This window comes from Janthinobacterium sp. LS2A, from assembly GCF_036543145.1.
GTDB lineage: Bacteria > Pseudomonadota > Gammaproteobacteria > Burkholderiales > Burkholderiaceae_D > Janthinobacterium > Janthinobacterium aestuarii.
The window spans coordinates 1-111,138 of the sequence record NZ_JAZHPB010000011.1 but is presented as its reverse complement, the minus strand read 5'-3'; the positions used below and the strand labels follow the sequence as shown (position 1 = coordinate 111,138).

At 62.2% G+C, this 111,138-nt stretch carries 119 protein-coding genes (1 of these 119 only partly in view); 71 read left to right on the top strand and 48 right to left on the bottom strand.

Annotated elements, in window-relative coordinates; all coding sequences use genetic code 11:
• Positions 1–357, top strand: partial view of a hypothetical protein gene (locus tag V3C40_RS25285; RefSeq protein ID WP_128140005.1) — the 3' portion only. 324 nt of this gene lie to the left of the window's left edge; only the last 357 of its 681 coding nucleotides appear in the window; its start codon lies off the left edge, out of view; it ends in the stop codon at positions 355–357.
• 54 nt (positions 358–411) lie between these two features.
• On the opposite strand, the gene pbpC is transcribed toward V3C40_RS25285, so the two are convergent.
• Positions 412–2,517 (bottom strand): penicillin-binding protein 1C, encoded by a 2,106-nt coding sequence (pbpC, locus tag V3C40_RS25280; protein WP_331778823.1) that lies wholly within the window; start codon positions 2,515–2,517, stop codon positions 412–414.
• Entirely contained in the window at positions 2,514–8,258 is a 5,745-nt protein-coding gene (locus V3C40_RS25275; RefSeq protein WP_331778822.1) for an alpha-2-macroglobulin family protein, read from the bottom strand. Before V3C40_RS25275 ends, pbpC begins: the two co-directional genes overlap by 4 nt.
• Before the next feature lie 471 nt (positions 8,259–8,729).
• Here V3C40_RS25275 and V3C40_RS25270 point away from each other — a divergent pair, with 471 nt between their 5' ends.
• Both V3C40_RS25270 and V3C40_RS25265 read left to right on the top strand, forming a co-directional pair.
• Positions 8,730–9,758 carry an OmpA family protein gene (locus V3C40_RS25270; RefSeq protein ID WP_070304100.1) on the top strand — a complete coding sequence of 343 codons (1,029 nt, stop codon included), beginning with the start codon at positions 8,730–8,732 and terminating at the stop codon, positions 9,756–9,758.
• 71 nt (positions 9,759–9,829) lie between these two features.
• Positions 9,830–10,777 carry a YihY/virulence factor BrkB family protein gene (locus V3C40_RS25265; RefSeq protein WP_034758909.1) on the top strand — a complete coding sequence of 316 codons (948 nt, stop codon included), beginning with the start codon at positions 9,830–9,832 and terminating at the stop codon, positions 10,775–10,777.
• A 61-nt stretch (positions 10,778–10,838) separates the two neighbouring features.
• Here the strand turns inward: V3C40_RS25265 and V3C40_RS25260 are convergent, their stop codons facing one another.
• From V3C40_RS25260 to V3C40_RS25250, 3 genes are all read right to left on the bottom strand, one after another.
• Complete coding sequence (locus tag V3C40_RS25260) at positions 10,839–12,038, bottom strand: AI-2E family transporter (protein ID WP_442907315.1); 1,200 nt, start codon at positions 12,036–12,038, stop codon at positions 10,839–10,841.
• A 72-nt stretch (positions 12,039–12,110) separates the two neighbouring features.
• Complete coding sequence (locus V3C40_RS25255) at positions 12,111–12,422, bottom strand: BON domain-containing protein (protein WP_034758914.1); 312 nt, start codon at positions 12,420–12,422, stop codon at positions 12,111–12,113.
• Positions 12,423–12,504: 82 nt separating this feature from the next.
• Positions 12,505–13,059: a hypothetical protein gene (locus V3C40_RS25250; RefSeq protein ID WP_034758917.1), complete on the bottom strand. Its 555-nt coding sequence runs from the start codon at positions 13,057–13,059 to the stop codon at positions 12,505–12,507.
• A 269-nt stretch (positions 13,060–13,328) separates the two neighbouring features.
• Here V3C40_RS25250 and V3C40_RS25245 point away from each other — a divergent pair, with 269 nt between their 5' ends.
• From V3C40_RS25245 to V3C40_RS25235, 3 genes are read left to right on the top strand one after another with little or no spacing between them, the layout of a single operon-like run.
• Positions 13,329–13,775 (top strand): glycine zipper 2TM domain-containing protein, encoded by a 447-nt coding sequence (locus V3C40_RS25245; protein ID WP_034758920.1) that lies wholly within the window; start codon positions 13,329–13,331, stop codon positions 13,773–13,775.
• 60 nt (positions 13,776–13,835) lie between these two features.
• Positions 13,836–13,988, top strand: coding sequence for a DUF3309 family protein (locus V3C40_RS25240; protein WP_010396415.1), 153 nt, complete (start codon positions 13,836–13,838; stop codon positions 13,986–13,988).
• Positions 13,989–14,032: 44 nt separating this feature from the next.
• Positions 14,033–14,335, top strand: a complete 303-nt coding sequence (locus V3C40_RS25235; RefSeq protein ID WP_331778821.1) for a hypothetical protein — start codon at positions 14,033–14,035, stop codon at positions 14,333–14,335.
• 159 nt (positions 14,336–14,494) lie between these two features.
• On the opposite strand, the gene V3C40_RS25230 is transcribed toward V3C40_RS25235, so the two are convergent.
• The 7 genes from V3C40_RS25230 to V3C40_RS25200 all read right to left on the bottom strand — a co-directional run bounded on the left by V3C40_RS25230 (position 14,495) and on the right by V3C40_RS25200 (position 18,862).
• Positions 14,495–15,649: a patatin-like phospholipase family protein gene (locus tag V3C40_RS25230; RefSeq protein ID WP_139090914.1), complete on the bottom strand. Its 1,155-nt coding sequence runs from the start codon at positions 15,647–15,649 to the stop codon at positions 14,495–14,497.
• A gap of 136 nt (positions 15,650–15,785) precedes the next feature.
• Positions 15,786–16,124, bottom strand: a complete 339-nt coding sequence (locus V3C40_RS25225) for a hypothetical protein (RefSeq protein ID WP_034758933.1) — start codon at positions 16,122–16,124, stop codon at positions 15,786–15,788.
• A gap of 21 nt (positions 16,125–16,145) precedes the next feature.
• Positions 16,146–16,532, bottom strand: a complete 387-nt coding sequence (locus V3C40_RS25220) for a phage holin family protein (RefSeq protein WP_034758936.1) — start codon at positions 16,530–16,532, stop codon at positions 16,146–16,148.
• Between the two features lie 17 nt (positions 16,533–16,549).
• On the bottom strand, positions 16,550–16,852 hold the full coding sequence (locus V3C40_RS25215) for a DUF883 family protein (protein WP_034758939.1): 303 nt from the start codon (positions 16,850–16,852) through the stop codon (positions 16,550–16,552).
• Positions 16,853–16,910: 58 nt separating this feature from the next.
• Complete coding sequence (locus V3C40_RS25210) at positions 16,911–17,447, bottom strand: ferritin-like domain-containing protein (RefSeq protein WP_070304102.1); 537 nt, start codon at positions 17,445–17,447, stop codon at positions 16,911–16,913.
• A gap of 84 nt (positions 17,448–17,531) precedes the next feature.
• Positions 17,532–18,431 (bottom strand): OmpA family protein, encoded by a 900-nt coding sequence (locus V3C40_RS25205; RefSeq protein ID WP_034758945.1) that lies wholly within the window; start codon positions 18,429–18,431, stop codon positions 17,532–17,534.
• A gap of 26 nt (positions 18,432–18,457) precedes the next feature.
• A complete protein-coding gene (locus V3C40_RS25200) occupies positions 18,458–18,862 on the bottom strand; it encodes a DUF4398 domain-containing protein (RefSeq protein ID WP_319993273.1) in 405 nt (134 codons plus the stop codon).
• 256 nt (positions 18,863–19,118) lie between these two features.
• Here V3C40_RS25200 and V3C40_RS25195 point away from each other — a divergent pair, with 256 nt between their 5' ends.
• Complete coding sequence (locus V3C40_RS25195) at positions 19,119–21,155, top strand: AsmA family protein (RefSeq protein ID WP_034758951.1); 2,037 nt, start codon at positions 19,119–19,121, stop codon at positions 21,153–21,155.
• A gap of 169 nt (positions 21,156–21,324) precedes the next feature.
• On the top strand, positions 21,325–21,543 hold the full coding sequence (locus tag V3C40_RS25190) for a glycine zipper 2TM domain-containing protein (protein ID WP_034758955.1): 219 nt from the start codon (positions 21,325–21,327) through the stop codon (positions 21,541–21,543).
• An 85-nt stretch (positions 21,544–21,628) separates the two neighbouring features.
• On the opposite strand, the gene V3C40_RS25185 is transcribed toward V3C40_RS25190, so the two are convergent.
• The gene (locus V3C40_RS25185; RefSeq protein WP_081368341.1) at positions 21,629–22,405 is read right to left on the bottom strand and encodes a Crp/Fnr family transcriptional regulator; all 777 of its coding nucleotides are present in this window, start codon (positions 22,403–22,405) and stop codon (positions 21,629–21,631) included.
• Positions 22,406–22,579: 174 nt separating this feature from the next.
• Here V3C40_RS25185 and V3C40_RS25180 point away from each other — a divergent pair, with 174 nt between their 5' ends.
• The 4 genes from V3C40_RS25180 to V3C40_RS25165 all read left to right on the top strand — a co-directional run bounded on the left by V3C40_RS25180 (position 22,580) and on the right by V3C40_RS25165 (position 24,863).
• Positions 22,580–23,242: a glycine zipper 2TM domain-containing protein gene (locus V3C40_RS25180; RefSeq protein WP_034758961.1), complete on the top strand. Its 663-nt coding sequence runs from the start codon at positions 22,580–22,582 to the stop codon at positions 23,240–23,242.
• 165 nt (positions 23,243–23,407) lie between these two features.
• Positions 23,408–23,674, top strand: coding sequence for a hypothetical protein (locus V3C40_RS25175; protein ID WP_070304104.1), 267 nt, complete (start codon positions 23,408–23,410; stop codon positions 23,672–23,674).
• Positions 23,675–23,869: 195 nt separating this feature from the next.
• A complete protein-coding gene (locus V3C40_RS25170) occupies positions 23,870–24,016 on the top strand; it encodes a lmo0937 family membrane protein (protein ID WP_010396376.1) in 147 nt (48 codons plus the stop codon).
• Positions 24,017–24,227: 211 nt separating this feature from the next.
• On the top strand, positions 24,228–24,863 hold the full coding sequence (locus V3C40_RS25165; RefSeq protein ID WP_070304156.1) for an OmpA family protein: 636 nt from the start codon (positions 24,228–24,230) through the stop codon (positions 24,861–24,863).
• 70 nt (positions 24,864–24,933) lie between these two features.
• On the opposite strand, the gene V3C40_RS25160 is transcribed toward V3C40_RS25165, so the two are convergent.
• Complete coding sequence (locus V3C40_RS25160) at positions 24,934–27,780, bottom strand: M16 family metallopeptidase (RefSeq protein ID WP_331778820.1); 2,847 nt, start codon at positions 27,778–27,780, stop codon at positions 24,934–24,936.
• 294 nt (positions 27,781–28,074) lie between these two features.
• On the opposite strand from V3C40_RS25160, the gene V3C40_RS25155 reads away from it, so the two are divergent.
• The 3 genes from V3C40_RS25155 (at position 28,075) to V3C40_RS25145 (ending at position 30,609) form a co-directional block, all read left to right on the top strand.
• Positions 28,075–28,332, top strand: coding sequence for a hypothetical protein (locus V3C40_RS25155; RefSeq protein ID WP_034758969.1), 258 nt, complete (start codon positions 28,075–28,077; stop codon positions 28,330–28,332).
• 83 nt (positions 28,333–28,415) lie between these two features.
• Positions 28,416–29,963 (top strand): TerC family protein, encoded by a 1,548-nt coding sequence (locus tag V3C40_RS25150; protein WP_331778819.1) that lies wholly within the window; start codon positions 28,416–28,418, stop codon positions 29,961–29,963.
• A gap of 67 nt (positions 29,964–30,030) precedes the next feature.
• Positions 30,031–30,609: a DUF3617 domain-containing protein gene (locus V3C40_RS25145; protein ID WP_331778818.1), complete on the top strand. Its 579-nt coding sequence runs from the start codon at positions 30,031–30,033 to the stop codon at positions 30,607–30,609.
• On the opposite strand, the gene V3C40_RS25140 is transcribed toward V3C40_RS25145, so the two are convergent.
• Positions 30,597–31,706 (bottom strand): porin, encoded by a 1,110-nt coding sequence (locus tag V3C40_RS25140; RefSeq protein ID WP_331778817.1) that lies wholly within the window; start codon positions 31,704–31,706, stop codon positions 30,597–30,599. The genes V3C40_RS25145 and V3C40_RS25140 overlap by 13 nt on opposite strands.
• 320 nt (positions 31,707–32,026) lie before the next feature.
• Here V3C40_RS25140 and V3C40_RS25135 point away from each other — a divergent pair, with 320 nt between their 5' ends.
• The 5 genes from V3C40_RS25135 (at position 32,027) to V3C40_RS25115 (ending at position 37,137) form a co-directional block, all read left to right on the top strand.
• On the top strand, positions 32,027–34,138 hold the full coding sequence (locus V3C40_RS25135) for a site-specific recombinase (RefSeq protein ID WP_331778816.1): 2,112 nt from the start codon (positions 32,027–32,029) through the stop codon (positions 34,136–34,138).
• Positions 34,139–34,149: 11 nt separating this feature from the next.
• A complete protein-coding gene (cls, locus tag V3C40_RS25130) occupies positions 34,150–35,526 on the top strand; it encodes a cardiolipin synthase (protein ID WP_442907314.1) in 1,377 nt (458 codons plus the stop codon).
• A gap of 96 nt (positions 35,527–35,622) precedes the next feature.
• Complete coding sequence (locus V3C40_RS25125) at positions 35,623–35,868, top strand: type II toxin-antitoxin system ParD family antitoxin (protein ID WP_034758982.1); 246 nt, start codon at positions 35,623–35,625, stop codon at positions 35,866–35,868.
• Entirely contained in the window at positions 35,861–36,100 is a 240-nt protein-coding gene (locus tag V3C40_RS25120) for a type II toxin-antitoxin system RelE/ParE family toxin (protein ID WP_331778814.1), read from the top strand. The genes V3C40_RS25125 and V3C40_RS25120 overlap by 8 nt, the downstream gene beginning before the upstream one ends.
• 68 nt (positions 36,101–36,168) lie before the next feature.
• Entirely contained in the window at positions 36,169–37,137 is a 969-nt protein-coding gene (locus tag V3C40_RS25115; RefSeq protein WP_070304159.1) for an IS1595 family transposase, read from the top strand.
• A 112-nt stretch (positions 37,138–37,249) separates the two neighbouring features.
• Here the strand turns inward: V3C40_RS25115 and V3C40_RS25110 are convergent, their stop codons facing one another.
• From V3C40_RS25110 to V3C40_RS25100, 3 genes are read right to left on the bottom strand one after another with little or no spacing between them, the layout of a single operon-like run.
• Positions 37,250–38,068, bottom strand: coding sequence for a metallophosphoesterase family protein (locus V3C40_RS25110; protein WP_070304111.1), 819 nt, complete (start codon positions 38,066–38,068; stop codon positions 37,250–37,252).
• Between the two features lie 4 nt (positions 38,069–38,072).
• Positions 38,073–38,981 (bottom strand): diacylglycerol/lipid kinase family protein, encoded by a 909-nt coding sequence (locus V3C40_RS25105; RefSeq protein ID WP_072456413.1) that lies wholly within the window; start codon positions 38,979–38,981, stop codon positions 38,073–38,075.
• 12 nt (positions 38,982–38,993) lie between these two features.
• Positions 38,994–39,752, bottom strand: a complete 759-nt coding sequence (locus V3C40_RS25100; RefSeq protein WP_331778813.1) for a phosphatase PAP2 family protein — start codon at positions 39,750–39,752, stop codon at positions 38,994–38,996.
• A gap of 141 nt (positions 39,753–39,893) precedes the next feature.
• On the opposite strand from V3C40_RS25100, the gene V3C40_RS25095 reads away from it, so the two are divergent.
• Positions 39,894–40,118, top strand: a complete 225-nt coding sequence (locus V3C40_RS25095; RefSeq protein ID WP_010396348.1) for a hypothetical protein — start codon at positions 39,894–39,896, stop codon at positions 40,116–40,118.
• 107 nt (positions 40,119–40,225) lie between these two features.
• Here V3C40_RS25095 and V3C40_RS25090 read toward each other — a convergent pair whose 3' ends face one another.
• From V3C40_RS25090 to V3C40_RS25075, 4 genes are all read right to left on the bottom strand, one after another.
• Positions 40,226–41,326, bottom strand: coding sequence for an AI-2E family transporter (locus V3C40_RS25090; RefSeq protein ID WP_331778812.1), 1,101 nt, complete (start codon positions 41,324–41,326; stop codon positions 40,226–40,228).
• Positions 41,327–41,415: 89 nt separating this feature from the next.
• The gene (locus V3C40_RS25085; RefSeq protein WP_331778811.1) at positions 41,416–42,606 is read right to left on the bottom strand and encodes a DUF1501 domain-containing protein; all 1,191 of its coding nucleotides are present in this window, start codon (positions 42,604–42,606) and stop codon (positions 41,416–41,418) included.
• Positions 42,607–42,617: 11 nt separating this feature from the next.
• Positions 42,618–44,162, bottom strand: a complete 1,545-nt coding sequence (locus V3C40_RS25080; protein ID WP_331778810.1) for a DUF1800 domain-containing protein — start codon at positions 44,160–44,162, stop codon at positions 42,618–42,620.
• Positions 44,163–44,258: 96 nt separating this feature from the next.
• Positions 44,259–45,164 (bottom strand): LysR family transcriptional regulator, encoded by a 906-nt coding sequence (locus tag V3C40_RS25075; protein WP_331778809.1) that lies wholly within the window; start codon positions 45,162–45,164, stop codon positions 44,259–44,261.
• Between the two features lie 172 nt (positions 45,165–45,336).
• Between V3C40_RS25075 and V3C40_RS25070 the strand changes: the two genes are divergently transcribed.
• Positions 45,337–46,353, top strand: a complete 1,017-nt coding sequence (locus V3C40_RS25070) for a zinc-binding alcohol dehydrogenase family protein (protein ID WP_331778808.1) — start codon at positions 45,337–45,339, stop codon at positions 46,351–46,353.
• On the opposite strand, the gene V3C40_RS25065 is transcribed toward V3C40_RS25070, so the two are convergent.
• The gene (locus tag V3C40_RS25065; RefSeq protein ID WP_442907313.1) at positions 46,354–47,628 is read right to left on the bottom strand and encodes a glycerate kinase type-2 family protein; all 1,275 of its coding nucleotides are present in this window, start codon (positions 47,626–47,628) and stop codon (positions 46,354–46,356) included.
• Between the two features lie 32 nt (positions 47,629–47,660).
• Entirely contained in the window at positions 47,661–48,986 is a 1,326-nt protein-coding gene (locus tag V3C40_RS25060; protein WP_331778876.1) for an MFS transporter, read from the bottom strand.
• Between the two features lie 146 nt (positions 48,987–49,132).
• Between V3C40_RS25060 and V3C40_RS25055 the strand changes: the two genes are divergently transcribed.
• Together V3C40_RS25055 and V3C40_RS25050 are read left to right on the top strand one after the other, a co-directional pair.
• Entirely contained in the window at positions 49,133–50,296 is a 1,164-nt protein-coding gene (locus V3C40_RS25055) for a sugar diacid recognition domain-containing protein (RefSeq protein WP_331778807.1), read from the top strand.
• Between the two features lie 45 nt (positions 50,297–50,341).
• On the top strand, positions 50,342–50,695 hold the full coding sequence (locus tag V3C40_RS25050; RefSeq protein ID WP_070304116.1) for a YnfA family protein: 354 nt from the start codon (positions 50,342–50,344) through the stop codon (positions 50,693–50,695).
• On the opposite strand, the gene V3C40_RS25045 is transcribed toward V3C40_RS25050, so the two are convergent.
• Together V3C40_RS25045 and V3C40_RS25040 are read right to left on the bottom strand one after the other, a co-directional pair.
• Positions 50,696–51,097 carry a tellurite resistance TerB family protein gene (locus V3C40_RS25045; RefSeq protein ID WP_034759008.1) on the bottom strand — a complete coding sequence of 134 codons (402 nt, stop codon included), beginning with the start codon at positions 51,095–51,097 and terminating at the stop codon, positions 50,696–50,698.
• Positions 51,098–51,161: 64 nt separating this feature from the next.
• Positions 51,162–52,124: a TerC family protein gene (locus V3C40_RS25040; RefSeq protein ID WP_072456397.1), complete on the bottom strand. Its 963-nt coding sequence runs from the start codon at positions 52,122–52,124 to the stop codon at positions 51,162–51,164.
• A 159-nt stretch (positions 52,125–52,283) separates the two neighbouring features.
• On the opposite strand from V3C40_RS25040, the gene nhaR reads away from it, so the two are divergent.
• Positions 52,284–53,183 (top strand): transcriptional activator NhaR, encoded by a 900-nt coding sequence (nhaR, locus tag V3C40_RS25035; protein WP_319993257.1) that lies wholly within the window; start codon positions 52,284–52,286, stop codon positions 53,181–53,183.
• 6 nt (positions 53,184–53,189) lie between these two features.
• On the opposite strand, the gene V3C40_RS25030 is transcribed toward nhaR, so the two are convergent.
• On the bottom strand, positions 53,190–54,200 hold the full coding sequence (locus V3C40_RS25030) for a zinc-binding alcohol dehydrogenase family protein (protein ID WP_442907312.1): 1,011 nt from the start codon (positions 54,198–54,200) through the stop codon (positions 53,190–53,192).
• A gap of 98 nt (positions 54,201–54,298) precedes the next feature.
• Here V3C40_RS25030 and V3C40_RS25025 point away from each other — a divergent pair, with 98 nt between their 5' ends.
• Positions 54,299–55,219 carry a LysR family transcriptional regulator gene (locus tag V3C40_RS25025; RefSeq protein ID WP_331778806.1) on the top strand — a complete coding sequence of 307 codons (921 nt, stop codon included), beginning with the start codon at positions 54,299–54,301 and terminating at the stop codon, positions 55,217–55,219.
• 83 nt (positions 55,220–55,302) lie between these two features.
• On the top strand, positions 55,303–56,643 hold the full coding sequence (locus V3C40_RS25020; RefSeq protein WP_070304120.1) for a chloride channel protein: 1,341 nt from the start codon (positions 55,303–55,305) through the stop codon (positions 56,641–56,643).
• Here the strand turns inward: V3C40_RS25020 and V3C40_RS25015 are convergent.
• The 5 genes from V3C40_RS25015 to V3C40_RS24995 all read right to left on the bottom strand — a co-directional run bounded on the left by V3C40_RS25015 (position 56,633) and on the right by V3C40_RS24995 (position 61,803).
• The gene (locus V3C40_RS25015; RefSeq protein WP_257620499.1) at positions 56,633–57,082 is read right to left on the bottom strand and encodes a MarR family winged helix-turn-helix transcriptional regulator; all 450 of its coding nucleotides are present in this window, start codon (positions 57,080–57,082) and stop codon (positions 56,633–56,635) included. The two genes, V3C40_RS25020 and V3C40_RS25015, sit on opposite strands and share 11 nt — an antisense overlap.
• 124 nt (positions 57,083–57,206) lie before the next feature.
• The gene (locus V3C40_RS25010) at positions 57,207–58,319 is read right to left on the bottom strand and encodes a toxin-antitoxin system YwqK family antitoxin (RefSeq protein WP_331778805.1); all 1,113 of its coding nucleotides are present in this window, start codon (positions 58,317–58,319) and stop codon (positions 57,207–57,209) included.
• Positions 58,320–58,466: 147 nt separating this feature from the next.
• Entirely contained in the window at positions 58,467–60,302 is a 1,836-nt protein-coding gene (msbA, locus tag V3C40_RS25005) for a lipid A export permease/ATP-binding protein MsbA (RefSeq protein WP_070304123.1), read from the bottom strand.
• 108 nt (positions 60,303–60,410) lie between these two features.
• Positions 60,411–60,794, bottom strand: a complete 384-nt coding sequence (locus tag V3C40_RS25000) for a hypothetical protein (protein WP_034759028.1) — start codon at positions 60,792–60,794, stop codon at positions 60,411–60,413.
• A gap of 46 nt (positions 60,795–60,840) precedes the next feature.
• On the bottom strand, positions 60,841–61,803 hold the full coding sequence (locus V3C40_RS24995; protein WP_331778804.1) for a Dyp-type peroxidase: 963 nt from the start codon (positions 61,801–61,803) through the stop codon (positions 60,841–60,843).
• Positions 61,804–61,974: 171 nt separating this feature from the next.
• On the opposite strand from V3C40_RS24995, the gene V3C40_RS24990 reads away from it, so the two are divergent.
• Positions 61,975–63,396, top strand: coding sequence for an aminotransferase-like domain-containing protein (locus tag V3C40_RS24990; RefSeq protein WP_331778803.1), 1,422 nt, complete (start codon positions 61,975–61,977; stop codon positions 63,394–63,396).
• Positions 63,397–63,401: 5 nt separating this feature from the next.
• On the opposite strand, the gene moaA is transcribed toward V3C40_RS24990, so the two are convergent.
• Both moaA and V3C40_RS24980 read right to left on the bottom strand, forming a co-directional pair.
• Positions 63,402–64,469: a GTP 3',8-cyclase MoaA gene (gene moaA / locus V3C40_RS24985; protein WP_139143443.1), complete on the bottom strand. Its 1,068-nt coding sequence runs from the start codon at positions 64,467–64,469 to the stop codon at positions 63,402–63,404.
• 103 nt (positions 64,470–64,572) lie between these two features.
• A complete protein-coding gene (locus V3C40_RS24980; RefSeq protein ID WP_070304164.1) occupies positions 64,573–64,854 on the bottom strand; it encodes a helix-turn-helix domain-containing protein in 282 nt (93 codons plus the stop codon).
• A gap of 165 nt (positions 64,855–65,019) precedes the next feature.
• Here V3C40_RS24980 and V3C40_RS24975 point away from each other — a divergent pair, with 165 nt between their 5' ends.
• Genes V3C40_RS24975 through V3C40_RS24950 form a run of 6 tightly spaced genes read left to right on the top strand, consistent with a single transcriptional unit; the run spans position 65,020 to position 72,537 of the window.
• Positions 65,020–67,332 carry an FdhF/YdeP family oxidoreductase gene (locus V3C40_RS24975; protein WP_331778802.1) on the top strand — a complete coding sequence of 771 codons (2,313 nt, stop codon included), beginning with the start codon at positions 65,020–65,022 and terminating at the stop codon, positions 67,330–67,332.
• A 13-nt stretch (positions 67,333–67,345) separates the two neighbouring features.
• Positions 67,346–68,725, top strand: coding sequence for a cytochrome ubiquinol oxidase subunit I (locus V3C40_RS24970; RefSeq protein ID WP_070304128.1), 1,380 nt, complete (start codon positions 67,346–67,348; stop codon positions 68,723–68,725).
• Positions 68,726–68,755: 30 nt separating this feature from the next.
• Positions 68,756–69,736: a cytochrome d ubiquinol oxidase subunit II gene (locus V3C40_RS24965; protein ID WP_070304129.1), complete on the top strand. Its 981-nt coding sequence runs from the start codon at positions 68,756–68,758 to the stop codon at positions 69,734–69,736.
• Between the two features lie 27 nt (positions 69,737–69,763).
• Positions 69,764–70,684: a bestrophin family protein gene (locus V3C40_RS24960; protein WP_034759046.1), complete on the top strand. Its 921-nt coding sequence runs from the start codon at positions 69,764–69,766 to the stop codon at positions 70,682–70,684.
• A 12-nt stretch (positions 70,685–70,696) separates the two neighbouring features.
• A complete protein-coding gene (gene fdhD / locus V3C40_RS24955) occupies positions 70,697–71,530 on the top strand; it encodes a formate dehydrogenase accessory sulfurtransferase FdhD (protein ID WP_034759049.1) in 834 nt (277 codons plus the stop codon).
• 38 nt (positions 71,531–71,568) lie between these two features.
• Positions 71,569–72,537 (top strand): ribonuclease Z, encoded by a 969-nt coding sequence (locus V3C40_RS24950; RefSeq protein WP_331778801.1) that lies wholly within the window; start codon positions 71,569–71,571, stop codon positions 72,535–72,537.
• A gap of 123 nt (positions 72,538–72,660) precedes the next feature.
• On the opposite strand, the gene V3C40_RS24945 is transcribed toward V3C40_RS24950, so the two are convergent.
• The gene (locus tag V3C40_RS24945; RefSeq protein ID WP_072456389.1) at positions 72,661–73,317 is read right to left on the bottom strand and encodes a tetratricopeptide repeat protein; all 657 of its coding nucleotides are present in this window, start codon (positions 73,315–73,317) and stop codon (positions 72,661–72,663) included.
• A 164-nt stretch (positions 73,318–73,481) separates the two neighbouring features.
• Here V3C40_RS24945 and V3C40_RS24940 point away from each other — a divergent pair, with 164 nt between their 5' ends.
• Together V3C40_RS24940 and V3C40_RS24935 are read left to right on the top strand one after the other, a co-directional pair.
• Positions 73,482–74,141, top strand: a complete 660-nt coding sequence (locus tag V3C40_RS24940) for an XAC2610-related protein (protein WP_331778800.1) — start codon at positions 73,482–73,484, stop codon at positions 74,139–74,141.
• Positions 74,142–74,177: 36 nt separating this feature from the next.
• Positions 74,178–74,648: a GNAT family N-acetyltransferase gene (locus V3C40_RS24935; RefSeq protein ID WP_331778799.1), complete on the top strand. Its 471-nt coding sequence runs from the start codon at positions 74,178–74,180 to the stop codon at positions 74,646–74,648.
• Here V3C40_RS24935 and V3C40_RS24930 read toward each other — a convergent pair.
• Positions 74,645–75,262: a TetR/AcrR family transcriptional regulator gene (locus V3C40_RS24930; protein WP_331778798.1), complete on the bottom strand. Its 618-nt coding sequence runs from the start codon at positions 75,260–75,262 to the stop codon at positions 74,645–74,647. The two genes, V3C40_RS24935 and V3C40_RS24930, sit on opposite strands and share 4 nt — an antisense overlap.
• 145 nt (positions 75,263–75,407) lie before the next feature.
• On the opposite strand from V3C40_RS24930, the gene V3C40_RS24925 reads away from it, so the two are divergent.
• Positions 75,408–76,643 carry an MFS transporter gene (locus V3C40_RS24925; protein ID WP_442907311.1) on the top strand — a complete coding sequence of 412 codons (1,236 nt, stop codon included), beginning with the start codon at positions 75,408–75,410 and terminating at the stop codon, positions 76,641–76,643.
• A gap of 9 nt (positions 76,644–76,652) precedes the next feature.
• On the opposite strand, the gene V3C40_RS24920 is transcribed toward V3C40_RS24925, so the two are convergent.
• The 5 genes from V3C40_RS24920 to V3C40_RS24900 all read right to left on the bottom strand — a co-directional run bounded on the left by V3C40_RS24920 (position 76,653) and on the right by V3C40_RS24900 (position 78,461).
• The gene (locus V3C40_RS24920; RefSeq protein ID WP_331778797.1) at positions 76,653–76,790 is read right to left on the bottom strand and encodes a hypothetical protein; all 138 of its coding nucleotides are present in this window, start codon (positions 76,788–76,790) and stop codon (positions 76,653–76,655) included.
• A 3-nt stretch (positions 76,791–76,793) separates the two neighbouring features.
• Complete coding sequence (locus V3C40_RS24915) at positions 76,794–77,147, bottom strand: YbaK/EbsC family protein (protein ID WP_331778796.1); 354 nt, start codon at positions 77,145–77,147, stop codon at positions 76,794–76,796.
• 64 nt (positions 77,148–77,211) lie between these two features.
• Complete coding sequence (locus V3C40_RS24910) at positions 77,212–77,415, bottom strand: DUF3079 domain-containing protein (RefSeq protein ID WP_034759072.1); 204 nt, start codon at positions 77,413–77,415, stop codon at positions 77,212–77,214.
• A gap of 98 nt (positions 77,416–77,513) precedes the next feature.
• Entirely contained in the window at positions 77,514–78,008 is a 495-nt protein-coding gene (locus V3C40_RS24905) for a hypothetical protein (protein WP_217494641.1), read from the bottom strand.
• Positions 78,009–78,461, bottom strand: coding sequence for a GNAT family N-acetyltransferase (locus V3C40_RS24900; RefSeq protein ID WP_254671693.1), 453 nt, complete (start codon positions 78,459–78,461; stop codon positions 78,009–78,011). It abuts the gene before it with no gap.
• A gap of 240 nt (positions 78,462–78,701) precedes the next feature.
• Between V3C40_RS24900 and V3C40_RS24895 the strand changes: the two genes are divergently transcribed.
• Positions 78,702–79,448, top strand: a complete 747-nt coding sequence (locus tag V3C40_RS24895; RefSeq protein ID WP_331778795.1) for a hypothetical protein — start codon at positions 78,702–78,704, stop codon at positions 79,446–79,448.
• Between the two features lie 40 nt (positions 79,449–79,488).
• Complete coding sequence (locus V3C40_RS24890) at positions 79,489–79,878, top strand: hypothetical protein (protein ID WP_331778794.1); 390 nt, start codon at positions 79,489–79,491, stop codon at positions 79,876–79,878.
• A gap of 190 nt (positions 79,879–80,068) precedes the next feature.
• On the opposite strand, the gene V3C40_RS24885 is transcribed toward V3C40_RS24890, so the two are convergent.
• Together V3C40_RS24885 and V3C40_RS24880 are read right to left on the bottom strand one after the other, a co-directional pair.
• Complete coding sequence (locus V3C40_RS24885) at positions 80,069–80,341, bottom strand: DUF4242 domain-containing protein (protein WP_034759082.1); 273 nt, start codon at positions 80,339–80,341, stop codon at positions 80,069–80,071.
• Between the two features lie 221 nt (positions 80,342–80,562).
• Positions 80,563–80,808: a hypothetical protein gene (locus tag V3C40_RS24880; RefSeq protein WP_034759085.1), complete on the bottom strand. Its 246-nt coding sequence runs from the start codon at positions 80,806–80,808 to the stop codon at positions 80,563–80,565.
• Between the two features lie 271 nt (positions 80,809–81,079).
• Between V3C40_RS24880 and V3C40_RS24875 the strand changes: the two genes are divergently transcribed.
• The 3 genes from V3C40_RS24875 to V3C40_RS24865 all read left to right on the top strand — a co-directional run bounded on the left by V3C40_RS24875 (position 81,080) and on the right by V3C40_RS24865 (position 83,933).
• Positions 81,080–82,480, top strand: coding sequence for an aminotransferase-like domain-containing protein (locus tag V3C40_RS24875; RefSeq protein WP_331778793.1), 1,401 nt, complete (start codon positions 81,080–81,082; stop codon positions 82,478–82,480).
• Positions 82,481–82,877: 397 nt separating this feature from the next.
• Positions 82,878–83,087 (top strand): hypothetical protein, encoded by a 210-nt coding sequence (locus V3C40_RS24870; protein ID WP_139143446.1) that lies wholly within the window; start codon positions 82,878–82,880, stop codon positions 83,085–83,087.
• A 321-nt stretch (positions 83,088–83,408) separates the two neighbouring features.
• Positions 83,409–83,933 carry an FxDxF family PEP-CTERM protein gene (locus tag V3C40_RS24865; RefSeq protein WP_070304142.1) on the top strand — a complete coding sequence of 175 codons (525 nt, stop codon included), beginning with the start codon at positions 83,409–83,411 and terminating at the stop codon, positions 83,931–83,933.
• Positions 83,934–84,301: 368 nt separating this feature from the next.
• On the opposite strand, the gene V3C40_RS24860 is transcribed toward V3C40_RS24865, so the two are convergent.
• The gene (locus tag V3C40_RS24860; RefSeq protein ID WP_070304143.1) at positions 84,302–84,580 is read right to left on the bottom strand and encodes a hypothetical protein; all 279 of its coding nucleotides are present in this window, start codon (positions 84,578–84,580) and stop codon (positions 84,302–84,304) included.
• 216 nt (positions 84,581–84,796) lie between these two features.
• Between V3C40_RS24860 and V3C40_RS24855 the strand changes: the two genes are divergently transcribed.
• Positions 84,797–85,078, top strand: a complete 282-nt coding sequence (locus V3C40_RS24855) for a hypothetical protein (RefSeq protein ID WP_070304144.1) — start codon at positions 84,797–84,799, stop codon at positions 85,076–85,078.
• A gap of 68 nt (positions 85,079–85,146) precedes the next feature.
• On the top strand, positions 85,147–85,407 hold the full coding sequence (locus V3C40_RS24850) for a hypothetical protein (protein WP_070304145.1): 261 nt from the start codon (positions 85,147–85,149) through the stop codon (positions 85,405–85,407).
• 71 nt (positions 85,408–85,478) lie between these two features.
• Here the strand turns inward: V3C40_RS24850 and V3C40_RS24845 are convergent, their stop codons facing one another.
• Positions 85,479–85,856: a response regulator gene (locus V3C40_RS24845; protein WP_070304166.1), complete on the bottom strand. Its 378-nt coding sequence runs from the start codon at positions 85,854–85,856 to the stop codon at positions 85,479–85,481.
• A gap of 294 nt (positions 85,857–86,150) precedes the next feature.
• On the opposite strand from V3C40_RS24845, the gene V3C40_RS24840 reads away from it, so the two are divergent.
• Positions 86,151–86,441: a hypothetical protein gene (locus V3C40_RS24840; protein ID WP_139143447.1), complete on the top strand. Its 291-nt coding sequence runs from the start codon at positions 86,151–86,153 to the stop codon at positions 86,439–86,441.
• A 417-nt stretch (positions 86,442–86,858) separates the two neighbouring features.
• On the opposite strand, the gene V3C40_RS24835 is transcribed toward V3C40_RS24840, so the two are convergent.
• Genes V3C40_RS24835 through V3C40_RS24825 form a run of 3 tightly spaced genes read right to left on the bottom strand, consistent with a single transcriptional unit; the run spans position 86,859 to position 89,943 of the window.
• On the bottom strand, positions 86,859–87,074 hold the full coding sequence (locus V3C40_RS24835; protein ID WP_070304146.1) for a hypothetical protein: 216 nt from the start codon (positions 87,072–87,074) through the stop codon (positions 86,859–86,861).
• Positions 87,071–88,135, bottom strand: a complete 1,065-nt coding sequence (locus V3C40_RS24830; RefSeq protein WP_423221824.1) for a phage portal protein — start codon at positions 88,133–88,135, stop codon at positions 87,071–87,073. Before V3C40_RS24830 ends, V3C40_RS24835 begins: the two co-directional genes overlap by 4 nt.
• Positions 88,132–89,943 carry a terminase ATPase subunit family protein gene (locus tag V3C40_RS24825; RefSeq protein WP_331778792.1) on the bottom strand — a complete coding sequence of 604 codons (1,812 nt, stop codon included), beginning with the start codon at positions 89,941–89,943 and terminating at the stop codon, positions 88,132–88,134. The genes V3C40_RS24830 and V3C40_RS24825 overlap by 4 nt, the downstream gene beginning before the upstream one ends.
• A 136-nt stretch (positions 89,944–90,079) precedes the next feature.
• Between V3C40_RS24825 and V3C40_RS24820 the strand changes: the two genes are divergently transcribed.
• The 26 genes from V3C40_RS24820 (at position 90,080) to V3C40_RS24695 (ending at position 111,100) form a co-directional block, all read left to right on the top strand.
• Positions 90,080–90,868 carry a GPO family capsid scaffolding protein gene (locus tag V3C40_RS24820; RefSeq protein WP_331778791.1) on the top strand — a complete coding sequence of 263 codons (789 nt, stop codon included), beginning with the start codon at positions 90,080–90,082 and terminating at the stop codon, positions 90,866–90,868.
• A 48-nt stretch (positions 90,869–90,916) separates the two neighbouring features.
• Positions 90,917–91,936, top strand: coding sequence for a phage major capsid protein, P2 family (locus V3C40_RS24815; RefSeq protein ID WP_331778790.1), 1,020 nt, complete (start codon positions 90,917–90,919; stop codon positions 91,934–91,936).
• Entirely contained in the window at positions 91,936–92,652 is a 717-nt protein-coding gene (gpM, locus tag V3C40_RS24810) for a phage terminase small subunit (RefSeq protein ID WP_070301018.1), read from the top strand. The genes V3C40_RS24815 and gpM overlap by 1 nt, the downstream gene beginning before the upstream one ends.
• 96 nt (positions 92,653–92,748) lie before the next feature.
• Positions 92,749–93,252 (top strand): head completion/stabilization protein, encoded by a 504-nt coding sequence (locus V3C40_RS24805; RefSeq protein ID WP_070301020.1) that lies wholly within the window; start codon positions 92,749–92,751, stop codon positions 93,250–93,252.
• Entirely contained in the window at positions 93,252–93,467 is a 216-nt protein-coding gene (locus V3C40_RS24800) for a tail protein X (RefSeq protein ID WP_070301022.1), read from the top strand. The genes V3C40_RS24805 and V3C40_RS24800 overlap by 1 nt, the downstream gene beginning before the upstream one ends.
• A gap of 64 nt (positions 93,468–93,531) precedes the next feature.
• Complete coding sequence (locus tag V3C40_RS24795; protein WP_070224671.1) at positions 93,532–93,903, top strand: hypothetical protein; 372 nt, start codon at positions 93,532–93,534, stop codon at positions 93,901–93,903.
• Positions 93,903–94,463 carry a glycoside hydrolase family 108 protein gene (locus tag V3C40_RS24790; RefSeq protein ID WP_070301024.1) on the top strand — a complete coding sequence of 187 codons (561 nt, stop codon included), beginning with the start codon at positions 93,903–93,905 and terminating at the stop codon, positions 94,461–94,463. The genes V3C40_RS24795 and V3C40_RS24790 overlap by 1 nt, the downstream gene beginning before the upstream one ends.
• A complete protein-coding gene (locus V3C40_RS24785; protein WP_083292458.1) occupies positions 94,460–94,972 on the top strand; it encodes a lysis system i-spanin subunit Rz in 513 nt (170 codons plus the stop codon). Before V3C40_RS24790 ends, V3C40_RS24785 begins: the two co-directional genes overlap by 4 nt.
• Positions 94,956–95,444 (top strand): phage tail protein, encoded by a 489-nt coding sequence (locus V3C40_RS24780; protein WP_070301026.1) that lies wholly within the window; start codon positions 94,956–94,958, stop codon positions 95,442–95,444. The genes V3C40_RS24785 and V3C40_RS24780 overlap by 17 nt, the downstream gene beginning before the upstream one ends.
• A complete protein-coding gene (locus tag V3C40_RS24775; RefSeq protein ID WP_331778789.1) occupies positions 95,441–95,908 on the top strand; it encodes a phage virion morphogenesis protein in 468 nt (155 codons plus the stop codon). Before V3C40_RS24780 ends, V3C40_RS24775 begins: the two co-directional genes overlap by 4 nt.
• A 310-nt stretch (positions 95,909–96,218) precedes the next feature.
• The gene (locus V3C40_RS24770) at positions 96,219–97,550 is read left to right on the top strand and encodes a sensor histidine kinase (protein ID WP_070300940.1); all 1,332 of its coding nucleotides are present in this window, start codon (positions 96,219–96,221) and stop codon (positions 97,548–97,550) included.
• Positions 97,550–98,302, top strand: a complete 753-nt coding sequence (locus V3C40_RS24765) for a LytR/AlgR family response regulator transcription factor (protein ID WP_070300942.1) — start codon at positions 97,550–97,552, stop codon at positions 98,300–98,302. Before V3C40_RS24770 ends, V3C40_RS24765 begins: the two co-directional genes overlap by 1 nt.
• A gap of 106 nt (positions 98,303–98,408) precedes the next feature.
• Positions 98,409–99,443: a S41 family peptidase gene (locus tag V3C40_RS24760; protein WP_070300944.1), complete on the top strand. Its 1,035-nt coding sequence runs from the start codon at positions 98,409–98,411 to the stop codon at positions 99,441–99,443.
• Positions 99,444–99,540: 97 nt separating this feature from the next.
• Positions 99,541–100,203: a phage baseplate assembly protein V gene (locus V3C40_RS24755; RefSeq protein ID WP_070300946.1), complete on the top strand. Its 663-nt coding sequence runs from the start codon at positions 99,541–99,543 to the stop codon at positions 100,201–100,203.
• Positions 100,200–100,544 carry a GPW/gp25 family protein gene (locus V3C40_RS24750; protein ID WP_070300948.1) on the top strand — a complete coding sequence of 115 codons (345 nt, stop codon included), beginning with the start codon at positions 100,200–100,202 and terminating at the stop codon, positions 100,542–100,544. Before V3C40_RS24755 ends, V3C40_RS24750 begins: the two co-directional genes overlap by 4 nt.
• The gene (locus V3C40_RS24745; RefSeq protein WP_331778788.1) at positions 100,541–101,452 is read left to right on the top strand and encodes a baseplate assembly protein; all 912 of its coding nucleotides are present in this window, start codon (positions 100,541–100,543) and stop codon (positions 101,450–101,452) included. The genes V3C40_RS24750 and V3C40_RS24745 overlap by 4 nt, the downstream gene beginning before the upstream one ends.
• On the top strand, positions 101,445–102,065 hold the full coding sequence (locus V3C40_RS24740; RefSeq protein WP_331778787.1) for a phage tail protein I: 621 nt from the start codon (positions 101,445–101,447) through the stop codon (positions 102,063–102,065). The genes V3C40_RS24745 and V3C40_RS24740 overlap by 8 nt, the downstream gene beginning before the upstream one ends.
• Positions 102,062–103,615 carry a phage tail protein gene (locus tag V3C40_RS24735; protein WP_331778786.1) on the top strand — a complete coding sequence of 518 codons (1,554 nt, stop codon included), beginning with the start codon at positions 102,062–102,064 and terminating at the stop codon, positions 103,613–103,615. Before V3C40_RS24740 ends, V3C40_RS24735 begins: the two co-directional genes overlap by 4 nt.
• Positions 103,616–103,617: 2 nt before the next feature.
• Complete coding sequence (locus V3C40_RS24730; RefSeq protein WP_331778785.1) at positions 103,618–104,082, top strand: hypothetical protein; 465 nt, start codon at positions 103,618–103,620, stop codon at positions 104,080–104,082.
• 43 nt (positions 104,083–104,125) lie between these two features.
• A complete protein-coding gene (locus V3C40_RS24725) occupies positions 104,126–105,301 on the top strand; it encodes a phage tail sheath protein (RefSeq protein WP_331778784.1) in 1,176 nt (391 codons plus the stop codon).
• A 56-nt stretch (positions 105,302–105,357) separates the two neighbouring features.
• Positions 105,358–105,867: a phage major tail tube protein gene (locus V3C40_RS24720; protein WP_070300979.1), complete on the top strand. Its 510-nt coding sequence runs from the start codon at positions 105,358–105,360 to the stop codon at positions 105,865–105,867.
• A 39-nt stretch (positions 105,868–105,906) separates the two neighbouring features.
• Positions 105,907–106,215: a phage tail assembly protein gene (locus tag V3C40_RS24715; RefSeq protein ID WP_070300977.1), complete on the top strand. Its 309-nt coding sequence runs from the start codon at positions 105,907–105,909 to the stop codon at positions 106,213–106,215.
• 8 nt (positions 106,216–106,223) lie between these two features.
• On the top strand, positions 106,224–106,337 hold the full coding sequence (locus V3C40_RS24710; protein WP_071650284.1) for a GpE family phage tail protein: 114 nt from the start codon (positions 106,224–106,226) through the stop codon (positions 106,335–106,337).
• A complete protein-coding gene (locus tag V3C40_RS24705; RefSeq protein WP_070300975.1) occupies positions 106,338–109,208 on the top strand; it encodes a hypothetical protein in 2,871 nt (956 codons plus the stop codon). It abuts the gene before it with no gap.
• Between the two features lie 15 nt (positions 109,209–109,223).
• Complete coding sequence (locus tag V3C40_RS24700; protein WP_070300973.1) at positions 109,224–109,832, top strand: phage tail protein; 609 nt, start codon at positions 109,224–109,226, stop codon at positions 109,830–109,832.
• Positions 109,829–111,100: a phage late control D family protein gene (locus V3C40_RS24695; protein WP_070300971.1), complete on the top strand. Its 1,272-nt coding sequence runs from the start codon at positions 109,829–109,831 to the stop codon at positions 111,098–111,100. The genes V3C40_RS24700 and V3C40_RS24695 overlap by 4 nt, the downstream gene beginning before the upstream one ends.
• The last annotated feature ends 38 nt before the right edge of the window (positions 111,101–111,138 follow it).

Below are 111,138 nucleotides of genomic sequence, written 5' to 3'. Positions count from 1 at the left end.
CCCGCCAACATGCGCCCCGGCCAGGAAGTGCGCGTGCAATTTTCGGACACGCAAACGAGTACCCACTACCCGCTGGCGGGGCTCTCCGACAAGATCACCACCTCGACGCGCACGGACGAGCGCAATTTCTCCATCACCTTCCTGGGCTGGGAACGCCTGGAACTGGGAGGCCGCCGCTTCCCCGACGCCTGCAAGTTCGAACTGCATGACGTGGGCGGAAAAAGCAAAGGCAAAAGTGGCGAATACGTGTGGTACGCGCAGGGTTTCGGCGTAATCATGACGGACAAGCTCGACAAGAATGGCGAGGTGCAACCGGCGTATCGGATTGCGCTGACGAAGATCATCAGCGCACCGTAAATATTTTTTGATTATATTGCGCTAGAAGCTGGCCAAGGACACGGTTCACCCCGCCTAGTTCAGCGACGCCAGCGCATTGCCCCGCACTTGAAACGCCACCTGCGCCACCGTCTTGCCCGCATCATCGACCAGCGCCAGCAGATGCTTGCCCGGCACGGGGTGCCAGCTGATGCTGTCAAGCGCCGCGCCCATATCCTTGCCGTCGAGTACCCAGCGCAAGGCATGGCTGCCCTGGGCCTGGAAGAACACGCGCTGCAGGGCTGGCGGGATGTCGGGGTCGATGGCGAGGATGCTGTCTTCGGCCGGATACACGATGGCAGGAGGCTTCACGGTGTCGCCCAGAACGGCGATGACGGGGCTTTCCGTGCCGGCGATAAACCATTCGCGGCGCGGCGCTTCGAGCGCGGGCTGGTACGCCACCATCTGCTGCAATACGCCGGGCGGCGCTTTCGGGGCATGGCTGGGCACGTTCTTGTGCAGGTAATCCATGACGTCGCGCCACACGGGCGCGGCGCCCGTCACGCCCGATACGTCCCACATGGGCTTGCCGTCGAAGTTGCCCACCCAGACACCCACCGTGTAGCGCGCCGAGTAACCCATGCACCAGTTGTCTCGCATGTCCTTGCTCGTGCCCGTCTTGACGGCGCTCCAGAAATTCGTCCCCAGCTCGTTGCGCAAGCCAAACGTCATGCTGCGCGCGGCGCGGTCGGCCAGGATATCGCCGACGATGAAGGCGGCACCCGGCTCCATCACGCGGCGCCGGTCCTTGCCAGCCTGGCCCGGCTGCAGGCTGGCCGTGCTGTACAGCCCGCCATTGGCCAGCGCGCGGTAGGCGTTGGCCAGTTCCAGCAAGGTCACTTCGGACGAGCCCAGCGCCAGCGACGGGCCGTAGTACTCGGCCGGTTCCGTCAGGCTCGACAGGCCCACTTCCTTGAGGCGGTTGTAAAAACCGTCCTGCCCCGTCAGCAGCACCGTGCGCACGGCGGGAATGTTCAGGGAACTGGCCAGGCTGGTGCGGGCGCTGACGTATCCCTTGAAATTGCGGTCGTAGTTTTGCGGCGCATACATGCCCGACGCCGTGGCGACGTCGAGCGGCGAGTCGTCCATGACGGAGGCGGCCGTCATCAGCCTGCGCTCGATGGCCAGTTCATATAAAAACGGTTTTAATGTGGAACCAGCCTGGCGCATGGCCGCCACGCCATCGACATGGCTGCCGCCCGCATTGCCGACATAAGCGAGAATCTCGCCGCTGCGGTTATCGAGCACGATGATGGCGCCGTCGTTGACATTGCGCTCGCGCAAAGACGCCAGCTGCTGGCGCAGGTTTTCCTGCGCGAAGCGCTGCAAAGGACCATCGAGCGTGCTGGCGACCTGCGCACCGGGCTGCTTCAGCAACTGCTGCGCCACTTGCGGCGCCGGCGCCAGCTCCGCGGCCAGCGCGTTGCGCTGCAAGGCCGTCTGCACGCGCTGGCCGATCAGCTGGCAGCTGCTGTCCATGCGCCACTCTTTCGCCAGCGCGCAAGCGCGCCGCGTGACGGTGGCCGGCGGCGCGTTCGGCGCGCGCACGAGGCTGGCCAAAATGATGGCGTCCGTCTGGTTCAGGCCGGACGGCGCCTTGCCGAACAGGCTGTACGAGGCGGACGCAATGCCCTGCAGCTCGCCGCGGAACGATACCAGATTCAAATACGCTTCAAAAATCTGTGCCTTGCTCCAGCTGTCTTCGATGGCTTGCGCCGCGCGCATCTGGTCCCACTTCTGGCGCAGGCTGCGTCCGCCCGAGGACGCCTGCAAGTCCGCGTCGAGCTGGCCCGCCAGCTGCATGGTGATGGTCGAGGCGCCCCGGGGCTTTTTCGAAAACAGATTGTCCCAGGCGGCCGTGGCCAGCGCGGACACATCCACACCGCCATGCTGCATGAAGCGCTGGTCTTCCGCCAGCAGCACGGCTTGCTGCACAGCCGGTGAAATATCGGCCAGCGGCACCCACGGCAGCCGCCGCACCTTCATGTCCACGCGCAACGATTGCAGCGGCGCGCCGCTACGGTCGAGCAACTGCGCTTCCGAACTGCGGTAGGCGGCCTGCACCTGGGCGGGCGTCAGGACCGCCTCGGCGAAGACCGGGCTGGCCAGCAGGCAGCCTATCAGTAAAACCTTGCCTTTCACTGCCCCACCTTCACATTCGCGTTCGGCGACTCGCCAAACATTTCGGGCGAATACATGGCTTCGATGCGCGTGGCCGGCAGGCTGAAATCGCCAGCATTGTTCAGGCGCACCGTGTATTCCACGCTCCAGTTACCCTTTGGCACAAACGCGTAATACGCGCGGAAGGCGTCGAACGCGCGTTCCTCGAACGTGGGCCAGACCCAGCCCGTGGATTTCTCGCCGGCCGTCATCAGCTGCGAATCACGGCCCAGGCCATTGCCCAGCACGGTGGCGCTGGCGGGGATCGGGTCGTCGACCACGACCCAGCTCATGTCCGCCTGCGCCGACAACTCCAGGCGCACGCGGTAGACGTCGCCGCGCGACCATGCGCCCGCCATCTTCTGTTCCACCGGCGTAACGGTTTTCTTGATCGTGTAGCCGCTGGACACAGGTGCCTTGAGCGGGATGGCCGCCAGGCTTTGCACGGTGGCCCACGGTTTGCCCGTGCCGCTGTGCGCCAGGCCCAGGGTGTCCGTGCCCTTCGGCCACGCTTGCAGCACGGGGCCCACTTTCGCCGCGCCATTCCACACGAGCGCTTGCGTATCGCCGCCCAGCTTGACTGCGCTGGCGCCCGTCACGGGCGTGGATTCGAACTTGGCCGAAAACTTGTTGATGGCCAGGGTGCCCCAGGCGTTGGCTACCGTCGTATCCCAGCGGCCCTTCTTCTGGCGACCCATGCTGCCGCGCACGAGGCGGCCGATGTCGTCTTTCCACGCCGGGTTGTCCATCACGGCCAGCAGCAGGCGGTTGGCGTTGACGTCGCCCGAGATCATCAGCCACCACCAGTTATCCTTGCGCTCGGTGGAGAAGCCCATGGTCGTGCCCTGGAAATTCAGGCGCGAACGCAAAATCTGCTGCGCCTCGGCCAGCAGCGCATCGCGGCGTGCCAGGTTTGGCGTGCGCTGCAGCAACAGGCTCCAGTCGATCACGGCCGAAGTCGGCCACAGGTTCGGGTTGATGCTGATGCTTTCCAGCGCATCGGGCGGCACTTTATTGGAACGCGACAGCGCTTCCAGTGCGGCGAGCTTGCGCACGGCCAGGTCCGTCGTGTCCAGCGCGGAACGGCGCACGATGCGGCCCTGCACGAAGGCCGTCAAGGCTGCTTCCATGCGGTTTTTCGTCTGTTCGGGAATCGCATAGCCCGCTTCTTTCGTTGCCGACAACACGTAGGCCGTCAGGCTGTCGCTGCCTTGTTCCATGATGGGGAAGTATTTCAGCATGCCGTCGCCGTCCAGGTAGGCGGGCAGGCTGGCGGCCAGCTTGTTCCACGCCTCCTGGTCTTGCAGCGCGATGGCCTTCGACGTGTTTTGCTCGAAGCAGGTGTACGGATACGCGGCCATGTACTCGCGCACGCCAGGCAGTTCGCCGCCGAGCTTGGCGACAAAGCTGGTCTGGATACCACCCCGGCCCGGCAAGGCGCCGGCCGGCATTTGCACGGACATATTGATGGGCTTGTCGACTTGCTGCAAGGTGGCCTGGTAGGTGCGCACGGGCGTGGCCTGGCCTACCTTTTGCGTGATTTTCAGTTTATCCGTGTGGTTACCCGCTTTCGCGGCGACCTCCCACACGACCGTTTGCGCGCCGAGCGGCACCGGGTAATCCCAGCCCGTTTCGCGCGCTTCGCCCGCCGCCAGGGTCAAGCTCTGGCGCGGCAAGGCCTTGCCGGCCGCTGTGGCGTTGAGGTCCACGCTCAAGGCTGCGGCCGATGTGTTGCGTACGGTGAAGCCGGCGCGCAACTGATCGCCTTCGCGCACGAGGGTCGGCAAGCCCGACATCAGGATCAAGTCTTGCGAGCTGCGGATGTCCGTGCTGCCCGTGCCGAACAGTTCCTTGCCGGCACTGGCGATGGCGACGATGCGGAACGCCGTCAGCGAATCGTTGAGCGGCACTTGCACCGTGGCTTCGCCCTTGGCGTCGAGCTTGACGGTGCCCTTCCAGAACAGCAGGGTGTCGAACAATTCGCGGCTGGCGCCCTTGCCGCCGCCACCGCCGGCCGGGAAGGCCTTGCGGCCGAAGTGGCGCTTGCCGATCACCTGCATCTGCGCCGTCGCCGTTTCCACCTGCAGGCTGCGCTGCGCCATCATGGTATCGAGCAACTTCCAGCTATCGTTGGGCATCAGTTCCAGCAAGCCCGTATCGACGGCAGCCAGCGCCACTTCGGCGCCGGCCGGCAACGGTTTATCATCGGCGCGGCGCACGCGCACGGACACCTCCGCCTTGTCACGCGTCTTGTACACCTCCTTGTCGGACACCACCATCACGTTCAGTTCATGCGCCTGCCACCCCACGTTCAGCGGTGCAATGCCCATCTTGTAGGCCGGCTTGCCCAGGTCAACCAGCGCCGTCGGCTGCACGCCATCGACCCTGCCCCGCACGACAAACACGGATACATACACATTCGGTGCGTAGTTTGGTTTGACCGGGATATTCACCACCGGTTCCCGGCCATTGAGCTGGCGCACATAGGTATCGAGGATGCCTTCGCGCTCGACCGTGATCAAGGCCGTGCCCGAACGGAACGGCATGCGTACCTGCAAGCTCGCTTCCTGTCCCGGTTCATAGCGTTTCTTTTCGGGCAGCACGTCGATGCGGTCATTGTCGCTGGCGTTGAACCACCAGTCGCCGCTGCCGGCCACCCACGTTTCGCGGTTGGCGACCGCCGCGTTGCCGGACGCATCCTGCGTGCTGGCGCGCAAAATCAGGTTGCCGCTGGCGGGCGCCTTCACGTCGCACATCAACAAACCCTTGCCATCCGTCTTGCCCGAACACGCCGGGCCCAGCTTGACTACTTCGCTGCTGTTTTCATATGCATAGAAGCCGCCGATCAGGCGCCGGCGGTGCGAATAGCTGTTGCGCTGGAAGAAGTCGACGGCGACCGGGGCATTCGCCACGGGCTTGCCATTGGTGCCCAGCACGGCCACCGTGAACTTGAAGGCATCCTTGCTCAGGGCCCAGGCATCGGGCTTGATGCCGATCAGATAGTTTGACGGCCACAGCGGGACGCGCGTGGCAACGGACGCCGTCTCGCCATTCGCATCCTGGAACGCCATTTCCGCCACCAGGTCGCGCGGCGTGGACAGCTGCGGCAGCTGGTCGATGACGATGCGCGCGCCGCCCGCCTTGTCCAGGGTCAAGCTTTGCGTGCGCGCGGCAGCCGCGCCTGCACCGGCATGCCCGCCATTGCCCTCGTCCTGCCACCCGCCCTCATCGTCGTCGTAGCCGGTGCCCTGTTTCACAAGACCTTCCTTCACGTCGCCATTGCTGAAACTGAAATCGGGATAATCGGCAAACGTCACGCTCTTGTCTTGCAGAACCGTGCGCAGCTTGACGGGCGCGTTGGTGGCCGCGCCGCCGGCCAGATACGTGATTTGCGCATCGAGGGCCAGCTGCCTGGCCTGCACGGCGGGCGCTTTCGGCCCTTGCAGCACGGCTTTCATGGTCGGCACGCGGAACGCTTCCACGCGGAAACTGCCGGATGGTCGGCCCGCCATCGTCACGCTGTACTCGCCCTGCTTGGCGTCGGCGGGGATGACCCAGTCGCTTTCCGCCGTGCCGCTGGCGGACCAGCGCAGCGGCAATTGATAGTTCTGGTCGCTGCCCTGGTGCGTGATGACGACGGAGGTGGCGCTGCCGGGACCGTTGTTCTTGTCGACCAGGCTCATGCCATCGCCCGTGTGCTTGCGTATGAAATGCTTCATGTGCACGGTTTCACCGGCGCGCAGCAAGGTGCGGTCAAATACCGTCGCCAGCAAGGTGTTGTCGGCGCGCGTGTCGTCCGTGGGCAAATTGAAACGCCACGCTTCGATGCCGCCCACCCAGTCCGACAGGGTGAACGTCATGTCGCCGCCGCTGCGCGCACTGATAAAGTAGCGGTCGTTGTTCTTGCAGCTGGAATTGGCCAGTTCGCCGGGAATGTGCGCCACACCGTCCGCCCCCGTGGCCCCTTGCCACAGCAGCTTGCCGGCGCAGTCGCGCACGGCCACTTGCGCCTTCGCAACAGGCGCGCCCTTGTCGAGCGACGTCACCCACACGAGCGACGATTGCGCGCCATGCTTGAAGTGGGCCGCCAGATTCGTCACCAGCGCGGCCGTGCGGATGTAGGCCGTCGTCGGTTTGCCCAGCAGCGCTTTGCCAAGGATGGGGCTGGCCAGTTCGACCACGTAAAAGCCCGGCTTTTGCAGCGGAATGCCGATCACTTCAAAGGTTTTCTTGCCATCGGGACGCGGCAGGCTGATAGGACGCGTGCCGGACGCGCCCGCCAAGACGGATTTGCTCATGTTGCCCGCATATTGCGCGTAGGGCTGCCAGTATTCGCCCCCGTCGCCGTTGCCGGCCAGGCGCTGCATCCACTCGATGATGAACTTGTCGTCATTGTCGGGCACGCGCAAGGTGGCGCCAGTGGCTGCTGCGGATGGCTGGGCGACTTCCTTGCCCGTCAGCACGGGTTCGATATTGCGCACCGTCACGGGCAGCAAGCCGTCGCCCTTCGCTTCGATGATGCCGAACGGGGCCGGGAATTTGAGCAGCGGCGGCTGTTCCCCCGTGCGCACCGTCATGGGGAAGCGCGCGCGATTGAGCAAGGCGCGGCCCGCGTCATCCGTCAGCTTCGGCGGCAGGCTCAAGACAAAACTCGCTTGCACGGGGAAGGGGCCGTTGAAGGCGGCGCTGTACAGGAATTCCGCCTTTTCTTCCTCTTTTGAAATCGTCGGTACATACGTCTTGCCGCCGCCCTTCAGGGTCATGGCGCGCACCAGCGATGCTTTCACGGGCGCGGAAAACTGCACGCGCATGGGCAGGAAGGGAATGCATTGCTCCTTCGGGTTGCTGCGCTCGCAGCTGAACTTGGCCGTGAAGTCGGGACGCGTCTTGAACTGCAGGGTTTGCGCTTTCTCGGTGGCGATGCCGCTGGCGCTGGCGATGCCCTCGCCCCACACGAGCGACACCTTGGCATTGGCGGGGAAGCTGCGCTTGCATTGCAGCACGGTGACGGGCAACGGCGGCGCGCCCTTGCTGGCCACGGGCATGCCCGCTTTCCATACGACGCCCCGCTTCTTGAAGTACACGGTCAGGTAGCGGTCGAGAAAGCTCTTACGCAGGGTCAATACCTGCTCCAGTTCCTTGCCTTTGAACAGGCGCACAGGAATCTTTTCATTGATGCCATCGGCGCGGCAATACGCGTTCGCGGCCACGCTGGCCTCGTTCGGCGCGGCGTCGAGGCCCAGCACGAAGATCTGGTTTTCATCGATGTACGGCTGGCCGTCATACGGTACGGCCTCGACGATGGCCGGGCCGCCCGTGGTGAAACGGTAGGACGTCGTCCCCTGCAAGGCCTGGCCCGCCTGGTCCTTCAGCCTCGGCTTCAAGGTGAAGCTGCAGGCCACGCCGGCTGGCAAGTCGCGCTCGAAATCGAAGTTCCAGTTGCGCTCGTCGGCCCAGCGCCCCGCGCCCGCCACGACGCCAGGCTCGGCCTTGCCGCAATCGATGGCGAACGGCGCGGGCAAGCCCATGTCGCCGAACGGCACCATCGGCGTGGCGAACTGGGCCCGTACCTGGCGTACGGCCTTGACCGTGCCGCTCGGTGAAAACACGGATACGCCGCTCTCGGCCCAGGCCGGCGTCGCCGAGCCCAGCGACAGCAGCAGGCACAAGGCCCCCAGTTTGCCAGTCAGCGGGGAAGAAAAAATACGGGGCAGGTCAGGCACGGGTGACTCCTTGATGAAAAGTGGCGGAGCTGGCTGTGGCGCGCAAAAGTTGCTTGGCGGAAGCCTGGAAAAGCAACGGAACGCGGCAGGAATACAACATCAATGTAATATTAGTTATCAAGCTCATCATTGTTGCTAATATACAGTGGCATGCAGGTGACAAGTCGTACGATTGCCTCTTGCCGCGGCGCCAGGAAGTGGCGTGCTTGTAAAAGTTTCACCTAGCAAATTAGTTTTTTTCAACAGCAAAGTCATTGTCGTGAATCTGCAACACCATTGATATACCACAATGCTTTGTGCGCCAGCGCACCGACCACCTGAACCTGCAACCGTATTCTCTAGTCCAACAGCAGTGCATTTATCGCAAGAAAACGCACCTGGAAGTGTGGTCGATCTCTAGCAATAGCACGTGTAGCAAGATGTCGTTTTGATGCCGTAGAGAAAATCTCTTATCAACGTTGGGAGTTACTTGTGAATAATCTAAAAAAAATCGCCGTTGCCGCCGCAGTCCTGTGCTCTGCCCTCGGCGCACAGGCCCAGGAAATCAATCCCTCCTGGTATATTCAACCTAGCATCAACGCACTCAAGCCAGATTCCGACTTCGCCACGGATAAAACCGGCTATGGCGCAGGCTTGCGCTTCGGTAAGCCTGTTTCCCAGGACTGGGATATCCAGCTGGGCACCACGTATGCACGTTCCAAGGATGGCGGTCAGCGCTACCAGCAAAATACGCTGGGCGTAGACGGCTTGTACATGTTCTCGCGCAAAGCCTTCCGTCCCTTCCTGCTGGTCGGTGCCGGTATGCAACGCGACAAGGACACCAGCTTCGCCTTCGGTGAGCGCAGCAAGAGCTCGCCATACGCCAGCGTGGGCCTGGGTTTCCAGTCCAGCATCACCGATCAACTGTCCGTCCAGGCTGACGTGCGCAACGTGCACGGCTTCCTGCGCGGCAACACGTTCGACCCGAGCAGCAAGGCCAACAACTACTACGTGACCGTGGGCCTGAACTACGCGTTCAACAAACCGCCAGCACCGCCGCCACCACCGCCACCGCCGCCAGTGCGTGAAGAAGTCGTCGTGGTCGTGCCGCCGCCACCGCCGCCACCGCCACCAGCACGCTTTGAAAAAGTGACGATGTCGGCAACGGAACTGTTCGCGTTCGACAGCGCCAAGCTGGGTCCGACACAGACCAAGCTCGACGAAATCGCACGCGTGCTGACGGCAGCGCCGGACGTCAACAACGTCGTCATCAGTGGTTATGCCGACCGCATCGGTTCGCCCAAGTACAACCTGAAACTGTCGCAGCAGCGCGCTGATGCAGTCAAGGAATACCTGGTCGCCCACGGTGTCGCCGCCAACCGCCTGACGGCCGAAGGCAAGGGCTCCACGAATCCTGTCGTCACGTGCAACAACAAGAAACGTGCCGACCTGATCAAGTGCCTGGAACCAAACCGCCGCGTTGAAGTGGAGCAAATCACCATCGAACGCCGCGTGCAGTAAGCTGAACAGTGGTACGCCACTTGTGAATTAAAAAAAAGGGGCTCGCGCCCCTTTTTGCATTGAAAGCCACCATGAATTTCTCTACCCGCTATCCCAAACTGGCCAGCCTGGCGCCGTTCAGCAAGCAGATGCGCAGTGTCCTCGTCTGTTCCGTCACTGAATGGCTGGAACACCGCGCCTCGAGCAAGGGCGCCGCCCTCGCCTATTACACCCTGTTTTCCATCGCCCCCATCCTCGTGCTGGTGATCGCCATCGCCGGCTTTTTCTATGGCCCGGCCGCCGCGCGCGGCGAGCTGATGGGGCAATTGCAGGGCTTGCTGGGCACGCAAGGCGCCGAAGCCATCCAGCTGGTGCTGGCCGGCGCGAAGAACCATGAACAGGGCCGCATCGCCACCCTCATCGCCAGCGCCCTGCTGCTGTTTGGCGCCACCAGCGTGTTTGCCGAGCTGAAAGCGAGCCTCGATGAAATCTGGCAAGTGCCGCCCTTGAAGGAAGCGGGCGCCTGGGACATGCTGCGCACGCGCTTGCTGTCGTTCGGCCTGGTGCTGGTGCTGGCCTTCCTGCTGATGGTGTCGCTGGTGGTCAACGCGGCCATGGCCATCCTCGCCAACTTCTGGGAGGGCGTGTGGAAGGACACGGCCGTGCTGTTTACCATCCTGTCGAACCTGATCGGCTTTGCCGTCATCGCCAGCCTGTTTGCCGTCATCTATAAAATGCTGCCGCGCGTGCGCCTGTCCTGGCGCGACGTGCTGATCGGCGCCATCGGCACGGCTTTCATGTTTTCACTAGGGAAATATGCGATTGGCGTGTATATCGGCAACAGCGGCGTGGCCAGCAGCTATGGCGCGGCCGGCTCGCTGGTGGCGCTGCTGCTGTGGGTATATTACTCGGCACAAATCTTCTTCCTGGGCGCCGAATTCACGCGCCAGTTCGCCCTGCAACTGGGCAGCATGAAGGATATGCCGAAGACGGAAGACGGCGACCTGCAAGTGAAGATATTGAAACGCCACCAGTCGTAAGCGATCAGTCTGCATGCAACAACGGCGCCCGCGGGCGCCGTTTTTCTTATCCAGCCTCAACTTACTCGCCCAGCAATTCCGCTACCACTTCCATGCCCTGCACGCGCTCGGCCACGACCTTCACGATGACGATGATGGGTACGCCCAGCAGCAAGCCCCAGACGCCCCACAGCCAGCCCCAGAACAGCAGGCTGATGAAGACGGCCGTGGGGTTCATGCGGGCGATGCGCCCCGTCATCCACGTGGTGACAAAAGTGCCGACCAGGGTAGCGATGGCCATCGACGTGCCCGTCACCAGCAAGACCATTTCCAGCGATTCGAACTGCAAAAAGGCGACGAGCCCCGTGGCGATGGTGATGAGCAAGGGGCCGAAGTACGGCATGATGTGCAGCAAGCCGGCCACGATGGCCCAGGCGCCCGCGTTTTCCAGGCCGATCACGCGCAGGGCGATCCACATCAGGACGGCCAGCAAGCCATTCGTGACGAGCAGCATGAACATATAGTTCTGGATCGAGGTATTGATGTCTTCCAGGATGTGCACGGTGACCTTCTTGCGGCTCAGCGACGGTCCCGTCAGCTTGACGAGCTTGCGCTTGAAGGTGTCGCCCGACAGCAGCAGGAAAAACACGAGGAAGATGACCATCGTGGCCTGGCTGACAAAGCCCACCAGGCCCAGCGAGCCTGCCCAGACCCAGTCCATGATCTTGAAGTTGGGACCTTCGGACGCTGCCGCGGCGCGGCGCGTGTTGCGGCGCGCCTCGGCGCCGGCGGCCACTTGCTCGATTTCATTGGCCACGGCCTGCATCTTCTGGAAAGTGCTGTTCTTGCCGCCCGTATTGGCGGCGATCAGGCGCGACAGTTTATGCGTGGCGGCCGGCAGCTCTTCAACGATGGATTCGAATTCGCCCTGCACGCGCTCGACCACGACGATGGAGCCGAACAGGATCAGGGCCGTGACGGCCGTGGCGCCGATGGCGCGCGGCAGGCGCAGCTTTTCCAGCCAGGCGACGACGGGATTGAGGGTGTAGGCAATGAAAATGCCGAAGATGACGGGAATGAGGAATTTCTGTGCCCACTGCAGCGCATAAATGAAGCTGACGGTGGCGATGATGCCCAGCGCCATGCCACGCGCATTGACATGCAGCGGCAAACGCAAGGATGCGTCCAAGTGCTCCACGGGCGTGCCGGGAGGTGGCCCGGCAGGCTCGGTGGAGGCAGCCGCCACCGGCTCGGGCGGGGTATCTGAAGGCTGGATATGCATGCGATTCCCGCGACGGTCGGTGGTGGGCCGCAGCGCCAGCCGTGGGGCTGGCCGCTGCGGCGGGTCAGGCCATTACTTGACGCGGATGTCGTTTTTCACCGACTTCACGCCCTTGACGCCACGGGCAACTTCACCCGCTTTGGCGGCATCGGCTGGCTGGGCAACGAAGCCGCTCAGCTGAACCACGCCCTTGAAGGTTTCCACGTTGATTTCCGTCGATTTCAGGGTAGGCTCATTGAAGATGCTGGCTTTCACTTTGGTGGTGATCGCGGCGTCGTCGATGTACTCGCCCGTGCCTTCCTTGGTTGGGGTCGAAGCGCAGCCTGCAACGGCGAACAGGGAAGCGACGAAAAGGCCAGTAGCGATAGATTTAGTGAATTTCATGGTTTTTTCCTTAGGAGTGGTCAATCAATGTGCTCACAATGAGCTTCTTATACCAGTGTGGTGACTGCGCGCCGGATGGAGCTCAGTAGCCAAACTGGGTTTTTGCAGCCTTGATACAGTCATCCTTGGCTGCGCCGGCTAATGCATCGCATTTTTCTGTCGCGACCTTGTACTCGGCTTTTCTTTTTGCTTCACGCGCATCGCTGCGCGCTTCGATGACTTTCTTGTCCGCCTTGGCGTCGGCCAGGGCCGCCACCTTGGTGGACTTGGCCAGCTTGACGCAGACATCCTTGTCGTTGCCCGTCACCGCATTGCAGCGCGCCAAGTCGACGTCGTAATTGGCATCGGCAATCTTGATGCGCGCCTTGGTGTAGGCGCGCAGGGTATTCGTGTATTGCGCCTGGGCCACGGCTTCATCGTAGGTACGCACGGCCTTCGCTTCGGCGATGCAGACATCCTTCGGGTTGCCCGTGATTTTTTCGCACTCGGCATGCGCCAGCTTGTAGTTCAGGGCCGCCTGTTCATTGGCCGCCTTGTAGGCTGCTTTTGCTTCCGGCGTAGCGGCCACTGCCTGGCCGCCCCAGGCGGCGCATGCCAGGCTGACGACGATGGCGGTGAAAAGCTTATTCTTGTTCATATTGTATTTCTCCCTGGTGGTACCAAACATGTCTGCTTGGCATGACTACCGTTTTACGTGGATAGTCGCCGCTCTTCTGTACGCTGCCGTACACAAGTAATTTATTTTGAAAGCGAAAGGGATACAGGGAGAAATAACAACGTTTTGGTGGATCGCCACGGTAAAAAATACCATTTTTGGCGGCAAATAACTACGTGCGGCAGCGTACAGACCCGGGACGGGTGCATGACTAAGATGGCACTACACCCTCACCTCGTCAGGAGAATAAAATGAAAACCAACGCCACCTTGGCCGCACTGATGCTCGCCGCCACCGCCGTACTGAGCGGTTGCGCCACCGGCCCTTCCCAGTCACAACAGTATTACCCGGCCAACCAGCCTGAGTCCGCCATGTACGGCACCGTCGATTCCATCCAGATCGTGCAGGGTGGCGGCCAAACCAGCGGCGCCGGCGCCGTGGTCGGCGGCATCGCCGGCGCCCTGCTGGGCAATACCATCGGTTCGGGCAGCGGGCGCACGGCCGCTACCGTGGCGGGCGCCGTCGCCGGCGGCGTCGTGGGCAACCAGGTCGAAGGCCGCAAGCAGCAGGCACAGGCTTATCAGATCAGCGTGCGTCTCGACAACGGCGAATACCGTACCGTGGTGCAAGACAACGCCAATGATTTGCGCCCGGGCAACCGCGTGCGCGTCGTTGACGGCCGCGTCTACCGCTATTAATCCGTTGGCCGGGCTTGCCAGCAAGCCTGCGCCGGACCATGCACCAAACAAGGAGATACCATGGGCACCATCATTCTGATCATCTTGATCCTGGCCCTGGTCGGCGTCCTGCCCACCTGGCCGCATAGCCGCAACTGGGGTTACGGCCCCAGCGGCATCGCCGGCCTGGTCGTAGTGATACTGATCCTGCTATTACTGACAGGCAGGTTGTAAAAAAAGGCGCTACGGCGCCTTTTTTATTTCAAGGAGGAAATATCATGTCTATCCACAACACACTCTTGGCGACTCTGTTCGCCTGCAGTCTGGCGCCGCTGGCACTGGCCCAGACAGCCACGCCGCAGCCGGGCGACCCGCAACGCTGGTACCAGGAAGACAGCACGGCGCAAGCCCAGCTGCGCACCCTGCGCAAGGAAATCGCCGCCGCCCTGGCCGAGGCCAAAAAAGCCTGCCGTACGGAACCGTCCGCCGCGCGCGCCACCTGCCTGAAGGATGCACAAGACACGTACCGGCAAGACATGGCGAATGCGGAAAAACTGCGCGCAGCGGCGCATACGCAGTAATGCAGCAATGCGCCGTACTCTCGCTCTGTAATCTTGCAACGCCTGGCAAAACCGTCGTGAGCGGAAGGGAGAGGTGCCCAAGAAGCGCAACCGTACATCTAGTACGGTGAGCATCGCAGGCCGCCTGTACCCGACGCGCAGCAGTTTTGACAGGCGTCACTAGGCGGCGTCGCGTTCGTAGGGTGGCAGTTCGTGCACCACGAGCGGCGTATCTTCCGTGACAAAAGCCAGCCAGCCGGCCGCCTTGATCGCGCGCAAGCCGTCCTGATAGCCCTGCTCCCAGCGCCATTCGATCGAGCCCTTGGAGAAATTGATATCCTTGGCCGCCATGTGCCAGTCGCGCCCCGCATACGGCAGGCGCACGATGTGCATGGTGCTGTCGCAACCGAGCGCCACCAGTTCTTCCGTCTGCTGGCGGTTGTGCTTGGTGTCGGGCAGACCGGCGTACAGTTCGCGCAATTTGCGCTGCAAGGTGTGCGTGTTCACATAATCGGCGATATGCCGCTTCGAGCGCGAGGCGAAGGTGACATCCTTTTGCCGCGTCTGCACTTCATCGAGGGTGGTCGGTTCCGGCCCTTCCGAGCTCCACAGATCCACCATGAAGACCAGGGTGTCGACGTGGGGTGTGTCGTCGAGCACGGTTTCGAGCGGCGTATTCGAGTACAGGCCGCCATCCCAATATAAATCGCCATCGACGCGCACGCCGGCAAAGCCGGGCGGCAAGGCGCCGCTGGCGCGGATATGGTCTGCCGTCAGGGCTTGCTGCTGGCTGTCGAAACTGGTGAGGCTGCCGCATTTGACGCGCAGGGCGTTGACCGTCAGGCGCATGCCGCCCGGCTCGTTCAGGTAATCGAAGTCGACCAGTTCCTCAAGGGTGCTGGCCAGCTCGCTCGTGTCATAAAAACTGGCCTCTTCCGGCTTGACGGCGATTCCGGCAGGAAACAGGCTGAAGGTGCGCGGCTTGAAGAAGCCAGGCACGCCGCGCAGCACCGTATCGAGCGTGGCCAGCCAGATGTTCGAGCGGCGCTGCTGGTCGGAGACCAGGTTCATGTCGATGCTGTCGCGGTGCGCCACGCGCTGCCAGAACTGTTTCAGGCGCACGAGCCGGTCTTCGTGCTTGTTGCCAGCCAGAATGGCGGCATTGATGGCGCCGATCGAGGTGCCCACCACCCAGTCGGGCGCCAGGCCATGTTCGTGCAGAGCGTGATAGACGCCGGCCTGGTAGGCGCCCAGTGCGCCGCCGCCCTGCAGCACCAGCACGATGCGCAGGCGCGAGGGATTTAACTGATTGATCGGTGTCTTCGAATGCGTCATCAAGATGGCCCCTCTGTCCGCCGCGCGGAATGCGGCGTGAATCATTGTAAGGGATTGCGTGTATGCGCGCCGGACCTTGGGTGCAGGCAAAAAAAACGCCGTCAATGACGGCGTTCCTGTGCAACACGGCTGGCGTTCAGCGCTTGCGGCGCAGCCAGCTGGCGGCAACGGCGGCAACGGCCACGAGGACCAGGGCCGGCTTGACCAGCTTCTTGCGTCCGATAAACGATAGCGCCGTCAGCACGTAGGGCATGGCGCCTTGCAGCCGCATGCCGCCCGGCGCCAGCAGGGACTCGACGCGGTGGCCGGCAAAGCCGACCGCCGTCTCGACCACGCCCTGCAGCATCGACTCGGGACGCAATGCATAGCCCACGTTGGCGCGCGCATGCACGATGCCCACGCGGTACATTTCGCCCTGGGCGATCAGCAGGCGCTTGCGGGCGGCTTGCGCCGCCAGTTTGTCGGTTTCCGACATGAATTCTCCTCGTGAGGCAGCTTACATCAGCATGTCGCGGTCGGCCTTCAATTCCGCCATGGTGGCCGGCATCGACAGCTTTCCTTGACGCAGCATGGCGCGCGCATACATGACCAGCGCGATGGCCAGCAGTACGAACACGACCGTCATGATCGCCAGGATCTTCCAGCCCAGGCTATCCCAGGCGAGGAAAACGATCAGCACGCTGCCGTAAGCGATGGCAAACAAGCCCGCCACCGTCGCCAGCGCGAAAATGACAATCAGCTGCAGCATGTGATTGCGCACTTCCGACAATTCGATGGTGGCCAGTTCCAGCCGCGACAACATCAGTCCGACGGCGTTTTTGGCCAGGCCGGCGACCGAGCCGATCAATCCCGGCCCCTGGTGAGACGAAGCAGACTTGTCCATATCGCTCCTGTATGGGATTACTTGCGGCCCAGGATGAAGCCGACCAGCACGCCGACGCCGGCGGCAACGGCCACCGTGCGCCATGGGTTTTCCTTGACATAGCCGTCTGCCTGGGCAGCCATCTGCTTGGTGGCGACGATGGCCGACGCTTGCGCTTCATGCGCCTTGGCCAGGGCGGCGTCCAGGGTTTTCATGCCCTTGATGCGCACTTCATCGGCTTTTTCGCCAGTCAGGGCGGCAGCGGCGCTGAACAGCGCTTGTGCATCCTTGACCAGGGTTTTGACATCGTTATTAACGGTGGTGATATTATTTTCCAACATGGTTTAGCTCCTTAGCTGTGGATGAATGTAGTTACTATACCTACTTTACTCAAAAACACTATTCCATTAGATCGCGCATATCATCGGCGTGCTCTTCTTCAACAGCCATGATTTTGATCAACAAATGGCGTGTGGTCGGGTCTTTGTCGCCGATTTTCACGATCATCTGGCGATACGACTCGATCGCTACCCGCTCCGCGATCAGATTGGCACGCACCATGCTCTGCACGTCTTCGGAGTCATCATACTCGGCATGGCTACGCGCAAGCAATGTTGCAGGATTAAAATCTGGCTTGCCATTCAATTGCACGATGCGTTCGGCCAGCCAGTCCGCATGTTCCTGCTCCTGCTGCGCATGCTCGAGGAACTCGGCCTTGATGCTGCCATTGTCGCGTCCGCTTACGGTGTAGTAATGGCGTTTATAGCGTGCGATACACACCAGCTCGGTGGCCAGCGCCCCATTCAGCAGGGTAATTAACTCCTCGCGGTCGGCCTGGTAGCCGGCCGTCACGGCGCCATCGTCCAGGTTTTTCGCGGCAGCGCGGATGGCCGCCGTATCGATGCCAGCTGGAATCTCAACAGATGTTGGTGTCATGATGCTTCCTTTCAATACTTGCGTGGGTATCCACCGGCCAGGTTGCGGCCGGTGCTGCCTTTGGCTTACAACGCCCCAAGGCGTTTAACGGCGGGCGGGAATCGCCGTGTTGTCCTCGGACAAGACGATTTCCACCCGGCGATTCAGTTGGCGGTTTGCCGCCGTGTCATTGCCGGCGGCCGGATAGGCGGCGCCATAGCCTTTGGTGGCGATGCGGTCGCGGCTGATGCCTTGCTCCAGCAGCGCATTGCGCACGGATTCGGCGCGGCGTTGCGACAATTCCAGGTTGTGCGCGGAGCCGCCCGTGCTATCCGTGAAGCCTTCGATCAGCACGGTGCGCTGCGGGTTGTTTTTCAGCACATCAGCCAGCTTGCGCGCCGTATTCGCGCCATCGGCCGTCAGATTCGCCTTGTCCGTGCCAAACAGCACGTCGCCCAGGGTGATCACCATGCCGCGTTCGGTTTTCTTGGCGGCCAAGTCGGCCAGCTGCGCCTCGAGTCCGGCGGCGCGGGCTTGCGCATCGCGGGCCGACGCTTCGGCCGCTTGCGCCTGGGCCTTGGCCGCTTCCGCATCGGCCTGCGCCGACTGGGCGCGCGCAGTGGCCTGGTCAGCCTGCTGCGTGCGCGCATCGAGGCGCAATTGATCGCGCTGCTTGCCGGCGTTGGCGATATCGGCTTCCGCAGCTTTCTGCTTGGCGACTTCTTGCGCCGTGGCTATCTTTTGCTTGGCCAGGTAGGCCAGCTTGTCGACTTTTTCGCTATCTTCCTGGCGCGTGGCGGCCGCGTTCGCCGCTTCCAGGGCAGCGCTCGCTTCGCGGAATTCGCGTGGCGCATAGGTCGACACGATCGGGTTCGATTGCGCCGCCATGTAGTCGCCGCGGGTCTGGTCGAGCAGGCTGGTGGTGGTCGGTGCGGAGCTGCAGGCGGCAACAAAGGCGGCCATGGCCAGCAGGCCGGGAATGGTGGTGTAAGTAGCTTTTTTCATGATGGGGTCCTAGTTATTGTTATTAGTTATTGTTTTGGGGCTTGCTGATTGGCGCGGTCGAGCTCTTCGCGCATGACGCGGATGTTCTCGTTGATCTCGTCGGCAGCGCTGGTGGCCTTGGCCGAGTTGGCCTTGCTTTGCGCCAGCTTGGCATCGGCTTGCGCCTGGTCGGCCAGGTCGCGCGCCGTCTTGTAGTCGCGGTCTTTCAGCGCCTGGTTGGCCATGCGCATTTTTTCGCGGGCCGAACGCATTTCATCGGGCGCCAGGTCGGCGGCGCCGGCGCTGGCGGCGTTATCGACGGCGGCGCGCGACACGGCGACGTCGGCCGTGGCTGGCGTTTTCAGGCTGGAACAGCCCGTCATCAGCACAATGGCGGTGGCGCAAGCGGCCAAGGCGGCCAACGGGGACATCTTGAAATCTCGGTTTGTCATTTTTCTTCTCCTGGAGAATGTAAGCAGTAAGGTTCATACGTCGGTGCATCTGGAATCAGGAACGGCGTTTGATGTAGACGTTATAGGCTCCGGCTCCCCGCATATCCGTTCGGTGCCGCACATAGGGTAGGAAATCGACAATACTTGCATGGGCAACGTGCGCTAGCGCACGTGCCCGACAGTAAAACCTGAAACAGCCCCGGCCTTAGGACGATTCCTGTAGCATCGCGACTACTTGTTCAGAAAGAATCCGCTCATGCCGCTCTCCCGCCGTCAGAAAATCGCCCTCGCCAGCACCGCCGTGCTCATCGCCCTGCCCGTCACGGCTTCCATCGTCCTGCTGAACATGGACTGGAACCGTGCCAAGCCCTGGCTCAATGCGCGCGCCAGCGAAGCGCTGGGCCGGCCGTTTGCCATCGAGGGCGACCTGGCGCTGACGTGGCAGCAGCCGACGGCTGGAGGGAAACAAGGCTGGCGCGACTATTTGCCATGGCCGCACCTGCAGGCCAAGGATGTGCGCCTGGGCAACCCGAGCACCATGGCTGGGACGGATGACGAAGCGCAGCTGGCCAGCGTCAGCCAGCTGGCGTTCTCGCTCAATCCGCTGGCCCTGCTGGACAAGAAAATCATCATCCCGCAATTGCGCTTCGACACGCCGCAGGTGCGCTTGCTGCGCAACAAGGACGGCAAGAACAACTGGACCTTCGACAAGCAGGAACAGCCGTCGCCGTGGCAGCTGGAATTGCAAAGCGTGGTCTTCAGCAAGGGCACCGTGACCCTGGATGATGGCGTCAGCAAAACGGCCATGCGCGCCGATGTCGACACCATTGCGGGCGACGCGCGCTACGGCATCGCCTGGACGCTGTCCGGCAAATACCGTGGCGAAACCGTCAAGGGCGGCGGCAAGGCGGGCGGCGTACTGTCGCTGCAGCAGCAAGGCACGCCCTTCCCCATCCAGGCCGACATGCGCGCGGGCGGCAACAGCATGGCCATCGAAGGCACGCTCACGCGTCCGGCGAACCTGGCCGCGCTCGACGTGCGCCTGAAGCTGTCCGGCCCCAGCATGGCGCGCCTGTATCCCTTGACGGGCGTGCTGCTGCCGGAAACGCCGCATTTCAGTACAGAGGGCCATTTGACGGGCACCCTGGCGCCGCGCGGTGGCGAGTGGGTATACGACAAGTTCAGCGGCAAGGTAGGGTCAAGCGACATCAGCGGCAAGCTGGCTTTTTCCGCCAGCACGCCGCGCAAGCGCCTGACGGGCGAAGTCCACTCGCGCCTGCTGCAATTTTCCGACCTGGGTCCGCTGGTGGGCGCCGATTCCAGCGCCAGCAAGAAGGAACGGGGCGTGGCCTCGACGCAGCCGGCTGGCCGCGTGCTGCCGGTGGAAACGTTCAAGACGGAGCGCTGGACCAGCCTGGACGCCGACGTGCGCTACACGGCCGACAAGATCACGCGCGACGCCGAGCTGCCGATCAGCAAGCTCGACACGCATGTGGTGCTGACGGATGGCGTGCTGTCCTTGACACCGCTCAACTTCAACGTGGCGGGCGGCACCCTGACGTCGCAGATCAAGCTCGACGGCAGCGGCAAGGTCATCGCCAACGGCATCGCCGCCGAACTCAAGGCCAGCGCGCGCCATTTGCACATCCAGCAACTGTTCCCCCGCCTGCCCGCCCTGCAGGCCAGCGTGGGCGAAATCAATGGCGACGCTTCGCTGTCGGCCACGGGCAATTCCGTCGCCACCCTGCTGGGCAGTTCAAACGGCGAAGTGCGTGCGCTGATCAACCGGGGCAGCATCAGCAAGCTGCTGCTGGAAGAAATGGGCTTGAATATCGGCAGCGTCGTGCTGGCCAAACTGTCAGGCGACAAGCAGGTCAAGCTGAACTGCATGGCCGCCGATTTCGCCGTCACCAAGGGACTGATGCGCACGCGCCAGTTCATCGTCGACACGGATGACGCCGTCCTGAATATCGATGGCACGGTGAACCTGGCCGATGAACGGCTGGACCTGACCTTGCGGCCGGACAGCAAAGGCTTGCGCGTCTTTTCGCTGCGCTCGCCCCTGTACGTGCATGGCACTTTCAGCAAGCCCGACGTGAGCGTCGACAAGGGCGTGCTGGCCCTGCGCGCCGGTGGCGCCCTGGCGCTGGCCGTGGTGGCGCCCGTGGCGGCGCTGCTGCCGCTGGTCAATGCCGGTCCCGTCGAGGATAGCGAATGCGCGGCACTGCTGGCCCAGGCGCGCGTGAAGCCGGTCGCCCCCAAGCCAGGGAAAGCTGTACGCAAGGTGCGCTGAATGGGGCGTGGGTGCCTTTACAATTGTTACACACCTATGTGCGTTGCCGAACAGACCCTGCCTTGTCGCAATCCTATCCTGTAATCGTGCCTGAAACACACGGCGTCACGAAGTCATCCGGCCCATACCATGCCGGCGCCACGAGGTCCGAATTCATAGGAGAACTATCATGCAAATCATTAAAAAAATCGCCGCTACCACTTCCGTTGCTGCCCTTCTGCTGAGCCTGACGGCTTGCGCCAACATGTCCGGTCAGGATAAAAACACGGCCATCGGCGCCGGCGTCGGCGCCGTTGCCGGTTCCGTGCTGACGGGCGGCAGCGCTGTCGGCGCAGTCGGCGGCGCCGCTGTCGGCGGCGTGATCGGTAACCAGGTCAAGCCGAAGTAATCGATGATGAAAAAAGCGGGGTGGGTGCCCAGGCGCCCGCCCCGCTTTTTTGCGTCTGCGGTATAAGCTTTAAAAAAAACAGGAATCAGACGAAGACGTTGGCCATGCCGATGGTGCCGCTATCCTTGACCAGCTCGTAGCAGCGGCAGGAAACGGCTTCCAGGCCGGCCGAATCGAGGATCTCGATATTGCCGCGGCTGTAAGTGATGAGTTTTTGCTGTTGCAGCGCACTGGCCGCCTTGGTCACGCCGACCCGCCGCACACCGAGGGTATGGGCGAGGAATTCATGCGTGAGGTGAAATTTTTCGGACTGCAGGCGGTCGCGCGTGATCAGCAGCGAACGGGCCAGGCGCGCCTCGAGCACGTGGAAGCGGCTGCACACGGCAATCTGGATGGCTTGTGCCAGCAGGGTGTCCGTGTAGCGGTACAGCAAACGCTGCAGGGACTCAAGCTGGGCGAACTCGGCGCAGAAATCGGCCCGCGCGATGCGGCTGGCCGTGCCGGAACGTTGCACGACTGCACGCACTTGCGCCAGGTCATGACCGAGCGCGACGGAAGCGCCCAGGACGCCTTCGCGGCCGACGGAGCCCACTTCCAGGGTCATGCGGCCTTCCGCCACGGCCAGCAGCGAGATCAGGCAGTCGCCGGGGAAATAGATGTGGGCGATAGGCTGGCCAGGTTCGTACAGCACCTCGCCCACCTCGACGGTGACGGTATCGAACAGCGCCGTCAGGTGCCGCAAATCGTGCTCGGGCAGGCTGGCCAGCAAGCGGTTGCCGGCGTCAGGCGCGCCCATGGGCGACCCCAGGCCGGATCGGCCTGTATCGCGGGACAGGGTCGTGCTGGCGTTCGTTAGTGGCATTGCTTTTCCTTGGTGTCGTTACAACTCGACATAATTTTTACCTAGCCTACGGTGCAGTACCGTCCCTGTATGTACGGTGACGCACGGAAGCGGGGCAAGCGGTACAGCACACTGGCCGCATGCACGGATAACACGCACTACCCATTTCATTATTTTAAAAACAAGGAGCCTTCCATGACCACCACCACCAAATCCCTCCATCCGCTCGTGCTTGCCGCCGCCGTCGCCGTCCTGCTGTTTTGCGGCGTCGGCACGGCGGCCCTGATGGGCTGGCTGCCTTCGTCCCAGGGCGATAGCCAGCCGCTGGCAGCCAGCACCTCGGCCGAGCAGATGGCCAGCCTGCAGGCGAACCAGCCGCCAGCGAACCTGCAGCCTGCCGGCGCGCAGCCGCTGGCCGCCCTGCCGCCACAGCAGCAGCAACCCGTGCGCCAGCCGCAACAGCAGCCACAGCAGCCACAGCAGCCACAGCAACAGTACGCAGCAGCCCCGGCGCCGCAAGTGTGCGGCAATTGCGGCGTGATCGAAGCCATCCATGAAGTCAATACGCGCGCCGAAGGCAGCGGCGTGGGCGCGGCCGGCGGCGCCGTCGTCGGCGGCTTGCTGGGCAACCAGGTAGGCGGCGGTCATGGCAAGCAGCTGGCTACCGTGCTGGGTGCCGTTGGCGGCGCCGTGGCCGGCAACCAGATCGAAGGCAGCGTGCGCGCCACGCGCAGCTACAACATCGTCGTGCGCCTCGATAACGGCAAGACGCGCACCGTGCACCAGAGCGCCGCGCCGAACTGGCGCCAGGGCGACCGCGTGCGCATCGTCAACGGCGGCTTGCGCGCCATGGGCTAAGCGAACCGCGGCGGCGCCGCTGCCGCGATTAGTTGCAAATTCAACACACGCCCGGCCTGTCCGGGCGTTTTCTTTTTGATAATGTTCGTTGGCGTACAGATGAGCTTGCCGTCCCGCGAGATGATGCACTCAAGAAAGTTCAACGGATGTCTTCAAGGAGATGCGATGGAAAACGACAAGACAGGCAGTCGCCGGATCTGGCTCGGCTTTATCGGGGGCGGCGCATTGGCCACCGCGCTGGGCTTCTGCGCGCTGGACCTGGCGCCCGTGCAAGCGAGCGCGCCCGTGTTTGGCGTGATGCTGTTGCTGACGGGCGGCATGGTCAGCTGCCTGGCCGGCGCCATCGGCCTGGCCGGCATGCTGGCCTGGATACCGGGCATGGATGGCGAACAGGAACGGCCGCCGCTGCGCGAGCGGAATCTGGCCAAATAAGCTGGCTAAATCAGGAATAAGTTGGGTAAATAAGGCTTGTGTACGGCACCGTACAGAAAATTTCAGAAACAAAGTAGACAATAAGTCATGGCATCAGCGCTCAGCGACCCAGTCGCCGCGCAATGACAAAAACCGATGACAGCGCACGGCCAAGGCAGCCGCCGTCATCCACACATTACTCTCGGAGGACACATCATGCTGTATACAATCGCCGTCGTACTCATTATTCTTTGGCTGCTGGGCCTGGTAACTTCCTATACCATTGGCGGCTTCATTCACATTCTGCTGGTGGTCGCCGTGATCATGGTGCTGCTGCGTTTGATCAGCGGGCGCGGTTTATAGAGGCCGGCGCACTGGCCAGACAGGGCGGCGCGCGTGCAAACGGCGCCGCCTTTTTGCCGCCTTTTGCATACAGTGTGTGCGCACTGGCACGCCGCGGCATTTTGCAGTAACGTGTGCAGGTAATTCCTGGGTATGTCCCAATAACAAAACAAGGAGAAAATCCATGAAAGAAACATTCAAAAAAGGCCCTGGCGCCAAATCCCTGATCGGCATGCTGGTGATCGCATTGGCCGCCACCGGCTGTGCCGACATGTCCTCGACGCAGCGTGGCACGGCCACGGGCGCCGGCATCGGCGCGGGCCTGGGCGCCTTGATCGGCGGCACCACCGGTGGCGGCAGCAGCGGCCGCACGGCCGGCGGCGCCCTGATCGGTGCCGCAGCTGGCGCCGTGGTCGGCAATATCTGGTCGAACCGCATGGAAAACCAGAAGCGCGCGATGGAACAAGCGACACAGGGTACTGGTGTGCAAGTGTCGCAAACGGCCGATAACCGCCTGAAAATGGAAATCCCGAGCGACATTTCCTTCGATACCAACCGCGCCGACATCAAGGGCAACTTCCGCCCCATCCTCGACCGCTTCGCCGCCACCCTGAATGAAAACCCGAACACGACGGTCAGCATCATCGGCCACACGGACAGCACGGGCAGCGATTCCATCAATGAGCCGCTGTCGGTGGAACGCGCAGCCCACACGCGCGACTACCTGTCGATGCGCGGCGTCTCGCCGACCCGCGTCGTGACGGAAGGCCGCGGCGCCCGCGAGCCGATCGCCTCGAATGCCGATGCATCGGGACGCGCACGCAATCGCCGCGTGGAAATCTATGTAGCCGAGCTTGCCCCACGCTAAGCTGACACGCATCAATAAAAAACCCGCCGGCAAGGTAACTTGCCGGTGGGTTTTTTCCATGTAAAACAGCTTATTTCGACGTCGTTGCCTTGGCGCCGCTTTCACCCTCTTTCGCCACCTTGGCGAAGTCGCCCGCCACCACCACCGAGACGGCCGATGGCTTCAGGTATTCGCGCAGGCCCTGGTTCACTTGCGCCAGGGTCAAGGCCGCCACTTTCGCTTCCAGGTCCTTGTCGTACGCCATCGTGCGGTCCTGCGCCAGGTAGCCAGCCAGTTCGCGCGCCAGGCCCGCGTCCTGCGTGCGGCCCACTTCTTCCGATTGCAGCCAGCCTTTCTTCGCTTCAACCAGTTCGGCTTCCGTGAAGCCGTCGGCCAGCACCTTGGCGATTTCCTCGCGCAGGGCCGCTTCCACCTTGACCGTGTTTTGCGGCGCGCTGATCGCATACGCCATCCAGTAGCCGGCCGGCTCGCGCGACGGAATGCTCACTTGCGAACCGACGCCGTACGACAGGCCTTCCTTCTGGCGGATGCGGTCGGCCAGGCGGCTGCGCAAGGCGCCGCCACCGAGCATGTGATTGGCCATCAGCAAGGCCGGATAGCTGGCGGCATCATCCTTGAGGGGAATCGGCTGGATGGCGAACAGCACGCTGTTGGCCTTGTCCGGCGTTTCCAGCGTGACTTTCTCGCCGCTGACGGGCTTGACGGCGTCAAGAATGCGCACATACGGCTGCTGCGCCTTCCAGCTGCCGTACAGGCTGGCCACTTGCGCCTTCAGCGCGGCTGGATCGAAGTCGCCGACGGCGGCAAAGGTGGCGTTCGAGGCGCCATAGTAGGCGCCATGGAAGGCTTTCACATCGGCAACCTTGATGGCTTTCCATTGCGCCAGTTCCGCCGGCAAGGTGGCCACGTGGCGCACATGGCCTTCCGGCGTGGCGTCGAGCAGGCGGCGGAAGGCGTTCACGGCCAGCGGCTGCGGTTCAGGCAATTCCTGCTCCGCGCGGCCGACGCGCTCGCGCTGCAATTCCAGGAATTCCGTTTCGCTCAGGGCCGGCTTTTGCAGCACTTGCGCCAGCAGGTCCATGGCGGCCGGCAAGTTCTCGCGCTTGCCCGTCAGCATGGCGGTGACGCCCTCGGCGCCGCCCGTGATGGCCACTTGCGTACCCAGCTGGTCGAACTTGTCCTTCACTTCCTGGCGCGACAGTTTATCCGTGCCGCGCGACAGCAGATTGGCCGTGTAGACACCCACTTGCGCCTTGCCGCGCAAGCTCTCTTCGCTGCCGATCTGCAATTTCAACACGACGCTGACGGTATTGCCCTTGGTTTTCTTCGGCAGCAAGGCGCCCTTCAAGCCATTCGGCAAGGTGAAGCGCGTGGTGCGCGATTCGATATTGTCGGGGCTCGGGTCAAACGCTTCGCCCTGCGCCACGACGGCGCGGCCCGTGTAGCCGGCCAGTTGCGGCGCCACGTCGGCGTAAGCCGGCACGACGGTGCGGTCCGGCGTATCGGTAGGGATGAAACGGCCCAAGGTGCGGTTCGAGCTCTTCAGGTATTTCTCGGCCGCCGCCTGCACCTGCGCCGTCGTCAGCTTGTCGAGCTGGTCGCGCTGCAGGAAGAACAGACGCCAGTCGCCGGCCGCCAGCGATTCCGTCAGGGCGATCGTCATGCGCGCCGTGTTCGACGTGATCAGTTCCACCTGCTTGTTCAGCTGCTGTTTCACGCGCGCCACTTCCGCATCCGTGACCGGCTGCGACTTCAAGTCTTCCAGCACTTTCAGCATGGCCGCTTGCGCCGCGTCGAGGTTGCCATCGACAGGCACCAGCGCGCCGAACAGGTTGTAGCCCGGCTCCAGGTTGCTCACGGAGTTGTATTCGATCTTGCTGGCCAGCTTGGTTTCCACCAGCGCCTTGTGCAGGCGGCCGGCCGGTGCATCCGTCAGCACGTGGCCGAGCACCTCGATGGCGACCGCGTCCTGGTTGCCGGACGGCGCCACGTGGTAACCGGCGCCGACGAACTGCGTGCCGCCGCTACGGCGCACCGTCACGGCGCGCTCGCCATCCTGCACCGGTTCGGCCGTGTAGGTCGGTTCGATCACGCGCGTCGGTTTCGGGATCTTGCCGAACAGTTCATTGATCTGCTTCAAGACCTTCGCTTCATCGAAGCGGCCCGCCACCATCAGCACGGCGTTATCGGGCTGATAATATTTATGGTAAAACGCGCGCAGGCGAGGAATGTTCACCTGCTCGATGTCGGAACGGGCGCCGATGGTCGACTTGCCGTAGTTGTGCCAGTCGTAGGCGATGGCCTGGATGCGCTCGCTCGTCACGCCGATCGGGTCGCTCTCGCCCATCTCGAACTCGTTGCGCACGACCGTCATTTCACCCTTCTGTGTCTTCGGATTCCACAGGTCGTTCTGGTCGATGGCCGCGTTGACCATGCGGTCCGCTTCCATGGCCAGCATCTGGCGCAGGTTGTCGTCGTTGGCGGGGAAGGTGGCGTAGTAATTGGTGCGGTCGTACCAGGTCGTGCCGTTGAACTGCGCGCCCGTCGAGTTCAGGATCTCGACCGGGGTTTTCGTGCCCTTCTTGATGCCGAAGTTGGCGCTGGGCTTGAACAGCAAGTGCTCGAGCAAGTGGGCCATGCCCGTTTCGCCATAGTTTTCATGGCGCGAACCGACCAGGTAGACGATGTTGGTGGTCAGGGTCGGCTTGCTGGCATCGGGGAACAGCAGCACGCGCAAGCCATTGGCCAGCCGGTATTCGGTAATGCCTTCGACGGACGTGACCTTGACGGCGGCGGCGCGGTTCGGCGCGGCCTTGCCGGTTTTCTGGGTCGGCGCCGCTTCAACGGGGGTGGCGGCCAGGATGAACGACGGCGACAGGATGCCGGCGGCAAGCAGGAGGGCGGTAATGGGTTTCAAGGCAGAGTCCTGGTAACACTACATGATTGGGCAAGGCGCAACAGCAAGCGCCATGGAATACATACTGAGTGCAAGAATGATCACGGAGCTTGCGCTGCGTCTTCGCCACTACGTGAAATTATTGCCATTTCACAATTTACGTCATGCTTGTCACTTGCGCAAGTCCCTGTCATCAAGCTGTTATCTGCCCGTGTTATACTCCACGGTTCCAGAACTATCTGCCTGTATATGAGACGAGCTCTCGTCCTGCTCTGCCTTTTTGTTTTCATCGCGTTACCCCAGGCGTTCGCCAGCATGGCCTACGCCAGCCCCTCCCCATTCCAGCACCTTGATGTCGCCGGCGTTACCGCCACGCCTGCCGCCGATTGCCACGATGCCGGCCAGCCCGGCGACAGCTGCGACGCCAACGAATGCGACAACGATCCCATCACGCTGTACCCGAGCTCGCGCCAGGCCGTACCGTTTTACGCCATCATTTGGCAAGCGGGACCGGGCGCACTTTCCGAAGCGGACGTGCGGCTGGCCACCCGGCCGCCGCGCGTCCGCCACTGAGACGAACACGGCAGCACCCATCACGCCCGGGGCACCAGCCGCCAGGCAAGCTTGATACTTACTGACTTTACAAGGTTACACACATGGAATGGTTATTTGACCCGACAATCTGGGTCGGCCTGCTGACGCTGGTCGTACTGGAAATCGTACTGGGTATCGACAACCTGATTTTCATCGCCATCCTGGCCGAGAAGCTGCCGCCGCACCAGCGCGACAAAGCCAGGGTGCTGGGTCTGACCCTGGCCCTCGTCATGCGCCTGGGCCTGCTCTCGCTGATTTCCTGGCTGGTCACCCTGACGACGCCATTGTTTTCCATATGGACATTCTCGTTCTCGGGGCGCGACCTGATCCTGCTCCTCGGCGGCATGTTCCTGCTGTTCAAGGCCACCAGCGAGCTGCACGAACGCCTCGAAGGCGTCACGCACGCCCAGACGGGCCCGAAAGTCTACGCCGGCTTCGGCCTCGTGGTGGCGCAGATCGTCGTGCTCGACGCTGTCTTTTCGCTCGACGCCGTCATCACGGCCGTCGGCATGGTGGAAAACCTGTACGTGATGATGGCGGCCGTCGTCATTTCCATCGTCGTCATGATGCTGGCCTCGAAAGTGCTGACGCGCTTCGTCAACGCCCACCCCACCGTCGTCGTGCTGTGCCTGAGCTTCCTGCTGATGATCGGCCTGTCGCTGGTGGCCGAAGGCCTGGGCTTCCACATTCCGAAAGGCTATCTGTACGCGGCCATCGGCTTTTCCATCGTCATCGAGTTCTTCAACCAGCTGGCGCGCCGCAACTTCCTCAAGCTGCAATCGAACGCCCCGCTGCGCGACCGCACGGCGCAAGCCGTGCTGAGCCTGCTGGGCGGACGCAAGGGCCGCGAAACCGTCGAAGAGCACGAAGTCAAGGAATTGCCCGACGTCTCCGCCTTCGGCGTGGAAGAGCGCAACATGGTCAGCGGCGTGCTGACCCTGGCCGAGCGCTCGATCCGCTCCGTGATGACGCCGCGCGGCGACGTGTCGTGGGTCAACCTGAACGACAGCAGCGACAAGATGCTGCAACTGCTGCGCGACACGCCGCACAGCATGATTCCTGTCTGCAATGACGACCTCGACAATGTGGTCGGCATCGCGCGCAGCAAGGACCTGATCGAGGACCTGGTGTCACACGGCAAGATCGACCCGGCCAGCATGCGCGAAGCCGTCGTCGTGCCGGAAGCGGCCGGCGTGCTGAAAGCCATGGAAACCCTGAAGCGCTCGCGCGGCCAGCTGGTGCTGGTGGTCGACGAGTTCGGCACCGTGCAAGGCGTGCTCACGCCGATCGACATCCTCGAAGCCATCGCCGGCGAATTCCCCGACGAGGACGAGCAGCCCGACGTGGAAGTGCTGGGCCCCGGCCACTGGCGCATCGACGGCGCGACGGACTTGCATTACCTGGAGCAAGTGTTCGAGACGGAAACCCTGGTCAGCGAAGACGGCGAATACAACTCGCTGGCCGGCTTCCTGCTGGCGCATTTCGAAAACATGCCGGCCGTGGGCGAAGTGCTGGAACTCGACGATCTGCGTTATGAAATCCTCGAAGCCGACGAGCGCCGCATCGCCAGCGTCGACGTGCGCCGCATCGAGCCTGATCACAGTTTGTAACACAATGGCAAGCGTGCCCCGCTTGCCATGCCGTATGCTGGGGTCTGCCTTTTTTGGAGACGCCAACATGAAACATTCTTTGCTACGCCTGAGTCTGCTGGCTTGCGCCGCCTTGGGCAGCCAGGCCAGCGCCCAGGCCGCCTCGCCCTCCACCACCATCAAGCCGGGCCTGTGGCAAGTCGACAGCAAGATGGCATCGCCCGACGCCGCCACCGACAACGCCATGTCCATGGTGTTGCAGCAGCTGGGCAACCTTCCTCCCGATCAACGCAAGCAGCTGGAAAGCATGGCGGCCAGCCGCGGCATGGCCATGCCCACCGTGGGCGCAGACGGCGCCGTGCGCGTGACGGCGTGCGTAACGCCGGAAATGGCCGCGCGCAAGCAGATTCCCACGGGCCAGCCCGGCGATTGCACCTCGAAGAACAAGGACATCGCGGGTGGCATGCAGGTGTCGTTTACGTGCACGAATCCGAAATCGAGCGGCGAAGGCAAGGTCTTGTTCAGCGGCGAGCAGGCGTTCAACATGCAGCTGGCGGTGACCACCAGCGCGCGCGGCACGCCGGAACAGGTGAATGTGACGAGCAACGGCAAGTGGCTGGGAGCAACGTGCCCTGCGCCATCAAGCGCTGCTGGTCAGAAACCGTGACGGAAGCCCATGTTGAAGGCGGCGTCGCCACGGCCCGCGTCGCTGGCATTGCCCACCGTGTAGCGGGCGCCATTCTTGTTGTGGATCTTCGCGTAGGACGCGTAGAAATCGCTGCGTTTTGACAGCGAATACGTGAGGCCGACGGCCACCTGCTTGGCATCGCGATCAGCCAGGTCGCGGTCATCCTTGCGCACGTACGAGGCCAGCAGCTTGAAGCCGCCCACGGGCACGGACACGCCCAGCAAGGTGTCGCGGCTGTCCGACGACGACATCGACAGGGCCAGCGAGCTGTAGGCATTGTTCGGGTCCCACGGCGAACTGCCATAGCCCTTGTTCACGCCCACGGCGGCAAAGGCGGTGGCCACTTTCAGGTCGATATTGGCCGCGATCAAGGTGTTGCGGGCCGACATGTCGATGGCGGGCAAGGTGCCGGAGGCGAGGATGAAGTTGTTCTTGCGCTGGTGCGACACGCTGACATTCACGGCGCCGGATGAATAGCCGAGGGTGGCGCCATACGCGCGGTTGTTGGCGCTGCTGTACGGCGACTCGCCGAAACTGTAGATGGCGCTGGCGGTCACGCCGCGCAAGGCTGGAGTGACGTATTTGACGGTATTGTCGTAGCGTTTCACGCTGTAGCCGGCCAGATTGCCGGCGCTGCCGGCCATGCCGCCCTTGAACGGGTCGGCCACGTCGGTCAGGGTCAGGTATTGCAGGTTGTACTGGCGCCCCAGAGTCAGTGCGCCCAGGCGGCTGTCGAGGCCCACGTAGGCCTGGCGGCCGAACAAACGGCCCTCTTCCGACTGGCCCGTGTCATTCTGGATGCCCGCTTCCAGGGTAAACACGGCGGAGACGTCATTGCCCAGCGCTTCGCGGCCCTGCACGCCCAGGCGCGAGCCGGACGCGACGCCGCCGGACACCTTGGCGCCGGCGCAATTGGCGGCGCAGCCCCGTTCGGCCACGATGCCCGCGTCGAGCACGCCGTACACGGCAACGTTACTGGATGCGGCACTGCCTGCGCCATCGGCAGCCTGGGCCGTCGCGCCCAGCACGAAAGGCCCCATCCCTATCACAGCAAGCGCAAAATACGAGGTCTTCATGATAAATATCTCGGTAACGTGAGTTGAAACTTCCCGGTATTGATCAGGACATGCGCTGTGTGTCTGATCTCAGTGTTACCTTATCCCCGCTTTTTGTCCAGCCATCCGTGCGTTGTACAACAGAAACTTCAGCTTAGCCCCAGGAAATGCGTCGTACACTGACAACACGCAAGATTGACCATGATTGGTGGCAATTTGCGGCAAAATAGCGTGAATTGCAGGCCCTGCCGTAAAGCAATGTTCGGTGGCGAACGTTGCGCGATCTGACGCAGGCGGTACACTACTGGTTTTACCGACAGCGGCTCGCCCGTTTTTTCTGCATGCTAGCTATCCTCGAACGCATTGACCCCAACTCCAGCAATATCGACTTGCTGGTGGAATTATTCAACTCACTGCGTCCCAAGCGCTCCCACGACAGCGCTACCGCGATTGCCAACGTGCGCACCCTGCGCCAGCTACTCAAAGGTAACCCCGCGCAAGCGCGCGCCCTGCACGAATACGTGCTGCGCGTGCTGGCCGCGCGCCGCCACGCCAGCCTGTACACCGATATCGGCGTGCTGTCGAACAGCGGTTTTTTCACGGAATTGAAACGCCGCATCGCCTACCGCATGCTGCCGCCCGCCCTCGGCGACGAATACCTGAACGACGCGCTCGACCAGGTGCTGTACCTGAAGACCGATTATTTGTGGATCAGCAACGTGCCGGCCACGGACTGGCTGGAACTGTTCGACGTATTGACCAGCGACGATATCGAACTGGCCGTCGGCGATGGCAACATCATGCTGCCAGGCATGCTCGACGCCATCCGCACCCTGTCCTACCGCGTCTGCGCCATGGGGCTGGAACCGGAACTGACGCGTTTCCACAATGAAATCGAAGTGTTCCAGTCGCCGTTCATGGTGCAGAACACGGAAGTGAACGCCTACCTGGACGCCTACACCAGCCTGCTGCACGGCGAGATCGAGCACATCGAGGACGCGCGCCATTTGCTGGTGATGCTGGACCAGTGCGACGCCGTCATCGCCAAGATCCGCAAGAAGGCGCTGTACCAGGGCACCAGCATTCCCCTCACGTATCTATTGGTGGCCTTGGCGCAAAGCATCGAGCGCCTGCGCAAGCTGCTGTTCCTCGTCGACACGAGCGGCGAACTGCCCGCATCGAACAACGTGGACATCGCCGCCATCACGGTCGACGCCACGCAAGACTTGCTGCACCCGCAACCCGTCAGCCGCCGCCGCGCGGGCGCCGTCGGGCTGGCGCTGGAACTGATACGCGCGCATAACCACAAGTACAAGGTCAGCGACCTGTTTTCCGACAATATCAACTTGCTGGCGCGCAATGTGACGGAAAACGCCAGCCGCACGGGCGAGCACTACATCGCGGAAAACCGCCGCGAGATGGGCGCCATGTTCCTCTCATCCGCGGGCGCAGGCATCATCATCGGCTTCATGGCCCTGTTCAAGATACTGATGTCGTATCTGCGCTCGGCGCCGCTGGTCGAAGCCTTCATGTTCAGCATGAATTACTCGATCGGCTTCATGTTCATCCACTTGCTGCACTTCACGGTGGCCACCAAGCAACCGGCTATGACGGCCTCGCGCATCGCCGCGGGCCTGCACAGCAAGGATGGCAGGAATATCGACCTCGACAGCATGGCCGAACTGATCAACAAGGTCTTCCGCACGCAAAACATGGCCGTGCTGGGCAACCTGGCCACCGCGATTCCCACGGCCTGGCTGATCGCGCTCGGCTACAAGGCGATCACGGGGCACAACCTGGTGACGCCCGAGAAGGCGATGCACTTGCAGCACGATATCGACCCCATCGGCAGCCCCGCCATCTTCTACGCCATGATCGCCGGCGTGTGCCTGTTCGTCGCCGGCCTGATTTCCGGCTACTATGACAACCAGGCCCTGTACACGCGCTGGGCGCAGCGCATCGCGCAATTGCGCGGCCTGGGCCGGGTGATCGGCCAGGAGCGCTTGCAACGGCTGGGCCTGTATCTGGAAAACAACCTGGGCGGGCTGATGGGTAACTTCTATTTCGGTATCTTGCTGGGCTCCATCGGCACCCTGGGCTTTTTGATCGGCTTGCCGATCGATATCCGCCACATCACCTTCTCGGCCGCCAACTTCGCCACGGCCCTGGTGGGCCTCGACCACAACATGAGCTGGCAACTGGCCGTCAAGTCGCTGTCGGGCATCTTCGCCATCGGCACGGCCAACCTGCTGGTCAGCTTCGGCCTGGCCCTGTGGGTGGCCCTGCGTTCACGCCAGGTGCGCTTCAAGCACGGCATGCAATTATTGAAGATTCTGGGCAAGCGCTTCCTGCGCTCGCCCATCGTCTTCTTCTTCGGCTCGAAAAACCCGCCACCGCTGGCACTGCTTGACGAGTCGGCAACCCTGTCACTGACGAACAAGGCTCAAAAATGACCGCTCGGCGCATGCAACCCTGTCTCACCGCCCTACTGCTGTGCTGGACCCTGGCTGCATGCGCCTCGCTGCCCAATGTCAAGAATCTCAATACCACCCTGGAGCCGGTGGCCAAGCCCAAAGTCATCACGGGCAAGGGCGCCGTGCTCAACGTCAACAGCCGCGCCGCCCTGCTCAACAAGCGCTGGGCCAAGTCCGGCATGGACTTGAAGACCCAGGCCGCGCTGGAAGAGGCGGCCACGGGCGTGCCTTTAATCAAGGGCAACAAGGTGACCCTGCTGTTTGACGGCCCGCAAACCATGGCCGCCATGTTCCAGGCCATCAGCGACGCGAAGACCAGCATCAACCTGGAAACGTATATCTTCGACCAGGATCCGCTGGGCCTCAAATTTGCCGACATGCTGATCGAAAAGCAGAAAGCGGGCGTGACGGTCAACATCATCTACGACAGCGTGGGCACCATCGGCGTGCCGCAAGCGTTCTTTGACCGCATGCGCGCGGCCGGCATCCACCTGGTGGCCTTCAACCCCGTCAATCCCGCCAAGCTCAAGGGCGACGACTGGAAGATCAACAACCGCGACCACCGCAAGGTACTGATCGTCGACGGCAAGATGGCGTTTACGGGCGGCATCAATATCAGCGATACCTATGCGAAAAGCTCGCTGTTCCGCTCGAAATCGAAACCCACGGACAAGAAGGACGTGGGCTGGCGCGATACCCACGTAAAAGTGGAAGGCCCGGCCGTGGCCGCCTTCCAGTGGCTGTTCATCCGCACCTGGGCCCAGCAAGACCAGGCCGACCTGCCTGACGCCAATTATTTCCCCGTGCTGTCGGAAGTGGGCGACAAGCTGGTGCGAGTGGTGGCCAGCGAGCCCGAGGGCGGCTTTGAAATCTACAAGGCGTATATCCTGGCCATCCAGGAAGCAAAGAAATCGATCCACATCACGTCCGCCTACTTCGTGCCCGACCAGCAGACGGTCGACGCCCTGATCGCGGCGGCCAAGCGGGGCGTGGACGTGACCGTGGTGCTGCCCGGCGTATCCGACAGCGGCCTCGTGTTCCATGCGGGACACGCGCTGTACGACCAGCTGCTGGCCGGCGGCATCCGCATCTTCCACTTGAAACTGGCCGTGCTGCACGCCAAGACAGCCGTCATCGACGGCGCCTGGTCAACGGTAGGCTCGACGAATATCGACATGCGCAGCTTCCTGCACAACAGCGAACTGAACGTGATCGTGCTCGGCGACAGCTTCGGCCGTGAAATGGAAAACGCCTTCCAGGAAGACTTGCGCGACTCGGAAGAAATCACCAAGGCGAAATGGGAAACACGGCCGCTCTCGGACCGCATGAAGGAGTGGGCGGCGCGTTTCATGAATTACTGGCTGTAAGCACCGATGGGACAAGTGGATATTTGCATGGATATGCACTATATTGCACCAATAGTATGACAATCGTCGTGCTGCTCATCTCTGGAGTTGACTACCATGGCTACCGTGCGCAAGACCATTACCTTGACGGATCAGCAAGACGACTGGATCAAGGCGCAGATTGATGCGGGGCGCTATACCAACGACAGCGAATACATCCGCGACCTGATCCGGCGTGAACAGGAACGCAGCGCCGAACTCGATGCGATCCGCGCGGCGCTGATGGAAGGAGAGGCAAGCGGCGAACCCCAGCCTTTCGACGCCAAGGCGTTCAAGCAGAGAATGCTGGCGGCGCATGGCTGAATACCGGCTGACGCCTGCCGCCGAGCATGACCTGGAGGCGATCTGGGCTTATACGGTACAGCGCTGGGGCGTACAGCAGGCCAGTCATTATCTTGACAGCATGACGGCGGCCTTTGATGACCTGGCAGGCGCTCCAGAGACCGCGCCGGCATGCGAGCAGATTCGGCCCGGCTACCGGCGCCGCAAAGTCGGACGGCACATGATTTATTTTGGCTCTGTCATCGGCAAGTAGGGGAATGTCGGAATTTTCCCTTGGCCATGCTGTCTGACTCTGCATATCAATCACACAGGGAGCAGATCATGCGGCCAGCCGAATGGATCACCTTGATTGCGCAGTTTGCTCAGTTGAGTCAGCGTCAGCGGCAAGCAGGCATTGCCCTGCTACGTGGCAGCGTGCCACACGACGCGACCGTCGCGCTGCTGGAAAGTGTCGCGCAGCCGCGATTGGCCTGTCCCGCCTGCCATTCGGACCACTTGCACCGACATGGTCACGCGCACGGTCTGCAGCGCTACCGCTGCGCTCCCTGCGGGCGCACCTTCAATGCGCTCACCGGCACGCCGCTGGCGCGCTTGCGCCATAAATCGTTGTGGCTCGACTATGCCGATTGCCTGCTGGCATCGGATTCCGTGCGCAAGGCAGCGTCACAGCTAGGTGTGCACCGCAACACCACGTTTCGCTGGCGTCACCGGTTTCTATCGCTGGCCAAGACGGACCGGCCGCATGGCCTGCATGGCATCGCCGAGGCAGACGAGTTATATCTGCTGGAATCGGAAAAGGGATCCAGAACTATGACGCGTCCGCCCCGGCGCCGGGGCGGCCATGCCCATAAACGAGGCATATCGAACGAACAGGTCTGCATCCTGGTGGCGCGCGACCGCACGGGACAGACCCTCGATTTCGTCACGGGAAAAGGAGCGCTAACCAAAGCGCAGTTGCACCACTGTTTGTTGCCCATGATCGACAAGGATGTGCTGCTGGTCACCGACGGCCATGCTGCCTATCGGGCTTTTGCCAGGGAAGCGGGGATCAGCCACCAGGCCGTCAACTTGCGCGCCGGCATCCGCGTGCAGGGCGCCGCCCACGTGCAGAACGTCAACGCCTATCACAGCCGTTTGCGACAATGGATGGGGCCGTTTCACGGCGTGGCGACGCGCTACCTGCCGAACTATCTGGGATGGCGCTGGATACTCGACGCCAGGCGCATCCGCTCATCGGAAACATTATTGAAAGCAACTTTGGGCGCATTCCCACATCTAATGGTGACATAGCCTTTATTTTCGCATCACGAACTATGGCATTGCCATCGTGCGTATTCTGCACGACCGCATGGATGCGGCGCGCCATCTTTAGTGAAATCACCATCCGACGCGACGCGACGCCTCACAGCGGCCGCAAGCTGGCCCACACGCCGCCCTGGCGCTCGAACGCTTCCGTGCTGACTTTTTCAAAGTCGGCGCTGTCTTCATTCCAGCTGTAGCGCTCGACCCTGATACAGCTGTTTTCCACGCGCAGCACGTTGAAGGAGTTCGACTCGCCCCTGCCCCGCGTCGAGGTCGCCGTACCCGCCTGCACCATCAGGGCCGCGTAGCCGGCGATCTTGTAGCGCTCGGCTGTGTTGCCCGCCACGCTGGCATGCAAATGACCCGCCAGCAATAAATCCACGCCGCATTCGGAAAACATCTGCAAGGCTTGCGGGGCGCGGTCGACCAGGTCGTCTTCATCGAAGTTTTCCGGCAAGTCGAATGGATGGTGGGTGACGATGATACGCGTCAGGCCGGGCGGCAAACTGCCCAGGCGTTCACGCAGAAAATCGATCTGCTCGTGGCTGATGCGGCCATCCTTGAACGTCAGGGAACGGGCCGTGTTGATGCCCAGCACGGCGATTTCCTCGTCCACATATTCGGGCGACAAATCGTCCGTCACATGGCGCCGGTACTTCACCAGCGGCGTCAGGAAGCGGGAAACGACGTTGTACAGCGGCACATCATGGTTGCCCGGCACCACGATTTGCGGCCCTGGCAAGCTGTCGAGAAATTGCCGCGCCTGCTGGAACTGGGCGCTGCGGGCGCGTTGCGTGAGGTCGCCCGAGACGACGACCACATCCGGTTCCAGGCGTTCGATCAGCGCGCGCAAGGGCGCCAGCAGGTCCGCATCGACCCTGCCAAAATGCAAGTCGGACAAATGCACGATGGTACGCATGGCCTTACTCCCCAGAAAGTGCCGGCGCAGGCACCAGCACGGCCAGCGCGGCCTTGTGGATGCGGTACTGCAGCGGCGTATTCATGATCGTCACTTCCCCATCGGTGGCTACGCGCAGGCGGCGGTGGTGCGTGGCCACCTCCAGGTCGGTAGCCGTCAGCACATCAAAATCCTTGGCTTGCGACAACTTGCCGAACAGCGCGTGCAAGGCCAGCTTCAGCAAGCCCAGGCGGCCAGGACGCTGCGCCACATACAAGCTCAGCTGGCCGCCATCGAGCCGTTCGCGCTCGCCGATATTCAAGCCTTCCATCATGTATTCATTATTACCGATGAAGACGAATGGCGTGCGCCGCGCATGCACGGCATCGTTGAGTGTCAATTGCACGCTGAGGAAAGGATAGCGGCGCAAGGCCGCCACCAGGGCCCAGCTGAAGGCCAGCCACTTGCCCCGCCCCAGCCGGCGCTGCTGCTTTTCGCGGTCGCGCACGATATCGGGATACAGGCCCAGGCTGGAATTATTCAGGAAGATACGGCCATTGACTTCGCCCACGTCGACCTGGTGCGGCACGCCCTGCGCCACGTTGGCAATCGCCGCATCGAGCTCGAGCGGAATATTCAAATCCTTGGCGAAATGGTTCAAGGTACCCAGCGGCAAGACGCCGAACGGCGTGCCGCTGCCGATAACGACAGAGGCCACGGCGTTGATGGTGCCGTCGCCGCCGCCGGCCACGACGATGGGCGCGCCATCGCGCAGGGCCCGTTCGGCCGTGGCGATCATCTCGGTGCCGCTTTGCGCCAGGGTGATGTCGGCGTCGAGGCCCACGGCGGCGAATTTCGCTTCGAGCTGCTGCGCCCAGTCGGGCGCATAGCCGCAACCGGCGCCTCCATTGATGATGACTGCAATTTTGCTCAGGACAGTTTCCCCTTATTTGGTTTGCCGGATATGCCGGCGCCGGCGCAGGGTCGACACGCCGGCGATGCAGATGGCCAGCCAGCCATAGCTTTCCGCCATGGCCGCCAGTACATCGCTCAGGTAATGCGCGCCCAGGTAGATGCGGCTGAAACCCACCAGCGCCGCCATCAGGAAAGCGCCCAGCGCGATGGCGATGCGCTTGCCCCAGGCGCCCGGCGCCGTCTGGCAAATCAGGTAGGCGGCCAGCAAGCCGTACAGGGCTGTCGAGGTGGCAGTATGGCCACTCGGAAAGCTGTAGGTGCTCAGGGCCGTCTGCAGGATGGGCTCGTCAAAACTGGGCCGCGCGCGGACAAAAATGTACTTTAGCAGCAGGTTCAAAAACATGACGCCCGGCATGGTGATGACGAGGGTAAACAGCCAGTAATCGGCGCCCTTGCGGTGCAGATACCAGCCCAGCAAGACGGCCAGAGTAATGGCGCCGATCACGCCATGCATGTGCGTAACGACCAGCAGGCAAGTGGTGATCCACGGCACGGCATGCTGGTTGAACCACTGCGCCACCTGCAAGTCGATTACGGTAATTTGCTGCATGCCCATGACGGCTTCGGCGATCTCGTGGAAGACGACGATGGCCACCAGCATCAGGACCACGCCCACCGTCATATGCAGGCCCAGCTCGCCCTCGGGCGACAGGCGCGCCTCGACGAAGCGGCGCAGTTTCGTGGTCCAGCCCGTGGTCATGCCCATGTCATTTTTCTCTTGCAAACTCATCTCTCTTTCCTGTTCCCGGTGATGATCAAAAAAACCACACCAGTAAAAAAATACTGTTTATTCATACAGTAGCTGTGTATTCATACAGTAGTTATGCTATTCTGATGACTCGTTCAACACATCTCCCTCAAAGGAATTGTCATGGCAACATTGAATAGCGGTTTTGGCTCACGGTTCGGCCTGGAATACGCCCCAAGCTCTTTCCTCGTCCGCATGGGCAAGCGCGAAATCCTCGTCTGCCGCGACTTCCGCAAGCGCTACTACACCGTCAATCCCCTGATCGAGTGCGGTACGGGCATCGAGCCGGGCTATGTTGAAGTGCTGCTGATGCGCCGTTGGTTGCTCATTCTATCCAAGGCACATTAAGAATGACTTTAAAACAAGGTACTCGTACCCTGTTGTAAAGTCAGCTCCGTCCGGCCACGCCGGGAGCGCGCCAGTACCGGCCAGCGGCAACGCTGGCCGACCCCTCATTACTGTGTGCGTTCCGGTGCGGCCGGGCTGGCAGGTGTTTGCACTGGCAGCGTCGTGTCAAACACGTTCGCTTCGTACCAAAGCGTGACGAACAGCACCATCACGACGGGGCCGATGAACAGGCCCACGAGGCCCAGGGTTTCCACGCCGCCCAGAATGCCGAACAGTACGGCCAGGAAAGGCAAGCGGGTGGCGTTGCCGATCATGCCGGGGCGCACGAAATGGTCGGCCACGAATAGCACCACGGTGCCCCACGCGGCTACGCCGATGGCGGCGCCCACACTGCCCTGGAAGACCAGCAAGGCGGCCGCACACAGATAAGCGAGCGGCGCGCCGAACGGGATGATGGCCAGGATGCCCGTGGCAAAGGCCCACAGGGCCGGCGACGGCAAGCCGGCGATGGCGTAGGCGATGCCGATCAGCACGCCTTCGGCCAGGCCCACCAGCACCAGGCCGTTGACGGTCGCGCGGATGGCGGTGGGAATTTTTTGCGCATAGCGGCCCCACCGTTCGGGGCGCAGGAAATGGCTGCCGACGGCCGTGATCTGGCGCGTCAGCGCTTCGCCATCCTTGTAGAAGAAAAACAGGCATAAAAACGCCAGGCCAAAATCGACCAGGCGGTGGAACACGTCCGCGCCCAGCACCTTGAGCATGTCGCGCGCGGAATGAAAGCCGCCCACGGCGCTGCCCGCAAAGAAGTGGCCGAGGCCGTGGGGCTGGCTCAAGGTCGCTTGCCACCAGTCGCCGATGGCGCTGCCGGCCAGCGGAATATGCGCCACCCAGTCCGGCACGGGCAAGCCGTCCGTATTCGCATGCACGACGAAATTGGCCAGCACGGGCACTTCGCGCGTCGCCTGCGCCACGCCGAACAGCACGGGAATGATGAAGATGCAGGCGAACGCCAGGGTCAGCACGGCCGCCGCCACGATGGGGCGCTGCCCCAGGGCCGCGCGCGCGCGCAGGTACAGGGGCCAGGTCGCCACGCACAGGATGCCGGCCCACACGAGCGGCAAAAAGAAACGCTGCATGACGAACGCCGTCACGGCGATCAAGGCCAGGGAAAAGCCTGCGCTGACAATATCGCGCTGGGTATCGTTCATGCCACTCCATTCGTGCCCGGCGCCATGGAGCGCCAGTATTGGCTACGCGCCGGTTGCGCAGGCGTAGCGTAACACGGCGGCATTCCGCTTTAGACGAGGCCCAGTTCCGCAGGCTTGACGCCGGCAAACACGTGGTCAAGCTGCGCGGGGGTCAAGCCGAAGGTGCGGCGCAGCAAGCCGCCCAGCACGGCACGGTATTCATTGAGCACGGGCATGTCGCGGTTCTGGAACAGCGTCGCCTGCGAAATCGCCACCTGTTCGCCCGCCACCTGCTTGCCTTTGATGCCGCCGCCCAACACCCAGAACACGCTGCCGTGGCCATGGTCCGTGCCGCGGTTGCCGTTTTCGCGGAAGGTGCGGCCAAATTCGCTGACCACGACGACGACGGTATTGCGCCACTCGCTGCCCATTTCCTGCGAGAACGCGGCCAGGCCACGCCCCAGCTCATCGAATCGCCCCGCCAGGTAGCCGTTCGCGCCGCCCTGCCCCACGTGCGTATCCCAGCCGCCCACGTCGACGAAGCCCAGGTTGTATTTGTCCTTCATCAAGCGGGCGATACGCTGCGCCTCCAGTTCAAATCCCTTGGTACTGATGGCGTTGCGGTTGGCCGCCTGCATCTCGCCCGTCAATTCCTTCGTCACATCGTCGCGCACGGCAAAGCCCGCACTGACCGGTTGCTGCAGGGGCGTGCCCCGGTACATAGCGGCGATGACCTGGCTTTGACGCGCATCAATGCCCGACTTGCCCACCGAGCGCAGCGCCATGTTCGGTACCTGTACGCCGCCTTGAAAGATCAGCGGCAGCTGGTCCGTGAAGGAAATGGCGTGATTGCCTTGCTGCTTATTGAGGCTTTGCGCCAGCCGGTTCAAAAAGCCCGAGCGGAAATCGCGGCGCCCGCCCAGTTCCTGTCCCAGCTCGATGCTGTCCTGCGTCTCGAAGTGGCTGCGCGTCAAATCCGTCGTGCCCGCAAACGGAATGAAGGCCGCCTCGCCACCCATAAACATGGGATAGATGGTTTCGCGCAAGGCCGGATGCAGGGCCCAGTCGGTCGTCAAGGCCAGCGCGCCGTTTTCCTCGCCCGGTTTCGCGATGGCGATATTCGGCCGCGAGGCATAGTAAAAATCGCTGCCGATGGGCACCAGCAGATTGTTTGCGTCATAGCCGCCGCGCAAAAAGACGAACAATAGCTTCGCATTTGTGGCGGGCGCGGCCAGCAAGCTGCCCGCATGCGACAACAACGGCGCGGCGGCCAGGGCTTTCAACAAGTCACGACGGTTCATGACAATTCCTTTCAGCGGTGCATCATTTCGGGCGACGAGAGCAGGAAGGTATTCCACTCCTGCGGCGAAGCGGCCTGCTCCAGGGCCTGCCGCGTGGCCGGGCTCAAGGTCGGCTGCAGCGACTGGTAATACAGGGCGCTGGCCAGTTGGGGAAACGCCACCTTTTCCTGCGGCTGCGGGCCATCCGTCTTGAACAGGCCGGCGCTGCCCGAGCCGATGGTGCGGGCGATATCGAAGCGCGTCGTCATCTGGCCTGGGCTGGCCCAGGAAGCGTCCGTCAGAGGATAACCGTCCGGCGTCTGGCGCCCGTACAGGGGCTGGCCCATGCGCGAGAGCCAGCTCAGCATCGGGCCCGCATTCAGGATGGGCTTGTCGTCATAGCTGAGGCGCACGGCCGACACCACGTAATGCATGGGGTCCTTGAATTTCTTCCCCAGCGACTGCTTGAATTCGGGACTGTTGAACATGGTTTGCAGCACGTCGGCGATCATGCCGTCGCTCTGCTGGAAGGTGGCCGCCATGCGCGCCACCAGAGGCGCGGGCGGATTGTCGCCGACGAAATACTGGGCCAGCTTGCCGCTGATGAAATGGGCGGTGGCGGGACTGCGGCTCAAACGATCCAGCGCTTCATCGAGCTCGGCCAGACCCCGGCCCTTCACCGTTTGCCCGAGGAATTGCTTGTCGCCGTAATCGTGGCGGTTCGGATTGAATTCAAACAAGCCCCGGCGCACGTATTGCGACTGCAGCGCCGGTTTCACCTTCGGCGTATCCGGCCCCAGGTTCACGCCCACGCCGGTCAAGATGCGCGCCAGTTCCTGCACGTCCGTCTGGCTATAGCCGCCGTTCACGCCCAGGGTGTGCAGTTCCATCAGCTCGCGCGCATAGTTTTCATTGATGCGCTTGGCGGCATTGGCTTCATTGTCCAGATAGCGCAGCATGGCCGGATGGTGGACGGTCGCGCCCAGCAAGTCGCGGAATTTTCCCAGCGCGTGCGGCGCGATGGCGTTCGCCTCGTAATCGCCGACCATGGCGCGCAAGTTGTGCTTGCCCTGGTGTACGCTGAAATGGTTGAGCCAGAACCAGCTCAGCTGCTGCTGCAGCTGATTCGGCGAATACACGTCAAGCAATAGCGAACGCGTGGCCGCTTCGCGCGCCAGACGGTTGAGTTCTTGCTGGTAATCCTTTTGCGCCTGCTGCTTGGCCATGTCGTCCATGACGGCAGCCGACTCCTTGCGCTTTTGCTCCACGGACATGACGAGCTGATCGAGGGGCACCTGGCTGATCGTCATGGCGTCGATCTGGGCCTGCACGGCGGATGGCAGGCTGGCTTTACCCGGGTGCAATTGCGCCTGCAGATAACGCTGCCAGCCTTGCGCCTGCATCTGGCGCGCGCTGCCGGCGTTCACGCCCCAGCTGACCCTTTCCAGCAGGGCAATGTCTTGCGCGGAACTGGTCTGCGCGCGATGATCGGCCTGGACGGCAGGTCCGGTGGCGGTGCAGCCGGCCAGCAACAGCAGGGAAATCAGGGTTGTCGGCAACAGTCGGTTGGGGGTCATGGCGGTCCTTCAAGCGGTTTCAACCAGAATGCCTGAGGGTACGCCCAGGTTGACCTGCGCATGATTGCCATTTGCAACGAGTTGTAATCAATAATGTTATTTGTGCAATTCCGCGCACTTGTCGCGCAGGAAATCGCGCAGCTGCAGCACCAGCGGCGTCACCTGCGCCCGGTGCATGCACAGCAGTTGCAAGGGCGCGGCCTCGCCCGCCACCTCGGGCAGCAGCACGTGCAGGCGGCCGGCGGCCACGTCGCCGGACACGTCGAGCCGCGACTTGTAGGCGATGCCCAGGCCTGCCACGGCCCAGCGGCGCACCAGGTCGGCATCGTCGGCGCTGCGGTTGCCGCTCACGGCTATCGTCACCTGCTCGCGCTGCGGCAGGCGGTAAAAGGTCCAGCGGTCGTGCAAGCCGTCTTCCAGCGCGAAGCGCAGGCAATTGCGCTGCGACAAGTCTTCCAGCACCAGCAGGGGTCCATGTTCGCGCAGGTAGGCGGGCGACGCCACCAGCACCCGGTTGTTGGCGGGCGCGATGGGCATGGCGACCATGCTCGAATCGTCCTGCTGGCCATAGCGGATGGCCACATCAACTTGCTGGCGCACCATGTCGGCCACCCGGTCGCTGACGCTGAGCTGGTATTGCAGTTTCGGATGGCGCGACTGGAATTCATCGAGCCAGCCCAGCATCAGATTGCGGCCCAGGTCCGAGGGCATGGCAATTTTCAAGGTTCCGCCGAAACTGTCCTTGCCGGCCAGCAGCGCATCGTGGCCGGCGCGCAGCAGGCGCAAGGCTTCGCGCGCGTGTTCCAGGTATTGCGTGCCTTCCACCGTCAGGCTCAGCGAACGGGTCGTGCGGGCCAGCAGGCGCAAGCCAAGCTCCCCTTCCAGGCGCTTGACGGCGGCGCTGGCCAGCGCGGGCGAAATGCCGATCTCGCGCGCGGCCGCCGACAAACTGCCGCGGTCGGCCGTGCGCACAAACACCTGCAAGTCATCGAGTCGCAGCAATTTTCAGCATTCCTTTGAAAGTGTTTCGGTACGCGCCCCCTGTTTCCAGGGCGAGAAAATGGCCATGATACGTCAAGCCCCTATGGCCACGCCAACAATGGTGTCGGATTACGGTCCTTCGGACCTATTCCGACCTACGCCTACTCCATCACTGTTTTACCAAAGGAAGCACATGAAAACCATCGCCTACCACCACAGCCTGCCCATCACGGATGCCGACGCCCTGCTCGACATCGAGCTGCCCGTGCCCGCCGCCACGGGGCGCGACCTGCTCGTCGCCGTCAAGGCCATTTCCGTCAACCCCGTCGATACCAAGGTGCGCAAGAACCGCGCGCCGAAAGACGGCCAGCCGGAAGTACTGGGCTGGGATGCGGCCGGCGTCGTCACCGCCGTCGGCCCCGACGTGAGCCTGTTCCAAGTCGGAGATAAAGTCTGGTATGCGGGCGCCATCAACCGTCCCGGCAGCAACAGCGAATTCCAGCTGGTCGACGAGCGCATCGTCGGCCACATGCCGGCCAGCCTCGATTTCGCCCCGGCCGCAGCCCTGCCCTTGACCGCCATTACGGCCTGGGAACTGCTATTCGACCGCCTGCAGATCAGCCGCGACAAGAATCTCACCGGCAAGTCGCTGCTGGTGATCGGCGCGGCCGGCGGCGTCGGTTCCGTGCTCGTGCAACTGGCGCGGCAACTGACGGGCGTCACCATCATCGGCACGGCCTCGCGCGCGGAAACGGCGGACTGGGTCAAGGAACTGGGCGCCCACCACGTGATCGATCACAGCTTGCCGCTGGCGCAGGAAATCACGCGCCTGGGTTTGCCGCCCGTCGATTATGTGATCAGCCTGAACCAGACCGACAAGCATTTCGAGCAAATCGTCGAACTGATCGCGCCGCAGGGCAAGTTCGCCCTGATCGACGACCCCGAGCACATCGACGTGCGCAAGTTCAAGGGCAAGAGCGTGTCGCTGCACTGGGAACTGATGTTTACCCGTTCGCTGTTCCAGACGCCAGATATGATCAAGCAGCACGAATTGCTCGAGGAACTGGCGCAGCTGGTCGATGCTGGTATCATCAAGACCACCCTGGCCGAACGCTTCGGCACGATCAACGCGGCAAACCTGAAACGCGCGCACGCCCTGCTGGAAAGTAATACGGCGAAGGGCAAGATCGTGCTGGAAGGTTTTAATTAATCAGGTAATCAAAATGGCCCGGAAATCATTGACGTTGGTCAAGGTCGGGCCAGTGATCACGCTATCTCCCAGCGCCTGGAAGAAGCCGTGTCCATCGTTGTTGTCCAGGCTGTCGTGCGGTTTGATGCCTTGCGCCCAGGCCCGTTGCAGGGTGTCGGGCGCCAGGACCGCGCCGGCGATGTCTTCCTGGCCGTCGACGCCATCCGTGTCGCCGGCCAGCGCGTGGATGCCCTCGTGCCCGTCCAGCGCGATGCCCAGCGCCAGCAGGAATTCCACGTTGCGCCCGCCGCGCCCGTTGCCGCGCACGGTGACCGTCGTTTCTCCGCCCGACAGCAGCACGCACGGGGCGGGAAACGGCTGGCCCCGCGAGGCCGTTTGCAGCGCGATGCCGGCCATCACCTTGCCCACGTCGCGCGCCTCGCCTTCCAGGCTGTCGCCCAGGATATACGGCGTGATGCCGGCCGCGCGCGCCACGTCGGCCGCCGCTTCCAGGGCCATCTGCGGCGTGGCGATCAGGGTCGTGCGCGTGCGCGCCAGCCGTGGGTCATCGGGTTTCACGGATTCGCCGCGCCCGCTTTCCAGGGTCTTTCGTATGCTGTCCGGCAAGTCCATGCCATAGCGGCGCACGATGGCCAGCGCATCGTCGCACGTCGTGGCGTCGCCCACCGTGGGGCCGGATGCGATGTCACCGAGCTTGTCGCCAGGCACGTCGGAAATGGCCAGGGTCACCACTTGCGCCGGATGGCAGGCGGCCGCCAGGCGCCCGCCCTTGATGGCGGACAAATGGCGGCGCACGCAATTCATTTCGCCGATGGTGGCGCCCGACGCCAGCAACGCGCGGTTCAGCGCCTGCTTGTCTTCCAGGCTGATGCCGTCAAGTGGCAAGGCCAGCAGCGACGAGCCACCGCCCGAAATCAGACACAGCACGGTATCGTCAGCGTGCAAATTGCCGACCAGCTCGAGCATGCGCCGCGCCGCGTCCATGCCGGCCGCATCGGGCACGGGATGCGACGCTTCGACGATCTCGATGCGTTCGCATGGCACGGCATAGCCATAGCGCGTGACGACGAGGCCCGACAGCGGCCCCGGCCAGTGCCGCTCCACGGCTTGCGCCATGGCGGCCGACGCCTTGCCGGCGCCGATGACGATCAGCCGGCCCTTGGGCGCGGGCGGCAGATGGGGCGGTATGCAGTGCGATGGCTGGGCTGCGGCGATGGCGGCCTGAAACATGGCTTGCAGCAAGGCGCGCGGTGGCGGTGGCAGGGTCGTCATCATGGTCAATTCCTCCGGTTCGATCAGCGGTTCACTTAGCGATTAACGATGCGCGCGGGAACGCGCAGCACCAGTATGGCGCCCAGCAGCATCACTGCGGAAAGAATATACAGGGCCACGTCGGTGCCGCCCGTCGCATCCTTGATCCAGCCGACGAGGAAGGGGCTGACGAAACCGGCCACCTGGCCCAGCGAATTGATCAGCGCCAGGCCGCCGGCCGCCGCGGCGCTACCGAGAAACGCCGTCGGCAAGGGCCAGAACATGGGCAGGCCGGACAGCGCGCCCATGGTCGCCAGCGACAGGCCGATCAGGGCGACGACCACGTTGCCATGCGCCTGTGTCGCCAGCAGCAAGCCGCACAGCGCCATCAGCAAAGGGCCGCTCAAATGCCAGCGGCGTTCCTTGTGCTTGTCGGCCGAACGGCCTACCCAGATCATGAAGATGCTGGCGCACAGGTAGGGAATGGCGCTGACCCAGCCCACGGCCACGGGGCTGGCGAAACCGAGCGACTTGACGATGCTGGGCAGCCAGAAGTTGATCGCGTACACGCCCATCTGGATGCAGAAATACACGAGGCCCAGCATCCACACATGCTTGTTGCGCAGCACGCTGGCGAAGGTGTCGGCCGTATTCGCGCCGTTGCGGCGCTGGCGTTCGTCCTCGTCAAGGTCGGCGCGCAGCAGCTGCTTTTCTTCGGTATTGAGCCACTTCGCCTGGGCGATGCCGTCGTTCAGCAGCACGTACACGAGAAAGCCCAGCAGCACGGTGGGTATGCCCTGCAGCAGGAACATCCATTGCCAGCCGGCCAGGCCGCCGTGGCCCGCGAACGATTGCATCATCCAGCCCGACAAGGGGCTGCCCAGCAAGCCGGAAATGGGGATGGCCGACATGAACAGGCCCATGATGCGGCCCCGGCGCGACGCGGGATACCAGTTCGTAAAGTACAGCACGATGCCGGGGAAGAAGCCCGCCTCGAACACGCCCGTGATGAAGCGCAGCGAATAGAACGCGGCCGGCGTGGTGACGAACATCAGGCAGGCCGAGGCGATGCCCCAGGCGATCATCAGGGTACCGATGACCTTGCGCGCGCCCAGCCGGTGCAGCAGCAGATTGCTGGGCACGCCACTGGCCACGTAGCCGATGAAGAAAATGCCGGCGCCCAGGCCGTACACGCTTTCGCTCCATTGCAGCGCATCGAGCATTTGCAGCTTGGCAAAGCCGACATTCACGCGGTCCAGGTAATTGAACAGGTAGCAGATGAAGATGAAGGGGATCAGATGCAAGGTGACCTTGCGGTAGGCGCCTTCGCGCACGTGGTCCTGCGCGGACGCGCCGGCGGACAGGCTGGCGCCTGGATGGATGGTCATGGGTGTCTCCTGACTATTTTTTTATGGGATACGGCCAGCCCATCGTACAATCGCCGGCAGAAACAGTCATCGTGCGGATGCATGAAGAAATATGGTGTTTGATACGATGATTCCATGCAAATGCACAAGACGGACCACCCATGCCGAATATTGACCTTCCCCTGGCGCAAGACATCGTCCGGCGCACCATGCACATCATTCCCTTCAGCGTGAACGTCATCGATGCGCGCGGCGTGATCCTGGCCAGCGGCGATCCGCAGCGCGTGGGCGACCTGCATCCGGGTGCGCAACTGGCGCTGGCCCGGCGCGCCAGCGTGGAAATCGGCGCGGCCGACATGGCCAGGCTGCCGGGCACGCGGGCCGGCATCAACCTGCCCCTGACCGTGCGCGGCGAGATTTGCGGCGTGCTGGGCCTGACGGGCGAGCCAGATGCCGTGCGCCAGTTCGGCGAACTGGTGCGGGCCATGGCGGAAATGATGCTGGAGCAGGCGCGGCTGGTCAGCGAGTTGCAGCATGAAAAGCGCTACCGCGAGGAATTCGTGTCCCAGCTCGTCTACCGCACGGGCATTTCGGACGCCAGCATGCAGGCGTGGGCGGCGCGCCTGGCGGTCGATTTGCGCGTGCCGCGCGCCATGTTCGTGCTGGAAATACCGGATGCGGGCGAAGGCCCGGGCGAGCGGCTCGACCAGGTGCTGACGCAGCTGCAGCAAGTGCAGTCCGACCTGTCGGCCCGCTGGCCTTCCCTGCTGATGGCCGTCGTCTCGCCGGGCGAACTGGTGCTGCTCGACGCCTTTCCCGCCAGCGGCCCGCAGCAGGCGCGCGCGGCGCAAGCCAGGGAGCGCCTGCTCGAACTGCACCAGGTGGCACAGCAGGCGCTCACGCCACCGGCCACCCTGGCCATGGGCGTGGCCTTGCCGGGCCTCGATGGCGCCACGGCTTCGTATGAATCGGCGAAGCAGACGGCGCGCGTGGGCCGCACCCGCGATGGCGGGCACACTACTTTTTCCTATCTGGAACTGAGCCTGCCCGTGCTGCTGTCCGGCCTGCAAGCGGGTTGGCAGGCCGAGCAATTGCGCCAGACCCTGGCCCGTCTGCAGGCGCACGACCGCAAGTCGGGCACCCTGATGCGCACCCTGGCCGCCTGGTTCCGCCACCACAGCCACCCGATGGCCACGGCCAGGGCCCTGCACATCCACCGCAACACGCTCGATTACCGGCTGCAGAAGATCGCCGAACTGACGGGGCTGGACCTGGACGACACGGATGACCGCCTGCTGCTGTATGTCGCCCTGCAACTGAATTGACAGATGCCCGTCTACAATGTCGGCTGACCGCATAACAGGAATAGCATGAACGACACCATCGAATGGACCAGTCTTGCCCGCACTTTCGGGTTGTTTACCGTCACGGCCGTGGCCGAACTGCTGGGCTGCTACCTGCCCATGCTATGGCTGAGCAACAAGGGCAGCGCCTGGCTGCTGGTGCCGGCCGCCCTCAGCCTGCTGGTCTTCGTGTGGCTTCTGACCTTGCATCCGGCCGCCAGCGGGCGCGTGTATGCCACGTATGGCGCCATCTACATCGCCACGGCGCTGGGCTGGCTGTGGCTGGTGGACGGCGTCACGCCCGCCTGGACCGACATCGCCGGCGTGGGCCTGGCCCTGGCCGGCGCCGCCGTCATTGCCATGGGGCACAAGGCGCAGTAATTACGCCGCATGCCGGCGGAAGTTCGTTTCCGCCGACCACGCCGCGCTGGCGCGGGCCAGCAAGACGGCTTCGCCATCGGCCAGCCAGTCGTCCGCATCGGCGATCTTCCACATGGCTTGCAGCAGCTGGCGGCGCAAGTCCGGCTCGGTGATTTCATCAAGCAGGCTGTCGATCACGCCATTGGCCAGTTGCACGGCGCCATGCACGGTCGACGTCAGCATGTCGTCGCACAGGTCTTGCAGCAATTGCTGGAAGGCGGCCGGCTCAAGGTCGATATGCTCAAGGATCTTGCTGCGATGCATCGCTTGCAGCTCGGCGCTGGCCAGGTTGCCATCGACCACCATCATCAGGGCCAGGATACGTCCCGCTGCCTGGGGACTGTTCATTGCATAGGTACGCATAGTTCACTTTCCATTGTCAGTTTAAAAAGCGCGCCCCGCCATTGCAGGGCGCGCGGTACGGCATTTACTTCTTGTCGCTGCGGGTGATGAACACGCTGGCCACGCAGCTCGACACGATCAGGACCGCCACCACCAGCAACGACGCTTCCACCGGCACGTGGTACCACGGCATGATCAGCATCTTGGCGCCGATGAACACCAGCACCATCGCCAGGCCATACTTGAGCATGTGGAAGCGGTCAGCCACGTCCACCAGCAGGAAGTACAGGGCACGCAATCCCATGATGGCGAACAGGTTCGACGTGAAGACGATGAACGGGTCCGTCGTGATGGCGAAAATCGCCGGGATCGAGTCCACCGCGAAGACCAGGTCCGTCACCTCGATCAGGATCAGCACGAGGAACAGCGGCGTGACATAGCGCAAGCCACCCTTTGCCACGAAGAAACGCTCGCCGTGGTCGCCGTCGGCCACCCGCAAGTGGCGGCGGGCAAAGCGCAGCACGGGGTTGTTCGCCACGTCCGGTTCCGCATCGGCAGCCACCAGCATGCGCATACCGGTCACCAGCAGGAAGGCGCCGAACAGGTACAGCACCCAGCTGAACTCGCTCACTACCCACGCACCGGCCATGATCATCACGGCGCGCATGACGATCGCGCCCAGCACGCCATAGATCAACACGCGGCGCTGGTACTGGATCGGCACCTGGAAGGCGCTGAAGATCAGCAGGAAGACGAACACGTTATCGACCGACAGGGCTTTCTCGATCAGGTAGCCGGAGAAAAACTCCAGCGCCTTCTGGTTGGCGATCTCAGGACCGGCCGTGCCGTTCAGATACCACCACAGCCCGCCGTTGAACAGCAGGGCCAGGCTGACCCACACGAGCGACCACGTCGCCGCTTCCTTGACGCTGACCTTGTGTGCCTTGTTGCCGCCAAAGACGAACAAGTCCAGCGCCAGCATCACCAGGACAAAGGCGATGAAGCCGGCCCACATGGGTGCCGTCGCAATACTTTCCAGGCCGTTCATCGGCGGCCTCCGCAACTGTCTGTTTGTATCCAGAAGTCCATGACACTCTCCTTGCATGAATTGAGCAGCCATCATAGTCCGAATATAAACATCGAACAAATCGAATATAATTTAAGAATACATCGAAAAACTCGATGCATTAATCCCCCGGGAAAAACCATGTCGACACTCAACTTCAAGCACTTGCGCTATTTCTGGATGGTGGCCAAGACGGGCAGCATCGCGCGCGCGGCCGAGCAGCTACACCTGACGCCGCAATCGATTTCCGGCCAGCTCAGCGAGTTTGCCGACACCCTGGGCGTGGAACTGTTCCGCCGCAGCGGGCGCCAGCTGGAATTGACGGACACGGGCCGGCGCATCCTCAGCCATGCCGAAAGCATTTTCAACACGGGCGATGAATTGCTGGAAATCGTGCGCGACCAGTCGCGTACGACAACGACGACCTTCCGCGTGGGCTGCGCCGATTCCGTGTCGAAACTGATCGCCTGCCGCCTCGTGGAACCGGCGCTGGGACTGGCCGAGCCGCTGCGCATCATTTGCCGCGAAGGCCGGCTGGCCAGCCTGCTGGCGGACCTGGCCGTGCACCGGCTCGACCTGATCATGGCGGACCGTCCCATGCCGGCCCACTTGAGCGTGCGCGGCTTTAACCATTTACTGGGCGAAAGCGGCATGACCCTGTTCGGCACGCCAGCCCTGGCCGCCACGCTGAACGGCGGCTTCCCGCAATGCCTGGACGGCGCGCCGCTGCTGCTGCCCGGCGAAGACTTCGCCATCTACGGGCGCTTGCTGCAGTGGCTCGGCGACAATAATCTGCACCCGCGCATCGTCGGCGAGTTCGACGACAGCGCCATGATGAAGGCCTTCGGCCAGTCCGGCGCCGGCCTGTTCTTCGCCCCTACCGTCATCGCGCCCCAGGTGTGCGAGCAATACGCCGTGGTGGCGCTGGGCCGGGTCGATAGCCTCGTCGAGCAGGTGTATGCGATCACCACGGAACGGCGCTTGCGCCACCCGGCCACCATCGCCATCAGCCAGAGCGCGCGGCGCGAGCTGTTCGTGTAAACCCGTTCAGCCGCTGACGGCGATCTTGCCCGGCTGCCCGCCCCGCTCCAGCAGCGCATGCGCGCGCCGCAAGGTGGCCGCGTTCATCGGCGACAAGCGCTGCCGCAGCGTATGGCGCAGCACGCCCTCGTCCAGCAGCCGCGCCACGCGGTTCAGGATGCGGTGCTGCTCGATCATGTCTTCGGTGGCAAACAAAGGCCGCGTAAACACCATTTCCCAGTGCAAGGAGATGCTCTTGCCCTTCAGCGACGCCGCATCGAAAACATCGTGGTCGTCGATGACGGCCAGCTTGCCGTGCGGCGCGATGAGCTCCACCAGTTGCGCGATATGTTGCGCCGTGTGCGACAGCGCCGCGATATGGCGCACGGGCGCCACGTTCAATGCCGCCACCTGCGCCGACAACGGTTGTGTATGGTCGATCACGTGGTGCGCGCCCATGGCGCGGCACCAGTCGCCGCTGTCGCCGCGCGAGGCCGTGGCAATCACCGTAAAACCCGTCAGCTGGCGCGCCAGCTGGATCAGCAGCGAGCCGACGCCGCCCGCGCCGCCCAGCACCAACAGGCTGCCCCGCTCCTGCCTGTCGCCAGGCGCGATGGCAAAACGCTCGAACAGCAGCTGCCACGCCGTCAGCGCCGCCAGCGGCACGCTGGCCGCCTGCGCAAAGTCCAGGGTCGCCGGCATACGCCCCGCGATGCGCTCATCGACCAGGTGATATTCGGCATTCGCGCCCGCGCGGTCGAACGAACCCGCGTAATACACGGCTTGCCCCGGCGCGAACAGGGTCACTTCGCTGCCCACCGCATGCACGACGCCGGCCGCATCCCAGCCCAGAGTCGTGACGGCATCGGGTACCGTCACCAGCCCCGCGCGCACTTTGGTATCGAGCGGATTGACGCCGACGGCGCGCACCTGCACCAGCACGTCGCGCGGGCCGGGCACGGGCATCGGGCCTTCCATGTCGAACAGGCCGCCTTGTTCGTCCACACTGCTTCCTTTCTTGAAACCAATCATCTTCATTGCTTGCTCCAGCAGGTCAAAACCCCATGGTAAGCAGCCACGCGAGAAAGAGAAATATGCTTCAATGCGTTTCACACCTGACCAAACTGTCATGAATCATGCAAGACATCGATAATCTCTCCGGCGTGGCTCTGTTCGTGCAACTGGCGCAGGCGGGCAGCTTTGTCGCCGCCGCGCGCCAGGCCGGCATTTCGCCATCGGCCGTCAGCAAGAGCCTGGCCCGGCTCGAGCAGCGGCTGGGCACGCGCCTGTTCCAGCGCAGCACGCGTCAGCTGAGCCTGACGGCGGAAGGCAAGCTGTTCCTCGCGCGCAGCGAACGCATCCTGGCGGAAATGCAGGCGGCGCAGGAGGAACTGGCGGGCACGCTGGCGCCGCGCGGCCGCCTGCGCCTGGGCTTGCCGGAACTGGGCAGCGTTTTCCTGCCCGCGCTGGCTGATTTTTCCCAACGACACCCAGCCATCGCCCTCGACCTGGACTTTTCGGACGCGCTGGCCGATGTCGTCGGCGATGGTTTCGACGCCGTCATCCGCATCGGCGCACCGCGCGATTCGCGCCTGGCCGCCCGCAAGCTGGGCCAGTTCCGCTCCTGCCTCGTGGCCTCGCCCGCCTACTTGGCGCGCCACGGCACGCCCAGCCATCCCCTTGAACTGCAACAACATGCCTGCCTGCACTACCGCTTCCGCCACAGCGGCAAGGTCGAACAGTGGCAGCTGCGCCAGCAAGCCGAGGCGCCGGCGCCGGATTTGCCACTGTCCATGGTCTGCAACAACGTCGAAGCGCGGCTGCACTTCGCCCGGCAAGGCCTGGGCATCGCCTGGCTGCCCGACTTTTATGTGCGCTCCGCCATCGACGACGGCAGCCTCATCGAAGTGCTGAGGGACTACGCAATCACCGGGCATCCGGCCCACAGTTGCTGGCTGCTGTGGCCATCCGGGCCGCACCTGGCGCCGAAAGTACGGGCGCTCGTCGATTTCCTGGCCGAAACAGACATACTGTTGTCAGCCGCCCACGGAAGATGAGGCTCAAATACATTTGAGCAAATACATCTATATAATGGCAAGTCTCCCCGACGCCCTGCGCGCCCCTTCCTGGACTTGCCGCAATGAAGCACTTGCACGATATTCCCTCTGCCTTCAAGCATGAATTTGCCAACCCGCGCCTGTGGTGGTCGCGCGCCGTCGTCGTCGGCATGGCCGCCATCGCGGGGCTCGTCGTCGTCGGCTTTACGTGGCTGGCGGAGGAAGCGCTGGACCTGTTTCTCTTTTTTAACGGCAAGGCCTGGTGGTTCGCCCTGCTGTGGACGCCGGCCTGCGCCGCCCTGCTCGTCTGGCTGACGCGCCGCTACGCGATGGGCGCGGCTGGTTCCGGCATCCCGCAAGTGATGGCGACGCTGGACCCGGCCGTGGCGCCCGAGCAGCGCTCGCTGTTCGTGTCGCTGAAACTCAGCGCCGCGAAAATCGTCCTGACGGCGGGCGGCTTGCTGGGCGGATTGTCGCTGGGGCGCGAAGGACCGTCCGTGCAGATCGCCGCCGGCGTGATGCTGGCCGCGCGCCGCTGGCTGCCCCGTCACTCGCAGGTGAGCGCCCATTCCCTGCTGGTGGCCGGCGGCGCGGCCGGCATCGCGGCTGCCTTCAACACGCCGCTGGCCGGCGTCATGTTTGCCATCGAAGAATTGTCACGCTCGCCCGAGCAGCGCAACAGCGGCCTCATCGTCGCAGGTATCGTGCTGGCCGGCATGATGGCCGTGTCCATCCACGGCAACGCCACCCACTTCGGCATCATCCACCCGGGACCCATCGGCCTGGCGCTGGCCTTGCCGGGTTTACTCGTCACTCTGGTCGCGGGCGTGGCGGGCGGCCTGTTTGCGCGGCTGCTGCTGGCGTCCGCCCGGGGCAATCCGCTGGGAAAATTGTCTGCGTGGAGAAAAGGCCGGCCCGTGCTGTTCGCCGCCGTCTGCGGTGTGCTGGTGGCGGCCATCGGCATCGCCAGCCATGGCGCCACGTTCGGCAGCGGCACCGTGGCCACGCGCGCCATGCTGGAAGGCTCGTCCGACGTAGCGCCCGCCTTTGTTGCTTTCAAATACGTGGCGACGTGGCTGACCGTGTGGTCGGGCGTGCCGGCAGGCATTTTCGCGCCCTCCTTGGCCATCGGCGCCGGCATCGGCCACGATATCGCCGTGCTGCTGCACTACCCGCATGCGCCGGCCCTGATTGCGCTGGGCATGGTGGGCTTCCTGGCCGCCGCCACGCAGGCGCCGCTGACGGCGTTTATCATTGTCATGGAAATGGTCGACGGCCACGGCATGGTGCTGAGCCTGATGGCCTGCGCCGTCGTGGCCAGCACGGTCTCGCGCGTGCTGAGCGAACCGTTGTACGGGGCGCTGGCGCAGCTGCAGTTGCAGCGGCTGCCGCTACAGCCGACGGGCCGGGAAACTACATCGTAAACGGAAACGGCTGCATGCCCGCCTGCGTATCATCGGGGGCGACGACGGCCAGCAAGGCACTCAAACCCTGGTTCAGGTGGGCCAGGCTGGCAGCGTCCAGCTGGGCCAGGGCGCTGGGCAGCAAGCCGCGCGCCGGCTGCGGTGCGCCGGCGATCACGGCCTGCCCTTCCGCCGTCAGGGTCAGGGTCACCACGCGCTGGTCGGGCTGGTCGCGCGCCTTGCGCACATAGGATTTTTTCACCAGTGCCTCGACCAGGTTGCTGGCCGTCGTCTGGTGGATCGACATCTTGCCGGCCAGCTCGCCCATGCGCAGGCCCGGCCGCTCCAGCAATTCCTGCATCACCCACAATTGCGCGCCCGACACACCGCATTGCTTCTCGATCTGCGCCGAATGCCGCTGCGCCGCGCGCATGACGACGCGCATGTTTTGCAAGGCCATGCCCTGCGCCCTGGCTATCGCCGATACTTCCGCTTCCGCCACCATTGCCTCCAGTTATCCCGCCGGCTTCGCGCCTGCTGGCGGGCCGGAATCCGTACATGATACCTGCAATGGCGGCGCGGAACTAACTGCCTGTCACTGGCTGGCCATCCTGCCATGCCTGTTCCAGCACCAGCTTGCCGGCCTTGTCCCAGTGGCGCTCGATGCCGTGCTTCTTGCCGTGCTCGTACGGCACGATCTGCCGCAGGCTGCCGTCGCTGTACCAGGTTTGCAGCAAGCCGTGGCGCTGACCTTTGACGAACGGGGTCACGCTGGCGCGCACGCCGTTGGCATGCCATTCCGTTGTATCGCCGTGGTCACGCCCCTGCGCGTCTTTCTGCCAGGCAAACACGGGCCGGCCATTCGGGCCCCACGTTTGCAAGCTGAGCACGGCGCCTTTCTGGTACAGCGTCTTGTTCGACATGACGCCATTGCCATGGCTTTCAAACGACCAGTCGTCGGGCTGGCCGTGCACCCAGACAGTCTTGGCCAGCACCTTGCCGTCCTCGGCATACGTGACAAACTCGCCCTCGCGCTGGCCATCGACATACCGCCCCTTCCGGAACATCTTGCCATCGGCATAAAACGATTCCTGCACACCATCCATCTTGCCATTGCGTTGATACGAGCGGCTGCTGACGGCCCCGTTCGCGCCATACGACACGTGCTCGCCATCGGCCATCTCGTCGCCGTGATACAAGATGCGGCTCATCAGCTGGCCATTCTCGTGATACGTTTCCGAGATGCTGTCGCGCCCATTCGGCAGCGCCGTCACCTTCTGCTTGACCTGGCCGTTTTCAAAGTACACGCAGCCGCCGAGCAGCTCCTCGCCATGGTCATTGAAATAGGTTTCGCGCAGCAGCTGGCCATTCTCGTAGTAGTACTTGCGAAAGCGCACGAACTTCACCTGGCTCAAGTCCAGGTCGGTGGCATAGGTTTCAAAGGCCAGCACGCCCGGCGTGTCGGGAAATTCGAGCCGCACATGCCAGGCGCCCAGCGCCTCGTCGCGCACGGGCGGCGTACGCAGCGCATAGGTGGCGCGGCGCTGGTTGCTTGGCATAAAATTTTCATCCAGATACATAGTCTGGTCTTCCTCCTGTAGGGTTGGCGTTGGCGCTGCCTGCTGCTGCGCCGCCAGCGGCAAGGCTGCGCACAGCGCGGCGGCCAGCAGCCAGCGCATCGTTTGTCGATTTTTCATGTTGTTCCATTGTTCATGTTGCTTTGCGGCCACCATCATAAAGGCAAGCACCGTGCGCCATGGGCACGATTGCCGCCCCATGAAAAAAGGCCGGGACGGACCTGCTGGTCCGGCTCCGGCCCGGCGGATGCGCTGGCGCGCCACACCTCAGCCCACGCTGTCCTTGACGGGCGACAACTGGCTCGCATGCAGGCGCGCATACGCGCCGCCCTGCTGCAGCAAATCCCCATGGCTGCCCGATTCCACCAAGCGCCCGCCCTGCATGACGACGATGCGGTCGGCGCTTTCGATGGTCGACAAACGGTGCGCGATGACGATGGTGGTGCGGTTGCGCATCAGCACTTCCAGCGCGGCCTGCACCGAGCGCTCCGACTCCGTATCGAGCGCGCTGGTCGCTTCGTCCAGAAGCAAAATCGGCGCGTCCTTGTACAGGGCGCGCGCGATCGCCAGGCGCTGGCGTTGTCCGCCCGACAGGCGTGAACCGTTCTGCCCCGCCTGGGTGGAGTAGCCTTGCGGCAGTTGCATGATGAAGTCATGCGCATAGGCGGCGCGCGCCGACGCTTCGATGCGGGCCTGGTCCGGGGCCGGGTCGCCGTAGGCGATGTTCGCCGCCATCGTGTCGTTGAACAAAATCACATCCTGGCTGACGAGGGCGAACTGGCGCCGCAGGGCCAGCAAGGCGTAGTCGCGCACGTCGACGCCGTCGAGCAGGATCTGGCCGCCGCTGACGTCGTAGAAGCGCGGCAGCAGGCCCAGCAAGGTCGTCTTGCCGCCGCCGGAACCGCCCACCAGGGCCACCGTCTCGCCGGCGCGGATGTCGAGCGTGATATCGCTCAAGGCCGTGGGCGCATCGGGATCGTCGCTGTTGTAGCGGAACTGCACGTTCTGCAAGGACAAATTGCCCTGCACGGCCGCCGGGGCCACTGTGCCCGGGTCCGGTTCCAGCGGCGTATCGATCAGGCCGAAAACGGACTCGGCCGCCGCCAAACCCCGTTGCAGCGGCTCATTGATCTTCGTCAAATTCTTGATCGGCGACTGCATGGCCATCAAGGCGCCCATGAAGGCAACGAAGGCCCCTGGCGTGATGGCGCCGCTTTGCGCGCGCAGCATGGCGAAATAGATCACGGACGACAGGGTAATACCGACGAGCATCATGATGAAGCCGGAATTCATTGCCGACGTGGCCGCGTGCTTGACGGCCAGCTGGCGGTTGCGCTTGACGACGTCGACGAAGCGCGCCTGTTCGTAATCCTGGCCGCCGAAGATTTTCACGACGCGCTGGCCGGCGATGCTTTCGTCGAGCACGGACGTCAGCTCGCCCACGGCTTGCTGCGAACTCTTGCTTAAATGGCGCATGCGGCGTCCCGCCAGGGTCACGACGATGGCCACGATGGGCATCGACGCCATGCAGAACAGGGCCAGTTTCACGTCGATGCTGAACAGCAGGATCAAATAGCCGACGGTGGCGACGGAATCGCGCACCATCACGTTGAGCACGTTCAAGCCCGCCTGCGACACCTGACTGGCGTCGAAGGCCACGCGCGACTGCGTCAAACTGGTGGTGGTGGTGTCGAAGAAGCGGCTGGGAAGGCGCATGATGGTGGCGAACATTTTTTCGCGCAAATCGGCCTGCACCCGGCTCGATAGCCAGACGGAACCGTAATCGCCGGCAAAGCTCGACACCATGCGCAGCACGGCCAGGCCCAGGATGGTGGCGGGAATCACCCACAAGTCCACCTGCCCCGCCTGTGCCGGCAAGAAACGGTCGACCCAGCCCTGCAGCATGCCCATCACGCCGGACGCGGGCGCGACCTGCGTGCTGGCCGTCGTACGCATGGCGTCGACGACGTTTTGCAACTGGCGGATTAACAACACATCGGTGGCGGACGCCACGCCCACGGCCAGCAAGGTGGCGGCAACGATGGCGCCATAGCGGCGAAACTGGCCGGCCAGGCGGAAAAACAGGAGGCGACTTTGCTGCATGCAGGTGAGAAAAGTGAGGGTAAAGCGTGATTCTAACCGCTGCCAGACTTACCTAGAGGAAAGTCGCACCTTGCCGGTGCAGAACCGGCAAGGGAACAACACGGACGATCAGCTCTTCGCCACTTTCCACGCGGCCGCGCCGGCCTTGCAGACCTTCAGCTTGAGCGTCTGTTCCTGGCCCTTGGCGCTCAAGGCTACCTGCACCTTGCGGCACGTTTGCGCATCCGTTTTTTCCGTGTCGCTGGCCGTGATTTCGGCGGCGATGCGCACGGAATTGCGCAAGCCTTCATTACTCCATTGCACGGTTTCGCCATCCTTCTTGTCATTGAGCACGTCGGTGACGGCCTTGACGAAGACGGGCTTGTCGTTCTTGTTCAGGTAAGCCATCGGCGTATCGGCCAGGAAACCCAGGCCGACGGCGGAGGCGGAAGCGCTGAAGACGACGCTGCCGAAGATCAGGGCGGACAGCAAGGTGGCGGGACGAATACGCATGAAAAACTCCTAGTAAAAGTAAAAATCGGAACCGCCGGGGCGGCCCTTAGCCGGGATCCGCCGGCGAAATACCCACGGCCAGCAAGGCATCGATGCTGGGCACGAAATAGATCGCCGACGACAGCGCCGTGGAAAAATCCAGCAGCCTGTCCGTCTTGGTGACGCCATCATAGCCTACACCGTACATTTGCCGCAGCATGCCCATGGTCACCGTGATGTCCTTGCAAAAACCGACAAACATGACACCCGCCTCGCTGGCATTGGCGTAATTGGCATTGCGGCGCACGATATCGACTTCCTCGCCATCGCGGATGAACTGATTGCGGCCCACGTGGGAATCGACGGGCAGCGGCGACAATTCATGGCTGCCTGCCTTGGTGCGGCCCCACACCTGCTCCGCCGCGTGCACGGGCAAGGCGCGCAGGCGTTCCACGTCCATGCGCCATTTCTGCAGCAGCACGGTCGAGCCGCCCGCACCCGCCTCGCCGTCCGGAATGATGGCCACGCCGTTGGCACGAAACGGATTCGGATTGGCGACGCCGTCGGCAAAGCCGTCGAAGGTCACGTTATTGTGATACGGAAAACACACCTGCTCACTGGCCAGCTCTGCAAACGGACTCAGCAAAGTGAGCGCCGTGCGCATGCTGTCGTACAGGTTGGCCGCGTTCGACTGCGTGATCCAGACCCAGAAATCGTGCTGGGTGGCTGGCGCCGTCTTGCCGTTGGCGCCCACCAGGTCGTGCGCGAACGACGCCATATTGTCCGGCACGCAGCCGGGGCAAGCGGCGCGCCACAGCTCGGGCTTGAATCCCAGCACCACATTGGCCGTGCCGCCCGTCAACTGATGGTGGCGGTTCAGGGTGGGATCGAGGATACCCGTGACTTCGGATTCCCACAGCTTGCCCAGCAGCTTGAACAACTGCCGCATATCGACGCCGGCCTTTACCTTGAACTGCAAATGCACTTCGTCGCGCGCGACGACCGACAACATGCTTTGTGGAATTGCCATAACCAATGTTCCTCTTTTTGTTTTCTATGTGGATCTTAAACCAGAAGTGCCGGATGGCAGTTTCATTTAGGCAACATGCTTTAGGCACATGCGATAACTGTAACTATAGGTAGTCATGAATTGGACGATAATGCAATGACGTAGAGCAAGAATAAGAATGGATACCATTGCATGAAATTGTATGAAAAGCTTGTCAGCGACATCGAGCAACTGGTGGACAAGGGCGTGCTCCTGCCAGGCGAACGCATTCCCTCGGTGCGCCAGACCAGCCAGCAGCACAAGCTGAGCATCACCACGGTGCTGCGCGCCTACGTCAAGCTGGAAAGCATGGGCGTGATCGAAAGCCGGCCCCAGTCCGGCTACTTCGTGCGCCCGCGCGCCGGCGATGTGCAGACCGCCGACCTGTGCATGCAGGCCTCCCAGCCCAGTCCCGTTCCGGCGGAAGTGCACGTCAGCCGCCTGGTGCTGTCGACCTTGCGCTCGATCGGCTTGCACGATGCCATCCCGCTGGGCTCGCCCTACCCCGACCCGTCGCTGTTTCCCTGGGAACGCATCAACCAGTATGCGGGTGCCGTGGCGCGCCGCAACCGCGTGTGGAACATGACGGACGACCTGCCGCCGGGCAACCCGCAGCTGATCCGCGAAATCGCCCGCCGCTACATGGAGAACGGCCTGGCCATCGATCCCGATGAAATCATCGTCACCGTGGGCGCCACGGAAGCGATCAACCTGTGCCTGCAAGCCGTGGCCAAGCCGGGCGATACCATCGCCGTCGAGTCGCCCACCTTCTATGCCATGCTGATGGCCGTCGAACGGCTGGGCATGAAGGTGGTGGAAGTGTCCACCGATCCGTACGACGGCATCAGCATCGAAGCGCTGGCCGACATCATGGCCCGGCAACCGATCGCCGCCGTCATGGTGATGCCGAACTTCCAGAATCCGCTGGGCTTCCAGATGTCCGACCAGCGCAAGCGCGCCCTGGTCCAGCTGCTGGAGCAGCACGACGTGCCCGCCATCGAAAACGGCGTCTACAACGAACTGTATTACGGCGACGCCCACCCGTCCTCGCTCAAGTCGTACGACCGCAAGGGCATGGTGCTGCACTGTTCCTCGTTTTCCAAGAGCCTCAGTTCCGCGCAGCGCGTGGGCTGGGCCCTGGCTGGGCGCTACCGGGGCAAGGTCGAGGAACTCAAATTCCTCAACACCCTGGCCACATCGTCGTTTCCGCAGCTGGCCATCGCCGAATACCTGCAAAACGATGGCTACGAACAGCATCTGCGCCGCACCCGCAAGGCCTATGCCCAGCAAGCGCGCATCATGGCTGCCGCCGTGCAGCGCTTCTTTCCTGCTGGCACGAAAATCTCGCACCCGCAGGGCGGCTACGTGCTGTGGGTGGAATTGCCCGGCGGCATAGACTCCATGCAGCTGTACCGGCGCGCGCTGGAATGCAAGATCACGGTGGGTCCGGGGCGCATGTTTTCCGTCAGCCAGGCCTACAAGCATTGCATCCGCCTCAACTACAGCTATCCGTGGAGTGTGGGCGTCGAGCAAGCCATTATCCTGCTCGGCAAACTGATCACCGAATTCCTGTAGATCACTCACCCGCCCACCAGCGACATGCGCACGGTGGGATACTGCTTGCGCCCGCCAAGCTGGGCCAGTGCACCGCGCACTTCCGAATAGCGGTCGCCACGCCGCTGCCAGTGCTGGCGCAGCAGGGTTTCCAGTTCTTGCCCGGAGTCAAGCCGGGGCCGCAGGTCGAGGCCGTCCTGGGCGAACAAACAAGTAAACAGCTTGCCGTCCGACGACACGCGCACCCTGCTGCAGTTGCCGCAGAACGGCTGCGACACGCTGGAAATAAAACCCACTTCGCCGCCGCCATCGAGGTAACGGTAGCGGCTGGCCGTCTCGTGCAGGACAGGCTTGCCTTCGCCCAGCGACACGAGGGGGAATTCGGCGGCGATCAGCGCGCGCGCCGCGTCAGACGTGACGACGTGCGTGCGCGACCAGGCGCCGATGCCGCCCACGTCCATGAATTCGATCAGGCGTAGGATCACGCCCGTGTGGCGGAAGCGGCGCGCCAGCGGCACGATCTGGCTGTCGTTGACGCCTTTCTGCACGACCATGTTGACCTTCACGGGGCTCAATCCCACGGCTTGCGCTACCTCGATCCCGTGCAGCACTTTCTCGACAGGAAAGTCGACGCCATTCATGCGCTGGAAAATACCGTTGTCCAGACTGTCGAGACTGACGGTGACCCGGTCCAGGCCAGCATCCTTCAGCGAACGCGCCTTGGCCGCCAGCAAGCTGCCATTCGTCGTCAGGGCGATGCTCACGGCGCGCCCGTCCGGCGTGGTGAGCCGCGCCAGCGACTCGATCAGTTGCTCCAGGTTCTTGCGCAGCAGCGGCTCGCCGCCCGTGATGCGGATTTTATTCACGCCGAGGCGCACGAAGGCGCGCGCCATCGTTTCGATCTGCGCGAAGGACAGGCGCTCGCTGGAGGGAAGAAACGGATAATCGCTCGGGTACAGCTCGGCCGGCATGCAATAGGTGCAGCGGAAATTGCACTGGTCGATGACGGAAATGCGCAAGTCCGTCAGGGGGCGGCCCAGCATGTCCACGCACGGCTCACTATGGTCTGGCTGCGGATACCTGATGGTGTTCATTGTGCTTCCCCTTGATGTGCGTTCGTCTGGAAGTAGCATAGGACGAAAGCAGGCACTCAAGGAGGTACAGTCCGGCGCCAGGCGATAGAGTACAGATTCGGCTTTACTCTCCTGGTGGCGCGAACATGCTGGCGCACAGCTCGGCGCCCGCCGTACTCAGCGAAGCGCTGCCGCCGCCACCCTCCGCCGTGGCAACGGTCACCAGTCCCGCGCTGGACAGCGCATTGAGCTGGCGCAGCAAAGTGCTCATCTGTACTCCTGCCCGCTTGGCCAGCTTGGCCAGCGACCACGGTTTTTCCGACGCCTCCTGCCGCGCTTGCCACAGCAGCGCCAGCAGGGCTATCAGTGCCGCGTCGACTCCCACTTCCTTGTCTTCCTTGTGCATGTTTTTCTCCTTGTCCACATCATAAATCACGGCCGGCGCCGGCGCGACCGGCATCGTCGTCTTGCCATCTGTACTCTGTTTTTTTAGCCGGAACTGTGCGCCTATGGGGCTGTCCGCCGCCCCTACCATGTGATTGTCCCATCGCATATCACCAGGAGAGTCATCATGAGCAAGCCAAAGTCCGACGCGCGCATCGCGCCCTACACCCATGCCGCGGCCGGTTGGGGTGCCCTCAAGTACGTGGCCATCAATCTGTTCAAGGAAAAAGTCAGCGCGGGCAATTACCGCTCGCTGTTCGAGCAAAACCAGCCCGATGGTTTCGACTGTCCCGGCTGCGCCTGGCCCGACCGCGAACACGCGTCGACGTTTGAATTCTGCGAAAACGGCGTCAAGGCCGTGGCCGCCGAATCGACGAGCAAGCGCGTGCGCCCCGAGTTTTTCCAGGAGCACACGGTCACCGAACTGATGGGGCAGTCAGACTATGATCTGGAGCAACATGGCCGTTTGACGGACCCCATGGTGTACGACGCCGCCAGCGACAAATACCAGGCCATTTCCTGGGACGACGCGTTCGCCCTCGTGGCGCACCACCTGCACGCGCTGGACGACCCGAACCAGGCCGCCTTCTACACATCGGGGCGCGCCAGCAACGAAGCGGCCTTCCTGTACCAGCTGTTCGTGCGCGCCTACGGCACCAACAATTTTCCTGATTGCTCCAACCTGTGCCACGAAGCGACGAGCCGTGGCTTGCCGGAAACGGTGGGCATCGGCAAGGGCACGGTGCTGCTCGACGACTTCGAGCATGCGGACACCCTGCTGCTGTTCGGCCAGAATCCGGCCACCAACCATCCGCGCATGCTGGGCGAACTGCGCGAAGCATCGCGCCGTGGCGCCACCATTGTTTCCATCAACCCATTGCACGAACGGGGCCTGGAGCGCTTCACGAGTCCGCAGCATCCGCTGGAAATGCTGACGGGCGGCAGCACGAACATCTGCTCGCTGTTCATCTGCCCGACCCTGGGTGGCGACTTCGCGCTGATCAAGGCCATGGCCAAGCGCGTCGTCGAGCTCGATGACGAGGCCATCGCCCACGGCCAGGAGCGCGTGCTCGACTGCGCCTTCATCGCTGAACACACGACGGGCCTCGACGCGTTCGCGGCCGACCTGCGCGCGGAAAGCTGGGATTTGCTGCTGGCCGAATCGGGCGTGGCGCGCGACAAGATCGAAGAGCTCACGCAGATCTATGTGAAAGGCAAGGCCGTCATCGCCACCTGGGGCATGGGCGTGACGCAGCACAAGAACTCGCTGGCCACCGTGCAAATCCTGTCGAACTTGATGATGATGCGCGGCAATATCGGCAAGCGCGGCGCGGGCCTGTGTCCCGTGCGCGGCCACTCGAACGTGCAGGGCGACCGCACCATGGGCATCGAGGAACAGCCGACCAAGGAATTCCTCGACCGCCTGGGCCTCGTCTTCAACTTCGAGCCGCCGCGCCACCACGGCTACGACGCCGTCGGCACCATCGCGGCCATGCTGGAAAAGAAAGTCAAAGTATTTGTGGCGCTCGGCGGCAACTTCTCGATGGCCACGCCGGACACGCCGCGCACGTGGGGCGCGCTGCGCTCGTGCGACCTGACCGTGCACATCGCCACCAAGCTCAACCGCAGCCACCTCGTGCATGGCAAGGATGCGCTGATCCTGCCCACCCTGGGCCGCACGGAGATCGACGTGCAGCAGGGCGTGGCGCAAGGCGTGACGGTGGAAGACTCGATGAGCATGGTGCACATCTCGTTCGGCATGAACCAGCCCGCCTCGCCCAATCTGCGTTCGGAAATCGCCATCGTGGCCGGCATGGCGCAAGCGACCGTGGGCAGCGAAAAGATCGACTGGCTGCGCTATGCCGGCAACTATGCGCTGCTGCGCGACTCCATCGAGCAAGTATTCGATGACTTTTTCGACTACAACTTGCGCATAGCCAAGCCGGGCGGTTTCCACCTGAAAATCGCCTCGCGCGAACGGGTATGGAAGACGGACAGCGGCAAGGCGCAATTCATCGTCAACGCCGTGGAACTGGACACGCCGATCCACCGTGCGCGCCAGCAATATGGCGAGCGCCTGATGGTGCTGATGACCACGCGTTCGCACGACCAGTACAACACGACGATCTACGCCATGGACGATCGCTACCGCGGCGTGTTCGGCCAGCGCCGCGTGGTCTTCATCAACAAGGACGACCTGGCCATGCTGGGCTTTGCGGCCGGCGACTGGGTCGACCTGATCGGCGTGTGGCATGACGGCATCGAACGCCGCGCCGACCGCTTCCTGCTGGTCGAGTACGACATCCCGCGCGGCTGCATCGGCGCCTACTACCCGGAAACCAATCCGCTGGTGCCGCTCGACAGCGTGGGCGAAGGTTCGCGCACGCCGACCTTCAAATCCATCCCCGTGCTGCTGTCGCCTTCGGCCGCCCTCAGCTGATCAGGAGAACGCCATGTTCGGTTTCGATACCCTGGACCTGTCGCGCGCGCAATTTGCGATGACGGCCATCTTCCACATCCTGTGGCCCATATTGACGATCAGCCTGTCGCTGTTCCTGTTCGTTGTCGAGGCGCTGTGGCTGCGCACCAGCGACCCCGTCTACTATCGCCACGCGCGCTTCTGGAGCAAGCTGCTGGTGCTGAACTTTGCCGTCGGCGTCGTCAGCGGCATTCCCCTGGAATTCCAGTTCGGCACCAACTGGGCGCCGTTCTCGCACCACTCGGGCCAGTTCATCGGCAACATCCTCGGCTTCGAGGGCGCCATGGCCTTTATGCTGGAAGCGGGCTTCATCGGCGTCATGATGTTCGGCTGGGGCCGCGTACCGAAAGGCGTGCACCTGTTTGCCACCGGCATGGTGGCGCTCGGCTCCAGCATTTCCTCGTTCTGGATCATGGTCGCCAATTCCTGGATGCAGACGCCGGCCGGCGTGCGCGTGGTCGACGGCAAGATCATCGTCACCGATTACGTGGCCGCCATCTTCAATCCCGACATGGCCTGGGCCGTGGGCCACATGTGGGTGGCCGCCGTGGAAACGGGCTTGTTCGTCATCGCCGGTATTTCCGCCTGGTATATGTTCAAGCGCCGCGAACCGGCCTTCTTCGCCCGCTCGTTCAAGCTGGCGCTGATGCTGCTGCTCATCATCGCGCCGTTGCAGGTCTGGCTCGGCGATTCGAGCGGCGTCGATGTTTTCAAGACCCAGCCCGCCAAGGGTGCGGCCATCGAAGGCCACTGGCACACGAACCGCGATGGTGAAGGCGCGGCCTGGTCCTTGCTGGCCTGGCCCAACCAGCTTGAACAAAAGAATGACTGGTCGATCGAAGTGCCCGGCATGCTCAGCGTGATCGCCACGCATAGCGCCACGGGCAAGATCACGGGCCTGGCCGACATCGCCCGCGAAGACCAGCCGCCCATGCTGCCGCTGCTGTACTACGCGTTTCGCGCCATGGCCGGCATCGGCATGTGGTTCGTGCTGCTGTCGTTCTGGACCTTCGTGGTCTGGCGCAAGGCGGGCGGACGGGTGGAAGAGTTCGTACGCAACCGAAAGCTGCTGCTGGCCTGGGTGCTGACAATACCGCTGCCCTACATCGCCGTCGAGTGCGGCTGGATCGTGCGCGAAGTGGGACGCCAGCCGTGGGTCGTGTACGGCCTGCTGCGCACGCGCGACGCCGTCTCCGACGTGGCGGCCCATGCCGTGGCCGGCAGCATGCTGATGTTCTTCGTGTTTTACATCGTGCTGTTCGTCACTTTCTTTGTGTTTGCCAAGAAATGGCTGCAACAAGGCCCGGACGTGGCACTGCCGCTGCCGGACGCTGCCCATGCCGTGGGCTACTGAAATGCGCCGCTACCAATCAAGGAGTTTGTAATGGATATCAATTCGCATGCCATGCTGGGCAATGCCTGGTTCGGCCTGATCGGCCTGATGCTGATCTTTTACGTGGTCACGGACGGTTTCGACCTGGGCGTGGGTATCCTCAGCCTGTTCACCCGCCGCGAGCAGGAACGCAACCTGATCTTCCAGTCTATCGAGCACGTGTGGGACGCCAACGAGACCTGGCTGGTCGTAGTGGGCGGCGCCCTGTTCGGCGCCTTCCCCAGCGCCTACGCCACCTTGCTGGAACAGCTGTACATTCCCATCATGCTGCTGATCGCCAGCCTGATCATGCGCGGTGCCTCGATCGAGTTCCGCCATGCGGCCGGCAACAAGCGCCTGTGGGACGTGATCTTCGGCGTGGGCAGCCTGCTGGCCGCCGTGGCGCAAGGCGTGGTGCTGGGCGAGGTCATCACGGGCTTGCAGCCGGGCTGGCTGAGCGGCATCTTCACGGCCTGCACGGCGCTGGGCGTGGTGGCCGGCTATTGCCTGCTGGGCAGCACTTACCTGATCAAGAAGACGGGCGGCCAGCTGGAAGCGGCGGCGCGCCGCTATGCGACGGCCAGCGTGCTGGCGACTGTCGCGGCCGCCATCGTGCTGTCGGCCGGCACCATGGTCTTCAGTGCCATCGGCCACGACCGCTGGGCGCAGCCGGGCGTATTCGGCGTGCTGCTGGCCCTGGCCGCCATCGCCGCCAGCGCTTTTATTTACATCCTGTGGGCCGTGCACGTGAACGGCGTGCGCGGCCCGTTCCGCGGCGCCATCGTGCTGTTCCTGGCCTCGTTCGCGGGCCTGGCCATCAGCTTTTTCCCCGACCTCGTACCGGGCAAGCTGAGCATCGCGGCGGCCGCCTCGGATGAGCCGACCCTGATCTTCATGCTCATCGGCATGGGTGCCATGCTGCCGATCATGATCGGCTACAACCTGTTCCAATACTACGTCTTCGAGGGCAAAGTCGTGCCCCGGAAACATTAACCGGCATCACGGCATGCGTCTTCCATCATGATTATCCGCCCCACCACCAACTGGTTTCGCATGCTGTTCGTATGGGATGGCTCGGTGCTGCAAGCCATCATCCCGCAATTGCTGCTGATGCTGGTCGTCAGTTCGCTGGCCTTGCTGACGGATGGCCGTATCTTCGGCGTCAAGATTCCGCTCGATACGGCGCCATTTCCCATGGTCGGCATCAGCCTGGCGATCTTTCTCGGCTTTCGCAACAACGCCAGCTATGCGCGCTTTGTCGAGGCGCGGCATATCTGGGGGCAATTGCTGATCGCCGCACGGGCCCTGGCTTCGCAGGCGATCACGTATCTGCCGCAGGAAACGAGCGGCCTGGACCGCGAGTTGCTGCTGCGCCGCCTGACCGCCTTCGTCTACGCGCTCAAGCACCAGCTGCGCCAGACAGATCCGCAGCAAGACCTGGCGCGCTACCTGCCGGCCGAGGAAGTGCAGCGCTTGCAAGGTATCCACTTCAAACCCGTCGCCGTGCTGCATGCGGTACGGGCCATGCTGTACGACGCCGTGCGGCGCCAGCCGGGCCAGACGCAGCTGCTGTGGATGCTCGACACGCAGCTCAACGACCTGGCCGCCACCGTGGCCGGCTGCGAGCGCATCAAGAACACGCCGATTCCATATCCGTATGGCGTGCTGGTGCACCGCACCGTCTACATGTACTGTTTTTTACTGCCGCTGGGCCTGGTGGACGCCATCGGCGTGGCCACGCCCCTCATTTCCGTCTTTGTTGCCTACACCCTGTTTGCGCTGGAAGCCATCGCGCAACAGATCGCCGAACCGTTCGGCCTGGCGCCCAACTGCCTGGCCCTGAACGCCATGACGCGGGAAACAGAACGCTCGCTGCTGGAATTGAACGGCGACCCGCTGCCGCCATCGATCCAGCCCTGCCCGCGCTATCAAATCAATTAACGGGAGAACAGCATGGACTTTGATACCACTACCACCGAACGCGACGGTTTCCTGGAAGTTCCCATGGTGCGCCACCAGGCCGGTGTGGCCACGGCGGGCCACGACATGGTGGCCGAGGAGTATCCCGTAGCCCTCGTCTACAACGGCATCGCCCACGCGGTGATGATGGCTACGCCGCGCGACCTCGAGGAATTCGCCGTCGGCTTTACCTTGACGGAGGGCATCGTCGGCAGCGTACGCGACATCTACGACCTCGACGTGTGCTGCGGCGAGGACAGCGCGGAAGTGCGGCTGACCATTGCCCAGCCGGATTTGATGCGGCTCAAGGGCCGCCGCCGCGCGATGTCCGGGCGCACCGGTTGCGGCGTGTGCGGCATCGAAAGCCTGGCCCTGCTGGACCTGGTGCCGGAAAAGATCACGCGTCCCCTACCGCCGCTGGTCGCCAGCAGCGCCATCCTCGGCCGCGCCGCGCGCGAACTGCTGCCCTACCAGGAGCTGATGCACAAGACGGGCGGCGTGCATGCCGCCGCCTGGTGCACGGCCGAGGGCGCCATCGTGAAAGTGTTCGAGGATGTGGGCCGGCATAACGGCCTGGATAAACTGATCGGCTACCTGGCCCTGCACCGCATCGCCATGCACGACGGCTTCGTCTTCCTGTCGAGCCGCGCCAGCTATGAACTGGTGCGCAAGTCGGCGCGCATGCATATCGGGCTCGTCGCCACCATCTCGGCGCCCACCTCGCTGGCCATCCGCATCGCGCGCCAGGCCGGCATGCAACTGGCCAGCTTTTGCCGCCGCGACGGTTTTGTCGATTACACGGCAGACGAGGTGCCACCGGTGGGCTGAACATTGGCAAGCCCGCACGGCTGCCGCATAATGCGGGCATGTTCAAACTGACTTTTCTCGGCACCTCTTCCGGCGTGCCCACGCGCTACCGCAACGTCACGTCGCTGGCCCTGCAAACCACGCACAACCGCGACTGGTGGATGATCGATTGCGGCGAAGCGACGCAGCACCGGCTGCAGCGCATCCCCCTGTCCGTGCACGACCTGGTCGGCATCTGCATCACCCACGTGCATGGCGACCACAGCTACGGTCTGCCGGGCCTGCTGGCCAGCGCCTCGATGACGGGACGCAAGAGGCCCCTGCTGCTGATCGCCCCGGCCGCCATCAAGGCCTGGATCGATGCCACCTTGCTGCACACGGAACTGTTTTTGACGTACCCGCTGATCCATATCGACGTGGACAGCGCGCAAGTCGTGCATGAAGCAGCGGGCTTGACCATCGAGCGCCACGCGCTGTCGCACCGGGCGCCAAGCGTTGGCTACCGTTTTGCGCTGGAAACAAGCAGGTGGAAGCTGGACAAGCCGGCCCTGCTGGCGGCCGGCGTACCGCCCGGTCCCGCCTGGGGACTCTTGCAGGCGGGCCAGGATGCGACACTCGACGATGGTACGGTACTAGCGGCCGGCGCTTTCCGCCAGACGGAAACGCAGCGCTCCACAGTGGTGATCGGCGGCGACAACGATACGCCAGCGTTGCTGGCGGATGCCTGTGCCGGTGCGCAACTGCTCGTGCATGAAGCCACTTACACGGAAGCGATGCTGCAAAAGGTGGGACCCGGTCCCACGCACAGTTCCGTGCAGCGCGTGGCGCAGTTCGCCGAAGCGGTGCGCCTGCCGAACCTGATCCTCACCCACTTCAGCGCCCGCTATCACCATGCGGACGGCATGGCCGAGCTGGAAGCGGAAGCCCGGCTGCATTACTCAGGCAAGCTGTTCCTGGCGCGCGATTTCGACAGCTATGAACTCGATGCGGCCGGCGAGCTGATCAAACTGCCGTTAAAACCGAATTAACAACGTCTGACAAAACCGTAGCGAGCGGAAGGAAGTTGTGGTCGAGAAGCGCAACTGTACGAAGGTACAGTGAGCATCGCAGACCGAAAATTACGACGCGCAGTAGGTTTTGTCAGGTGTTATTTAGTGGGGATTGACGCCATATTGGGCCGCATATTCGGCCGCCAGTGCGCGCGCCGCTTGCTGCTGTGAGGGCGTAAGGATTTCCAGCAACTGGTCGCGGTTCTTGATCGATTGCGTACTGCCCGCCTCGGCCGGCATGGCGATCCACGCGTACGCCTGCACGTAATCGAGTTCCACGCCCTGCCCTTGCGCGTACAGCAAGCCGTATTCATTCTGCGCCGACAGGGAACCGGCTTCGGCCGCCTGCTTGTACCAGAACGCCGCCTCGGCATAGTCTTGCGGTACGCCATCGCCCTTGCGGTAAGCCTGCGCCAGGTTGAATTGCGACTGGCCATCACCCGCCTCGGCCGCCTGGCGTCCGTAAGCCAGCGATTGCGCGATGTCTTGCGCGACGCCATCACCGCTTGCATACATCAGGGCCAGGTTGGCCAGCGACGGCGGAAAACCCGCCTGCGCGGCGGCCGTGAACAATTCCACCGCTCTCGGCAAATTTTGCTCGACGCCATGGCCCTGGTAATACAGGCTGGCCAGTAAATGCTGGCCGGCCGGGTCGCCAGTGCGCGCCGCCGCGTCGAATTGCCTGAACGCCTCGGCGTGGTTATCGTCGTTATAAGCGAGGATGCCCGCTTCATTCAAAGATTCGGGAGAAGATGTCATCAGAATTCCTTATTCGGGGATTTTTTGGCATTGTACAAGCACTGTTCCGTGCAGAATGCACGATAGGGAATGGTGTGGCGCGTTGCCCAAATCATGCGTTATGATCATTCTCCGCATGATGTAATCTAGCCATTGCGCCCAATTGCCTGCCCAAGAATATCGCCATGAAACTGATTGCTCTGCTTTTATCCCTGATTTCCACCTCGGCTTATTGCGGCACCTTGCACCTGGACAAAGCCGCGACAGGCAAAGTACGGCAAGCCACGGATATCCGCTATGCGAACCACGATGAAAAACAGACCTACCGGCTGAAAATCGGCAAGCAGTGGATCCATGGCAGTTGCAGCAGCAGCGGCACGGGCAATTTGCACGCGCTGCTGCTGGACATGAATTTCGACGGCCAGGCCGACCTGTGGGTCACCGGCTACACGAATAGCCAGGGGCGCATCCGCTGTTCCGATGTGTGGCTGTGGGATGCGCCGGCGAAGCAATACCGTTTCAACAAACCACTATCAGCCATTCCTAATCTGGATATCAGCACGGCCGATCGAGCAATCCAAGGCGGCATCCCCAATTGCGGCTGCGCGGCACAATGTTTTTACGAAGACAGCTATAAGTGGCGGGCTGACAAATTAATCGCCACCGCCCGGCGCGAACAGGATTGCGAACGCTACCGTGAATATCGCTTGAATGAAAAAAACGACTTGATCCTCGTCAAGGATGAAATCATCGATAGCGGTAATCCTGGCCAGCAAGCCATCGAAAAGAGAAATGTAGTTGACTGGCAGCGCCATGCGCACATCATGCGCAAATCCTGGGAGTGATATTTACCCCCAATCCGACACCATCGAACAACACATATGACGACACATCCAGCATCGATTACTTTTCATGCCGCCAAAGAGGAAGACACGCCGGCCTTCATCGAATTGCGCGGCAAGACGCGGCAAAATGCCATCCCAAAAGAACGTCTGGCGGAAGTCGGTATCACGGCCGATTCCTGGGCGGAAATGATGCGTTCGGGCAGCCTGCCTGGCCAGGTCTGCCATCACGACGGCCAACTGGTCGGCTACTGCTTTGGCGAGCGCGACACGGGCGAAATCATCGTCCTGGCCCTGCTGCCGGAATTCGAAGGTTTAGGCATCGGCAAGACCTTGCTGGAACTGGTAATGGCGGAACTGCGGGCCCAAGGCCATCAGCGGCTGTTCCTCGGCTGCTCCAGCGACCCCGCCTCGCGCTCCTACGGCTTTTACCGCTACCTGGGCTGGACGGCGACGGGCGAGACGGACAAGTATGGCGACGATGTGCTGGAGTTTCGCTTTACGGCCTAGGCGGTCAAGCGGTTGGCATCCCACACGCGCATCAACTGCGTGATGGCAACGTCAAACACGGCGTAGCCAACGCCATCGCGGGCCTGAATCGACACGCCCGATAAAAAGCTGTCGAAGACGGATGCCAGCGCCGTTGCATCCGTATCTGCGGGCAATTCGCCGCTGGCCATGCCCCGCTCCACGCAGCGCACAAAGCCGGCGCGCGTGCGGGCGCGCGAAGCCGTCAGCGGTGCAGCCACGGCCGCATGCTCGGCCGTCGGCGCGCTCATGCAGCCAAGCGCCACCATGCAGCCGGGCGGATGTCCCGCATCGGACTGCATGCGGGACGACTGGCGCAAGGCCTGCTCGATGGCCGCGCGCGGCGCCAGGCCATCGTCCCACAGGCATTCCGTCACGCGTGCAAACGTGTCCAGATAGCATTGCGCCGCTTCGCGGAACAGCGCTTCCTTCGAACCAAACGCCGCATAAAAGCTGGGCGCGGAAATGCCGCCGCCCAGGCTCGCCTTGAGCTGGCTCAAGGACGTCGACTCATATCCCTTCTGCCAGAATAAATACATGGCCTGTTCGACCGCTGCCTGCCGGTCGAACGTGCGCGGCCGTCCCATTTGCGCCATCGATCGCTCCCTTTTACATACTTACATACTACTCGATACAGAAGTCATTGACAACGCGGCACGCCATCGCCTATATTTATACCGATCGATACATATGTACCACCATAACGGTCGGGGGATTCCTGCGCCCGATTACTTGACAAGGATGTTTGCCGTGAATCACGCTACGCTCACCACCGGAACCAGCCCTGCGCTGACCGACCACCTCCCCGTTGCCGGCCTGCTGGCCCTGGCCATGACGGGTTTTATCTGCATCGTCACGGAAACCTTGCCTGCCGGCTTGCTGCCGCAAATCAGCGCGGGCCTCGGCATCAGTGCCGCGCTGGCCGGGCAAATGGTCACAGCCTACGCGCTCGGCTCCCTGCTGGCGGCCATTCCGCTCACCATCGCCACGCGCGGCTGGCGCCGCCGCAACGTGCTGCTGCTGACCATCATCGGCTTTCTCGTGTTCAATACCGTCACGGCCCTGTCGTCTCACTACTGGCTGACTCTGGCGGCCCGCTTCTTTGCCGGCATGGCGGCCGGGCTGGCGTGGAGCTTGCTCGCCGGCTATGCGCGCCGCATGGTGGCGCCGCACCAGCAAGGCCGCGCACTGGCGCTGGCCATGGTGGGCGCGCCCGTCGCCCTATCCCTGGGCGTACCGCTGGGCACCTTGCTCGGTTCGCTCGTCGGCTGGCGCGCCGCGTTCTGGATCATTTCCGCCCTGACATTGGCCCTGATCGCCTGGGTACTGGCGAAAGTGCCCGACTACCCGGGCCAGTCCGTCCATGAACGCCTGCCCCTGCGCCGCGTCTTCACGACACCGGGCGTACGCCCCGTGCTGGCCGTCGTCATCGCCTGGATGCTGGCCCACAACATTCTCTACACCTACATCGCCCCGTTCGTCGCGCCGGCAGGATTGGCAGAGCGAGTCGACCTGGTCCTGCTCGTCTTCGGCGCCGCCGCCATGGCCGGCATCTGGATCACGGGCAAGCTGGTCGAGCTCCACCTGCGCGCCACCGTGCTGGTCAGCCTGGCCATGTTCGCCACGACGACCCTCGTGCTGGGCTTCGCGTCGCATATCCCCACCGTGATCTATCTGTGCATGGCCGTCTGGGGTCTGAGCTTCGGCGGCGCGGCCACCCTGCTGCAGACAGCGCTGGCAGACACGGCCGGCAGCGGCGCCGACGTGGCCTTGTCGATGAATGTGGTGGCGTGGAATGGAGCGATTGCGGCCGCAGGCGTGGCGGGCGGCGCCCTGCTGGAAACCTGGGGCGCGGGCGCTTTCCCGTGGGCGATGGTGAGCTTGCTAGTGCTGACCTTCCTTGTCGCCTGGTCGGCCCGCGAACACGGTTTCCGGCCGGGACGACGCAGCGGCGGCGCGCCCGTAACCGGCCATTAAAAAGACGCGCTAATCAGCCGCCGGTACGCTCAGAATGCGGGGTACGTGGCCCGTATGCGCAAGGAAATCGACGAAGGCGGCATGCGACAGCGCCACCGTGGCCGTGTTGCGCAGCGGGTGGGCTTGCACTGAATCAGCTTCCCACACGGCCTAGTCCAGCACCAGTTCCACAGCCTGCGCGCTGTCGTGTATCAGCGCAAACAAGCTGACGGACCCAGGCGTGATACCCAGGTGCTGCAGCAGGCGTTCGGGCGAAGCCATGCTCAGCTTGCTCGCCGGCAGCAAACGTCCCAGCGCCGCCAGGTCGATGCGCTTGTCGAAAGGCACGATGACGAGAAAATGCCGGCGCCCTTTCTGGTCGCGCACGAACAGGTTTTTCACCATCAAGCCGGGCATGGCTGGCACGTGAATCAGTGCTTCATTGATGGTATGCACGGCCGGGTGCTCGACGAATGGGCAATCGCCGGCATGGCTTTCCAGCCAGCGGGACAGGGTTTCTTGCATGGTGATTCCTCAGCTCGGATGCGATGAGGAATTGTAGCGGGTCAATGCGTGGCGGGGATTGCCATCACGGCTTATTCTCTTGCTCTTTGTCGGCCTTGTCGGCCGCCGCCAGCCCCCAGTCATTCCAGCCTTCCCCAAACAGTTCGATCGGGTGCTGCGTGCGCTCGGAACCATTGCCACAACGCATGGCGTCCGGCGGGCAATACTTGTCGCAGCCCCAGCAGATGCGTTCGGGGTTCTTGGGGTTCAGGGGAAAGGGCTTGGCCATGGGGGGGACGCAGTCGGTTGAAGTCTCCTTGTTGACTCTAGACCTGGCGCGTGAGGCGGTCAAACGAATTCCAGTGAGGAATTTGTCCGAGGTCAATTCTATGCAGATGGCTCGTGTGGCTGAAAGACACAATACCCTTCCAGCACGATACGCGCCACATTGACACTACCGTCGGCGGCCGGCTGCTCCTTGAGTTCGTCCAGCGCATACACCATCGTCACCATGGCGCCAGGCACGAACAGCTTGGTGTCATGCTTGCGGTGCGTGTAGATGCTCTCGTCGCATGTCGAACCATCCGCCAGGCGCAAGGTAAAACTGTTGACTTGATCGCCACGCCGGCTATCCTGGCCCGCGAAATACGTGCGCTCGATCCTGCCCGTCACCGTTTGCGTCTGGATGCGCCCGGCTTTGATGCTTTCCCACCACTCGTCCGAAGCGAACAGGCCTTGGCTGCCTTTCAGGCCCATGCGGGGCCTGGAACTGTCGAGAGTGAGAGATCGGGTCTTGGCGATACGGGCCGGGTCTTGTGCCAGGGCTTCGGCGAGGGTGTAGACGGGTTTCATCAGGGCGCAGGAATGGCTTGAAGCGCTCACTCAATGTTTGCGCCGAATGACGAAAGCATTGCCGGCAGGCTCAAAACCAAGTGTCGGATAGTAGGACATGGCATCGGGGGCGGACAGCAATATCAAGGACACTTCCTCGCCGATGATGGCCTGGGTGCGTTTGACAAGTTCTTTGCCGATACCGAGGCCCTGGTACTGCTTGTCTACAGCCAGGTCCGAGAGGTAGCAGCAATACGCATGGTCGGTCAGCGAACGGGCCAGCCCCACAAGCTCGCCATCCACCCATGCCGACAGCACCAGGCAAGGCGCGGCAAACATGCGCGCGATTCGCGGGAGGGTGCTGGTGGGCCGCTTGATGCCGGATTGATCGAACACACGAACAACGTCCAGCGGATCAAGGGGAAAGTTATGACGATATTCGATAGTGGTGTTTTTCATTGGTTCACGGGTGTAAGAAGATTGCGCATGGGAGACCTTTGCCATGGGGATAGTATCACCAGCGATGATTGAGGCATATGGACGCTACGGCATCAGTGAACAGCCTGGGGCCCTCTTGGCCTTGCGCCGATGCTTGGCCGCCTGTACTGCGGGCGGAGGCGGCACCGCATCGCCGGAATGTCCATTCAGTTATTAGGGCGCCTCCAATCTGTTAAAATAGTTGCAAATTTTAATGATCAATCATGAGTAACCTGGATTTTCAAACACAAGGAATGTGCTTAGCAAATGAAAGCCATTATATTCTGCACCAGTTTTATTAAAGATGCCCCGTCATGGGAAAGCCGGTATCAACGCTGGCTCGATTACTACGAAGATATTCCAATCAATGCAGTAAAGAAGATAATGATTGATGATGGATCGCCATTTCTTCCACCTGCCGAAATCATCAATACAGTTTCCCATAGCGCTCCGCTGGCGTCGAATGGCGATAAAAATCTCATCATTCGCTTCGATAACAATCTGGGACGGCAAAGCGGGGCAGACTACCCTGGCTGGTGGCGCAGCTTTCTCCACTCGGTCAAGGTGGCAAATGAATTAGGCGTGAATAAGATCATCCATATCGAGTCGGACGCCTATATCATGACGCCGCGCCTGGTGAATTTCATCAATGAAATCGAATCAGGCTGGAACGTCCTGTGGTCCCCGCGCTATCGCTTTCCGGAAACTGCCATTCAAGTTATCTGCAGAGATCAATTTGAAATTTTTGAGAAATTCAAGGAAAACCATCCCGATTATTCATTCCCGGATATTGCGGAAAGGTTGCTTCCTTTCACCACTGTGCACAAGCAGTTCAAAGGCGACCGCTACAGCGATTTCACGAAAAACAGATGGATATTCCGCTCGAAAAAATTCAACAAAATCCCCATTTTTAAACATGTGTTTTTCTGGGAAACCATACCGCCGGATGCGGACTTTGTTACGCAGGGTATTGACCGTCAGGAGTTTGTTTATAGACGCGGTGAAGTGGCTTGATTTTGTGAGGGTGGCGAAGTTGCCGATTTGGATAGTAAATATGTTGCTACCGTTACGATTGAATAAACGCGTGTGCACCGCCCTTGTCGGCGTTCTTGCCGCCGGTACCGCATCGGCATTCGCTGCTACGCTTGACGAGGATCGGACACGCGGTGACATACATGGCTTGTTTGAAATCAGGGATGCAGCAGTAAAATTCATGGCTGCCGAGAATTCCAAAAATGGAACAAGCTGGCAGGTATTGGAGCCGAACCGGAAGATTCTGGTGGCAAAATGTGCGGTAGCTTTACGGGTGAGATGGGCTCCGAAGAGCCATGGCCTGTCTGGAGCGAATGTTGCTGTGAATTGCGACAAGACCGTAAAGCCCACGATACAACATAAATGGGAAGTGTTTGTGCCGGTCGATAAGGGGCCGGTCGCGCGTAAATGATCAGGTGAGGATTGAAGAAACGAACTGATGCGTTGGGTGCTGTGAAAGCTGGCTCAATCGAAATCTGATTAGATAATCGAACGCGCGCCCACAGCGCGCGGAGCTGCCGCGCGGCGGCAACGGCTTGGCCACGTTCAGCATTACCAGAGCGAAGCTCCGCCAAGGACGAGGCTACAGTACTTGGGCGGCACTACTCCGCCGTAGTCGGATCAATGACCGAGATGACCTCCGACACGCGGTTCGCAGGGAAGCCGCCTAGCTGGGCATGTTCGCGAACCAGCTCTTCATTTGCAGCGATGTAAACACAGTAGATTTTATCGCCGGTCACATAACTTTGGAGCCATTGAATTTGGGGTCCCATCTTGTTTAGTACACCGCATGACTTCTGCGAAATGGCTTGAAGCTCTTGCTCTGATAACTTTCCAGCCCCGGGAATATCACGCTCAATAACATACTTTGGCATAGCGCTCTCCTTATGAGGTTTCCGGGCGAGTACGGCACTCGCCGGTGCCATGCGTCACACATGCCGTGACGTCTATTCGTTATACACCACGCTGGCTGGTTAGTATTATTGGAATTGCCACAAAATGCCGATACGCGCCCATGCGGCGCGCGGGGCTAGCCACTAGCCGCATCGGGGAATGGCTGCCGCATCACTCGATATCGGCCGCCTATTCTTTGCCATCATGGGAGGGTCATGTCCAAACCGACCATCCTGACAACGACGAAGGTGACGAGTCCCAGGCCCATAAGCAATAGTACGAAGCCTGCGACCACCTTCCCACTCGCGCGCAGCACAGCGCGATTCTGCTTCGCCTTGTCTTTATCCTTCTTCCCTTGATCGTAATGCCACTTGATGGCGAAGAACATGCCCGTGCCGAGCACGAGAGCCTTGAAGGTAACGAAAACTATAGGGGTCCAATCCAGCATTTTAAGTATTTCCAGTCTATTACTTGACACTATCTATCATGAGGAGCACTGCCTCAAAACGCTGCTTCAGCAGCTTCTGCTCCAACCATCCTCCAGGCATCCTGTTTGACTCTTTCATTATAGCTAGCTATGAAATAACCATGGCATCGAGCGCAGCGATGTGCCGAATCAGATGAGAGAGGAGAAACGTCAGCGACTGCCATGCAAGATTGGTGTTGCTGCACGTTATGATGCATACTACCTTAAAACAATCTCCATACATTAAGACAAAATGTCCCAGTTGAAAACCATACAAGATGAGCATTTGACTACCTGGTTGCCGCGATTACTGACGCACGGGGGGCCACGTTTTTTGCAGATTGCCGACGCCTTGCAGGCGGCGGTGGCAGATGGATCGTTGACACCGGGCGACCGTCTGCCTCCGCAGCGCCACCTGGCAGCACAGCTGGACGTCGATCTGACGACGATCACGCGCGCCTACGACGAAGCCAGGCGACGTAACTTGCTGGAGGGCCGCGGCGCCCGCGGCACGTATGTCGCAGCGCCGAAAGTCGAATTGACCGCTATCCTCGATCTCTCCATGAATACCCCACCACCGCCCGATGGCGTGGCCTTCGACGACATGCTGAAACAAGGTTTGTCGCAAGTATTGATGCGAGCAGACAATGAGTTACTGATGACTTACCACTTGGGCGGAGGAAGTGACTCCGACCGTCAGGCTGGCGCCAAATGGCTGGCACCGATGTTTGGACATCTGGATTCTCGACAGGTTGTCGTGTGTCCCGGTGCGCAAGCGGCGATCGCCGCACTGATCCTTGCGCTGACGGAACCTGGCGATGTCATCCTGGCAGAACCGACGAGTTATCCCGGCTTGCGTGCCGCAGCGACCCAATTCGGCCGGCACGTCATTGCCGTGGAAGCGGACAAGCACGGGATGCTGCCCAAGATGCTTGAGCAAGCATGCAGCCAGCACAAGCCCCGGCTGGTCTACCTCAATCCGACATTACAGAATCCGACCGCCATTACCATGCCGGAACGCCGGCGCAAGGAGCTCGCCAGCATCGCACTGCGCTGCAATGTACGCATCGTCGAAGACGATCCCTACTGGCTGCTTGCCGATGCCCCGCCGCCACCTGTCGCCACGTTTGCCCCGGAACAGGTGCTCTACATCTCCACCCTGTCGAAATGCCTGACGCCCGGCTTGCGTGTCGCCTTCGTGCTGATACGCGACCTGGAGGAACGCGAACGCTTCCTGGTCGCCCTCAGATCATTTGCACTGATGGTCGCTCCTTTGACGGCCGCACTGGCCACGCAGTGGATACTCGACGGTTCGGCTGACGGATTGCTGGCAGGCGTACGCAAGGAGGCGCGCCTGCGCCACCGGATGGCCCGCGATATTCTGGCGGGACGCTACAGCGGCGCTGGAGACGGCCTGCATGTATGGCTCGAGTTGCCGGCATATTGGAATTCCTCACAGCTTGCGCATGCAGCCGCCAGCTACGGCATCGCAGTCACGCCGGCGGAGGCATTCGCCACTGGCAGCGGATCCGTGAATGCCATCCGGATCTCTTTGGGCAGCATCAAGGACCGTGGACGCTTGCAGGCGGGTCTGCAACGACTGTCTCATCTGCTTGCGCGGCGACCCGAGTCATTTAGTGCTGCTGTGGTTTAAGTGTTTGCGGGCCGGTGTCAGTTCTCGGTCAGTTTGAGCTAGTCCGGCTTTCAGACACAGACTAATGCATTGGGCGCTGTGAAAGCTGGCGCAGCCGAAAAGCTGATTGGAACCACGAACGCGCGCCTGCGGCGCGCGGGGCTGCCGCGCAGCGGCAGCAGGTGGAGGATTCGGGGCGGGCTGGGCCGGTAGGCCCAGCCCTTCGAATCTCACACGCAGGGCGCGCAGGCGCCCTGCTCGCTTCCGCCAAGAAATAAAGAAACCGCCTTCGGGCGGTTTTTTATTTCTTGGCGGAAGCGGTGTAATGCGAATATCTAGGTTTTATGCAGCTTTCAAGACACCATACTCCAACCGTACCTACCATACTACCTACGCATAAAGATCGCTACAAGAAGTCTTGTATACCTGCACCAACCATCATCACCGGGGCGACATGCTGCAGCTCAACTACGGCGGCGTGGCCGCCGGCTGCCAGGTCACCGTGCTGATCGATCAATTACAGCGGCTGGCTGACTGGGCATCATCAGGCACCCACTACTTCCGTACCAAGGCGGATGAAGAACCATCAGTAATAATCTCCCCAACCGCCGACTCGGAAAGAGACTGATATACATTAATCAACATTTCGCAATCTAGCATGCAATAAACCGAAACGGCATGCCATTGCATAATTTCTTTCCAAATAGCAATTAGGTACCTATGCAACAGTATTTTCAGTACAAAAAAATATTCTTTTTTTGTGCAATATTAATAATATGTGTTTTTATTTTAGCAATCATTCGAAATTTATGCCCGTATAGTAGAAACGGGCTATCTAAGTGAAAGTAGCGATATAAAAATATAACATTGATAACTGTTAGTATTAGTGATAATTTGTCATCGCAACATGGTTTTTTGAAACATTAATCGCTTTTCAGGGGAGATCAAGATGAAACTAAAGTCACTCATCGCAGTGGCAGTACTGAGCGCTGCTTCCATCGGTAGCGCCAACGCTACCGCCTACACCGTCAACCTCGTTAACACCACCGGCAATCTGTGGACCAGCGGCTTCAGCGCCGTGCCCAGCCCGCTCGGCGACTTCACCGATACCTTCACGTTCACACCGAACGCGACCTTCGGTTCCACCGCGCAAGCCTTCCTGGCCAACCTGTCCGTCACGGGTTCGGACAGTTCCTCCATCCAATTCACCAGCGCCGACCTGAACGGCATTGGACTGACCGGCTTTGGCGGCCCCACCGTCTTTGGCTATGCCCAAGGTGAGATACTCGCACCAACGAGCATCCTGTTCAATGGCCCGCTGGTCTTGACCGTGATGGGGAATACCAAGGGCGGCAGCTATGGCGGCGTCTTCAACCTGAACCTGGCTCCTGTTCCTGAACCGGAAACCTATGGCATGCTCTTGGCTGGCCTGGGCATACTGGGCTTCCTGGCACGGCGTCGGAAACAATCTTGAGTGCTCCTCCAAAAAGACGCTGCGGCGTCTTTTTTGTTCAGATCGACCAAATTGGTTTCCAATTTGCTGGATTTACGTCCAACACCAATACAGAAAATAAAAAAAAGCCCCAAAGTTGGGGACTTTGGAGCTTTAACATAGTATTACGCACGAGCTATTATTACTTTATAGGTCACACGATGGATGATGTCAAGAAAGTCAGATACCGGCTCACGGACTGATGCGTTGGGTCTATGGAAGCTGGATCAGTTGAAAAGCTGATTAGAACCACGACTACCAATCTAGCTACACACGATCATCGGTACATAAAAGTCTTTACGTACCCGTGCCCTCAGCACAACGCGTACAAGAAATAACGTTCGCCTTTGCTATCCGATATCATCGGTGCGGTGAAGTAAATTCATTCGCTGACGCTCCAAGATGACCCTCAACACAACTGTCAGCATGGCGCCGATGTGCGCAGGTGCATTTTCTCTTTGAAATTTGCTACCAATCAAAAGTAATCGGCTTTGAACCTCAACCAAGTCAACACTTGCAACGTTAGCTGCAATCAGGTCACCCAACTCAAGGCCAAGCAAGTTATAAAACTCACGCTCTTGGTCAAACTGTTCCGAATGTCCGTCAGAGACAAGGATATCTGAATTCATTCTTACCTCCTGGAAACCCGGTAAAAAATGCAAATTCAACAACTAAATGACGAGCCGATACTACAATGTTAACGTAAATCGCCGGCATGCTCCGGTCGAGACATAGCCTTATGGCATACAAAGCTATTGATCTATATCAATACTATCGGGTATTTCCGACTTCTTGCAAGCTCGTCAGAACATACTGGGGGCGGTCTTCTTAAGAAGGAAAATCTCATGCAGTTCTCGCATATGCATTGTATGGGTGAGTATGAATACTATTTAACAACAGAACACTGCACGAATGAACTACATCGAGGAGTCATCGTGTTTATGAAAATTGGTGTGCCATGTGCTTTGCTGGATCAATCTGTGACGATCAGCACACCCAGCGCTTTCAGGTCGATTAGAGCTGCTGAAATTGAAGCATCCGCCTACGCGCATGAACTGGTCGTAAGTCAGGCGATTGAGGTTTTTTTCCACTCTGAGACCATGCAACTGACACGTTTGCCGCTGTGACACCAGACTTCATGGAACTTTGCGCAGCAAGAGGGATCTAAGTTCTGACGACTCTGTGAGCTTGCAAAATGTATGAAGTCTACTTATCCGTTGCAGACAAGCACATTTATGAATGGGCCAAGACCAAGACAGGTGACGAAAGCGTCGCAAAGGCCGCGTTTCGAGAACTAGTCGGCTACGAATTTCTCAACCGGCAGCCTTATCAGGTCACAATGTTTTGTAATGACAAGATAATCGCCCAGCACCGTTTTGACAGTCCAGCCGGCAGCTCTTTCGACTGGAGCGGGCAAACGCTGCCCATACATACTGAATGCCCTGAGAACGGCTAATGTAGAAATGTTTAAACCATTTAGTGAGCAAAGAGTCAATTCGTTGATACCAGGCCATACGATTCCGACACTCAGGCGCCGACACTCAACAGGCCGAGTATGTCGCCCAAGTCTGCCGGCTTGACCAAATGATGATCGAAGCCCACGGCCTTAGTCTGCATCCGAGTGGCGTTATCACTCCAGGCAGTGAGGGCAATCATTTTGATGTGCTGGAAGCGAGACGCCTGCCGGAGGGTGGAGGCAACCTCCAAGCCGTTCACGCCAGGCATTCCCAAATCAAGGAAGACCACATCAGGGACAAAGCTATCGGCCGTCTGCAGTGCCTCGGCCCCGCCATATACGGGGACAGCCTCATGACCACACATCACAAGAAATTCCGCGACAAGATCGGCGGCATCACGATTGTCATCAACAATCATGATTCGCAAGGGGGAAAGTTGGTTTGCCATACAGCACCTGCCGTTCATGAAATGCATCCACATGTAGGGACACATATTGAGCCGGCAAGTTCAAGGCGGCTGAAATTTTGAACAGTCAGGGGCGAGGACTGAAGTTAAGATTGCTTGATGGGAATTATACATAACTTTCAGAAAAACATGCATAAAATGAAATAATGTCATTGGTTTCCACTGGATCAAAACGCACATTAGTTGCTGACTATACTGTGCTTTTCAATTTCTAAAAATGCTCTAAAATGTAAATTCGAAATTGAATACCTAACATCTTTCTTGACTGAGGCATCAATGGGAAATGACCAAAAATTGCAACATGGTGACTATGAATACCAGATAGTCACCTACAAGAAAGTGAACGGCATGTATCAAGGTATGGTTCTCCTTACCGCTCATTCAGGAATACAGTATTCCCCTATTATTGAAATCCCAACGCCAAGCGTATTTAAGTCAGAGCGTGCGGCACGGATCGAAGCTTCTGCGTTAGCATGTCAGCTCATAGAAACAGGCGGAGTGGTTGCACTTGTGCCACAAGATGGCAAATCCACTTCCTGGCCGAAGGAGTCTCAAACGACTCTTTAACGTCAGTTTCTAGTATGTTCAGTATCACATAGACATGACTCGTGAGGCTGCTATACAGCCCCATCAGTGCGAAAATTCTTCCTTCCCACGGGGAAGCATACAAGTCAGACGAAAACCTCTCAAAGTGCGTCAAAATGCGTCAAAACGCACGCCCCCTCTTCGCCCCGCCGCGCCAGTCCTCATGCGCCTTCGGCCATGGCGCAAATTTGAGTCAAAAGAGCCCTATATAGCGGGCAGGTGTGGAGGGGGGACAACTGCGCGCGCCGGGCCGAAACGGGCCTTTTTCTTACTCCAAGAGCAACATCAATCGTCGGGACGTGAAAAAGCCGCCTCGTGGGCGGCTTGTACGGTGGCTGGGGCGCTCTGGCGCGGCTGGGCTGTCGCGGCCCCACCCTGTCGGCTATCGCGGCGTGGCGGTCATCCTGGGCGGCCGGCGCGGATCATCGCCGCCTGCTCCTTGTCGTAGTCGTCGCGGCAATCCACATCGCAGAACAGCAGCGCGGGCGCCAGCGGCTCGTCGCAGTAGTGGCAGCAGCCATGCGCCATCAGGCCCGGCCGGCGACGCACGGCGGCCAGGCCGCGCGCAACTTCGGCGAAGATGATCTTGTCCGTGTTGTCGATATGGTCGCTCATTGCGCGCCCTCCCCGCCTGTCGCCAGGTCATACGGGGCAAACCTCACCACTTCCACGCCGGCCCACTCGTTGATCGCTTCGAACTGCGCCTGCAGCGGCACCAGCTCATTGCGCGCGAAGACACGCGCGGCCGGCTCCACGGCGCCGAAGCCGCCGGCATTGTTCGGCAGGATGCCCATGAGCTGCGGCGGCACGCGGTGCGCGGCCAGCTGGTCGTCGCGCGTGACGCTCTTGATGTTGAAAAACTCGTCCTTCGCAGCGACGTCCGATACCGGCAGAATCTGGATGCCGTCCTTCTTGCCGTTCGGCGCGTACATGAACAGATTGCGGAAGTTGCCCGGCCCTTTACTGTCGCGCATGGCCTGGCGCAGGTTGTCCACGTCCTGGGTGTTGGCGGCGGCGTCCGTCATGTAGAACACGAAGCCCGCATGCGAGCCGTTCTTGTAGTACTTACGGCGGAACAAGGTGGCCGCCTCATTGAGCCAGGCCGACTGCAGCGCGCTCAGGTACTGCGGCACGCCGTACAGCTCCTGATTCACGTCCGGCTCCATCAGGTGAAACACGCGGCCCTTGTCGAACTGGTGCACGGCCTGGTAGCCGTTGACGAAAAAATACGTGTCCAGATCGACGCCGCGCCGCATGTACTTGGCCAGGGCGTGCTGGTATGCCAGCGCCTTGCCGCTGCGGCTGGGCCGGTCTTCCAGGTAGGCATTGCCGAACGTCAGGAAGTCGAGCGCCATGCGCTTGAACGCGTCGCGCGACAGGTACTTGCTGGGAATCAGGGTGGACGCTAGCACGTTGGCCTTGAAGTGGATGGCGCTGCTGTGGTGCACGCCCGCGTTGAACGACTTGGCCAGGCCGGCCAGGTTGACGGGCGGCTCATACCAGTGGCCGTTCTTCCAGCATTCGAAGCAATCGAGAATGTCGGCGTGCTCGAGCACGGGCGTCGGGTCGCCGAAGGAAAAAGCCTCGATGCCGGCGGCGGCCGGCGCCGTGGCCGCTGTTGATGGCGCGCCCTCGGCCTGCTGGCCGCGCGCGCGCATGTGTCGTGCTTTGCTCAAGAATAAATCTCCATGAAAGAGTGGTGGTTGTCGGTGGTACCTTCGAATGGCTCGTGATCGAGGGCATGCATGCAGGCCCACGCCAGATCGGCGTGGCCGGTTTCATCGCTGCGGCCGGCGACATACGTCACGTGCCGCCCGCTGGGGGTCAGGGTCTTGTGGATGGCCATGAACGATTGCGCAATGTCCGTCCAGCCGGCGTCAAACTCCAGCCGCCCCTTGCTGATGATGTTTTTGGCTTTCAGCACCATGCGGGTTTTGACTTCGGGCGAGTAATTCAGGGCCGTGACGGCCGGGAAGAAGCCACGCACGATGGGCAGCACGCCAATGCCCATGCCGGTCGTGTCGATGCCGATGTACTCGACGTTGTAGCGCTGGGTCATCTGGCGGATGGCGTCGGCGTGGTCTTCGAAACTCTGCCCGCGCCACTGGTGGCGCTCCAGGATGCGGAACTTGCCGCCGGCCGTCATGGGCGGCGCCAGCACCACGCAGCCGGCGCTGTCGCCGTTCAAGGCCGGGTCGTAGCCGATCCACACGGGCCGGTTGCCGAACGGGCGCAGGCCCAGCAACGGCTTGTAGTCGTCCCACTCCACCCAGGAATCGACCATGCAGCGCTGCAGCTCGGCCAGCGGAAAGACCGAGGCCGAGTCGTCGATAAAGTTGCACATCAGCAGATTGTCGAACTGGTCGGGGCTGTATTCGAAGTTGCGCAGTTCGTCGATGTCGAACAGGTTGCAGCCGCCGCGCTCGGCGTCCAGGATGGTGACGATCTGGCGCCAGATCTTGTCCTCGCCCGTAAAACCCGACGACAGGCGGCCATGGCTCACATCGATATTCACCTGGTCAGCCTTGGCGCGGCGTTTGTTGAACAGCTCACCCGTCCAGAACGGATAGGCCTGGTGCGTGGTCGAGGATGGCGTGGAAAAATAGGTCTTGCGCCACTTCTTGTGGATGGCCATGCCCGAGGCCACCTTGTTCAACTCCTGGAAATTCTGCGTCCAGAAGAATTCATCGAAGTAGAAATTGCCGTGGTAGCCCTGCGCCGTGCGCGCATTGGTGCCCAGGAAATACAGGTGCGCGCCGTTCGGCAGCACGATGGGGTCGCCCGTCAGCTCGATGCCGGCCGCCTCGCGCGCGAATTGCACGATGTATTGCTTGAAGACGTGCGCCTGGCTTTTTGAGGCGGACAGGAAAATTTGATTGCGCCCCGTCTGCATGGCGTCGGCAAGCGCCTCGCGGGCGAAATACCAGGTGGCGCCGATCTGGCGCGATTTCAAAATGGCGCGCGTGCGCTGGTCGCCGTTGCGATACCAGACCTTTTGATAGTCGAAGAGCGAGTCCTGGAAGGCGTCGAGCAGCTGGATTTTCTGTTCTTCGCTGAAGTCGTTGCGCGTCGGCTTCTTCTTCGGCCCGGCATTACGGTTCGCCAGTTTGGGGTTGAGATCGACCTCGTTGCCACCCGGCTGCTCATAGCGGCGCACGCGCGCCATCTGCACGATGGTGCGGGCGAGTAAATCGATTTCCTTGTAATCGCTGCCGCTCTTGACCTCTTTTTCGATCAGTTTCACCAGGCGCAGCTCGGCCGACGCCTCGACGTGCTCGATGGCCTGCGCCTTGTCCCATTCGTCGCGCAGCTTCCAGCTATTGATGGTGCTGCGCTTGAGTCCCAGGTGGCGGGCGATGGACGAAATGCGCCAGCCCTTCCAGTACAGGGCGCGCGCGGCGCGGCGCGGCTCGGATTCGGGCACGGCCAGTTCGGCGATTTTCTCGTCGGCCGTTTGTTCGCTAGTTTTCTCGATTGTCAGCATGCCGCCAGCGTAGGCCGCGCGCGCGCGGAGCGGGGAAAGGCAAAAGTCGCTATGGCCCATAGCAACCCGCACCGCATTGAATCGCGGCGCCAAGACGTTGACCATGGCGTTATCCGATCAACCGAGACACGCCACCATGCCTAAATCCCAATTCTTCCGCGTCGCCACCGAAGGCGCCACCACGGACGGCCGCAACATCGACCGCGCCACCATCGAGCAGCTCGCCGCCACCTACAACCCGAAAACCTACGGCGCGCGCATCTGGCTGGAGCACATTCGCGGCATCCTGCCCGACAGCCAGTTCAAAGCCTACGGCGACGTGATCGCGGTGAAAGCCGAAGAGGTGGACACGGACAACGGCAAGAAACTGGCCCTGTTCGCGCAGATCGAACCCACGCCCGAGCTGGTGGCCATCAACAAGGCGAAACAGAAGCTGTACACAAGCCTGGAAATTCAGCCCGACTTTGCCGACTCGTCGCAGCCCTACCTGGTCGGCCTGGGCGTCACGGACAGCCCTGCCAGCCTGGGCACCGAAGCGCTGAAATTCTCCGCTGGCCGCAAGCAGCAAAGTGCCAACCTGTTTACCTCGGCCGTCGAGGTGACGCTGGAATTTGACGAGCCGCAGGGCACCAAGCTGGCCGACGCCGTCAAGAACCTGCTGTCGCGCTTCTCAAACAAATCCGGCAGCGACGCCGCGCAGTTCGCCGACATCAGCGAAGCCGTGCAGGCGCTGGCCGGCCACGTCGTCACCGCCAACGACAACTACGCCGATGCCGTGACGCGCCTGGAGAAAGCCGAAACAGCCTTGAAAGCCACGCAGGACGAACTGGCCGCCTTCAAGGCGCAGATGGACGAAGCGCCCGGCAACGGCCCGCGCCGCCCTGCCGCCACCGGCAACGACGGCGCCGTGCAGACCGAGTTTTAAGCGCCCACGCCATCACTCACACCCCATTCAACAACGGAGCACCGATATATGAAAAAGCAAACGCGCCAGGTATTTGGCCAATATGAAACCCGCCTGGGCCAACTGAACGACACGGACAACGTGGCCAAGACCTTCAGCGTCACGCCCAGCGTGCAGCAAAAGCTGGAAACGAAGATGCAGGAATCGAGCGAGTTCCTGTCGAAAGTGAACATCATCGGCGTGACCGAGCAGGAAGGCGAAAAGCTGGGCCTGGGCGTGTCCGGCCCGATTGCCGGCCGCACCAACACCAAGGACAAGGAACGCAAGACGCGCGACCTGTCCACCCTGGACGGCACTAAATACCGCTGCGAGCAAACCAATTTCGACACGCATTTGAACTATGCCAAGCTGGACGCCTGGGCCAAATTCCCCGACTTCCAGTCGCGCGTGGCCAATGCCATCCTGACGCGCCAGGCGTTAGATCGCATCGTCATCGGCTTCAATGGCGTAAAGGTCATGGCTGACACCGATCTGGACGCCAATCCGCTGCTGCAGGACGTGAATAAAGGCTGGCTGCAGCACCTGCGCGATCTGGCGCCCGAGCGCGTGCTGGGCCTGGTGGCCGCTGGCATGCCGGGCAAGGTCGTCATCGGTGACGTGGCCGATGCGGATTACGCCAACCTGGACGCAGCCGTGACGGACGCCGTCAACCTGCTGGACCCGTGGTATCAGGAAGACACCAACCTGGTGGCCATCGTCGGGCGCAAGCTGTTGAACGACAAGTATTTTCCATTGGTCAACACCAAACAGGCGCCCACGGAAACCCTGGCGGCTGACATCATCATCAGCCAGAAACGCATCGGCGGCTTGCCGGCCGCGCGCGTGCCCTTCTTCCCCGATAACGCCATCCTGATTACCCGTTTCGACAATCTGTCGATCTACTTCCAGGAAGGCGCGCGCCGCCGCCGCGTCGAGGACGTGCCCAAGCGCGACCGCATCGAGAACTACGAGTCGTCGAATGACGCCTACGTGATCGAAGACCTGGGCCTGGCCGCGCTGGTGGAAAACATCGAGCTGAAAGACAAATAATGGCCAACCAGTCCCCCGCCCTGCGCCACCGCGCGCGCATGCTGGCCGAGCGCACGGCCGGCGCCGCCGCGCCGCAGGGCGTCACCACCGGCACGGCTTACGATTTGATGCTCTACAAGCTGTCCGATGACCGCCGGCGCCTGAAATCCATCCAGTCCGTGGAACGCAAGATCGAGGTCAAGGCCACCTTATTGCCGGATTACGCGCAGTGGATCGACGGCGTGCTGGCCGGCGGCAAGGGTGCGCAGGATGACGTCTTCGCCACCCTGCTGGTGTGGCACATCGACACGGGCGAATACGACCGCGCCCTGGTCATGGCCGCCTACGCCTTGGAACACAAGTTCACCCTGCCCGACACCTACAGCCGCGACATCGCCACCCTGATGCTGGATGAGTTTGCCGAAGGCTACCTGCACGGCAAGCTGGCCGCTGATCCGCAGCACGCGGCGCAGGTGCTGGGCACCGTCGAACAGTTGACGGCCGCCAGCGACGCCCCGGACCAGGCGCGCGCCAAGCTGCACAAGGCCATCGGCCTGGCCCTGATCGCCGTGCTCGATCAGGCCAACGACACGGACATCGCCCCGGCGATGGTGGCGCAAGCGGAAAACGCCATGGCCCAGCTGAAGCGCGCCCGCGCCCTGTCCGAGTCGTGCGGCGTCAAGAAAGATATGGAACGGCTGGAGCGGCGCATCAAGCGCGCGGCCGGTTCCACGTAAAGAGCATCCCCCGCAGCACGGCGGCACGGGGGGATTCTGGCCAAACCTTTGACCTGATGAACCCCGTCCACCGCCCCATTATTGAAAGCGCCCCGTATGTCCTTCATGGCCCTGCCCCCGTCAATCCCGCCTGGCACCGCCACTGCGCCGCCAGCGCCTGCCCCTGGCGTCGTCGAGAACGACGGCTGGTTTCCCGACATCCTGCTCACCGATATGCGCGACGCCATGCGCCTGGATGGCACCGTCACCGACGCGCGCCTGGTGCAAGCCGTGGTCGATGCCATCCTGCAGGTCAACCGAGAGCTGGCCGACTGGCAGGGCAAGCAGGCCGCTGCCGGTATCGCCGCCCTGGTGGACGTGCCAGCCGCGCGCATCAACCGCGAATCGCGCTTGCTGGCGCAGTACCGGCGCGCCGTCTACAGCACGGCGAAAGCCGACCTGATCGAGCGTTACCGCGACTACGACAGCACGGCCACGTCCGTCAGCGACAGGAAAAGCATGGAGTGGCTGGACGAGGCGCCAGGTGCGCAGCGGCGCAATGCGCAATGGGCCATCGCCGATATCGTCGGGCGCACGCACCTGACTGTGGAATTAATCTGATGCAGGTGCGCACGCAGCAGCACGACACGGTAGACGCCCTGGTGTGGCGCTACCTGGGCGACGGCGCTCGATACGTCGAGCACACCCTGGAAATGAACCCCGCGCTGGCGCGCCATGGCGCCGTGCTGCCTGCCGGCCTAGTCGTCACCCTGCCCGAGCCGGCGCCCAGCACGGGCCAGGTGGCTGCAGCCGATCTTGTGCAGCTATGGGATTAACGCAGCAATCCACCTTTTTACCCTCATGAAAAATCTATCTACCCTCTCACCGGAGAATCAAGCAATGTCCGCAGAATCGTTTGGTGGTTTCGCCACCCTGGTCAAACTGTACGGCTTCAAGGCGGCGCTGGGCATGGTCGGCGCGGCCATGCTGTACATCGTGCTGCCGCCGCTGAACGCCGACGGCACCTTCAACAAGGGCGAATTCGTCGCCCGGCTGGCATGCGCGGGCGTGTTCTCGTGCCTGCTGGGCGGCACCGTCTACCAGCTGCTGTGCGCCCAGCTCCCCGCCATCGGCGCCATGGTCAACGCCTCCGCCATCGATCTGATCGTGGGCGCGCCCGGCTGGTGGGTATCGCGCGCCGTGGCCCTGTGGTTCCAGCGCCGCAGCGACAAGGACATCGCCGAGCTGGTCAAAGACGCGAAGGAACACTGATGGCAACCACCGACAACCCGCTGATCGCGCGCGTCATCGACGCCATCCTGCGCGCCGAAGGCGGCTACGTGAACGACCCGGCCGACAAAGGCGGCGAAACCAATTACGGCATCACCGTGGCGGTGGCGCGCGCCAACGGTTACATGGGGCCAGTACGCGATCTACCCATGACCGTGGCGTGCGCCATCTACACAGCCCGCTACATCACGGAACCGAAGTTTGACCAGGTGCTAGCCATCCATGCCGGCATTGGCGCCGAAGTGATCGACACGGGCGTCAACATGGGGCCGCACCGCGCGGCCGAGTTCCTGCAGCGCTGGCTGAACGGTTTCAATGACACGGGCGCGCGCTATCCCGCCCTGTTCGTCGACGGCCGCCTGGGCGCGCAGTCGCTGGGCGCGCTGGGCGCTTTCCTGAAATGGCGCGGCCAGGATGGCGCCGCCGTGCTGCTGTGCGCCTTGAACGGCCTGCAGGCGGCGCGCTACCTGGAAATCACCGAGGCCAACAAGACCCAGCGCCGTTTTCTATACGGCTGGATCAAGGAACGGGTGGCCATGTGACAACGACTACTTGGCGCCCGCTGGCTGCCTGCCTGCTGTGTGGCGCCCTGGTCGGTTGGACCGCGCAGGGCTGGCGCAAGGATGCCAGCATCGCCGCCCTGCAGCGGGCAGCCGCTATCCAAACATCCACCGCCGCCACGCAACTCGCCCAGGCCACCGCCCGCGTGCTCACCCTGGAGCGCGCCGCCGGCACCACCCTGGCGCAGCGCGCCGACCACCTCACCCAGGAGCAAACCCATGCGAAAACCGAGCGTGACCGTTTTAACGATGACCTGCGCAGCGGCGCTGTGCGCCTGTCAATCCCCGTCTCCGGCGGCCAGTGCGCCGCCATTGCAGATTCCACCGATGCCGCAGGCCATCGGCACCAAACGCGCGCCGAACTTAACCCAGCGACTGCGGCAGCTCTTGACGCCATTGCCGGCGACGGCGACGACGCCACCCGCCAACTGAACGCCTGCATCGACGCCTACAACACCGTGCGAGACACCTACCATGTACAAGCCGAATAGCCTGCGCCAGCACCTGGCCGCCGCCATCCCCGACCTGCAGCGCGATCCCGACCGCCTGCTGGTCTTCGCCGACGAGGGCAACGTGGTGGCGTCGGCCACCGCCTCCCTCTCCTTCGAATACCGCTTCAAGCTCAACCTGATCGTCACCGATTACGCGGGCGACGCCGACGCCATCATGGTGGCCCTGATCGCCTGGCTGAAAGTTCACCAGCTCGACCTGATGGCCAACGAAGAAACGCGCAAGCACGGCATTGCCTTCGAGGTCGATTTCAACAACCATGAAACGGTCGACATTTCCATCAAGCTGGACCTGACCGAGCGCGTGGCCGTCAAGGCAGGCGAGGCGGGCCGCCTGGACATCAAGCACCTGGCCGAGATACAGCACATGCCGGCCTATGCGGACGAGTTCTGGAAGCTGTACGACGGCGAGACGCTGCTGGCCGAATGGCGCACGCCCGAGGCGACACCATGAGCGACGACCTGCACGCGCTGGAAGCTTGGGCCGGGGCGCTGCTGGCCAAGCTGCAGCCGGCCCAACGCCGCGCCATCAATCACAAGGTGGCCATCGACCTGCGCCGCAGCCAGGTGCAGCGCATCAAGGCGCAGCAGGGGCCGGACGGCGCGGCGTACCACGCGCGCAAGCGGCGCAAGGAATTCAAGGGGAAGAATGGACGCATCAAGCGGCAAAAGGCGGCGATGTTCGCCAAAATTCGCACCGCCAAGCACCTGAAAATGAAGACGACCGGCGACCAAATCGAAGTCGGCTTCTTTGGCTGGGTGGCGCGCGTGGCGCGGGTGCATCAGTTTGGCCAGCAAGACCGTTTGTCGAAAAAAGGGCCACTGTACAAGTACCGGGAGCGGCCACTGTTAGGAATGAGTGAGGCGAATCGGACGTTGATATGCGAATCGCTATTGCGTCACATAGAAAAAAACTAAGATGCATCGTAAGCGTCGGCCCTGCACCGTCTGGTCGTGGCAAGTAGCGTCTGCCAAAGTAGTTCCCATTACTTTTTGGCGGGAACTACTGTGGACACTGAAATGGAGTCGGTTATTCCTGTTGCACCGCTCCACCCATCTGGGTTCATGCATATGTCCTTCTAAATCGCTAAGCCCGGCAGCGACTCTATCGGCGGCGTCCATCCCGCCAGCGCCGGTTTCCTCCGCGATTTGTAGGCGTTCGTCGCATGGGAGAAAATACGGGCGTCCGTGCCGCTAGAATGGGGGCGAGTTAAACACAAGGAATTTAATGAGTTCTCCCCCATTTTTGCCATTCAACGCGCCTCCCGTATCGGAAGTCAAGCACGACCGCCACCTTGTGCGCCGCTACTTGCTGCAGTCTGCGCTGCGCTTAAACGCCGGTTCACTCTTGTTCCTGTCGCTGGCAATCGCGCTGCTTCCGCTCTGGCTGAACCACACCCCGGCCGCGCCGGGCGAAATGGAGACCCGCAAGCTGACTCCGTACATTGTCAGCGGCGTTGTGGCGGCGGTGATGGTCTGGCTCGCGCTGATGTCTAATGGGATCGCACGCAGCTTTCTAGCGCGGCTGAGCGAAGAGGGCAAGGCGCTGAGTGTCGAGGCGATGGCTTCCATGGTTACGCGTCGTATCCATGCGCCGTTCAATCCCTACACCACCTTTGACCTGTGCACCGAGTCCCTATCGGGGCTGGCGCTCGGCATGGCACTTGGCTACTCCGGTCCGCCTGCGTTTTTTCACGACCCTTTCAAGGGCCGGATCGTGCTGGGTCGCTGGCGCCCGTTGGTGCTGGGGCGCCATGTCGACGTGAGAATATCGTCCGATTTGGGCCCCAGCTGCGACATTGAGTTGCGCTGCCGACCTGGCCTGGCTTGGTTCGCGATCCAGCAGGGTGAGTCGCTAAAGACTGCCGAGATGGTGTCTACCCAACTGCAACAGCACCTCGCGCGCCATGCAAGCGCACTAAATGCGGCTCGGCGTGAGCGCGAGCTGGAACGCACCTCTCTGCAGGCACGTCTTTCAGCCTTGCAGGCCCAGGTAGAGCCGCACTTCCTGTTCAATACCCTGGCAAATCTAAAGTATCTGATCCGCACCGACCAGCGGGCCGCGCAAGAGATGCTCGACCATCTGGTCGGCTACCTGCAAAACGCGATGCCCGATATGCGCTCGGTGTCCTCGACCTTGGGACGAGAAATGGATCTTGTTAGCGACTACCTGGCGGTGATGCGCATCCGCATGGGCACGCGCCTACGCTACGCTGTCGAAGTGGCCGAAGAATTGCGCAGCCTGCCGTTCCCGCCGGCGATGCTGATCTCGCTTGTGGAGAACGCCGTCAAACACGGCTTGGAGCGGGCCAGCCGACCGGGCCTGATTACCATCAGCGTAAGGCACGAAAGCGACAGCACGGACGGGCTGCTGAGCGTGTCTGTTGTCGACGACGGGGTCGGCTTGACCGAACAATCCGGGCAAGGAACGGGATTGGCGAATATTACAGAGCGCTTGCTGCTGCTATATGGACGGAAGGCTAGCCTTTTTGTGGAGCCGGGCGACGGACAAGGCGTATGTGCAGTGTTGACGGTGCCTATTGTCGGGAGCCACGCCTGATGCCAAGCGCTCTGATCGTCGAAGACGAGCCTTTGCTAAGGGCGGAGCTGGTGGACCAGTTGTACGCCTTGTGGCCCGAACTGCAAATCGCCGGCCAGGTCGAAAACGGCATCGACGCGGTGGCAAGCATCGACGTACTGAAACCGGACATCGTATTCCTGGACATACAGATGCCCGGCCTGAACGGCATGGAGGTGGCGCGCCATATTCCCGAGTCGTGCCAGGTAGTGTTCGTTACAGCGTATGCGGACTATGCCTTGGCCGCTTTCGATACCGGCGCGTCCGACTATCTGGTCAAGCCGGTGACGACCTCACGCCTGCTGCAGACGATCCGTCGTTTGAAGTCGCGCACGGCCGCAAGCCCGCCGCCGGCCGTGTGGGAACAGCTTTTTGAACAGGAGAGCGCACCGGTGTACCTCAAGTGGATCAAGGCCTCAAGCGGCAATTCGGTGCGGCTGGTGATGGTGAGCGAAGTGCTGTACTTCCAGTCGAACGAAAAGTACACGCGGGTGGTGACGAACAACGGCGATTCGCTGATTCGGTTGCCTCTCAAGTCCCTGCTCGATCAACTGGACCCGCAGTTGTTCACGCAAATCCACCGCAGTGCCGTCGTCAATCTGCAGGCCATTGACCGGATTGAACGCATTGAATCCGGGGTGCGCAGCGGCCCTGGGCTGGAGGTCATCCTGAAAGGCCGGACCGAGCGCCTGACCGTTAGTGAGGGATTTACCAAGCAGTTCCGCCAGATGTAGCAGGGATGTTAAAGACTCCCTGCCGATTGGCCGCCTTCGTGACGACGGCGGATTTGTTGGTTCAGTTCGAAGTGAATCATTTAATCATATTAAAAAAAGGAAAATAATGATAAATAAATGGATAGTCTCCCTGGCTTTGTTATTGCTGACCGTGACAGGGGCAATCGCAGCGCCCCCCCCGGTGGCGCCGACAGTGGAGGTCAGTCGGGCAGTCCGGTTGGAGGTCATCGATACGCTGATTGCCAAGCTCAATGCCCACTACGTTTTTCCAGACAAAGCCAAACAAGTCGAGGTTGTCTTGCGCCAGCATCAGCGCGAGGGCAAATACGATAGGGTCACGGACGGTCAACAACTCGCCAAACAGCTATTCGATGACATTGATGGCGTTATCCACGACAAGCATATGTTCATCGATGTCAGTGCCCACCCGGTGCCGCCCGATGATGCAATGCCGCCGCCGCCACAGACGCGGGCGGAATGGGAAAAACAAGTGCCGCCTGCCGTGCTTGAAAGGGTTCTTGCATCAAACCTTGGCGTGGAAAAGGTCGATCATCTTAGTCCCAATATCGGCTACCTGGAGATTTCCTCATTCGGGCCGGTTTTCCTCGTATCCGACAAGTTTGCCGCAGCGATGAATAAACTCGCTAACACCGATGGCCTCATCATCGATCTGCGCAACAACGGCGGTGGCGGGGAAGACTCAGTGGCGCTACTGATCAGTTATCTTGTTGACGGGCGCACCCGCCTCAACGACATCTGGGAACGTGCGACCGGTATCACCACGCAGTATTGGACGCAGGATAAGCTCGACGGCAAACGCTATGGGGGCAAGAAGCCGATCCTCATCTTGACAGGCCCCGATACGAAGTCCGCCGCCGAATCATTTGCGTACCAAATGCAGGCGCTGAAACGCGCCAAGGTGATCGGGGAACGCACTTGGGGCGGCGCCAACGCTTCGCGCCCATATCGTCTCAGCGAGCATTTTGCTATCTTTATCCCAAGCAAGCGCCCGATCAGCTCAATTACCCATACAAACTGGGAGGGCACGGGCGTCACTCCGGATGTAGCTGCAAAGGTGAACGATGCCCTCGCGGCGGCTAAAGTTTTGATGCAGCGACAATTTCATGGGGGCGCACTATAACAATGCGTTCTGACTCTGCAATCAACCGAAGTCGCTAAGCCCCTTATCAACCCGGTCCCGCGTGCATCCGCACGCGGACTTCGGCAACATGCATTGCATGAACGCCGACCTGTCCGACCTCCTCCGCTTGCTGCAAAACCTGATCCGCCTGGGCACCATTGCCGAGGTCAAAGGGGCCAAGGCGCGCGTGCGGCTCGGTCCAACACTCACCACCGAATGGCTGAACTGGGCCACACGGCGCGCCGGCAGCACGCGCACCTGGTCGGCGCCGACGGTCGGCGAACAAGTAATCGTCTTTTCCCCAGGCGGCGACCTGACGCGCGGCATCATCATGCCGGCGCTGTACTCGCAGGCATTTGACGCGCCCGAAACCAGCGACACTATCCACGCCACGCATTACCCGGACGGCGCCGTGGTGCAGTACGACCACGCGGCCCACACCCTGACGGCAGTGCTCCCCGGCGGCACCGCTACCATCACCGCCGACAAGGTCACATCGAACGCGCCCAGCACCATCTGCACGGGCGACCTGACCGTCATGAAAAACTTGATCGTCAAGCAGTCCACTACCGTGGAGGGCGCCACCGCCCTGAACGGTGGCGTGAACGCCAAGGCCGGCGCCGCTGGCGGCGTGGCCATGGCCGTGCAAGGGACGATCAAGGCCAGCGAGGACGTGCTAGCCGGCGCCATCAGCCTGGCCAAGCATGCACACAGCGGCGTCAAGGCCGGCGGCGACAAGTCGGGCGGGCCGCAACAATGATGGGCATGCACGCCGCCACCGGGCGCAGCCTGACGGGCCTGGACCACCTGCGCCAGTCCGTGACCGACATTCTCACCACGCCGATGGGTTCGCGCATCCGGCGCCGCCGCTATGGTTCCGAAGTACCCGAGCTGATCGACCAGCCCCTGAACAGCGCCACGCAGTTGCGTATCTATGCCGCCACCGCCTTTGCGCTGCGCCGCTGGGAGCCGCGTTTGCAACTTGCCAGCGTACAGCTCACGCGCGACACGGACGGCGCCATCGCGCTGCTGCTCGATGGCACGGCGAATGGCCAGGGCATCACCCTGTCCGTACCCGTCAAGCAAGGCGGCGTCGTATGAGCACGCCCATCGACCTGACCCAATTGCCGGCACCCAGCGTGGTCGAAGTGCTGGACTTCGAAGCCATCCTGGCCGGCCGAAAGACGCACTTGGTGAGCCTGTTGCCGGAAGCCGAGCGCGCGGCCGTCACGGCTCTCCTGGAGCTGGAATCGGAACCAGCCACCAAGCTGCTGGAAGAAAACGCGTATCAAGAAACCATCCTGCGCAACCGCGTCAACGACGCGGGCAAGGCCGTCATGCTGGCGTTTGCCCTCGATGGCGACCTGGACCAATTAGGCGCCAACGTCAACGTGGCGCGCCTGACCATCAGGTCGGCCAATCCCGACGCCCTGCCTCCCGTAGCGGCCGTCATGGAAGACAACGACGCCTACCGCCTGCGCATCCAGGAAGCGCCGGACGGCCTGTCCGTGGCCGGCCCGAAGGCGTCCTACGAATTCCACGCCCGCAGCAGCGACGGCCGCGTCAAGGACGCAAGCGCCACCAGTCCGGCGCCGGCCAGCGTCACCGTCACCGTGCTGGCCAACAACGACACAGGCATCGCCGACGCCGCGCTGCTGGCCACCGTGGCGCGCGCGCTCAACGCCGAAGATGTGCGCCCCCTGGGCGACCGCTTGACGGTGCAGGCCGCCCAGGTCATTGATTACCAGATCGAGGCCACCTTGTTTATCGGCGTCGGGCCGGAAGTACCGATTCTGCTGGATGCCGCGCGCGCCAACGCCGTGCGCATGTCGCAGCCGCGCCGCCCGCTGGGCCACAGCATCTACCGGTCCGCCTGCAGCGCCGCCGTGCACGTCGAAGGCGTGCGCAAGGTCGTCTTGACCAGTCCGGCGGCGGACATCGAACTGAACGCCACCCAGGCCGCGCGCTGCACGGCCATCAAGCTCAATGTCGTGGTGCTCGATGAATAAGACCGTGCCGACCCTGCCGCCCAACACCACGGCGCTGGAACGCGCCATTGCCGTGGCCTGCGCCGAGCTGGTCAACGTGCCCGTGCCGCTGCGCGACCTGTGGAACGCCGACCGCTGCCCGGTCAACTTGCTGCCGTTCCTGGCCTGGGCCTGTTCCGTGGACCGCTGGGATGATGCCTGGCCCGAATCGACCAAGCGCGGCACGATCAAGGCGTCCTATTTCATCCACAAGCACAAGGGCACGATTGCCGCCGTGCGCCGCGTGGTGGAATCTTTGGGCTACCTGATCCGCATCACCGAATGGTGGCAAACCACGCCACCGGGCGTGCCGGGCACGTTTCGCCTCGATGTCGGCGTGCTGGACTCGGGCATCACGGACGCCATGTTTCAGGAAATGGAACGCCTGATTGCCGACGCCAAGCCCGTCAGCCGTCACATGACGGGCCTGGCCATCTATCTGGAAAGCCGTGGCAACGTCTACGCGGGCGCTTGCGCCTACCACGGCGACAGCATGACCGTGTATCCCTGGATCGCGGAAACCATCGAAGTGCGCGGCACGCTGTTGCAGGCCGGCGCATCCCATACCATCGACACCCTGACCATCTATCCATGAGCACATACTTTGCCATCCTGACCGAAGTGGGCGAGGCCAAGCTGGCCAACGCCATCGCCTTGGGCCAAACCCTGAAACTGAAAAACCTGGCCGTGGGCGACGGCAACGGCAATCTGCCCATGCCCGTACGCACACAAAAGGCGCTGGTGCGCGAGGTGCGCCGCGCCGGCCTGAACCAGCTGACCATCGACCCGGCCAATACCAGCCAGATCATCGTCGAGCAAGTCTTGCCCGAGGACGTGGGCGGCTGGTGGATACGCGAAATCGGCATCTTTGACGAGGCCGGCGACCTGTGTGCCGTGGCCAACTGCCCGCCCAGCTACAAGCCCCTGATGGCCGAGGGTAGCGGGCGCACGCAGGTGGTACGCATCGTGCTGATCGTCGCCAGCACGGCCGCCATCGAGCTGAAAATCGATCCGTCCGTCATCCTGGCCACCCGTAAATATGTCGATGACCAGGACATTACCGTGCGCGCTTACAGCGACGCGCAACTGGCCAAGCACTTGGCCGCTGTTGATCCGCACCCGCTGCTGGCCAAGGTCGCGTACGTCGACCAGCAGGACACCAGCGTACGCACGTATGGCGATCAGCAGCTGGCCAAGCATCAGGCTGCGGCCGATCCGCATCCGCTCCTGGCGAAGGTCGCCTATGTCGATCAGCAGGACACCAGCGCACGCACCTATGGCGATCAGCAACTGGCAAAACACCAGGCTGCAGCTGATCCACATCCGCTCCTGGCCAAGGTCGCCTATGTCGATCAGCAGGACGCCAGCGCGCGCAGCTATGCCGATCAGCAAGACGCCAAGCACTTGGCCGCCCTCGATCCGCACCCGCAATACAGCATGAAGGAAGTGCCGGCGTTGCCGAAAGCTGACGCGTCGAAAAAGCTGGCCAGTGCAGGGTTTGTGCAGCAAGAGCTGGGCAATCTTGCAGGCATCTCGGATTTTCCTGTTTCCCGTACGCTGACCGTCGCTGATTTTGGCAAGGCTTACTACTTCAGCAATGGCTCCGTGATGGCCACCCTGCCTCGTCCCGACAGTTTCGCCAGCGGCCAGATTATTGGGCGCCAGGTCAAGTTTTTTGGTTTCAACAAGATCGCCGGCACCATCGCACCGGCCGCCAATGCCGTGCTGCGCTGCGATGTGGCCAACCTCCCATCGATGATCGTCAAGGCCGGCCAGTCGGTGTCATTGGTGGCCATCACGGCAGATACATGGCAAGCCATCGACTCGACTGCCGAGCTGTGGCGTAACGCCGACTTCACGCCACACTTGGCCAGCACAGGAAGCCAGCCCTTGCCGGGCGGCTTCATTCTGCAATGGATCGCTGCCGCCAATGCCGGCGGCAGCGGCACGGCAGCCGATACGCCTTACGACATGGCTTTTCCCAATGCCGTCGTCGCTGTTTCCGCCATCCATATCGGCAGCGATACGTCCGTCAACATCACCGTCGATGGCGCAGCCCCCAACAAGCTGGCCGGCGTACGCCTGCGCAGCAACTACACCAACGGCGCCAGTGTCATGGCCTATGTCTTAGCGATTGGATACTAACAATGCGTAATTTCTACTCGATGTCCACAGGCGGCTTCTACCCGGAAAGCAAGCGGGCGGTCTATGAAATGGCAGGAACTTGGCCGGAGGATGCCGCTGCCGTTACTGCGGAAGAAGAAGCGGCCCTGCGGGCATCCACGCTGGTGGACGAGTCCTTTGCCGTCTTGTCAGCACGCTACTTCGACAGCGTGCGCACCACGCGCGAGGTCGTGCTCAACCGCCTGGCCGGCATCGGCATGGCAGCGCTGGCAAATGACGACGCTGCCACCGTACAAGCCATCCACCTGGCACGCGCTGACCTTCTCGACATCACAAGCTGCGCCGCCGTGGTCGCCGCGCAGAACATCGCGGCGCTGCAAGCAGCCGTCAGCGCTGAATACGCACGCATCGCGGCCACCTTGCCCGACGAGGGGCGGCGCGCCTTCACCGACGCCGGCATCACGCTGCCCCCTCCCGTCACCCTGTAACGCCTCACCCACGCCCCATTCACCACCTACCAGGAGAACAATTTTGGCCACCGACTACCACCATGGCGTGCGCGTCATCGAAATCAACGAGGGTTCGCGCCCGATCCGCACCGTCTCCACGGCCGTGCTGGGCCTGATCGCCACGGCCGACGATGCCGACCCGGCGGCCTTCCCGCTCGACACGCCCGTGCTCGTCACCAACGTGCTGGCCGCCATGGGCAAGGCCGGCAAGAGCGGCACCCTGTATCGCGCACTGGAAGCCATTGCCGCGCAGACCAAGCCCCTGACGGTCGTGGTGCGCGTGGCCGAAGGCGAAACAGAGGCGGAAACCACCAGCAACGCCGTGGGCGGCACCTCGCCCGATGGCATGTACCTGGGCGCCCAGGCGCTGCTGGCCGCGCAAAGCAAACTCGGCGTGAAGCCGCGCATCCTGGGCGCGCCGGGACTGGATACCCAGGCCGTCACCAATGCCCTGGCCAGCGTCGCACAGCGCCTGCGCGGCTTCGTGTATGCGTCGGCCTATGGCTGCGCCACCGTCACGGCGGCCACCACCTATCGCGGCCAGTTTGGCCAACGCGAAGTCATGCTGATCTGGCCCGATTTCGTGAACTGGGATACCGCCACGGACGCCGAGGCCAGTATGTCCGCCGTCGCCTACGCCATGGGCCTGCGCGCCAAGATCGACGAGGAAACGGGCTGGCACAAGACCCTGTCCAACGTGGTCGTCAACGGCCCGGCCGGCATCACCAAAGACGTGTTTTTCGACCTGCAAGACCCCGCCACCGACGCCGGCGTGCTCAACGCCAAGGAAGTGACCACCCTGATTAACATGGGCGGTTACCGCTTTTGGGGTTCGCGTACCTGCGAGGAACCGGGCGGCTTCTTCTACTTTGAGAGCTACACGCGCACGGCCCAGGTGCTGGCCGACACCATCGCCGAGGCGCATTTCGCCTATGTCGACGTGCCCTTGCACCCGTCGCTGGTGCGCGATCTGCTGGAAAGCATCAACGCCAAGTTCCGCGACTTGAAACTGCAGGGCTACATCATCGACGGCCATGCCTGGTATGACGAGCAGTACAACGACAAGACGGCGCTGAAAGACGGCAAGCTGGCCATCGATTACGACTACACGCCCGTGCCGCCGCTGGAAAACCTGAAATTCCAGCAGCGCATTACCGACCGCTACCTGGCCGACTTCGCCTCGCGCATCGCGGCGTAATCACCATCACCACCCTGCCCGCGCCAGCGCGGGCGCACTGAACTACTGGAGAAATTATGGGCCTGCCCCGCAAACTGAAAAATTTTAACTTGTTCCAGAATGGCGTCTCCTTCATGGGCATGGTGCCCGAAGTCACCTTGCCGAAACTCAGCCGCAAGATGGAAGAGTACCGCGCCGGCGGCATGAGCGGCCCCGTGTCCGTCGACTTCGGCAACGAAGCGCTGTCGCTGGAATGGAGCGGCGGCGGCCTGATCGCCGAAGCCCTGAAACAATACGGCGCGCACTCGCACGGCGCCGTGCAGCTGCGCTTTGCCGGCGCCTACCAGGAAGACGATGACGGCACGGTCGCCGCCGTCGAGGTCGTCGTGCGCGGCCGTTACAAGGAAATCGATATGGGCGGCGCCAAGATGGGCGACGACACCACCCACAAATACACGATGGCTTGCAGCTACTACAAGCTGATGATCGACGGTGCCACCGTCATCGAGCTGGACTTCATGAGCGGCACCGAGAACTTCGGCGGCGGCGACACGAATGCGGCCATCCGCAAGGCCATCGGCCTGTAATCCCCCTTTTACTTACCACCAAACCACAAGGAAACCACAATGAACAACGATACCCAAAACAGCGCCGTCATCGAACTGGACGAGCCGATCAAACGCGGCGACGGCTTCATCACGTCGCTGACCGTGCGCAAACCCAAGGCAGGCGCCCTGCGCGGCATTTCCCTGATCGAGCTGGCCAACCTGAACGTGTCGGCCCTGCAAATCGTGCTGCCGCGTATCACCGAGCCGACCCTGACCGCGCACGACATCGCCAACATGGACCCGGCCGATTTGCTGGCCGTGGGCGCCGAGGTTGCCGGTTTTTTGGCGAGCAAAGCAGATCGCCTTTCGGTATTCCCGGCGAAGTAGAAGACGCCATGGCCGACATTGCCGGCGTCTTCCACTGGACGCCGGCGGCGATGGACGGTTTTACGATTGATGAACTGATGGCCTGGCGCGAACGCGCCAGGCAAAGAAGCGGAGCGGAATAGATGGCTGGTCGGGATCTGAAATTACAGGTGGTATTTGCGGCACTGGACAAGATTACCGGCCCGCTTAAAAAGATCATGGGCGGTGCCAGCGACACGGCCAAGGCACTGAAGGCGACCAGCGACCGTTTGCGCGAGCTGAACGCCCAGCAAAAAAACATCAGCAAATTCCGCGAGCTGCATGGTGGCCTGGACGCCACCCGCAGCAAGCTGGAAGCGGCGCAGCAGAAGGTGGCCAGCCTGGCCACCAAGATGAAGCAGGCTGAAGCGCCCACGCGCGCCATGACGCGCGAGTTTAACGCCGCCGTCAAAGCGGCCGGCGCCTTGAAGACGGCCGGCCAGCAACAGGCGCAGCAACTACAGGTCATGCGCGAGCGCCTGGGCGCCGCTGGCATCGGCACCAAAGACCTGGCCAACCACGAGCGCACCTTGCGCCGCGAGATCGAGGCCACCAACAAAACCATGACACTGCAGCAGCAGAAGCTGGCCAACGCGGCCGCCAAACAGCAGCGCGTCACCAATGCCACCCAGCACGCGGACAAGCTACGCAGCAAGGCGGGCAGCATCGCCATGGCGGGCGCTGGCGCGACGGCGACCGGCGCGGTCATGGCCGTGCCCGTGGCCAAGGGTCTGCACGAGGCGAAGCACTATCAGCTGGAAAAGGCGCGCGTCAATGCGCTGGGTCTGGGACAGGAAACCAGCCAGCAGGCAATCAAGTTTGCCCAAAACATGAAAACCTACGGCACCAGCCAAAACGAAAACTTGGAACTGGTGCGCGACGCGATGTCGATCTTTGGCGATCTGCACCACGCGGAAATGGTCGCGCCCACGTTGGCCAAGATGAAGTTTGCCAACAAGGCGTTCTTTGGCGCAGAGTCGGGCGAAGAGAACGAACGCGTCTTCATGGACTTGCTCAAAGTCATCGAGCAGCGCGGCGGCACGGCGAGTTCGGAGAAATTCCACGACCAGGCCAACATGATGCAAAAGGTCATCACGGCCACGGGCGGGCGCGTCGGGCCGACGGAATGGCTGAACTTCATCAAGACGGGTGGCATCGCCGCCAAGATCATGGACGACAAGCAGTTCTATTACCAGATGGAACCGCTGGTACAGGAAGTTGGCGGCCACCGCGCCGGCACGGCCCTGATGTCCGGCTATTCAAACTTGTACCAAGGGCGCACCACCAAACGCGCCGTCAGCAACATGGAAAGACTCGGGCTGATTAAAGATCGTCGTCAGGTCAAGCATGACAAAGTTGCGCAAAGCGCTACTCTTGGCCCAGGTGCACTGCTGGGCAGTGACATCTTCCGACGCAGCCAATTCGAGTGGCTGGAAACCGTCTTGCTGCCACAACTGGAAAAAAAGGGCATCACGGATGCTAAACAAATTGAAGACACCATCGGCAGTTTGTTTTCGAACCGCACGGCAGGTAATCAGTTTTTGGATATGTTCCGGCAGCGCATCCAGATGCACAAAAATGCCAAGCTCAACGAAGGTGCGTATGACATCGAGCAGATTTATGACTTGGGCAAGCAGCAGGCCGGCGGCGCCGAACTGGAAGCGACGGCCAGGCTGGCCAACCTGAAACTAACCATGGGCGAGAAAATCCTGCCGCTGTATGCGCAGGGACTGGAAATGGCCATCAGTGCCATCACACGCCTGAACGGCTTCATGGAACGCAACCCGACCGTGGCCAAGGTCATGATCACCGCCTTTGCCGTGCTGGCAGGCCTGCTGCTGGTGCTCGGCCCGCTGATGCTGGGCATCGCCGCCCTGATCGGCCCGTATGCCATGCTGCACATCATGTTCGCCAAGATGGGTGTTACGGGCGGCGTGCTCACGCCCATCCTGCGCGGCCTGGGCGGCGCCTTCATGTGGGCGGGCCGCGCCGTGCTGTGGCTGGGCCGCGCGCTGATGCTCAACCCGATTGGCATCGCCATCACGGTCATCGCCGGCGCCGCCTTCCTGATCTATAAATATTGGGAGCCGATCAAGGGTTTCTTCACGGGGATCTGGTCACACGTCAAAACCGCCTTTGCCGGCGGCATTGGCGGCGTCAGCAGCCTGATCGCCAACTGGTCACCGCTCGGCCTGTTTTATCGCGCCTTCGCGGGCGTGCTGGGCTGGTTCGGCATTGCGCTGCCAGCCAAGTTCACCGACTTCGGCGCCAGCATCCTGCAGCGCATCACCGAATCCTGGGCGCCTATTTCCGCCTTCTTTGCCGATATCTGGTCGCGTCTGCGCACCGTCTGCGCTGGCGGCATGGGCAGCATCACGGCTCTGATCATCAACTGGTCGCCCGTCGGCGTGTTCTATCAGGCGTTCGCGGGCGTGTTGAGCTGGTTCGGCATCAAGCTGCCGGCCCAGTTCACGGAGTTCGGCGCCAACATCCTGCGCGGCCTGGTCAACGGCATCACCGGTTCCATGGGCGCCGTCAAGGACGCCATCAGCAATGCCGGGTCCAGCACCATTGCCTGGTTCAAGGAAAAGCTGGGCATCCACAGCCCAAGCCGCGTGTTTGCCCAGCTCGGCGACTACACCATGCAGGGCCTGGCCGTGGGCCTGGACCGCAGCGAGGGCGCGCCGATTGCCAAGGTGTCCACCCTGGCGCAGCGCCTGACGCAATTGGGCGCCGGCATCGCCATCGGCACGGCCACGGCATTACCCGCAAGCGCCTTCGACACCCGTGCCCCGCTGTCCCAGGGCGGGTTCGGCGCCGGCATGACGATTCAAGGCGATAAGATCGAAATCACTTTCAACGTGCAGGCCGGCACCGATCCCCAGGCCATCGCGCGCGCGGTGAGCATGGCGTTAGACCAGCGCGACCGCGAAAAGGCGGCGCGCATCCGCTCGTCCCTGCGCGACCACGATTAAGAAGGAATAACCACCATGATGATGATTTTAGGAATGTTCGTGTTCAGCCTGCCCACCCTGGCCTATCACGAGTTGCAGCGGCAAACAGAATGGAAGCACGCCAGCACGGCCCGCGTGGGCCTGCGCGACGCGCACCAGTACGTGGGGCCGGGCGACGATACCATCACCCTGTCGGGCTGGGTGGCGCCGGAACTGACCGGCTCCCTGTACTCGCTCGATGCGCTGCGCATGATGGCGGATACCGGTAAATCGTGGATTCTGATCCAGGGCACGGGCCGCATTCTCGGCTCCTACCGCATCACCAGCATGACGGAAGGCCGCACCATCCTTGACGGCAGCGGCGGCGCGCGCCGCGTCGAGTTTTCCATTTCTCTCAAGCGCGACGACGACGGCGTGCTGGCCATGGTCGGCCTGGGCGACATCGGCGACCTGAAAAATATGCTCAGCATCGACGGCATGACCAGCAGCATCGCCGGCGCGGCCAAGAATGCCGTGGGCAGCGTCGTGGGCAATGTGGTCGGCGGCATCACCTCGAAATACGGTGGCGTGGTCAGCGAGATGAAAGACAAGATCGGCGGCAGCATCAGCGGCGCCATCGGCAGCGCGGCGGACAAATTCAAATGAGCGAGCATATCCCCACCTTCAAGGTCAGCATCGAGGACAAGGATTTGACGGCCATCGTGTCGCCCCGGCTGATCAATCTGACCTTGACCCTGTGCCGTGGCGACGAGAGCGACCAGCTCGACATTTCCCTGGACGATAGCGACGGCAAGCTGGCCCTGCCGCCGCGCGGCGCGCAGATCGCCCTGGCGCTGGGCTGGCAAGCGTCCGGCCTGGTGGACATGGGCAAGTTCACCGTGGACGAGGTGGAGCACAGCGGCGCGCCCGACACCATCACCCTGCGCGCCAGGTCGGCCAACCTGATCGACACCTTCAAACAGCAGCAGGAACACAGCTTTCACAAGACCACCCTGGGCGCCATCATCGAGGCCATCGCCTTTCGCAACGAGCTGGCGTCGGGCGTGTCGGCGCGCCTGCGCGACACTGCCGTCGAGCACATCGACCAGACCCACGAAAGCGATGCGGCCTTCCTGCGCCGGCTGGGCAGGAAATACGACGCGGTGGCCACCGTCAAGAACGACACCTTGCTCTTCATCCCCATCAACCAGAGCCGCACCGCCAGCGGCAAGGCGCTGCCCGTCATTCCCATCACGCGCGCCCTGGGCGACGGCCACCGCTACCACAGCGCCGAAAGCGACGCCTACACGGGCGTGCGCGCCTTCTGGCACGACGAGCGCTATGCGCGCCGCCGCAGCGTCGTGGCCGGCGTGCCCGGCAACAGCAAGCGCCTGCGCACCACCTTCGCCAACGAAACCGACGCGCGCGCGGCGGCCGTCGCCGAATGGCAGCGCATCCTGCGCGGCCTGGCCACCTTTGAAATGAGCCTGGCCCTGGGCAACCCAGCCGTGTTCCCGCAATCGCCCGTGACCGTGACAGGCTTCAAGCCCGAGATCGACGCCACCGAATGGCTATCAGTCAAGGTCACGCACAGCTTGGGCAGCAACGGTTTTACCACGCAGGTGGAGTTTGAAACGAAAACGGAAGCGGTCGAGGCAGAACGCGAAGAAGAGAAAGACCCGGACGAAGGCGTTACGGGCGTGGTGGCCAAGTGGAAGGACGTGGCGGCGAAGAAGAAAAAGGCGGGCCAGGAACAGGCTGGGGCCACGGGCACGCTAAAGACGCTGGAGCACACTTACAAGAGCAGGCAGGCCGCGAAGCGGGCGGCGCTGCATGCGTGGAAGCATATTGAGGAAGTGCGGGACATCATCCGCGAAAACAGCGAGGAACCCTGGAAGCCTAAGCAAACAGCAGCCGGCGCAGAAGCAGCCTAAACGCGCGCCATTCACATCCACTCAGCGGCTGCTTTCGC

Coding starts and splice junctions, on each gene's coding strand:
- moaA (WP_139143443.1), bottom strand. CDS start 64,469: ATGAACACCATCAGGTATCCGCAGCCAGACCATAGTGAGCCGTGCGTG.
- V3C40_RS24800 (WP_070301022.1), top strand. CDS start 93,252: ATGCAGGTGCGCACGCAGCAGCACGACACGGTAGACGCCCTGGTGTGG.
- V3C40_RS24730 (WP_331778785.1), top strand. CDS start 103,618: ATGCGTAATTTCTACTCGATGTCCACAGGCGGCTTCTACCCGGAAAGC.
- V3C40_RS24780 (WP_070301026.1), top strand. CDS start 94,956: ATGTACAAGCCGAATAGCCTGCGCCAGCACCTGGCCGCCGCCATCCCC.
- V3C40_RS25155 (WP_034758969.1), top strand. CDS start 28,075: ATGGCCTACGCCAGCCCCTCCCCATTCCAGCACCTTGATGTCGCCGGC.
- V3C40_RS24695 (WP_070300971.1), top strand. CDS start 109,829: ATGAGCGAGCATATCCCCACCTTCAAGGTCAGCATCGAGGACAAGGAT.
- V3C40_RS24915 (WP_331778796.1), bottom strand. CDS start 77,147: ATGCAAGAAACCCTGTCCCGCTGGCTGGAAAGCCATGCCGGCGATTGC.
- V3C40_RS24850 (WP_070304145.1), top strand. CDS start 85,147: ATGTATGAAGTCTACTTATCCGTTGCAGACAAGCACATTTATGAATGG.
- V3C40_RS24925 (WP_442907311.1), top strand. CDS start 75,408: ATGTTTGCCGTGAATCACGCTACGCTCACCACCGGAACCAGCCCTGCG.
- V3C40_RS24950 (WP_331778801.1), top strand. CDS start 71,569: ATGTTCAAACTGACTTTTCTCGGCACCTCTTCCGGCGTGCCCACGCGC.
- V3C40_RS24755 (WP_070300946.1), top strand. CDS start 99,541: ATGAACGCCGACCTGTCCGACCTCCTCCGCTTGCTGCAAAACCTGATC.
- V3C40_RS24805 (WP_070301020.1), top strand. CDS start 92,749: ATGTCCTTCATGGCCCTGCCCCCGTCAATCCCGCCTGGCACCGCCACT.
- V3C40_RS25245 (WP_034758920.1), top strand. CDS start 13,329: ATGAAAACCAACGCCACCTTGGCCGCACTGATGCTCGCCGCCACCGCC.
- V3C40_RS24840 (WP_139143447.1), top strand. CDS start 86,151: ATGGGAAATGACCAAAAATTGCAACATGGTGACTATGAATACCAGATA.
- V3C40_RS24735 (WP_331778786.1), top strand. CDS start 102,062: ATGAGCACATACTTTGCCATCCTGACCGAAGTGGGCGAGGCCAAGCTG.
- V3C40_RS24795 (WP_070224671.1), top strand. CDS start 93,532: ATGTCCGCAGAATCGTTTGGTGGTTTCGCCACCCTGGTCAAACTGTAC.
- V3C40_RS25265 (WP_034758909.1), top strand. CDS start 9,830: ATGAATTTCTCTACCCGCTATCCCAAACTGGCCAGCCTGGCGCCGTTC.
- V3C40_RS25015 (WP_257620499.1), bottom strand. CDS start 57,082: ATGGCCTTGCAAAACATGCGCGTCGTCATGCGCGCGGCGCAGCGGCAT.
- V3C40_RS25080 (WP_331778810.1), bottom strand. CDS start 44,162: ATGACCCCCAACCGACTGTTGCCGACAACCCTGATTTCCCTGCTGTTG.
- V3C40_RS24705 (WP_070300975.1), top strand. CDS start 106,338: ATGGCTGGTCGGGATCTGAAATTACAGGTGGTATTTGCGGCACTGGAC.
- V3C40_RS25045 (WP_034759008.1), bottom strand. CDS start 51,097: ATGCGTACCTATGCAATGAACAGTCCCCAGGCAGCGGGACGTATCCTG.
- V3C40_RS24890 (WP_331778794.1), top strand. CDS start 79,489: ATGTTGCTACCGTTACGATTGAATAAACGCGTGTGCACCGCCCTTGTC.
- V3C40_RS25115 (WP_070304159.1), top strand. CDS start 36,169: ATGCGGCCAGCCGAATGGATCACCTTGATTGCGCAGTTTGCTCAGTTG.
- V3C40_RS25120 (WP_331778814.1), top strand. CDS start 35,861: ATGGCTGAATACCGGCTGACGCCTGCCGCCGAGCATGACCTGGAGGCG.
- V3C40_RS25100 (WP_331778813.1), bottom strand. CDS start 39,752: ATGAGTTTGCAAGAGAAAAATGACATGGGCATGACCACGGGCTGGACC.
- V3C40_RS24715 (WP_070300977.1), top strand. CDS start 105,907: ATGAACAACGATACCCAAAACAGCGCCGTCATCGAACTGGACGAGCCG.
- V3C40_RS24975 (WP_331778802.1), top strand. CDS start 65,020: ATGAGCAAGCCAAAGTCCGACGCGCGCATCGCGCCCTACACCCATGCC.
- V3C40_RS25195 (WP_034758951.1), top strand. CDS start 19,119: ATGCCGCTCTCCCGCCGTCAGAAAATCGCCCTCGCCAGCACCGCCGTG.
- V3C40_RS25070 (WP_331778808.1), top strand. CDS start 45,337: ATGAAAACCATCGCCTACCACCACAGCCTGCCCATCACGGATGCCGAC.
- V3C40_RS24875 (WP_331778793.1), top strand. CDS start 81,080: ATGTCCCAGTTGAAAACCATACAAGATGAGCATTTGACTACCTGGTTG.
- V3C40_RS25235 (WP_331778821.1), top strand. CDS start 14,033: ATGTCTATCCACAACACACTCTTGGCGACTCTGTTCGCCTGCAGTCTG.
- V3C40_RS24860 (WP_070304143.1), bottom strand. CDS start 84,580: ATGAATTCAGATATCCTTGTCTCTGACGGACATTCGGAACAGTTTGAC.
- V3C40_RS25000 (WP_034759028.1), bottom strand. CDS start 60,794: ATGCGTATTCGTCCCGCCACCTTGCTGTCCGCCCTGATCTTCGGCAGC.
- V3C40_RS25250 (WP_034758917.1), bottom strand. CDS start 13,059: ATGAACAAGAATAAGCTTTTCACCGCCATCGTCGTCAGCCTGGCATGC.
- V3C40_RS24740 (WP_331778787.1), top strand. CDS start 101,445: ATGAATAAGACCGTGCCGACCCTGCCGCCCAACACCACGGCGCTGGAA.
- V3C40_RS25025 (WP_331778806.1), top strand. CDS start 54,299: ATGCAAGACATCGATAATCTCTCCGGCGTGGCTCTGTTCGTGCAACTG.
- V3C40_RS24910 (WP_034759072.1), bottom strand. CDS start 77,415: ATGGCCAAGCCCTTTCCCCTGAACCCCAAGAACCCCGAACGCATCTGC.
- V3C40_RS25170 (WP_010396376.1), top strand. CDS start 23,870: ATGCTGTATACAATCGCCGTCGTACTCATTATTCTTTGGCTGCTGGGC.
- V3C40_RS25260 (WP_442907315.1), bottom strand. CDS start 12,038: ATGCATATCCAGCCTTCAGATACCCCGCCCGAGCCGGTGGCGGCTGCC.
- V3C40_RS25145 (WP_331778818.1), top strand. CDS start 30,031: ATGAAACATTCTTTGCTACGCCTGAGTCTGCTGGCTTGCGCCGCCTTG.
- V3C40_RS24895 (WP_331778795.1), top strand. CDS start 78,702: ATGAAAGCCATTATATTCTGCACCAGTTTTATTAAAGATGCCCCGTCA.
- V3C40_RS24760 (WP_070300944.1), top strand. CDS start 98,409: ATGATAAATAAATGGATAGTCTCCCTGGCTTTGTTATTGCTGACCGTG.
- V3C40_RS24745 (WP_331778788.1), top strand. CDS start 100,541: ATGAGCACGCCCATCGACCTGACCCAATTGCCGGCACCCAGCGTGGTC.
- V3C40_RS25110 (WP_070304111.1), bottom strand. CDS start 38,068: ATGCGTACCATCGTGCATTTGTCCGACTTGCATTTTGGCAGGGTCGAT.
- V3C40_RS24790 (WP_070301024.1), top strand. CDS start 93,903: ATGGCAACCACCGACAACCCGCTGATCGCGCGCGTCATCGACGCCATC.
- V3C40_RS25030 (WP_442907312.1), bottom strand. CDS start 54,200: ATGAAGATGATTGGTTTCAAGAAAGGAAGCAGTGTGGACGAACAAGGC.
- V3C40_RS24865 (WP_070304142.1), top strand. CDS start 83,409: ATGAAACTAAAGTCACTCATCGCAGTGGCAGTACTGAGCGCTGCTTCC.
- V3C40_RS24960 (WP_034759046.1), top strand. CDS start 69,764: ATGATTATCCGCCCCACCACCAACTGGTTTCGCATGCTGTTCGTATGG.
- V3C40_RS25010 (WP_331778805.1), bottom strand. CDS start 58,319: ATGAAAAATCGACAAACGATGCGCTGGCTGCTGGCCGCCGCGCTGTGC.
- V3C40_RS24765 (WP_070300942.1), top strand. CDS start 97,550: ATGCCAAGCGCTCTGATCGTCGAAGACGAGCCTTTGCTAAGGGCGGAG.
- V3C40_RS24930 (WP_331778798.1), bottom strand. CDS start 75,262: ATGGCGCAAATGGGACGGCCGCGCACGTTCGACCGGCAGGCAGCGGTC.
- V3C40_RS25040 (WP_072456397.1), bottom strand. CDS start 52,124: ATGAACGGCCTGGAAAGTATTGCGACGGCACCCATGTGGGCCGGCTTC.
- V3C40_RS24970 (WP_070304128.1), top strand. CDS start 67,346: ATGTTCGGTTTCGATACCCTGGACCTGTCGCGCGCGCAATTTGCGATG.
- V3C40_RS25140 (WP_331778817.1), bottom strand. CDS start 31,706: ATGAAGACCTCGTATTTTGCGCTTGCTGTGATAGGGATGGGGCCTTTC.
- V3C40_RS25085 (WP_331778811.1), bottom strand. CDS start 42,606: ATGAACCGTCGTGACTTGTTGAAAGCCCTGGCCGCCGCGCCGTTGTTG.
- V3C40_RS25020 (WP_070304120.1), top strand. CDS start 55,303: ATGAAGCACTTGCACGATATTCCCTCTGCCTTCAAGCATGAATTTGCC.
- V3C40_RS25065 (WP_442907313.1), bottom strand. CDS start 47,628: ATGATGACGACCCTGCCACCGCCACCGCGCGCCTTGCTGCAAGCCATG.
- V3C40_RS25205 (WP_034758945.1), bottom strand. CDS start 18,431: ATGAAAAAAGCTACTTACACCACCATTCCCGGCCTGCTGGCCATGGCC.
- V3C40_RS25180 (WP_034758961.1), top strand. CDS start 22,580: ATGACCACCACCACCAAATCCCTCCATCCGCTCGTGCTTGCCGCCGCC.
- V3C40_RS25190 (WP_034758955.1), top strand. CDS start 21,325: ATGCAAATCATTAAAAAAATCGCCGCTACCACTTCCGTTGCTGCCCTT.
- msbA (WP_070304123.1), bottom strand. CDS start 60,302: ATGCAGCAAAGTCGCCTCCTGTTTTTCCGCCTGGCCGGCCAGTTTCGC.
- V3C40_RS24720 (WP_070300979.1), top strand. CDS start 105,358: ATGGGCCTGCCCCGCAAACTGAAAAATTTTAACTTGTTCCAGAATGGC.
- V3C40_RS24835 (WP_070304146.1), bottom strand. CDS start 87,074: ATGAGCGACCATATCGACAACACGGACAAGATCATCTTCGCCGAAGTT.
- V3C40_RS25175 (WP_070304104.1), top strand. CDS start 23,408: ATGGAAAACGACAAGACAGGCAGTCGCCGGATCTGGCTCGGCTTTATC.
- V3C40_RS24710 (WP_071650284.1), top strand. CDS start 106,224: ATGGCCGACATTGCCGGCGTCTTCCACTGGACGCCGGCGGCGATGGAC.
- V3C40_RS24940 (WP_331778800.1), top strand. CDS start 73,482: ATGAAACTGATTGCTCTGCTTTTATCCCTGATTTCCACCTCGGCTTAT.
- V3C40_RS24855 (WP_070304144.1), top strand. CDS start 84,797: ATGCAGTTCTCGCATATGCATTGTATGGGTGAGTATGAATACTATTTA.
- V3C40_RS24965 (WP_070304129.1), top strand. CDS start 68,756: ATGGATATCAATTCGCATGCCATGCTGGGCAATGCCTGGTTCGGCCTG.
- gpM (WP_070301018.1), top strand. CDS start 91,936: ATGGCCAACCAGTCCCCCGCCCTGCGCCACCGCGCGCGCATGCTGGCC.
- V3C40_RS25220 (WP_034758936.1), bottom strand. CDS start 16,532: ATGGACAAGTCTGCTTCGTCTCACCAGGGGCCGGGATTGATCGGCTCG.
- V3C40_RS24825 (WP_331778792.1), bottom strand. CDS start 89,943: ATGCTGACAATCGAGAAAACTAGCGAACAAACGGCCGACGAGAAAATC.
- V3C40_RS25185 (WP_081368341.1), bottom strand. CDS start 22,405: ATGCCACTAACGAACGCCAGCACGACCCTGTCCCGCGATACAGGCCGA.
- V3C40_RS25095 (WP_010396348.1), top strand. CDS start 39,894: ATGGCAACATTGAATAGCGGTTTTGGCTCACGGTTCGGCCTGGAATAC.
- V3C40_RS24980 (WP_070304164.1), bottom strand. CDS start 64,854: ATGCACAAGGAAGACAAGGAAGTGGGAGTCGACGCGGCACTGATAGCC.
- V3C40_RS25225 (WP_034758933.1), bottom strand. CDS start 16,124: ATGTCGGAAACCGACAAACTGGCGGCGCAAGCCGCCCGCAAGCGCCTG.
- V3C40_RS25215 (WP_034758939.1), bottom strand. CDS start 16,852: ATGTTGGAAAATAATATCACCACCGTTAATAACGATGTCAAAACCCTG.
- nhaR (WP_319993257.1), top strand. CDS start 52,284: ATGTCGACACTCAACTTCAAGCACTTGCGCTATTTCTGGATGGTGGCC.
- V3C40_RS24845 (WP_070304166.1), bottom strand. CDS start 85,856: ATGGCAAACCAACTTTCCCCCTTGCGAATCATGATTGTTGATGACAAT.
- V3C40_RS25090 (WP_331778812.1), bottom strand. CDS start 41,326: ATGAACGATACCCAGCGCGATATTGTCAGCGCAGGCTTTTCCCTGGCC.
- V3C40_RS24990 (WP_331778803.1), top strand. CDS start 61,975: ATGAAATTGTATGAAAAGCTTGTCAGCGACATCGAGCAACTGGTGGAC.
- V3C40_RS24775 (WP_331778789.1), top strand. CDS start 95,441: ATGAGCGACGACCTGCACGCGCTGGAAGCTTGGGCCGGGGCGCTGCTG.
- V3C40_RS24820 (WP_331778791.1), top strand. CDS start 90,080: ATGCCTAAATCCCAATTCTTCCGCGTCGCCACCGAAGGCGCCACCACG.
- V3C40_RS25135 (WP_331778816.1), top strand. CDS start 32,027: ATGCTAGCTATCCTCGAACGCATTGACCCCAACTCCAGCAATATCGAC.
- V3C40_RS24815 (WP_331778790.1), top strand. CDS start 90,917: ATGAAAAAGCAAACGCGCCAGGTATTTGGCCAATATGAAACCCGCCTG.
- V3C40_RS25240 (WP_010396415.1), top strand. CDS start 13,836: ATGGGCACCATCATTCTGATCATCTTGATCCTGGCCCTGGTCGGCGTC.
- V3C40_RS25055 (WP_331778807.1), top strand. CDS start 49,133: ATGCCGAATATTGACCTTCCCCTGGCGCAAGACATCGTCCGGCGCACC.
- V3C40_RS25165 (WP_070304156.1), top strand. CDS start 24,228: ATGCTGGTGATCGCATTGGCCGCCACCGGCTGTGCCGACATGTCCTCG.
- V3C40_RS25255 (WP_034758914.1), bottom strand. CDS start 12,422: ATGAAATTCACTAAATCTATCGCTACTGGCCTTTTCGTCGCTTCCCTG.
- V3C40_RS24750 (WP_070300948.1), top strand. CDS start 100,200: ATGATGGGCATGCACGCCGCCACCGGGCGCAGCCTGACGGGCCTGGAC.
- V3C40_RS25230 (WP_139090914.1), bottom strand. CDS start 15,649: ATGACGCATTCGAAGACACCGATCAATCAGTTAAATCCCTCGCGCCTG.
- V3C40_RS24880 (WP_034759085.1), bottom strand. CDS start 80,808: ATGCTGGATTGGACCCCTATAGTTTTCGTTACCTTCAAGGCTCTCGTG.
- V3C40_RS24700 (WP_070300973.1), top strand. CDS start 109,224: ATGATGATGATTTTAGGAATGTTCGTGTTCAGCCTGCCCACCCTGGCC.
- V3C40_RS25200 (WP_319993273.1), bottom strand. CDS start 18,862: ATGACAAACCGAGATTTCAAGATGTCCCCGTTGGCCGCCTTGGCCGCT.
- V3C40_RS25210 (WP_070304102.1), bottom strand. CDS start 17,447: ATGACACCAACATCTGTTGAGATTCCAGCTGGCATCGATACGGCGGCC.
- fdhD (WP_034759049.1), top strand. CDS start 70,697: ATGGACTTTGATACCACTACCACCGAACGCGACGGTTTCCTGGAAGTT.
- V3C40_RS24945 (WP_072456389.1), bottom strand. CDS start 73,317: ATGACATCTTCTCCCGAATCTTTGAATGAAGCGGGCATCCTCGCTTAT.
- V3C40_RS24995 (WP_331778804.1), bottom strand. CDS start 61,803: ATGGCAATTCCACAAAGCATGTTGTCGGTCGTCGCGCGCGACGAAGTG.
- V3C40_RS24770 (WP_070300940.1), top strand. CDS start 96,219: ATGAGTTCTCCCCCATTTTTGCCATTCAACGCGCCTCCCGTATCGGAA.
- V3C40_RS24885 (WP_034759082.1), bottom strand. CDS start 80,341: ATGCCAAAGTATGTTATTGAGCGTGATATTCCCGGGGCTGGAAAGTTA.
- V3C40_RS24900 (WP_254671693.1), bottom strand. CDS start 78,461: ATGGCAAAGGTCTCCCATGCGCAATCTTCTTACACCCGTGAACCAATG.
- V3C40_RS25125 (WP_034758982.1), top strand. CDS start 35,623: ATGGCTACCGTGCGCAAGACCATTACCTTGACGGATCAGCAAGACGAC.
- V3C40_RS24935 (WP_331778799.1), top strand. CDS start 74,178: ATGACGACACATCCAGCATCGATTACTTTTCATGCCGCCAAAGAGGAA.
- V3C40_RS25150 (WP_331778819.1), top strand. CDS start 28,416: ATGGAATGGTTATTTGACCCGACAATCTGGGTCGGCCTGCTGACGCTG.
- cls (WP_442907314.1), top strand. CDS start 34,150: ATGCAACCCTGTCTCACCGCCCTACTGCTGTGCTGGACCCTGGCTGCA.
- V3C40_RS25050 (WP_070304116.1), top strand. CDS start 50,342: ATGAACGACACCATCGAATGGACCAGTCTTGCCCGCACTTTCGGGTTG.